Origin of the sequence: Pseudomonas amygdali, assembly GCF_002699855.1 — a bacterium.
GTDB classification, from domain to species: domain Bacteria; phylum Pseudomonadota; class Gammaproteobacteria; order Pseudomonadales; family Pseudomonadaceae; genus Aquipseudomonas; species Aquipseudomonas amygdali.
This window is the reverse complement of sequence record NZ_LKBW01000001.1, coordinates 1-115,343: the sequence shown is the minus strand read 5'-3', so window position 1 is coordinate 115,343 and position 115,343 is coordinate 1. Positions and strand designations below refer to the sequence as shown.

Annotated in this window: 98 protein-coding genes, 2 pseudogenes and 1 riboswitch (1 of these 101 running past the window's edge); of the genes and pseudogenes, 43 read left to right on the top strand and 57 right to left on the bottom strand. The window is 60.0% G+C overall.

From position 1 onward, the window contains the following. A protein-coding gene (locus AO277_RS00535; protein ID WP_371411860.1) for a penicillin-binding protein 1A crosses the window boundary here: on the bottom strand, positions 1 to 1,922 show its 5' portion. Its footprint begins 520 nt before the window's first position; only the first 1,922 of its 2,442 coding nucleotides appear in the window; its start codon is at positions 1,920 to 1,922; the stop codon falls past the left edge of the window. A 209-nt stretch (positions 1,923 to 2,131) separates the two neighbouring features. Between AO277_RS00535 and AO277_RS00530 the strand changes: the two genes are divergently transcribed. The 13 genes from AO277_RS00530 (at position 2,132) to hemE (ending at position 23,268) form a co-directional block, all read left to right on the top strand. Then, entirely contained in the window at positions 2,132 to 3,196 is a 1,065-nt protein-coding gene (locus tag AO277_RS00530) for a pilus assembly protein PilM (protein WP_044317420.1), read from the top strand. Continuing rightward, positions 3,196 to 3,795: a PilN domain-containing protein gene (locus AO277_RS00525; protein WP_005730991.1), complete on the top strand. Its 600-nt coding sequence runs from the start codon at positions 3,196 to 3,198 to the stop codon at positions 3,793 to 3,795. The genes AO277_RS00530 and AO277_RS00525 overlap by 1 nt, the downstream gene beginning before the upstream one ends. Then, complete coding sequence (pilO, locus tag AO277_RS00520; RefSeq protein WP_002551654.1) at positions 3,792 to 4,415, top strand: type 4a pilus biogenesis protein PilO; 624 nt, start codon at positions 3,792 to 3,794, stop codon at positions 4,413 to 4,415. Before AO277_RS00525 ends, pilO begins: the two co-directional genes overlap by 4 nt. Further along, positions 4,412 to 4,939 (top strand): type 4a pilus biogenesis lipoprotein PilP, encoded by a 528-nt coding sequence (gene pilP, locus AO277_RS00515; protein WP_002551655.1) that lies wholly within the window; start codon positions 4,412 to 4,414, stop codon positions 4,937 to 4,939. The genes pilO and pilP overlap by 4 nt, the downstream gene beginning before the upstream one ends. A gap of 47 nt (positions 4,940 to 4,986) precedes the next feature. Next, positions 4,987 to 7,092 carry a type IV pilus secretin PilQ gene (locus AO277_RS00510; protein WP_002551656.1) on the top strand — a complete coding sequence of 702 codons (2,106 nt, stop codon included), beginning with the start codon at positions 4,987 to 4,989 and terminating at the stop codon, positions 7,090 to 7,092. 4 nt (positions 7,093 to 7,096) lie between these two features. Beyond that, entirely contained in the window at positions 7,097 to 7,615 is a 519-nt protein-coding gene (gene aroK / locus AO277_RS00505) for a shikimate kinase AroK (protein ID WP_002551657.1), read from the top strand. Between the two features lie 115 nt (positions 7,616 to 7,730). Further along, positions 7,731 to 8,834, top strand: coding sequence for a 3-dehydroquinate synthase (aroB, locus tag AO277_RS00500; RefSeq protein WP_002551658.1), 1,104 nt, complete (start codon positions 7,731 to 7,733; stop codon positions 8,832 to 8,834). A 10-nt stretch (positions 8,835 to 8,844) separates the two neighbouring features. Then, positions 8,845 to 10,458 (top strand): SPOR domain-containing protein, encoded by a 1,614-nt coding sequence (locus AO277_RS00495; protein WP_044317421.1) that lies wholly within the window; start codon positions 8,845 to 8,847, stop codon positions 10,456 to 10,458. Positions 10,459 to 10,818: 360 nt separating this feature from the next. Continuing rightward, entirely contained in the window at positions 10,819 to 15,264 is a 4,446-nt protein-coding gene (gene gltB, locus AO277_RS00485; RefSeq protein WP_002551660.1) for a glutamate synthase large subunit, read from the top strand. Positions 15,265 to 15,386: 122 nt separating this feature from the next. Further along, a complete protein-coding gene (locus AO277_RS00480; RefSeq protein ID WP_044317422.1) occupies positions 15,387 to 16,805 on the top strand; it encodes a glutamate synthase small subunit GltD family protein in 1,419 nt (472 codons plus the stop codon). 165 nt (positions 16,806 to 16,970) lie between these two features. Next, a complete protein-coding gene (locus AO277_RS00475) occupies positions 16,971 to 18,518 on the top strand; it encodes an amidase family protein (protein ID WP_044317423.1) in 1,548 nt (515 codons plus the stop codon). Positions 18,519 to 18,848: 330 nt separating this feature from the next. Beyond that, complete coding sequence (locus tag AO277_RS00470) at positions 18,849 to 22,061, top strand: dermonecrotic toxin domain-containing protein (RefSeq protein WP_044317424.1); 3,213 nt, start codon at positions 18,849 to 18,851, stop codon at positions 22,059 to 22,061. Between the two features lie 142 nt (positions 22,062 to 22,203). After that, positions 22,204 to 23,268, top strand: coding sequence for a uroporphyrinogen decarboxylase (gene hemE, locus AO277_RS00465; RefSeq protein ID WP_005731000.1), 1,065 nt, complete (start codon positions 22,204 to 22,206; stop codon positions 23,266 to 23,268). Between the two features lie 60 nt (positions 23,269 to 23,328). Here the strand turns inward: hemE and AO277_RS00460 are convergent, their stop codons facing one another. From AO277_RS00460 to AO277_RS00435, 6 genes and pseudogenes are all read right to left on the bottom strand, one after another. Then, complete coding sequence (locus AO277_RS00460) at positions 23,329 to 24,804, bottom strand: N-acyl-D-amino-acid deacylase family protein (protein WP_044317425.1); 1,476 nt, start codon at positions 24,802 to 24,804, stop codon at positions 23,329 to 23,331. 3 nt (positions 24,805 to 24,807) lie between these two features. Then, a pseudogene (locus tag AO277_RS00455) lies at positions 24,808 to 25,668 on the bottom strand (MurR/RpiR family transcriptional regulator). After that, positions 25,669 to 27,018 carry a GntP family permease gene (locus tag AO277_RS00450; RefSeq protein WP_044317426.1) on the bottom strand — a complete coding sequence of 450 codons (1,350 nt, stop codon included), beginning with the start codon at positions 27,016 to 27,018 and terminating at the stop codon, positions 25,669 to 25,671. A 251-nt stretch (positions 27,019 to 27,269) separates the two neighbouring features. Then, on the bottom strand, positions 27,270 to 27,953 hold the full coding sequence (locus AO277_RS00445) for a retron system putative HNH endonuclease (RefSeq protein WP_002551667.1): 684 nt from the start codon (positions 27,951 to 27,953) through the stop codon (positions 27,270 to 27,272). Further along, on the bottom strand, positions 27,950 to 29,215 hold the full coding sequence (locus AO277_RS00440; protein WP_044317427.1) for an AAA family ATPase: 1,266 nt from the start codon (positions 29,213 to 29,215) through the stop codon (positions 27,950 to 27,952). Before AO277_RS00440 ends, AO277_RS00445 begins: the two co-directional genes overlap by 4 nt. 77 nt (positions 29,216 to 29,292) lie before the next feature. After that, on the bottom strand, positions 29,293 to 30,549 hold the full coding sequence (locus AO277_RS00435; protein WP_044317428.1) for an MFS transporter: 1,257 nt from the start codon (positions 30,547 to 30,549) through the stop codon (positions 29,293 to 29,295). 116 nt (positions 30,550 to 30,665) lie between these two features. Between AO277_RS00435 and AO277_RS00430 the strand changes: the two genes are divergently transcribed. Beyond that, positions 30,666 to 31,559: a LysR family transcriptional regulator gene (locus AO277_RS00430; protein WP_005731006.1), complete on the top strand. Its 894-nt coding sequence runs from the start codon at positions 30,666 to 30,668 to the stop codon at positions 31,557 to 31,559. Between the two features lie 983 nt (positions 31,560 to 32,542). Here the strand turns inward: AO277_RS00430 and AO277_RS00420 are convergent. From AO277_RS00420 to AO277_RS00330, 19 genes are read right to left on the bottom strand one after another with little or no spacing between them, the layout of a single operon-like run. Then, entirely contained in the window at positions 32,543 to 33,769 is a 1,227-nt protein-coding gene (locus AO277_RS00420; protein ID WP_044317429.1) for a beta-ketoacyl-ACP synthase, read from the bottom strand. After that, complete coding sequence (fabG, locus tag AO277_RS00415) at positions 33,769 to 34,497, bottom strand: 3-oxoacyl-ACP reductase FabG (protein WP_005743101.1); 729 nt, start codon at positions 34,495 to 34,497, stop codon at positions 33,769 to 33,771. The genes AO277_RS00420 and fabG overlap by 1 nt, the downstream gene beginning before the upstream one ends. Continuing rightward, the gene (locus AO277_RS00410) at positions 34,494 to 34,949 is read right to left on the bottom strand and encodes a hotdog family protein (RefSeq protein WP_044317430.1); all 456 of its coding nucleotides are present in this window, start codon (positions 34,947 to 34,949) and stop codon (positions 34,494 to 34,496) included. The genes fabG and AO277_RS00410 overlap by 4 nt, the downstream gene beginning before the upstream one ends. Further along, on the bottom strand, positions 34,946 to 36,142 hold the full coding sequence (locus tag AO277_RS00405; RefSeq protein ID WP_044317431.1) for a beta-ketoacyl-[acyl-carrier-protein] synthase family protein: 1,197 nt from the start codon (positions 36,140 to 36,142) through the stop codon (positions 34,946 to 34,948). Before AO277_RS00405 ends, AO277_RS00410 begins: the two co-directional genes overlap by 4 nt. Continuing rightward, on the bottom strand, positions 36,139 to 36,621 hold the full coding sequence (locus tag AO277_RS00400) for a hypothetical protein (protein WP_002551675.1): 483 nt from the start codon (positions 36,619 to 36,621) through the stop codon (positions 36,139 to 36,141). Before AO277_RS00400 ends, AO277_RS00405 begins: the two co-directional genes overlap by 4 nt. Next, complete coding sequence (locus AO277_RS00395) at positions 36,618 to 37,352, bottom strand: class I SAM-dependent methyltransferase (protein WP_044317432.1); 735 nt, start codon at positions 37,350 to 37,352, stop codon at positions 36,618 to 36,620. The genes AO277_RS00400 and AO277_RS00395 overlap by 4 nt, the downstream gene beginning before the upstream one ends. Continuing rightward, positions 37,349 to 38,596: an NAD(P)/FAD-dependent oxidoreductase gene (locus AO277_RS00390; protein WP_044317433.1), complete on the bottom strand. Its 1,248-nt coding sequence runs from the start codon at positions 38,594 to 38,596 to the stop codon at positions 37,349 to 37,351. The genes AO277_RS00395 and AO277_RS00390 overlap by 4 nt, the downstream gene beginning before the upstream one ends. A gap of 54 nt (positions 38,597 to 38,650) precedes the next feature. After that, positions 38,651 to 41,014 carry an MMPL family transporter gene (locus tag AO277_RS00385; protein WP_044317469.1) on the bottom strand — a complete coding sequence of 788 codons (2,364 nt, stop codon included), beginning with the start codon at positions 41,012 to 41,014 and terminating at the stop codon, positions 38,651 to 38,653. Beyond that, positions 40,998 to 41,612 carry an outer membrane lipoprotein carrier protein LolA gene (locus AO277_RS00380; RefSeq protein WP_044317434.1) on the bottom strand — a complete coding sequence of 205 codons (615 nt, stop codon included), beginning with the start codon at positions 41,610 to 41,612 and terminating at the stop codon, positions 40,998 to 41,000. Before AO277_RS00380 ends, AO277_RS00385 begins: the two co-directional genes overlap by 17 nt. After that, positions 41,609 to 42,034: an acyl-CoA thioesterase gene (locus AO277_RS00375; RefSeq protein WP_002551680.1), complete on the bottom strand. Its 426-nt coding sequence runs from the start codon at positions 42,032 to 42,034 to the stop codon at positions 41,609 to 41,611. Before AO277_RS00375 ends, AO277_RS00380 begins: the two co-directional genes overlap by 4 nt. Beyond that, positions 42,024 to 43,571, bottom strand: a complete 1,548-nt coding sequence (locus AO277_RS00370) for an HAL/PAL/TAL family ammonia-lyase (RefSeq protein ID WP_044317435.1) — start codon at positions 43,569 to 43,571, stop codon at positions 42,024 to 42,026. The genes AO277_RS00375 and AO277_RS00370 overlap by 11 nt, the downstream gene beginning before the upstream one ends. Beyond that, entirely contained in the window at positions 43,552 to 44,499 is a 948-nt protein-coding gene (locus tag AO277_RS00365; RefSeq protein ID WP_044317436.1) for a lysophospholipid acyltransferase family protein, read from the bottom strand. Before AO277_RS00365 ends, AO277_RS00370 begins: the two co-directional genes overlap by 20 nt. After that, on the bottom strand, positions 44,496 to 45,230 hold the full coding sequence (locus AO277_RS00360; protein ID WP_002551683.1) for a glycosyltransferase family 2 protein: 735 nt from the start codon (positions 45,228 to 45,230) through the stop codon (positions 44,496 to 44,498). The genes AO277_RS00365 and AO277_RS00360 overlap by 4 nt, the downstream gene beginning before the upstream one ends. Then, positions 45,223 to 46,905 (bottom strand): acyl-CoA synthetase family protein, encoded by a 1,683-nt coding sequence (locus tag AO277_RS00355; RefSeq protein ID WP_044317470.1) that lies wholly within the window; start codon positions 46,903 to 46,905, stop codon positions 45,223 to 45,225. Before AO277_RS00355 ends, AO277_RS00360 begins: the two co-directional genes overlap by 8 nt. A gap of 10 nt (positions 46,906 to 46,915) precedes the next feature. After that, the gene (locus tag AO277_RS00350; RefSeq protein ID WP_004654313.1) at positions 46,916 to 47,461 is read right to left on the bottom strand and encodes a COG4648 family protein; all 546 of its coding nucleotides are present in this window, start codon (positions 47,459 to 47,461) and stop codon (positions 46,916 to 46,918) included. Continuing rightward, a complete protein-coding gene (locus AO277_RS00345; protein WP_044317437.1) occupies positions 47,458 to 47,712 on the bottom strand; it encodes an acyl carrier protein in 255 nt (84 codons plus the stop codon). Before AO277_RS00345 ends, AO277_RS00350 begins: the two co-directional genes overlap by 4 nt. Before the next feature lie 9 nt (positions 47,713 to 47,721). Next, positions 47,722 to 47,982 carry a phosphopantetheine-binding protein gene (locus tag AO277_RS00340; protein WP_002551687.1) on the bottom strand — a complete coding sequence of 87 codons (261 nt, stop codon included), beginning with the start codon at positions 47,980 to 47,982 and terminating at the stop codon, positions 47,722 to 47,724. Then, a complete protein-coding gene (locus tag AO277_RS00335; RefSeq protein ID WP_044317438.1) occupies positions 47,957 to 48,769 on the bottom strand; it encodes a lysophospholipid acyltransferase family protein in 813 nt (270 codons plus the stop codon). The genes AO277_RS00340 and AO277_RS00335 overlap by 26 nt, the downstream gene beginning before the upstream one ends. Beyond that, the gene (locus AO277_RS00330) at positions 48,745 to 49,464 is read right to left on the bottom strand and encodes a beta-ketoacyl synthase chain length factor (RefSeq protein ID WP_002551689.1); all 720 of its coding nucleotides are present in this window, start codon (positions 49,462 to 49,464) and stop codon (positions 48,745 to 48,747) included. Before AO277_RS00330 ends, AO277_RS00335 begins: the two co-directional genes overlap by 25 nt. Positions 49,465 to 49,772: 308 nt before the next feature. Here AO277_RS00330 and AO277_RS00325 point away from each other — a divergent pair, with 308 nt between their 5' ends. After that, positions 49,773 to 50,552 (top strand): ParA family protein, encoded by a 780-nt coding sequence (locus AO277_RS00325; protein WP_044317439.1) that lies wholly within the window; start codon positions 49,773 to 49,775, stop codon positions 50,550 to 50,552. A gap of 221 nt (positions 50,553 to 50,773) precedes the next feature. On the opposite strand, the gene AO277_RS00315 is transcribed toward AO277_RS00325, so the two are convergent. Further along, positions 50,774 to 51,166 carry a PAAR domain-containing protein gene (locus AO277_RS00315; protein WP_044317440.1) on the bottom strand — a complete coding sequence of 131 codons (393 nt, stop codon included), beginning with the start codon at positions 51,164 to 51,166 and terminating at the stop codon, positions 50,774 to 50,776. A 262-nt stretch (positions 51,167 to 51,428) separates the two neighbouring features. Between AO277_RS00315 and mdcA the strand changes: the two genes are divergently transcribed. From mdcA to madM, 9 genes are all read left to right on the top strand, one after another. Beyond that, positions 51,429 to 53,105, top strand: a complete 1,677-nt coding sequence (mdcA, locus tag AO277_RS00310; RefSeq protein ID WP_044317441.1) for a malonate decarboxylase subunit alpha — start codon at positions 51,429 to 51,431, stop codon at positions 53,103 to 53,105. Next, a complete protein-coding gene (locus tag AO277_RS00305; RefSeq protein WP_044317442.1) occupies positions 53,105 to 53,980 on the top strand; it encodes a triphosphoribosyl-dephospho-CoA synthase in 876 nt (291 codons plus the stop codon). The genes mdcA and AO277_RS00305 overlap by 1 nt, the downstream gene beginning before the upstream one ends. A 1-nt stretch (position 53,981) precedes the next feature. Continuing rightward, complete coding sequence (locus AO277_RS00300) at positions 53,982 to 54,281, top strand: malonate decarboxylase subunit delta (RefSeq protein WP_004654333.1); 300 nt, start codon at positions 53,982 to 53,984, stop codon at positions 54,279 to 54,281. After that, a complete protein-coding gene (locus AO277_RS00295) occupies positions 54,274 to 55,125 on the top strand; it encodes a biotin-independent malonate decarboxylase subunit beta (RefSeq protein ID WP_044317443.1) in 852 nt (283 codons plus the stop codon). Before AO277_RS00300 ends, AO277_RS00295 begins: the two co-directional genes overlap by 8 nt. Next, positions 55,122 to 55,922 carry a biotin-independent malonate decarboxylase subunit gamma gene (gene mdcE, locus AO277_RS00290; protein ID WP_044317444.1) on the top strand — a complete coding sequence of 267 codons (801 nt, stop codon included), beginning with the start codon at positions 55,122 to 55,124 and terminating at the stop codon, positions 55,920 to 55,922. The genes AO277_RS00295 and mdcE overlap by 4 nt, the downstream gene beginning before the upstream one ends. Further along, complete coding sequence (locus AO277_RS00285) at positions 55,916 to 56,554, top strand: malonate decarboxylase holo-ACP synthase (RefSeq protein ID WP_044317445.1); 639 nt, start codon at positions 55,916 to 55,918, stop codon at positions 56,552 to 56,554. The genes mdcE and AO277_RS00285 overlap by 7 nt, the downstream gene beginning before the upstream one ends. After that, on the top strand, positions 56,551 to 57,486 hold the full coding sequence (mdcH, locus tag AO277_RS00280) for a malonate decarboxylase subunit epsilon (RefSeq protein ID WP_005731028.1): 936 nt from the start codon (positions 56,551 to 56,553) through the stop codon (positions 57,484 to 57,486). Before AO277_RS00285 ends, mdcH begins: the two co-directional genes overlap by 4 nt. A gap of 69 nt (positions 57,487 to 57,555) precedes the next feature. Next, the gene (madL, locus tag AO277_RS00275; protein ID WP_002551699.1) at positions 57,556 to 57,984 is read left to right on the top strand and encodes a malonate transporter subunit MadL; all 429 of its coding nucleotides are present in this window, start codon (positions 57,556 to 57,558) and stop codon (positions 57,982 to 57,984) included. A 1-nt stretch (position 57,985) separates the two neighbouring features. Continuing rightward, complete coding sequence (madM, locus tag AO277_RS00270; protein WP_002551700.1) at positions 57,986 to 58,750, top strand: malonate transporter subunit MadM; 765 nt, start codon at positions 57,986 to 57,988, stop codon at positions 58,748 to 58,750. Positions 58,751 to 58,760: 10 nt separating this feature from the next. On the opposite strand, the gene AO277_RS00265 is transcribed toward madM, so the two are convergent. Further along, on the bottom strand, positions 58,761 to 59,687 hold the full coding sequence (locus tag AO277_RS00265; protein WP_005731031.1) for a LysR family transcriptional regulator: 927 nt from the start codon (positions 59,685 to 59,687) through the stop codon (positions 58,761 to 58,763). A 154-nt stretch (positions 59,688 to 59,841) separates the two neighbouring features. Between AO277_RS00265 and trhA the strand changes: the two genes are divergently transcribed. Then, the gene (gene trhA / locus AO277_RS00260; RefSeq protein ID WP_044317446.1) at positions 59,842 to 60,456 is read left to right on the top strand and encodes a PAQR family membrane homeostasis protein TrhA; all 615 of its coding nucleotides are present in this window, start codon (positions 59,842 to 59,844) and stop codon (positions 60,454 to 60,456) included. A 106-nt stretch (positions 60,457 to 60,562) separates the two neighbouring features. Here trhA and AO277_RS00255 read toward each other — a convergent pair whose 3' ends face one another. Next, on the bottom strand, positions 60,563 to 61,282 hold the full coding sequence (locus AO277_RS00255; RefSeq protein ID WP_005743076.1) for a 16S rRNA (uracil(1498)-N(3))-methyltransferase: 720 nt from the start codon (positions 61,280 to 61,282) through the stop codon (positions 60,563 to 60,565). Positions 61,283 to 61,424: 142 nt separating this feature from the next. Then, on the bottom strand, positions 61,425 to 62,831 hold the full coding sequence (locus AO277_RS00250; RefSeq protein ID WP_004666469.1) for an adenosylmethionine--8-amino-7-oxononanoate transaminase: 1,407 nt from the start codon (positions 62,829 to 62,831) through the stop codon (positions 61,425 to 61,427). Positions 62,832 to 63,040: 209 nt separating this feature from the next. On the opposite strand from AO277_RS00250, the gene AO277_RS00245 reads away from it, so the two are divergent. The 3 genes from AO277_RS00245 to AO277_RS00235 all read left to right on the top strand — a co-directional run bounded on the left by AO277_RS00245 (position 63,041) and on the right by AO277_RS00235 (position 66,411). Then, complete coding sequence (locus AO277_RS00245) at positions 63,041 to 64,900, top strand: flavin monoamine oxidase family protein (protein ID WP_044317447.1); 1,860 nt, start codon at positions 63,041 to 63,043, stop codon at positions 64,898 to 64,900. Between the two features lie 356 nt (positions 64,901 to 65,256). Then, positions 65,257 to 65,805: a cytochrome b gene (locus AO277_RS00240; protein ID WP_002551706.1), complete on the top strand. Its 549-nt coding sequence runs from the start codon at positions 65,257 to 65,259 to the stop codon at positions 65,803 to 65,805. Positions 65,806 to 65,832: 27 nt separating this feature from the next. Beyond that, entirely contained in the window at positions 65,833 to 66,411 is a 579-nt protein-coding gene (locus AO277_RS00235) for a YceI family protein (RefSeq protein WP_002551707.1), read from the top strand. A gap of 446 nt (positions 66,412 to 66,857) precedes the next feature. On the opposite strand, the gene rhlE2 is transcribed toward AO277_RS00235, so the two are convergent. From rhlE2 to ahcY, 3 genes are all read right to left on the bottom strand, one after another. Then, a complete protein-coding gene (gene rhlE2 / locus AO277_RS00225) occupies positions 66,858 to 68,735 on the bottom strand; it encodes an RNA helicase RhlE2 (protein ID WP_044317448.1) in 1,878 nt (625 codons plus the stop codon). Between the two features lie 311 nt (positions 68,736 to 69,046). Continuing rightward, positions 69,047 to 69,892 (bottom strand): methylenetetrahydrofolate reductase [NAD(P)H], encoded by an 846-nt coding sequence (metF, locus tag AO277_RS00220; RefSeq protein ID WP_044317449.1) that lies wholly within the window; start codon positions 69,890 to 69,892, stop codon positions 69,047 to 69,049. A 192-nt stretch (positions 69,893 to 70,084) separates the two neighbouring features. Further along, positions 70,085 to 71,494: an adenosylhomocysteinase gene (ahcY, locus tag AO277_RS00215; RefSeq protein ID WP_044317450.1), complete on the bottom strand. Its 1,410-nt coding sequence runs from the start codon at positions 71,492 to 71,494 to the stop codon at positions 70,085 to 70,087. Positions 71,495 to 71,517: 23 nt separating this feature from the next. Then, positions 71,518 to 71,628, bottom strand: a riboswitch (S-adenosyl-L-homocysteine riboswitch). Positions 71,629 to 71,848: 220 nt separating this feature from the next. Here ahcY and AO277_RS00210 point away from each other — a divergent pair. After that, the gene (locus AO277_RS00210; RefSeq protein WP_044317451.1) at positions 71,849 to 72,244 is read left to right on the top strand and encodes an acyl-CoA thioesterase; all 396 of its coding nucleotides are present in this window, start codon (positions 71,849 to 71,851) and stop codon (positions 72,242 to 72,244) included. A gap of 159 nt (positions 72,245 to 72,403) precedes the next feature. On the opposite strand, the gene otnI is transcribed toward AO277_RS00210, so the two are convergent. The 7 genes and pseudogenes from otnI to alaC form a co-directional block, all read right to left on the bottom strand. Next, the gene (gene otnI, locus AO277_RS00205; protein WP_044317452.1) at positions 72,404 to 73,189 is read right to left on the bottom strand and encodes a 2-oxo-tetronate isomerase; all 786 of its coding nucleotides are present in this window, start codon (positions 73,187 to 73,189) and stop codon (positions 72,404 to 72,406) included. Positions 73,190 to 73,211: 22 nt separating this feature from the next. Continuing rightward, positions 73,212 to 74,669, bottom strand: a complete 1,458-nt coding sequence (locus AO277_RS00200) for a GntT/GntP/DsdX family permease (RefSeq protein WP_044317453.1) — start codon at positions 74,667 to 74,669, stop codon at positions 73,212 to 73,214. 135 nt (positions 74,670 to 74,804) lie between these two features. Next, positions 74,805 to 75,443 (bottom strand): 3-oxo-tetronate 4-phosphate decarboxylase, encoded by a 639-nt coding sequence (gene otnC / locus AO277_RS00195; protein ID WP_044317454.1) that lies wholly within the window; start codon positions 75,441 to 75,443, stop codon positions 74,805 to 74,807. After that, entirely contained in the window at positions 75,443 to 76,732 is a 1,290-nt protein-coding gene (otnK, locus tag AO277_RS00190; protein WP_044317455.1) for a 3-oxo-tetronate kinase, read from the bottom strand. Before otnK ends, otnC begins: the two co-directional genes overlap by 1 nt. A gap of 10 nt (positions 76,733 to 76,742) precedes the next feature. Continuing rightward, positions 76,743 to 77,648 carry an L-threonate dehydrogenase gene (gene ltnD, locus AO277_RS00185; RefSeq protein ID WP_031595019.1) on the bottom strand — a complete coding sequence of 302 codons (906 nt, stop codon included), beginning with the start codon at positions 77,646 to 77,648 and terminating at the stop codon, positions 76,743 to 76,745. A gap of 227 nt (positions 77,649 to 77,875) precedes the next feature. Next, positions 77,876 to 78,331 (bottom strand): YkgJ family cysteine cluster protein, encoded by a 456-nt coding sequence (locus AO277_RS00180; RefSeq protein WP_044317456.1) that lies wholly within the window; start codon positions 78,329 to 78,331, stop codon positions 77,876 to 77,878. A gap of 174 nt (positions 78,332 to 78,505) precedes the next feature. Next, a pseudogene (gene alaC, locus AO277_RS00175) lies at positions 78,506 to 79,715 on the bottom strand (alanine transaminase). A 337-nt stretch (positions 79,716 to 80,052) separates the two neighbouring features. Between alaC and ilvD the strand changes: the two are divergent. Then, positions 80,053 to 81,900 carry a dihydroxy-acid dehydratase gene (gene ilvD / locus AO277_RS00170; RefSeq protein WP_044317457.1) on the top strand — a complete coding sequence of 616 codons (1,848 nt, stop codon included), beginning with the start codon at positions 80,053 to 80,055 and terminating at the stop codon, positions 81,898 to 81,900. A gap of 69 nt (positions 81,901 to 81,969) precedes the next feature. Here ilvD and AO277_RS00165 read toward each other — a convergent pair whose 3' ends face one another. From AO277_RS00165 to AO277_RS00130, 8 genes are all read right to left on the bottom strand, one after another. After that, positions 81,970 to 82,293: a DUF3392 domain-containing protein gene (locus tag AO277_RS00165; protein ID WP_002551720.1), complete on the bottom strand. Its 324-nt coding sequence runs from the start codon at positions 82,291 to 82,293 to the stop codon at positions 81,970 to 81,972. 9 nt (positions 82,294 to 82,302) lie between these two features. Beyond that, on the bottom strand, positions 82,303 to 83,517 hold the full coding sequence (gene hemW / locus AO277_RS00160; protein ID WP_044317458.1) for a radical SAM family heme chaperone HemW: 1,215 nt from the start codon (positions 83,515 to 83,517) through the stop codon (positions 82,303 to 82,305). After that, positions 83,514 to 84,107, bottom strand: coding sequence for an RdgB/HAM1 family non-canonical purine NTP pyrophosphatase (gene rdgB / locus AO277_RS00155; RefSeq protein ID WP_005731046.1), 594 nt, complete (start codon positions 84,105 to 84,107; stop codon positions 83,514 to 83,516). The genes hemW and rdgB overlap by 4 nt, the downstream gene beginning before the upstream one ends. 33 nt (positions 84,108 to 84,140) lie before the next feature. After that, positions 84,141 to 84,761: a methionine biosynthesis protein MetW gene (metW, locus tag AO277_RS00150; RefSeq protein ID WP_002551723.1), complete on the bottom strand. Its 621-nt coding sequence runs from the start codon at positions 84,759 to 84,761 to the stop codon at positions 84,141 to 84,143. A 7-nt stretch (positions 84,762 to 84,768) separates the two neighbouring features. Beyond that, entirely contained in the window at positions 84,769 to 85,908 is a 1,140-nt protein-coding gene (metX, locus tag AO277_RS00145) for a homoserine O-succinyltransferase MetX (protein WP_002551724.1), read from the bottom strand. Positions 85,909 to 86,100: 192 nt separating this feature from the next. Beyond that, positions 86,101 to 86,691, bottom strand: a complete 591-nt coding sequence (locus AO277_RS00140; protein WP_002551725.1) for a YggT family protein — start codon at positions 86,689 to 86,691, stop codon at positions 86,101 to 86,103. Positions 86,692 to 86,716: 25 nt separating this feature from the next. Next, positions 86,717 to 87,535 carry a pyrroline-5-carboxylate reductase gene (gene proC / locus AO277_RS00135; RefSeq protein ID WP_002551726.1) on the bottom strand — a complete coding sequence of 273 codons (819 nt, stop codon included), beginning with the start codon at positions 87,533 to 87,535 and terminating at the stop codon, positions 86,717 to 86,719. A 22-nt stretch (positions 87,536 to 87,557) separates the two neighbouring features. Then, positions 87,558 to 88,244 carry a YggS family pyridoxal phosphate-dependent enzyme gene (locus tag AO277_RS00130; RefSeq protein ID WP_005731051.1) on the bottom strand — a complete coding sequence of 229 codons (687 nt, stop codon included), beginning with the start codon at positions 88,242 to 88,244 and terminating at the stop codon, positions 87,558 to 87,560. 55 nt (positions 88,245 to 88,299) lie between these two features. Here AO277_RS00130 and AO277_RS00125 point away from each other — a divergent pair, with 55 nt between their 5' ends. Beyond that, positions 88,300 to 89,334: a type IV pilus twitching motility protein PilT gene (locus tag AO277_RS00125; protein WP_004654396.1), complete on the top strand. Its 1,035-nt coding sequence runs from the start codon at positions 88,300 to 88,302 to the stop codon at positions 89,332 to 89,334. Positions 89,335 to 89,428: 94 nt separating this feature from the next. Here AO277_RS00125 and AO277_RS00120 read toward each other — a convergent pair whose 3' ends face one another. Then, complete coding sequence (locus tag AO277_RS00120; protein ID WP_002551729.1) at positions 89,429 to 90,106, bottom strand: C40 family peptidase; 678 nt, start codon at positions 90,104 to 90,106, stop codon at positions 89,429 to 89,431. A 250-nt stretch (positions 90,107 to 90,356) separates the two neighbouring features. Here AO277_RS00120 and AO277_RS00115 point away from each other — a divergent pair, with 250 nt between their 5' ends. Next, positions 90,357 to 90,761: an NINE protein gene (locus tag AO277_RS00115; RefSeq protein ID WP_002551730.1), complete on the top strand. Its 405-nt coding sequence runs from the start codon at positions 90,357 to 90,359 to the stop codon at positions 90,759 to 90,761. 318 nt (positions 90,762 to 91,079) lie between these two features. On the opposite strand, the gene AO277_RS00105 is transcribed toward AO277_RS00115, so the two are convergent. The 7 genes from AO277_RS00105 to gshB form a co-directional block, all read right to left on the bottom strand. Beyond that, the gene (locus AO277_RS00105) at positions 91,080 to 92,351 is read right to left on the bottom strand and encodes a dihydroorotase (protein ID WP_044317459.1); all 1,272 of its coding nucleotides are present in this window, start codon (positions 92,349 to 92,351) and stop codon (positions 91,080 to 91,082) included. Continuing rightward, entirely contained in the window at positions 92,348 to 93,352 is a 1,005-nt protein-coding gene (locus tag AO277_RS00100) for an aspartate carbamoyltransferase catalytic subunit (protein WP_005731057.1), read from the bottom strand. Before AO277_RS00100 ends, AO277_RS00105 begins: the two co-directional genes overlap by 4 nt. 12 nt (positions 93,353 to 93,364) lie before the next feature. Then, positions 93,365 to 93,877 (bottom strand): bifunctional pyr operon transcriptional regulator/uracil phosphoribosyltransferase PyrR, encoded by a 513-nt coding sequence (pyrR, locus tag AO277_RS00095; protein ID WP_002551733.1) that lies wholly within the window; start codon positions 93,875 to 93,877, stop codon positions 93,365 to 93,367. Between the two features lie 98 nt (positions 93,878 to 93,975). Continuing rightward, complete coding sequence (ruvX, locus tag AO277_RS00090) at positions 93,976 to 94,416, bottom strand: Holliday junction resolvase RuvX (RefSeq protein WP_002551734.1); 441 nt, start codon at positions 94,414 to 94,416, stop codon at positions 93,976 to 93,978. Beyond that, positions 94,416 to 94,988: a YqgE/AlgH family protein gene (locus tag AO277_RS00085; RefSeq protein WP_044317460.1), complete on the bottom strand. Its 573-nt coding sequence runs from the start codon at positions 94,986 to 94,988 to the stop codon at positions 94,416 to 94,418. The genes ruvX and AO277_RS00085 overlap by 1 nt, the downstream gene beginning before the upstream one ends. 75 nt (positions 94,989 to 95,063) lie before the next feature. Beyond that, positions 95,064 to 95,966 carry an energy transducer TonB gene (locus AO277_RS00080; protein WP_044317461.1) on the bottom strand — a complete coding sequence of 301 codons (903 nt, stop codon included), beginning with the start codon at positions 95,964 to 95,966 and terminating at the stop codon, positions 95,064 to 95,066. Positions 95,967 to 96,122: 156 nt separating this feature from the next. Next, entirely contained in the window at positions 96,123 to 97,082 is a 960-nt protein-coding gene (gene gshB / locus AO277_RS00075) for a glutathione synthase (RefSeq protein WP_044317462.1), read from the bottom strand. 244 nt (positions 97,083 to 97,326) lie between these two features. Between gshB and pilG the strand changes: the two genes are divergently transcribed. The 11 genes from pilG to AO277_RS00010 all read left to right on the top strand — a co-directional run bounded on the left by pilG (position 97,327) and on the right by AO277_RS00010 (position 113,875). Continuing rightward, positions 97,327 to 97,737 carry a twitching motility response regulator PilG gene (pilG, locus tag AO277_RS00070; RefSeq protein ID WP_002551738.1) on the top strand — a complete coding sequence of 137 codons (411 nt, stop codon included), beginning with the start codon at positions 97,327 to 97,329 and terminating at the stop codon, positions 97,735 to 97,737. 46 nt (positions 97,738 to 97,783) lie between these two features. Next, positions 97,784 to 98,149: a twitching motility response regulator PilH gene (pilH, locus tag AO277_RS00065; protein WP_044317463.1), complete on the top strand. Its 366-nt coding sequence runs from the start codon at positions 97,784 to 97,786 to the stop codon at positions 98,147 to 98,149. 14 nt (positions 98,150 to 98,163) lie between these two features. Further along, positions 98,164 to 98,703, top strand: a complete 540-nt coding sequence (locus AO277_RS00060) for a chemotaxis protein CheW (protein ID WP_044317464.1) — start codon at positions 98,164 to 98,166, stop codon at positions 98,701 to 98,703. A gap of 48 nt (positions 98,704 to 98,751) precedes the next feature. Next, positions 98,752 to 100,794, top strand: coding sequence for a methyl-accepting chemotaxis protein (locus AO277_RS00055; protein ID WP_044317465.1), 2,043 nt, complete (start codon positions 98,752 to 98,754; stop codon positions 100,792 to 100,794). 47 nt (positions 100,795 to 100,841) lie between these two features. Further along, the gene (locus tag AO277_RS00050) at positions 100,842 to 106,802 is read left to right on the top strand and encodes an Hpt domain-containing protein (protein WP_044317466.1); all 5,961 of its coding nucleotides are present in this window, start codon (positions 100,842 to 100,844) and stop codon (positions 106,800 to 106,802) included. After that, positions 106,795 to 107,265 carry a chemotaxis protein CheW gene (locus AO277_RS00045; RefSeq protein WP_044317467.1) on the top strand — a complete coding sequence of 157 codons (471 nt, stop codon included), beginning with the start codon at positions 106,795 to 106,797 and terminating at the stop codon, positions 107,263 to 107,265. The genes AO277_RS00050 and AO277_RS00045 overlap by 8 nt, the downstream gene beginning before the upstream one ends. Before the next feature lie 124 nt (positions 107,266 to 107,389). Then, entirely contained in the window at positions 107,390 to 107,653 is a 264-nt protein-coding gene (locus AO277_RS00040) for a transposase (RefSeq protein ID WP_371411859.1), read from the top strand. A gap of 118 nt (positions 107,654 to 107,771) precedes the next feature. Beyond that, positions 107,772 to 109,225 (top strand): IS3 family transposase gene (locus tag AO277_RS29835; RefSeq protein WP_442757254.1). Its coding sequence is split into 2 segments (ribosomal slippage): positions 107,772 to 108,030 and positions 108,030 to 109,225, totalling 1,455 coding nucleotides; the frame shifts between segments, so codons are not numbered across the junction. A gap of 288 nt (positions 109,226 to 109,513) precedes the next feature. Beyond that, a complete protein-coding gene (locus AO277_RS00020; protein WP_044319996.1) occupies positions 109,514 to 111,166 on the top strand; it encodes a Na/Pi cotransporter family protein in 1,653 nt (550 codons plus the stop codon). Between the two features lie 57 nt (positions 111,167 to 111,223). After that, entirely contained in the window at positions 111,224 to 112,600 is a 1,377-nt protein-coding gene (locus AO277_RS00015) for a M16 family metallopeptidase (protein WP_044319995.1), read from the top strand. 96 nt (positions 112,601 to 112,696) lie between these two features. Then, positions 112,697 to 113,875 carry a DUF5924 family protein gene (locus AO277_RS00010; protein WP_044319994.1) on the top strand — a complete coding sequence of 393 codons (1,179 nt, stop codon included), beginning with the start codon at positions 112,697 to 112,699 and terminating at the stop codon, positions 113,873 to 113,875. A 4-nt stretch (positions 113,876 to 113,879) separates the two neighbouring features. Here AO277_RS00010 and AO277_RS00005 read toward each other — a convergent pair whose 3' ends face one another. Beyond that, a complete protein-coding gene (locus tag AO277_RS00005; RefSeq protein WP_044319993.1) occupies positions 113,880 to 115,121 on the bottom strand; it encodes a spore maturation protein in 1,242 nt (413 codons plus the stop codon). Positions 115,122 to 115,343 lie beyond the last annotated feature (222 nt).

Genomic DNA, 115,343 nt, shown 5'->3' with positions numbered 1-115,343 from the left:
GGCTGGGCCGGTGTCCCTGGTGGGCCTGCGATCACGCTCGGGCTGTCATGCACGGCAAAGGTCGACGTGTTGGGCGCAGTATTGACGTCGTTGGCCGGAACGCTTGGCGGATTGGCCACAAACAGGGTCTGCCCGTCACGGTTCTCGATGGTCTGGATCAGATAAGGACTGACCTTGTAACCGCCATTGGCAAAGGTGGCCCAGCCGGTGGCGATTTCCATCGGGGTCAATGTAGCCGTGCCCAGTGCCAGCGACAGGTTGCGCGGCAAGTCTTGCTTGGAGAAGCCAAAGCGGGTGATGTAGTCGATGGTGCTGTCGATACCGAGGGCCTGGAGCAGGCGGATCGATACCAGGTTGCGAGACTTGTACAGCGCCTCGCGCAGGCGGATCGGCCCAAGGAAGGTGTTGGTGTCATTTTTCGGACGCCATACCTTGTCCAGATACTCGTCGACAAACACGATAGGTGCGTCGTTCACCAGACTGGAGGCGGTGTAGCCGTTATCCAGTGCAGCGCTGTAGATGAACGGTTTGAAGCTGGAGCCCGGCTGACGCTTGGCCTGCATGGCGCGGTTGTAGTTGCTCTGCTCGAAAGCGAAGCCGCCGACCAGCGCACGAATGGCGGCGTTTTGCGGGTCAAGCGAGACCAGGGCGCTCTGCGCGACGGGAATTTGACTGAATTTCAGCGAGCCGTCGTCCTGGCGCAACAGCCGAACAAGATCGCCCACCTTCGCAACATCGCCTGGCTGCTTCGGATTCGCGCCCAGGCTGTTGGTATTCAGATAAGGCCGCGCCCACTTCATGGTGGCCCAATCGACGGTTTCTTCCTTCTCGCCGTTGCGGGTCAGCACGCGCAAGCCGGTCTTGTCGACCTGGGTCACGATGCCGGGCTCGAGGCCGTTGATCATGCGTTGTTTGGTCAGTTCCTGTACCCAGTTGGCGCGGGTCATGCCCGGGAAGCGGCTTTCCGGGCCGCGATAGCCGTGGCGCTGGTCGTAATCGATCAGGCCCTGCTGGATGGACTTGTTGGCGTGTTCCTGAAGGTCGCTCGGCACCGTGGTAGTGACGCGGAAGCCCTCTGTATAGGCCTCGCTGCCGTAACGGCCGACCATTTCGGCGCGTGCCATTTCAGCAATGTACGGCGCGTTCACTTCCGGGGTTGGCACGTGATAACTGGCGTTGAGTGGTTCGTTCAAGGCTGTCTGGTAAGCAGTCTGGTCAATCTTGCCCAGGCGATACATGCGGCCGAGGATCCAGTCGCGGCGTTCCTTGGCGCGGGTCGGGTTGGCCAGCGGGTTGAAGCGTGACGGCGCCTTGGGCAGACCGGCAATCATGGCCATTTGCGCAAGGCTTACATCGCGAATCGATTTGCCATAGTAGACTTGCGCCGCGGCTTCGATTCCGTAGGCGCGGTTACCCAGATAAATCTTGTTGACGTACAGCTCGAGAATCTCGTCTTTGGTAAGTTGGCGCTCGATTTGCACGGCCAACAGAATCTCGGTGGTTTTGCGTGAAAAGCTTCTTTCGCTGGTCAGGAAGAAGTTTTTCGCGACCTGCATGGTGATGGTACTGCCGCCTGACTGAATATGGCCGCTTTTTACCAGTTGTGTGGCAGCGCGCATCAGGCTGCTCGGGTCGACGCCATAGTGGTTGGCGAAGTTGTCGTCTTCGGCCGATAGCAGGGCGTTGATGAAGTTGGGCGGAATTTCCGCGAAGCGAATCGGCGTGCGGCGCATTTCGCCAAACTCGGCAATCAGCTTGCCGTCGCTGCTGAATACGCGCAGGGGGATTTGCAGTTGAATGCTTCGCAGCGCTTCAACCGATGGCAGGGTCGGGCTCAGGTAGAGAAACGCGCCACTCAGGCCAAGCAACAGCGAGCAGAATACCGCGACGAGGGACCACCAGAAAAACTTCAGCAGGCGTATCAAGGCTTTTGGATTTCCAGAAAAAATAATGGGTTAAGCGCAGGCATTTACAAATGAACACGCCTTGAGGCTTTCTTAAATGAAAAAATCGCTGGGCATTATAAGCATTTTTCGTCCACGAGCGTGATTTGCGCTACTGTCAAGGCTGTCGACAGTGACGTTGGCCCGAAATAACTCCGTAAGTGGCGGAAACTCATAGGAATCAGGTTGTGTTCGAACTCTTCAGTAAGAAGGCCAACACCCTTCTAGGGATCGATATTAGCTCCACCTCGGTAAAACTCCTGGAATTGAGTCGTTCCGGCACTCGTTACAAGGTCGAGTCTTACGCAGTCGAGCCGTTGCCGGCCAACGCTCTCGTCGAAAAGAATATTGCCGAGCTCGAAGGGGTTGGTCAGGCGCTGTCTCGCGTGCTTGCCAAGGCCAAGACCAGCGTCAAGATCGTGGCGGTCGCGGTAGCCGGTTCCGCCGTGATCACCAAGACGATTGAAATGGACGCCGGTCTTTCCGACGACGACATGGAAAACCAGCTCAAGCTTGAGGCTGACCAGTACATCCCTTATCCGCTGGAAGAAGTCGCCATCGATTTCGAAGTGCAGGGCTACTCGGTGCGCAATCCCGAACGCGTCGAAGTATTGCTGGCTGCCTGCCGCAAAGAGAATGTCGAAGTGCGTGAGGCTGCGCTGGCTCTGGCCGGGCTGACCGCGCGCGTGGTGGACGTCGAGGCCTATGCCCTGGAGCGCTCGTTCGGCCTGCTGGCTGCGCAACTGGGTAACGGTCATGACGAGCTTACCGTGGCGGTGGTCGATATCGGTGCCACAATGACCACCCTCAGCGTGCTGCATCATGGCCGGATCATCTATACCCGCGAGCAACTGTTTGGTGGCCGCCAGCTGACTGACGAAATCCAGCGCCGCTATGGGCTTTCCATGGAGGAGGCCGGGCTTGCCAAGAAGCAGGGCGGGTTGCCCGACGACTATGTCAGCGAGGTGCTGGACCCCTTCAAGGATGCGTTGGTGCAGCAGGTCTCTCGTTCTTTGCAGTTCTTCTTTGCGGCCGGTCAATACAACTCCGTGGATCACATCATGCTGGCAGGCGGCACGGCTTCGATTTCAGGGCTGGAGCATTTGATTCAACGACGCATTGGCACCCCGACGATGGTCGCCAACCCGTTTGCCGACATGGCCCTGAGCTCCAAGGTCAATGCCGGGGCGCTGGCCAGTGACGCTCCCGCGTTGATGATCGCGTGCGGTCTGGCGTTGAGGAGCTTCGACTGATGGCGCGGATCAACTTATTACCGTGGCGCGAAGAGCTTCGCGAAGAACGAAAAAAACGCTTCCTGACCGCACTGGTCGGCGTGTTGGTGGTGTCAGTCGGTATTCTGTTTCTGATTGATCGTTACGTCAGCAACGCCATTGAGCATCAGATGGCGCGCAACGCGTTTGTGCAGACGCAGATCGCTCAGCTCGATATACGCATCAAGGAGATCAGCGACCTGAAGGCGCGTCGCAAACAGTTACTTGAGCGCATGAAGATCATTCAGGACCTGCAAGGCAACCGCCCGATCACGGGGCGTGTATTCGATCAACTGGCGCGCACTCTTCCGGATGGCGTTTATTTCTCGCAGGTCAAAATGACCGACAAGCTGATTGCCATCAGTGGCGCTGCCGAATCGAATAACCGGGTTTCCGACCTGATGCGCAACCTTGAAGCCTCTGAATGGCTGGAAGCGCCGAGCCTGACTGAAGTGAAGGCCACGACTGCAGGGGCTGTGGATCAGGCCAACGTCTTTCAGTTGACAGTGCGTCAGACCCAGCCGCCGGTTGCCGCAGCTGCACCTGCCGCAACCACGCCCGCTACAGGAGCCAAGCCATGAATATGTCTGAATGGCTGGAAGGGCTTCGCAAGGTTGACCTGAGCGAGCTGGACCTGAACAACCTGGGTTCCTGGCCCGCAGCGGTCAAGGCCATTGCCGGCGTGCTGGTCGCGGTACTGATTTTCGCACTGGGCTACTTCTTCTTTATCCAGGACCTGGAAACCCAGCTGGAAAGCGCACAGAACAGTGAAGTGACGCTCAAGGAGCAGTTTTCCAACAAGGCCTTCCAGGCTGCCAACCTTGAGCCTTACAAGAAGCAGATGGAAGAAATGGAAAACACCTTCGGTGCTCTGCTGCGGCAATTGCCCAGCGACACCGAAGTGCCTGGCTTGCTTGAGGATATAACCCGGACCGGGCTGGGAAGCGGGCTTGAGTTCGAGGAAATCAAGCTGCTGCCCGAGGCGGTCCAGCAGTTCTACATCGAGCTGCCGATACAGATCACGGTAGTCGGTGGTTATCACGACCTGGCGACCTTCGTCAGCGGTGTCGCCAGCCTGCCGCGCATCGTCACGCTGCATGATTTCGAGATCAAACCGGTCGACCCGAAGGTGCCGACCAAGTTGCGCATGAGCATTCTGGCCAAGACCTACCGCTACAACGATGAAGGGCTGAAGAAATGAGGGCGGCGCGATTGCTGTGCGTCAGTGTGGTTATGACAGGGTTGGCCGGTTGCGGTAATGACAATGATTTTGCCGACCTGTCGGCGTTCATGGATCAGGCCAGAGCGCGCCCGAGCGGCACTATCGAGGCCCTGCCGAAGTTTCGTCCGTATGAAGCGTTCACCTACAACGCCTCTACGCTGCGCAGTCCTTTTCAGCCTCCGGTCAAGATCGACCTGCTCAACCGCCAGAAGGGCTCGCGGCTGGTAGCACCGGACGAGCACCGGGTCAGGCAGTTCCTGGAAGGGTTCAATATCGAGTCGTTCGAGATGGTCGGCACGATTGGCAACGAGTCAGGGACATTTGCCCTGCTGCGCGGTGCGGGAGGCGTTCATCGCGTCAAGGTGGGAGATTACCTGGGCCGTAACAACGGCCGGGTAGTGTCAATCGGTGATGCGCAGGTAGATGTCATTGAAATTGTTCCTGATGGAGAGGGGGCCTGGCTGGAAAGGCCGCGCACTATCGCCCTCAAAGAACGCTCATGAAGTGGGCAAGGCCAAGTATGCACAGTAGCGCTCAACGGAAATTGATCATGACCCGGATTTTCTCGATTATCGGCGTGTCGTTATGCATCGCGATGCTTTCGCCGGTTCTCCAGGCTGCCAACCTAAAGACTCTGGATGTCGCCGCCCTGCCGGGTGATCGCATCGAGCTCAAGCTGGCATTCGACTCGCCGGTGCCTGCGCCGCGCGGTTACACCACGGCGCAACCTGCGCGTATTGCGCTGGACCTGCCGGGCGTGACCAGTCAGTTGGCGACCAAAAGCCGTGAACTCGGTAACGGTAACGCACGCAGCGTGGTCGTTGTACAGGCTCAGGACCGCACGCGGGTAATCATCAACCTGACCACGCTTTCGCCCTACAGCTCCCGCGTCGACGGCAACAACCTTTACGTGGTTATCGGTCAGGGCGCAGCCGCTGCGCAGGCTTCCCAGCCAACCACCGCGATGGGCGCGCAACGGGTAGCGGTGCCGCCACCCACTCCGGCATCTGCCAGACCGTTTATCCCCGCGGGCGTCAAGGCCATCAGGAATGTCGATTTCCAGCGCGGCGAGCTGGGTGAAGGCAATGTGATCATAGATTTGAGCAACCCCGGCATTGCCCCGGATATTCAGGAGCAGGGCGGCAAGATCCGCGTCGACTTCGCCAAGACCCAACTGCCCGAACCGCTGCGCGTGCGGCTGGACGTCAAGGACTTCGCCACGCCGGTGCAGTTTGTCAGTGCGTCGGCTACGGGCGACAAGGCCAGTATCCTGATCGAACCGTCGGGTGCCTTCGACTACTCGGCGTTCCAGACCGAAAACAAGCTGACCATCAGTGTGCGGCCGTTGACCAATGAGGATCTGGACCGCCGCGCCGCTGACAAACCGGTGTACACCGGTGAAAAGCTGTCGCTGAACTTCCAGGACATCGACGTACGCTCGGTGCTGCAACTGATTGCCGACTTCACCAACCTCAATCTGGTAGCCAGCGACACGGTTCAGGGCGGTATTACCCTGCGTCTGCAGAACGTGCCATGGGATCAGGCGCTGGACCTGGTGCTGAAAACCAAGGGCCTGGACAAGCGCAAGGTCGGCAGCGTTCTGCTGGTCGCGCCCGCCGATGAAATTGCTGCCCGCGAGCGTCAGGAGCTTGAATCGCTCAAGCAGATCGCCGAGCTGGCGCCCCTGCGTCGTGAATTGTTGCAGGTCAATTACGCCAAGGCTGCCGATATCGCCAAGCTGTTCCAGTCGGTGACCAGCGCCGAGTCCAAGACCGACGAGCGTGGCTCGATCACTGTGGACGACCGGACCAACAACATCATTGCCTATCAAACCCAGGACCGGCTCGACGAACTGCGTCGCATCGTCTCGCAACTGGACATTCCGGTGCGTCAGGTGATGATCGAGGCGCGCATCGTCGAGGCCAACGTCGATTACAACAAGCAACTGGGTGTGCGCTGGGGCGGCTCGACCAACACCAGCGGCAATGGAAAATGGACAACCTATGGCCTTGATAATAATGGCGATGAGGCAAGTAACACTGGCAGCAACGTGACCTCCAACGTGCCGTTTGTCGATATGGGCGCATCTGGCGCAACCTCCGGCATTGGCCTGGGCTTCGTCACCAACAATACGTTGCTGGACCTTGAGCTGAGCGCGATGGAGAAGACCGGTAACGGTGAAATCGTCTCCCAGCCCAAGGTAGTCACTTCCGACAAGGAAACCGCCAAGATCCTCAAGGGCACCGAGATTCCGTATCAGGAATCCAGCTCCAGCGGTGCAACCACTGTGAGCTTCAAGGAGGCCTCGCTGTCGCTTGAGGTAACGCCACAGATCACGCCGGATAACCGCATCATCATGGAGGTCAAGGTCACCAAGGATGAGCCGGACTACCTGAATGCGTTGCTTGGTGTACCACCGATCAAGAAAAACGAGGTCAACGCCAAAGTGCTGATTTCCGATGGCGAAACCATCGTCATTGGTGGTGTGTTCTCAAATACGCAAAGTAAAGTTGTCGATAAAGTGCCATTTCTTGGCGATGTACCGTATCTTGGCCGGCTTTTCAGGCGCGATGTGGTATCCGAGTCCAAATCCGAGCTGTTGGTATTTTTGACTCCGCGTATCATGAACAACCAGGCGATTTCTGTGAGTCGTTGATTTTGTGCGAAATTTAATACTTGTGGGGCCGATGGGTGCTGGCAAAAGCACCATCGGCCGTTTGCTTGCCAAAGAGTTGCGACTGCCGTTCAAGGATTCCGACAAGGAAATCGAGTTGCGCACGGGCGCCAATATCCCGTGGATCTTCGACAAGGAAGGCGAGCCGGGTTTCCGTGAGCGCGAGCAGGCCATGATTGCCGAGCTGTGCGAAGCCGATGGCCTGGTTCTGGCCACCGGTGGCGGTGCGGTCATGCGCGGTGAAAACCGTCAGGCGTTGCGTGCCGGTGGGCGCGTGGTGTATCTGCATGCTTCCATAGAACAGCAGGTCGGGCGCACCGCGCGTGACCGAAATCGTCCTTTGTTGCGTACCGCTGATCCGGCCCGGGTGCTCAGTGAATTGCTGGCTATCCGCGACCCGCTTTATCGGGAAATCGCCGACGTGGTGATTGAAACCGATGAGCGGCCACCCCGAATGGTGGTTCTCGAGATATTGGCGCGCCTTGCAGAGCTTCCTCCCCGTTAAAGCGCAGGCGAAAATGCGCTATTCTCGTCGACCAGCAAAACAGCGACGGTGCATGGCCTTGCGTCATGACCTGCTGAAGCACAAACCGTCCAACCGGTAATCAATGTGGGGACACATGCAGACACTTAAGGTCGAGCTTGGTGAGCGTAGCTACCCGATCCATATTGGCGAAGGCCTTCTGGATCAGCCAGAGCTCCTGACCCCGCATATCGTCGGGCGTCAGGTGGCTATCGTTTCCAACACGACAGTGGCACCGCTGTATCTGGAGCGTCTGACGCAGACCCTGGCCGGTTACAACGTTCTTCCGATTGTTCTGCCCGATGGCGAGGCGTTCAAGAACTGGGAAACCCTGCAGACCATTTTCGATGGCCTGCTGACCGCTCGTCATGACCGCCGCACCACGGTCATCGCCCTGGGTGGCGGTGTGATTGGCGACATGGCCGGGTTTGCTGCCGCCTGTTATCAGCGCGGCGTGAATTTCATCCAGATCCCCACCACGTTGCTGTCCCAAGTGGACTCCTCGGTGGGCGGCAAGACCGGCATCAATCATCCGTTGGGCAAGAACATGGTGGGGGCCTTCTATCAGCCGAGCGTCGTGCTGATCGATACCACCTCGCTCAACACCCTGCCCGAGCGTGAACTGTCCGCCGGGCTGGCAGAGGTCATCAAGTACGGCCTGATCTGCGACGAGCCGTTTCTGACCTGGCTTGAAGAGCACGTCGACGCGCTGCGCGGGCTGGATCAGGCGGCGCTGACCGTGGCCATCGAACGCTCCTGTGCGGCCAAGGCGCTGGTGGTCGGCGCCGACGAGCGTGAGTCCGGTGTTCGCGCCACATTGAACCTGGGTCACACATTCGGTCACGCCATCGAGACGCATATGGGCTATGGTGTCTGGCTGCATGGCGAGGCGGTAGCTGCCGGTACGGTCATGGCGCTGGAAATGTCCTCGCGTCTGGGCTGGATCAGCACGCAGGATCGGGATCGCGGTATTCGCCTGTTTCAGCGCGCCGGGCTGCCGGTGGTGCCACCACAGGACATGACGGAAGACAATTTCCTCGAACACATGGCGATCGACAAGAAAGTCATCGACGGTCGCTTGCGTCTGGTGCTGTTGCGCCAGATGGGTGAAGCGGTTATCACGGACGATTATCCAAAAGAAGTATTACAGGCCACTCTGGTTGCGGACTATCGCGCCCTGGTGGATCAGCTTAGAGGTTAACGGAAAACCCATGACTAGTTTGCATGCCGACGAGGCCTTCCTCGGCCATTATCAGTTGAGTCATGACCCCTTTGCAGCGCGGGTACCTGGCTTCAAATTCTTTCCTGCCCAGCGCAAGCCTGTACTGGGTCAGCTTCATCATCTGGCGCGTTACAGCCAGTTGTTGCTGGCAGTGACCGGGCCGCAGGGCAGCGGCAAGACCCTGCTGCGTCAGGCGCTGGTAGCAAGCACCAACAAGCAGTCTGTGCAAAGCGTTGTGGTTTCTGCACGCGGCGCTGGCGATGCGGCAGGTGTGCTGCAGCAGGTTGCCCAGGCGCTGAGCGTTGCCCAGGCTGAAATGCAGGCGATCCTGTCGCAGGTCGTGCAGCTCGGGCTGACCGGCCAGGAAGTCTACTTGCTGGTTGACGACGCGGAACAACTGGGCGATTCGGCGCTCGAAGCGTTGCTGGGTCTTGCTGCGGGAACGCCTGAAGGGCGTCCGCATGTATTCCTGTTCGGAGAGCCATCGCTGCTCGATCGTCTCGATCAGATGTGTGCCGACCTGCAGGGCGATGTCGAAGGCGAACGCTTTCACGTCATCGAGCTGCAACCCTATACGGAAGAGGAAACCCGAGAGTATCTGGCTCAGCGTCTGGAGGGTGCAGGGCAAGGAATCGCGTTGTTCACTGCCGACCAGATCACCGATATTCATGAACAGTCCGATGGCTGGCCTGGGGCAATCAACCAGGTAGCCCGCGATTCAATGATCGAGGCGATGATCGCGAGTCGTTCCGCGGTCAAGCGTCCAAGTGTGGGGTTCAACATGCCGAAAAAACACGTATTGGCCTTGGGTGCCGTCGTCATAGTGGCCGTGGCAGCAGCAGTGCTGATCCCGGGTCGCGGTGACAAAACGGGCACACCAGCCAATGCCCCAGCTTCTGCTCAGGCGCAATTGCCGCTGGGCGAGGGCAAGCCAACTGCTCAGCAATCGAACAACGGTAGCCCGGCCATCGAGTTCGCGGGCAATTCCCAGCCGATGCCGCTGCCGATGAATGGCAACTCGCAACCGGTGATGCGCGGCCCGCTGGCTGAAGCGGCCGGGTCGAGTGATTCCGACGAAGACGCGGTGCCGACAGGTTCTCCTGCCCAGCCGCCGACCGTGACCACCACTGCGCCGCCTGCGGGCGTGCCTGCCGGTCAGGCTGCCGCCCAGACGCCACGCTCGTCTATTCCTGCCCCAGCCGCCAAGCCAGCGCCAGCGCCTGCGCCTGCTCAGGTCGCCACAGCCAAGCCAGCTCCGGCCCCGGCTGCCAAGCCTGCGGAAAAACCTGCGCCAGCAGCCGCCAAACCGGCTGCCGGTAGCAATTGGTACAGCAGTCAGGCGCCAGGCCATTATGTGGTACAGATTCTGGGCACCAGCTCCGAAGCGACCGCTCAGGCCTACATCGCAGAGCAAGGTGGCGAGTACCGTTATTTCAAGAAAACCCTGCAGGGCAAGCCGCTGTACGTCATCACGTATGGCAACTTTCCTGACCGTGCTGCCGCCCTGGCAGCCATCAAAGTATTGCCAGCCAAGGTTCAGGCTGGTAAACCTTGGCCCCGTACTGTCGCCAGCGTCCAACAAGAGCTTGGTGCCAGTCGCTGAAGTCGCAGCGGCCTTATCCGGGCCGCTTCACCCAGCCAGCCTGACTTAACCCGCAAAGCGCGCCACCTGATTGGTGCGCGCCTTGCGGCGTCTGCGTTACAAGCGCTTTACAGTCTCCCGTCGCGTCAGTCAGATACTTGAAGAAATGCTTTGACTAGCACAGCGACCCGTTTTAAAACTTTCATAATTGCGACATTGATTATCAACCAGTCGTCGTTAAATTTGTTAGCCCTTGTGTCGCTGTGTACAATGACCTCCGTTTTGCCTGTCCGAAGCTGGCGTACGTTCGGCGTGACAGGTAATTGGTTGAATTAAAAGGAAATTTGCCTCGCATAGAGGCAGCCTGGTGAGAAAGTGTCTATGAAAGCAGGTCTGTACCAACCAGATGAATTCAAGGATAACTGCGGCTTCGGCCTGATCGCTCATATGCAGGGCGAGCCCAGTCATCACCTGTTGCAGACGGCCGTTCAGGCCCTGACCTGCATGACCCACCGTGGCGGCATCAACGCCGACGGCAAGACCGGTGACGGTTGCGGTCTGTTGATTCAGAAGCCTGATGGCTTCTTGCGTGCGATGGCCAAAGAGCACTTCGGTGCCGATCTGCCCCGCCAATATGCTGTGGGCATGGTGTTCCTTAATCAGGACGACGCCAAGGCGGACGCCGCACGCGAAAACATGAACCGCGAGATCCTCGCCGAGGGCCTGGAACTGGTCGGCTGGCGTCAGGTGCCGATCGATACCAGCGTCCTTGGCCGTCTGGCACTGGAGCGCCTGCCGAAAATCGAGCAGGTGTACATTGGTGGTGAAGGCCTGAGCGATCAGGAATTCGCCATCAAGCTGTTCAGCGCGCGCCGCCGTTCGTCAGTGTCCAACGCCGCAGATACCGATCATTACATCTGCAGCTTTTCGCACAAGACCATCATTTATAAAGGCCTGATGATGCCGGCCGATCTCACGGCCTTCTTCCCGGACCTGAGCGACGAGCGTCTGCAGACTGCCATTTGCGTGTTCCACCAGCGCTTTTCCACCAATACCCTGCCGAAATGGCCGCTGGCGCAGCCGTTCCGCTTTCTTGCCCACAACGGCGAGATCAACACCATCACCGGCAACCGCAACTGGGCACAGGCGCGTCGCACCAAGTTTACCAACGATCTGATGGATCTGGACGAGCTGGGCCCGCTGGTCAACCGCGTGGGTTCGGACTCATCGAGCATGGACAACATGCTTGAGCTGATGGTGACCGGCGGCATCGACCTGTTCCGTGGCGTGCGCATGATCATTCCGCCTGCGTGGCAGAACGTCGAGACCATGGACCCGGATCTACGCGCCTTCTATGAATACAACTCCATGCACATGGAGCCGTGGGACGGCCCGGCCGGCATCGTGATGACCGAAGGTCGTCATGCCGTCTGCCTGCTCGACCGCAATGGCCTGCGCCCGGCGCGCTGGGTCACGACCAAGAACGGCTACATCACCCTGGCGTCGGAAATCGGCGTGTGGGACTACAAGCCTGAAGACGTTATCGCCAAGGGCCGCGTCGGTCCTGGGCAGATCTTTGCCGTGGACACTGAAACCGGTCAGATCCTCGACACCGACGCCATCGACAACCGTCTCAAGTCGCGTCATCCGTACAAGCAATGGCTGCGCAAGAATGCCCTGCGCATTCAGGCCACCATGGAAGACAACGACCACGGCTCGGCTTTTTACGACAGCGAGCAGCTCAAGCAGTACATGAAGATGTATCAGGTCACGTTCGAAGAACGCGATCAGGTGCTGCGCCCGCTGGGTGAACAGGGCCAGGAAGCTGTGGGCTCGATGGGTGACGACACACCGATGGCGGTGTTGTCGCGTCGTGTGCGTTCGCCCTACGATTACTTCCGCCAGCAGTTCGCGCAGGTCACCAACCCGCCGATCGACCCGCTGCGTGAAGCCATCGTCATGTCGCTGGAAATCTGCCTCGGTGCCGAGCGCAATATCTTCCAGGAATCGCCAGAGCACGCCTCACGCGTAATCCTTAGTTCGCCGGTCATTTCGCCAGCCAAATGGCGTTCGCTGATGAACCTGGAGCGTCCGGGCTTCGAACGCCACATCATTGACCTGAACTACGATGAAAGCCTGGGTCTTGAAGCCGCTGTGCGCAGCGTTGCCGATCAGGCCGAAGAGGCCGTGCGTGCCGGTCGTACCCTGATCGTGCTGAGCGACCGACACATCGCACCGGGCAAACTGCCGGTGCATGCTTCGCTGGCGGTCGGCGCGGTTCACCACCGTCTGACCGAACAGGGCCTGCGCTGCGACAGCAACATCCTGGTCGAAACCGCAACCGCGCGTGACCCGCACCATTTCGCCGTATTGATCGGCTTCGGCGCGTCGGCGGTCTATCCGTTCCTGGCCTATGAAGTGCTGGGCGATCTGATCCGTACTGGCGAAGTGCTTGGCGATCTGTACGAAGTCTTCAAGAACTACCGCAAAGGCATCACCAAGGGGCTGCTCAAGATCCTGTCGAAGATGGGTATCTCGACCGTTGCGTCCTACCGTGGCGCGCAGTTGTTTGAAGCCATCGGTCTGTCCGAGGAGGTTTGCGACACCAGTTTCCGCGGTGTGCCGAGCCGCCTGAAAGGCGCGCGTTTCGTCGATATTGAAGCCGAACAGAAAGCGCTGGCAGCCGAAGCCTGGAGCACGCGCAAGCCGATCCAGCAAGGCGGTCTGCTCAAGTTCGTGTTTGGTGGCGAATACCATGCCTACAACCCGGACGTGGTCAGCACCCTGCAAGCCGCCGTGCAGCAGGGCGACTACAGCAAGTTCAAGGAATATACCTCGCTGGTAGACCAGCGTCCGGTGTCGATGATTCGCGACCTGCTACAGGTCAAAACGCTTGACCAGCCGCTGAGCATCGACGAAATCGAGCCGCTGAGCGAAATCCTCAAGCGCTTCGATTCGGCCGGTATTTCTCTGGGTGCCTTGTCGCCGGAGGCTCACGAAGCGCTGGCTGAGGCAATGAACCGCCTGGGCGCGCGTTCCAACTCCGGTGAAGGCGGCGAAGATCCGGCGCGTTACGGCACCATCCGCAGCTCCAAGATCAAGCAGATCGCCACGGGCCGCTTTGGTGTAACGCCCGAATACCTGGTCAATGCCGATGTGCTGCAAATCAAGGTTGCACAGGGTGCCAAGCCAGGCGAGGGCGGGCAGCTGCCGGGTGGCAAGGTCAATGGCCTGATCGCCAAGCTGCGCTATGCCGTACCGGGCGTGACGCTGATTTCGCCGCCTCCGCACCACGACATCTATTCCATCGAAGACTTGTCGCAGCTGATTTTTGACTTGAAACAGGTCAACCCGGCGGCGCTGGTTTCGGTCAAGCTGGTGGCAGAAGCGGGCGTTGGCACCATTGCCGCTGGCGTGGCCAAGGCCTATGCCGACCTGATCACCATTTCCGGTTACGACGGTGGCACCGGCGCATCGCCGCTGACCTCGATCAAGTACGCTGGCGCGCCGTGGGAGCTGGGTCTGGCCGAAACTCATCAGACCCTGCGCGGCAACGACCTACGCGGCAAGGTCCGGGTGCAGACCGACGGTGGCCTGAAAACCGGACTGGACGTGATCAAGGCGGCCATTCTCGGTGCTGAAAGCTTCGGTTTCGGCACCGCGCCGATGATCGCGCTGGGCTGCAAATACCTGCGTATCTGCCACCTGAACAACTGCGCTACCGGCGTTGCGACGCAGAACGAAAAGCTGCGCAAGGACCACTACATCGGCACCGTCGACATGGTGATCAACTTCTTCACCTACGTGGCTGAAGAAACCCGTGAGTGGCTGGCCAGACTGGGTGTCCGTTCGCTGGAAGAACTGATCGGCCGTACCGACCTGCTGGATATCCTGCCGGGCGAAACCGAGAAGCAGCAGCATCTGGACCTGACACCGTTGCTGGGCAGCGACCACATTCCGGCTGACAAGCCTCAGTTCAGCCTGGTGGATCGCAACCCGCCGTTCGACAAGGGCCTGTTGGCCGAGCAGATGGTGGAGATGGCCAAGCCGGCCATTGAATCGCTCAGCGGTGGCGAGTATGAACTGGACATCTGCAACTGCGACCGTTCCATTGGCGCACGGATTTCCGGTGAAATCGCCCGATTGCACGGCAACCAGGGCATGAACAAGGCACCGATCACTTTCCGCTTCAAAGGCACTGCCGGTCAGAGCTTCGGGGTGTGGAACGCCGGTGGCCTGAACATGTATCTGGAAGGCGATGCCAACGACTACGTCGGCAAGGGCATGACCGCTGGCAAGTTGGTGATCGTGCCGCCAAAGGGCAGCCCGTTCAAGACCAACGAGAGCGCGATCATCGGCAACACCTGCCTGTACGGCGCAACCGGCGGCAAGCTGTTTGCGGCGGGCACGGCGGGCGAGCGTTTCGCGGTGCGTAACTCGGGTGCCCACACCGTTGTGGAAGGCACTGGTGATCACTGCTGCGAATACATGACCGGTGGTTTCGTCTGCGTACTGGGCAAGACCGGCTACAACTTCGGTTCCGGTATGACGGGCGGTTTCGCTTACGTGCTCGACCAGGACAACACCTTCGTTGACCTGGTCAACCATGAGCTGGTCGAGATCCAGCGCATCAGCGGCGAGTCGATGGAAGCCTATCGCACACACTTGCAGAGCGTTCTCAACGAGTACGTGGCTGAAACCGACAGCGAATGGGGCCGCAATCTTGCGGAAAACCTGGACGACTACCTGCGTCGTTTCTGGCTGGTCAAGCCCAAGGCTGCCAACCTGAAATCGCTGCTCTCCAGCACTCGGGCGAATCCGCAATAAAAGCAGCTGCTAGCGGTGAGCTTCAAACCGCAAGCCAACGGCAGTGCGCTAATTGCCTGCGATCACGATTTTTTGCAGCTTCAGGCTTGTAACCTGAAGCTGCCGTAAAGAGGCTCCAGAGAATGGCTGAACGTCTCAGTAACGACTTCCAGTTCATCGACGTCGGACGTAAAGACCCGAAGAAGAAACTGCTGCGTCAACGCAAGAAGGAGTTCGTGGAAATCTACGAACCGTTCAAGCCCCAGCAGTCCGCCGATCAGGCGCATCGCTGCCTGGGTTGCGGCAACCCGTATTGCGAGTGGAAGTGCCCGGTGCACAACTTCATTCCCAACTGGCTCAAGCTGGTCGCCGAGGGCAACATCCTCGCGGCGGCGGAGTTGTCTCATCAAACCAACACTCTGCCGGAAGTCTGCGGCCGCGTGTGCCCGCAGGATCGCCTGTGTGAAGGTGCCTGCACGCTGAACGACGGTTTCGGCGCGGTCACCATCGGTTCGGTCGAGAAGTACATCACCGACACCGCGTTTGCCATGGGCTGGCGTCCGGACATGTCCAGAGTCGTGCCAACCGGCAAACGCGTCGCCATCATTGGTGCAGGGCCTGCAGGCCTGGGCTGTGCCGACGTGTTGGTGCGTGGCGGCGTGACGCCGGTGGTGTTCGACAAGAATCCGGAAATCGGTGGTCTGCTGACCTTCGGCATCCCCGAGTTCAAGCTGGAAAAATCCGTACTCAGCCATCGCCGTGAAGTGTTCACCGGCATGGGTATCGAGTTCCGGCTCAACACCGAAGTCGGCAAGGACGTCACCATCGATCAACTGCTCGAAGAATACGATGCTGTATTCATGGGCATGGGCACCTACACCTACATGAAAGGCGGCTTCCCCGGCGAAGACCTGCCAGGCGTGCACGATGCGCTCGACTTCCTGATCGCCAGCGTCAACCGCAACCTGGGCTTTGAAAAGGCCCCGGAAGATTTTGTCGACATGAAAGGCAAGCGTGTTGTGGTTCTGGGCGGTGGCGACACCGCGATGGACTGCAACCGCACCTCGATCCGTCAGGGTGCCAAGTCGGTGACGTGCGCTTATCGTCGCGACGAAGAGAACATGCCAGGCTCGCGCAAGGAAGTGAAGAACGCCAAGGAAGAAGGCGTGAAGTTTCTCTACAACCGTCAGCCTATCGCCATCGTGGGCGATGGCAAGGTTGGAGGCGTGAAGGTGGTCGAGACGCGTCTCGGCGAGCCCGATGCTCGTGGTCGTCGCAGCCCGGAGCCGATTCCGGGTTCCGAAGAGATTATCCCGGCAGAAGCCGTGGTCATCGCATTCGGCTTCCGCCCAAGCCCTGCGCCATGGTTCGAGCAGTTCACGATCAGTACTGACAGTCAGGGCCGTGTCGTGGCCCCGGAACAAGCACAGTACAAGCACCAGACCAGCAACCCGAAGATCTTCGCCGGTGGCGACATGGTGCGCGGCTCTGACCTGGTGGTGACCGCTATCTTCGAAGGCCGTAATGCGGCTGAAGGGATTCTGGATTATCTGGGCGTCTGAGCCTTGTGTTGCCAGAGCGCGCCGTTACTGAGGCGCGCTCTGACAACAGGCGTCTACCCACCACGGGTGATTTACCGACTTTTCTGACATCCCCTCTGCCACCTCCTTCCTAAGCTTGGTGTAACTCGATCAAGACGAGCGTTTTAGCAACCAGGGAAGGACATCATGAAAAATCAGTTTGGTTTCTGCCTCGCGCTCTCGATAGCGCTCTTTGCATTTGCCAGCCAGACACCCGCCAACTTCGATGGACCCGTTTTCGGTTCGATCATCGAAAACAAGGCTGTTTACTTTGAATCCGGTGTCGAGCTTCAGCGACGCATGAGTGCAGGCAACCTGACCTCTGTGGGGCTGGTGACAGACTTGCTTCAGCGCATCGAAGTGCTGAACAAAAATGGCCCGGCGCTCAACGCTGTCATTGAAATCAACCCCGACGCTCTGCAGATAGCCGCGCAAATGGACGGGGAGCGTTCTCGCGGGGAGAAACGTGGGCCGCTGCATGGCATCCCCATACTGGTAAAAGACAATCTTGATACGGGCGATCAGATGCAGACCACTGCGGGCGCTCTCTCAATGGTCGGATTGCCTGCTCCACGCGATGCTTTTGCGGTGCAGCGGCTTCGCGATGCCGGCGCGATCATTATCGGCAAGGCCAATCTCAGCGAATGGGCGCATTTCCGTGGGTACGAGGTACCTAGCGGCTGGAGCAGCCGAGGCGGACAGACGCGTCATCCCTATGACTTGAGCGCTGATCCGCTTGGCTCCAGCTCAGGTTCGGCAGTGGGTCTTGCAGCTGGATTTTCACCTTTGGCGATAGGCACCGAGACCAATGGTTCGATCATTCAACCTGCCGCCACGAGTGGTGTCATAGGGCTTAGGCCTACGCTGGGTCTGCTTAGTCGTACCGGTATGATTCCGCTCTCCAGTCGTCAGGACACCCGCGGCCCAATGGCGCGAACGGTCACGGATACCGCGATCCTGCTGACGGCGATGAGCGGCAACGACCCTCTCGACGAAGCTACCGCCCGAGCCTCCACCGATGTAGTGAACTATGTCGACCACCTCAGAACGGACGCCTTGAGCGGCAAGCGCCTGGGCTATCCAAACCACACCCATGACGGCATGCCAATGGACGACGATCCTGAATTCCAAAAGGTGAAGAGTCGTCTGAGTGCTGCCGGGGCGATACTGGTTCCCGTCGATGTTCCGTCGATTGATAGCACTTCAGAGTTTTTAGTGCTGCTGCGTGATTTCAAGCGCGAGCTTAACGCTTACTTGAGCACACGCACCGGGCTGGGTGTCAGCACGCTGGATGAGATCATTGCATTCAACACCGCGTTTCCTGGGGCGCAAGCTTATGATCAGGATTTATTGATTGACTCCTCCAGCGTGTCTGTAGATCAGGAGGATTACCTGTCGATTGCAACCAGCTTGCGTGCTGCTCATCGACAATTGATCGATGGGCTCTTGCAGCAACACTCGCTCGACGTGCTCATTGACTGGTCAGAGGTTTCTTTCAAAGCGGTTGGCGCTATCGCCGGTTATCCGGGAATAACCGTGCCTGTCGGGCTCGAAGAGAATGGCCTGCCAAGAGGGTTGTATTTTCTTTCCACTGCCTGGGATGAAGGTGCTTTGCTGAGCTATGCCTACGCACTCGAACAGGCGCTTGCAACATCGGCAGCTTCGGTTCATTCGGGTATCAGCCAGGCTGATTGATTCCCTATCCCAGTCTGGTGCAGGCCAGGCCTGGATGGCGGGGACGGGGCTCGGAAAAAACGGTTTTGTGGCGTTTTGAAATAATCCGGTCCCGGAATTACAACCGCCTTTCATTAAGTTGCGTCGCCCCGCCAGAGGCGGCGCATCAAGGTTTCAACCCTCTTGTCCAAGTCCCGATCGAGGCCTGTTCCGGCGTCTGCGACAAGCGATTGTTTACAGCTGTTTTCCGCCCTCTGTACCTGCTCTTAAAAAGGTTTAGGCTCCTGATCCTTTTGGGGAGTTCATCGCCTTAGATACTCCCGCCATCCATGTCGCTATAAGGAAATAGCCATGTTGAAAGCAGCACCCATGGGCAAACTTGCTCGATCCAATGAGCAGAAATCTCTCGGGCCGGACAGGTTCACGCCCAGCACGGTTGCCGTGCGCGAACACCGGACCCGAGAACGCGCGGACCGGATAATCGACCAGTTCGTCGAGCGCTTTACAGAAAAGGATTTTTTTCCTGAAGACGGTGAAGACGCGCTGTTCTCCTTGCTGGTTCAGTTGCCAGACTGGCCAGCAGACCTGTCCATCAGGATTCACAACGAAAACGATGAAGTACTCGCGGTCTTTCTGAAAGGCAGTGATGAAAGCGTCGTTCAAGACAGCATTGTCCTGACGCAAAATGTCGACGCTTACATCGTCCCGGACAATGTTCAGGTCGCCGATGACGAGCCGTTACTGCGCTGGGTGTTCAGTCAGTTGCCGGCAGGTTCCAGCGTTGGAATGGGGGGTAACTTTCCGGGCAGTAGCAGTGATGCCGGACGAATCGTTACCCTGCGTGAGCAAATAGCGGGGCTGGCAAAAGACCAGAGACCGCTGTTGTTCGATGCGCTGGTGGCAGCTGATGAAGGCACCTCAAAGGGCCAACTGGATACCCGCGCGCGCAATCCTTTCCTGCCTCTGTGGGTTCGTCAGCAGACGCCGCTGTCTCCGGCCCTTAGCGCGCTGTGCGCCTTATGCCCCGAGGTTCCGGCAGGACGTCTCGAAGAGCTGTTGCAGCAGATGCCGCTGACAGAACAGGAAGAGGCCGATTTCCTGAATAATCTTGTTCTGCCGGACGCTTTTGGCGAGGCAATGAACATTTCGCTGGATGAGTGGAGCAACAGTCTGGCTATCGATGGGCTGTCGCGAACGCGAAGCTTCAATTCGTACACGGATGAGCTGGCCCGCAGTATTGTCCGCAAATTACTGGCGGCCGAATCGGGCCGGGACGTGTTGATCTTCGACGCTGGTGCGAGCAATTACGCCCCGACAGATACTGACGATAACCGTATTATTCTGCTGCATGACAACTACGGAAATTACAGCGCAAAGGACACCGGCAACGGTGAGATAACTTCATTCAAACAGGGCGCCGACAGCTTCTATCTGGCAATCAGTTCGCAATTGAAGGCTGACGAGCGGTCATCGCTGGGTATGCAATTCGAGCAGGACGTACAGGGCTTTCGCGATGTTCTGACTCAGCACGCGATCGAGGAAAATCGCGGCTGGTTCGACCCCGGCAAACCAACCGAAATCGAAAGCGGGTTTCTGCCTGATTGGTTCGCGAACGCGACGGCTGCCGAAAAACAAAGCTGGAAAATGGCGGTGCAGGACTACAGCCAAGCCTTGCTCGAAGCTCAGGCACCTGACCTGCTGGATCCTTCCGGCTACGGACAGCCCGACCAATTGCGCAAATATGCGCGGCAAAAGCTGCAGGAACGGATTTTGCTCGACCACGGTATTGCAGTGGATCCTGACCATATCAGCGTGCATACCGTCAGCATCGAGATTGATCCAGGCATTATTATTGATACCGATTACGAATATATCGGCCCTTCAGAACTGGAGCCGCATTATGAAACGCATAAGCGCAGCCTTACAGATCTGTCGCTGGAAAACATTGCACTCACCAATATCAACTTTCTGCTCACCAGCCGCGCGTTTGACGATCAGGGGCAACTGGTCAGTTTCCTCAACGCCGGTTATCTGTTCGGCCTGATTCGTGATCTGAACATTGGCGAAGATTATTCAAGATACCTCCGCACAGTACTGTCCACGTCGGCGGCAGGGCAATGGCACCGTGAACGTTATGCACGCGTCATGCGCGCGCAAATGCGCCTCGATGTGATAGAGGCGAAGATGGCGGGTGACTTTCTGGGCGATGGCGGACTTCCTCCCGAGCTGGCGAGCAGGGGCTACAAATGGGTTGCTGCCGTGCTTGATCACCCAATTGACAGTGATGACCGTGCAACGGTGGAGGGGCATCGCATTCAGGTCAGCCAGTTATCCATCAATGACGTGTCATTGAGCGGTGTACTGGTGATCGGCGCAGAGTCGCGCTCCAGCGTCGCCGCTTTTGTGGTTTTTACCCCGCAGGCTCCTGACGGAATATGCTTCAGGGAAATGAGCGATCCGCAGGAGTTTCAGCAGCGGATACTGCTTGAACCGGATTTGCTGGACTATCTGGTGGGCAGGGCGCCTTTGGCCTCCCAGGACGATGTCAGGCATATTCTGACCGTCCGCCGTGAAACGCTGTTCATGGAACTGCAGCCCTGCACTGGAAGTTTTCTTGAGGCAGTCTATGACTCTGAAGTCGGGAGGGTGATTTCTGCTGTCGATGAACAGACCAAAACCAACTGGGAAACCTATTGGGAAAGTGCCTGGGAAATCACCAAAGTCGTTGGCGACATCGTGCTCACCTTCGCGCCTTTCAAGGTAAAGCTGCCGATTGCAGCATTGCGCAGCTTTTATGCCATCTGGCAGGGCGTCGCAAAAGCTGGCGGTGAAGAGCAAGGTGCCCCCTTGTATTTTGTCCAGGCGGCGTTGCTGCTGGCTGATGGTTTGACGCTGCCCAGAGCACGAAGGGTTCAGACATCGTCGACCACATCAATCGGCCGTTCTGTCCTTGATCCGAAAACAGCAGTGGCAAAAACACCCGGTGGATTGAAACAGCTCGACAACGGCGTTTATGAAAAGACCCAGGAAGGTGCGCCAAGCCGCTTTTATGCTGTGCAACAAGGTAAGACCTATGCCGTCAGATACGATGCCGATTTCGCAGCATGGAGGGTGATCGATCCCCGGCGGCCAGATGCGCATTATCAATTGCCGATTCAACTTGATAGGCAAGGGGTCTGGGTACATGCGTCGGCAGGGTTGCGCGGCGGCAACAAACGATTAAAAGGCAGACCATCGAACGGCTCGGGGAGTGATGGCGATTCCTCGGATAGCAATCGGATAAAAAGATACAAAGTGGACATCGATGGCTTTTTTGAAAGTCGGCGTTTCAGGCATGCGGAAAATGACCTCCCTAACGATGACCTTGAAGCTGCTGTCAAAAAAGCAGTTGATAGATATGTGCTGGATGGCAATGGCAGTCTGCACAAGTATGGTAAAAGCCAGTTCTCGCTGGACCTTCCCGGTATTGGCAGGAGTACCGGCAGAGGTGCCTGGCGCCTGATACTTGCCCCGGCTGAAAAAGGCGTTATCAAGGCGTTTGACGTCATAGATCCCCACAAATAGCGCAGGCCCGCCATAGTCTTACGCCGGGCGCGGAGCTGTATTGGCACAGCAAATCGGCACGATAGACAAAAGGCACGGCTCTTGCCGTGCCTTTTGCGTCGCGCTCTGAGAAAATGCCGGCACTTTTATTGCGGATGCCGACATGACTGCCCTGAAGAACGACCGTTTCCTTCGCGCTTTGCTCAAGCAACCCGTAGACGTCACGCCGGTATGGATGATGCGCCAGGCAGGCCGTTACCTGCCTGAATACCGCGCCAGCCGCGCCAGTGCCGGGGACTTCATGAGCTTGTGCAAGAACCCGCAGTTCGCCTGTGAAGTCACGCTGCAGCCACTGGATCGCTACCCGCTGGATGCGGCGATTCTGTTCTCCGACATCCTGACCATTCCCGACGCAATGGGCCTGGGCCTGTACTTCGAGACCGGCGAAGGCCCGCGCTTCAAGAAAACCGTCAGCACGCTGGCTGACATCGAAGCACTGCCCATCCCGGATGCACAGAAGGACCTGGGCTATGTGATGGACGCGGTCAGCACCATCCGTCGCGAACTCAACGGCCGTGTGCCGCTGATCGGCTTTGCCGGCAGCCCTTGGACCCTGGCGACCTATATGGTCGAAGGCGGCTCCTCGAAGGACTTCCGCAAATCCAAGGCCATGCTCTATGACAACCCGCAAGCCATGCACCTGCTGCTCGACAAGCTGGCGCAGTCAGTCACGTCCTACCTGAATGGCCAGATTCTCGCGGGCGCCCAGGCGGTGCAGATCTTCGACAGCTGGGGCGGTAGCCTGTCTTCGGCGGCGTATCAGGAATTCTCGCTGGCTTACATGCGCAAGATCGTCAACGGCCTGATTCGCGAGCACGATGGGCGCAAGGTGCCGGTCATCGTGTTCACCAAAGGCGGCGGTCTGTGGCTGGAAAGCATCGCCGACATCGGCGCCGATACTCTGGGCCTGGACTGGACCTGCGACATCGGCGAAGCACGTCAGCGTGTCGGCAGCAAGGTTTCGCTGCAGGGCAACATGGACCCGACCGTGCTTTACGCACGCCCGGAAGCCATCCGCCAGGAAGTTGCACGCATCCTCGCCAGCTACGGCAGCGGCACCGGCCACGTCTTCAACCTCGGCCACGGCATCACCCCTGAAGTCGACCCGGCCAATGCTGGTGCGTTCATCAACGCAGTACATGAGTTGTCGGCGCAGTATCACCAGTAATTGTCCGGCTGACGATGCGTCGATACATCAGGGCGCATCGGCTCTTTTCAGCGCCGACGCTTACGTCGGCGCTTTTCCATCCGTAAAGCCCTCCAGCAGCGAACCGCTGCGCGGCAGGAACCTGCCCTGGCGCTCGCCCTGCGGCTTGCCTTCGGCATAGCTCAATCGGCCGTTTACCCAGACGCCGTCAATGCCCTGTGCCGCTCGCTGAGGGTCTTTGAAATCCGCCACATCGCGCACGGTTTGCGGGTTGAACAGCACCAGATCCGCCCAATAGCCCTCGCGAATAAAGCCGCGCTCGTGCAAGGCAAAGCGCGTTGCCGAAAGCCCGGTCATTTTGTGTACGGCGGTGTGCAACGCAAACAATCCTTTGTCGCGGCTGAAATGGCCGAGCACTCTGGGGAATGCGCCCCATAAGCGCGGATGCGGAAACGGATCTTCCGGAAGGCCATCGGAGCCGATCATCGACAGCGGGTGAGACATGATGCGCTCGACGTCGCCCTCATCCATGCCGTAATACACCGCGCCCGCAGGCTGCAACTTGCGTGCGGCGTCCAGCAATGACAACCCCCAGTCGGCGGCAATGTCCTTTAGATCCCGGCCGCCCTGATCCGGGTACGGCGTTGACCAGGTGATGGTGATACGGAATGCGTCGGTGACCTGTTTCAGGTCCAGCGTCGAAGAGCTGGCCGCATAAGGGTAACAATCGCAACCGACCGGATGGTCCTGCGCAGCTTTTTCCAGGGCCGCCAGCAGTTGCGGGCTGCGGCCCCAGTTACCCGCGCCAGCGCATTTCATGTGGGAAATCACCACTGGCGAGCGCGCATGGCGGCCTATGTCGAAGGCCTCCGCCATCGCCTCCAGCACCGGCTCGAATTCGCTGCGCAAGTGGGTGGTGTAGATCGCGCCAAAAGCGCTGAGCTCTTCAGCCAGCTGCTTGACTTCGCTGGTCTCGGCCGAGAAGGCCGAAGCGTAAGCAAGGCCGGTCGACAAACCCAGCGCGCCGGCTTCGAGGCTGTCGCGCAACTGCTCGCGCATCGCGTCAATCTCTTCCGGGCTGGCGCTGCGAAACAAATCATCCATGTGATTGCTGCGCAGCGCCGTATGGCCAATCAAAGCGGCCACGTTCACGGCGGGCCGGGCGTTATCCATGGCTGCGCGATAGTCGGCGAAGCGCGGATAGACAAACGCTGCCGCGTCGCCCAGCAGGTTCATGGGGTCTGGCGGATTGCCGCGCAGCGAGACCGGTGATGCGCTGATCCCGCAATTGCCGACGATAACCGTGGTTACGCCCTGGCTGATCTTGGGCAGCATGTCGGGCTTGCGAATCACTACCGTGTCGTCATGGGTGTGGACGTCGATAAAGCCGGGGGCCAGCACACGACCGGCAGCATTGACCTCTTCCTGCGCAGTGGCATCGATCAGGTTGCCGATGCGCTGGATGCGCCCGTCGCTAATCGCTACATCGGCGCGCACTCCGGGCGTATCGCTGCCATCGATGACCAGCGCATCGCGGATGATCAGGTCGTAAATCATGCTTCAGTCTCCCAACGGCAGGCCGTCTTCGCCACCACGGTATTCATCCAGTGCAAGCTTGATCCGACGCAGCCGTTCCTGATTGTCTTCAGGGCTCAGCAGCGCCAGTTCAGTGGCCAGCACATCAATGGTCAGCAGCATGCCGTAGCGCGCGGCGGTGGGTTTATAAATGAAATTGGTCTCAGCAATTTGCAACGGCAACACCACCTCGGCCAGTTGCGCCAGAGGGGAGTCAGGCAAGGTAATGGCCAGCACGCGCGCGCCATAGCTACGCGCCAGGGTTACTGCGTCGAGCAGCTCCGGCGTGCGCCCGCTGAGCGAGCAGGCAATCAGGCTGTGTTGCGGACCAAGCGTGGCCGCAATCATGCGCATCATCACCGGGTCGCGGCAGGCCGCCACCGGGTAGCCCAAACGTACCAACCGGGTTTGCAGCTCCTCGCTGCACAGGCTGGAGCAACCGCCCATGCCGAACGCATGAATCATGCGTGCATCGCTGAGGCGCGCTACGGCTGCGGCAAAGCGCGACTCATCAAACCCGGCCAGGTGCTGATGCAGAGTGGCTTCTATGTCACCGACAATCCGGGTGAAAAAGGCCGACTGCTCCGGGGCCGGTTCAGCGTTGAGAAATCGGCTGCCCACGCCGCTCGCCTGAGCCAGTTGCAGGCGCAAGTCGCGCAGGTCCCGACAACCGATGCTGCGAGCGAAGCGTGACAGCGTCGCGCTGCTGACCCCGGCGCGGCTGGCCAGCTCGTCCAGACTGGCACTTGCGGCAAAGGCGATATCGCTGAGCACCAGCCTGGCGATCCGGCCTTCTCCCGCGCTGAGTTAATCCTGACGGGCACGTATCTGGTACAGAATGTCCACTCAGAGCACCTGCGCCAGGCCCAGCGTCAAGGCGAAAGCGACGATGGAAATCAGTGTCTCCAGTACCGTCCAGGTCTTGAAGGTTTGCGTTACAGTCATGTTGAAATATTCCTTGATAAGCCAGAAACCGCCGTCGTTGACGTGGGAAAAGATCACCGAGCCTGCGCCTGTCGCCAGCACCAGCAACTCGGGGTGCGGGTAACCCAGGCCCATCGCCACTGGTGCAACGATCCCCGATGCGGTGGTCATAGCCACCGTTGCCGAGCCTGTCGCAACACGCATCAGCGCCGCGAACAGCCAGCCCATCAGCAAAGGCGAGAGATGAAAGTCCTGCGCCAGACCAACGATCTGGTTGGTGACGCCGCTGTCGACCAGAATACGGTTCAAACCGCCACCGGCACCGACCAGCAACGTGATGCTGGCGGTCGGTGCCAGGCACTCATTGGTGAATTTCAGGATCGAGTCGCGATTGAAACCCTGAGCGATGCCCAGCGTCCAGAAACTCAGCAGGGTGGCCAGCAGCAGGGCGATCATCGAGTTGCCGATAAACAGCAAAAAGCCATTGAACGCACTGCCCGGCGTACTGATCAGGTTGGCCCAGCCACCCAGCAACATCAGCACCACCGGCAGCAGAATGGTCGCCATGGTCAGGCCGAAACTGGGCAGTTTTGCTCTTGGTTCGCGGTCGAGAAACTGTTTCGCCAACGGGTTTTCAGCCGGTAGATGGATACGCGGCACGATGAATTTGGCATACACCGGACCGGCGATAATGGCCGTAGGGATGCCGATCAGAATGGCATAGAACAGCGTTTGCCCTACCGACGCCTGATAAGCCTGAACGGCGAGCATTGCCGCAGGGTGTGGCGGCACCAACGCGTGCACCACCGACAGACCGGCGACCATCGGCAGGCCTACCATCAGGATCGACACCCCGACACGTCGGGCCACAGTAAAGGCAATCGGCACCAGCAGAACGAAACCCACTTCGAAAAACAGCGGCAAACCCACCAGAAACGCAATGCAGACCATGGCCCAGTGCGCGTTGCGCTCGCCAAAACGGTCAATCAAAGTGCGCGCCACCTGCTCTGCACCACCGGACTCGGCCATCATTTTGCCGAGCATGGTGCCCAGCGCGACGACCAGCGCGATATGCCCCAGCGTCTTGCCCACTCCCGCTTCGTAAGAGGCGACCACGCCACTGGCCGGCATCCCGGCAACCAGCGCCAGACCGACCGACACCAGCGTAATGACGATAAACGGATTGAGGCGATACCGCGCAATCAGAACGATCAAGGCAATGATTGCGACAGCGGCGTAGACCAACAGCGAAATACCGGGTGACGGCGACATAGCGGCGGTTCCTTGCAGAATGGGTAGGCGAGGGCGCAATACCGACGGCTGAAGCCTTCAGCCGGAAGGCGACTCGGGAGTACTCGGCAGGGATGACGCAGGAAAAGGAGTGAAGCAGGTTTCGAGGCGATCACAGGTATTCATTATTTTTATCTCTGTTTTCGTGATGAAAATAAATTACACGAAAATGAAATATAAACAAATATATGAAAGTAATTTTCTTTCCGCGTACGTGCGCAGGACGACGCGTGTCACGTATTCTTGACCGAGCTTTTTTCGGGAGGAGGGTTTAAAGACGCCAGAAACTGCTCCGCATAGCGGGCGACAACGTGGCTAAAGGCGAGCTGTTTGTTGGCATCCCCAGAGCGGAGGCCTTGTACCAAAAGTGTCAACTCTGTGTCGCTGATGCTGGCTAAGATTTGCTCATCAAACACGCGCGTGATTGCCTCTTGGCGTCTTTTTGTCAGATACGCGATATCGAGTGCGAGCTTTTCGATCATCGTCGTGGCGGGAAGATCTGTGTGGGACGTGCTTTGGATTTTCCCTGTGAGCAGATAACGGAAGCGCTGTTCGCAATCGTCCTCTGTCGGGGAAATGTGCAGGTCCTCATCGAACCAGTTGCCTTTATAGTGGCCGCAGTGCAACGGGTTTCCTGGTGTGGTCTCGCGCAGGCAAGACGCATGAAGATTGCTGTATTCCAGTGCCAATGGCAGATAATGATCCTGCGGTCTGAAATGTTCGATGTGGCTGCTATCAAGCTCTATTTCCCTGCCGCAATAGCAGCATGAGAAGTTCTGCTCTTGCAGCAAGCAATTATGCAAGTCGCGTTTTTGCGGGTTCTGCAGGGTTGGATAGGTGGGCGTCCAGTCTTCGTTTGCGCTGGCTTTCCATTCGGTGAGTGACGCAGGCTCAGTTCCCTTGATAACGCGTCTCATCGTCCAATGAGCTCCTTGCGTTTGAGCAACGCTTCGGCACCTGCGAACTCGGGCAGATCGGGCGCTTTCTGTTTTAACGCATCAAGCTGCAGTCTGGCTTTTTCAAGCTCGTCGTTTTCCAGTGTGCTGAATAGCTCGTCGAGCAGTGCTTCAATTTCAGGCTCGCGCTGCGGTACGCCCATGACTTCTTCCAGAATAGTGCTGGAGTCCAGGCCATAGGTTGCTCTTGGATGAGAGCCGTCATGGTTATTCAGCAGGATGACCTCGCCCGGTTGCAGGCTGCCGATGACCTGTGGCGAGTGGCTGGCGGCGATGAACTGGATGCTGGGAAATGCTTTTTTCAGTGCTGGAGCAATGGTGCGTTGCCAGCCGGGGTGAAGATGGATATCGAGTTCATCGATGACGATGATGCCGTTTGTCTTGCTTAGAACATCCTTCCCCATGTGCGGGTTGAGCAAGCAGATACGGCGAGCGATATCGGCGAAGAGTGCGACCATTCCGCGTTGTCCGTCGCTCAGGTCGTTGAACGGGATTTTTCGGTCATCCATATCGACTACCAACGCACGTAGCTCCATGTCGTACTCTATTCCCTTGGCGTCGGGTAGTGCGCATTGGATGGCTGAGTTTATCCAGGTCAGTTCGTCGTTGAAAACGCTGGAAGAACCTGCTCGGGATAGCCTTTGAAAGCGCTCCAGTGTTTTGCCGATGAACCAGGTCTCGAAGTTTTTCAAATTGGAGGCGGCATCGAACCAAGAGGTGTACGCATCCAGTCTTGATGGTTTGCTCTGTGCAGCAAGCTCAGCGGTTACACTCATCGTCAGCCAGCGTCGATTGGCTTGATAGACGGCGAATACAGGCAAGTCCCCGTGGGTACTTACATCGATGCTAATCAGATTTTCCGAAAATACGAGACTGTTCAGCGCGCTGAAATTTGTCTGAAGACTGCTGCGTTCCAGCGATACGTGCCATTCCTGACGCTCAAACGCGCCACCTTGGGCAGTCAATACAAGAGGATAGCTGCGTTCGAAACGAATCCTGTCTTCGAACTTTACTAACGCGAACCGAACATCGGACTCAGCTATCGATGGCTGATGGACGCCAATGCTTCCAAGTAAATTCCCGAAGCATCCCGCGACACCCAGCAACAGCGACGTCTTCCCACTGCCATTAACCCCCACCACCAGATTGAACCCCGGCTGGAAATCAAAATGAGCATCTTCGTAACAACGAAAATTCTGCAGATGGAGGTGGTCGAGGCGCATGTCGGTTTCCTTTACCAGAACTGGCGGATGCGCCAGTGTACCTTGGCTCACTCTATCCGCCATCGCCCTATCTGTGACTAAACCTTCGCCCCCAGCGGCTGCAACCTCGCCAGCCGCAACGCTACCCCGAGGGCAATCAACAGCAACACCCCGATAAACAGCCCGATGCCGTTCCAGCCCGCGTAATGCCAGAACACTCCGCCACCGGTTCCGGCTACGCTTGAGCCCGCGTAATAGCAGAACAGGTAAAGCGAAGCAGCCTGACCTCTGGCCGTTGTCGCTCTGCGTCCCACCCAACTGCTGGCTACCGAATGCGCACCGAAAAAGCCGAAGGTGAATATCAGTACGCCTGTGATAACCAGTGGCAGCGGTGTGAACAGGGTCAGCAGCAGGCCAGCCAGCATCATCACGATCACGGCCCATAGCACCCGTCGGCGGCCAAGACGGTCGGCCAATGAGCCGATCTTTGCCGAGCTGTAAATTCCCGACAGATACACCACGGAAAACACCCCGACCACGGCCTGGCTCAGGTTGTAGGGGGCGCTCAAAAAGCGGTAGGCGATGTAGTTGAACCGCGTGACGAATGCGCCCATCAGCAGAAACCCGACCAGAAACAGCAGCGGCAACCCGGCGTCTTTGAACTGCACCACAAAGCCGTCCAGCAGGCTGCGAGGGTGCAGTGAGCGGGGGCGGAAGTTGCGCGATTCCGGGAGAATCTTCCAGAACACCACGGCTGCGATCAGGGCCAGCCCACCGACCACCAGCATCGCCGCGTGCCAGCTTACGTAATCGATCATGACCCCGACGATCAGCCGCCCGCTCATCCCGCCGACCGCGCTGCCGCCGATATACAGCCCCATTGCCAGGCCCAGATGCGTGGGGTGGATTTCCTCGCTCAGGTAAGTCATCGCCACTGCCGCCAGACCGCTCAGCGACAGGCCCACCATTGCCCGTGTCATAAGTACGCCTTCCCAGCTGGGCATCAGCGCGCTGGCGATGGTGAACAGCGATGCACAGAATAGCGCCATGACCATCACCGATTTGCGCCCCAGCCGGTCGGATATCGGTCCAGTGATCAGTAGGCCGATGGCGAGCATCGCCGTGGCGACGGACAGAATCAGGCTGCTCTGGGCTGCCGAAAGGGAGAACTCGCCGGACAGCGTTGGCATCATCGGCTGGACGCAATACAGCAGGGTGAATGTCGAGAACCCGCCAGCGAAAAGCGCCAATGCGGTGCGTTTGAAAAGCGGCGTGTTTTTCTCGATGTGAGTGTCGCCAGACGGTTTAGCGGAGGCATTCAAGTCTGTGGTGGGCGGGGCGACGGCAGGATTCAAGGGAAACCTCGGAGCACGATTGGGCAGGCAATGAAAAAATCATATAGCCCGCCAATCATTCCATCCAATATATTGTTCGACCTGTTTGATAGGTAAAACGACTTAATGGAGGCCGCATGGAGTTGCGCCATCTGCGTTACTTCATCGCGGTTGCCGAAGAGTTGCATTTCGGTCGTGCGGCACAGGCGCTAGGTATCTCCCAGCCGCCGCTGAGTCAGCAGATCCAGACGCTGGAGCAAGAGCTGGGCACGCGTCTGTTTGATCGCACCAACCGGCGTGTCGAGCTGAGTGAATCCGGCAGGTTGTTTCTGGATGAGGCGCGTCTGGTGCTGGCGCAGGTCGATAAAGCCACTGATGTTGCCCGGCGTGCGCAACTGGGTGAAATCGGCGAGCTGAAGATTGGCTTTACTTCGTCGGCACCGTTCACTTCCAGCATTCCACAGGCGATTTTTGCCTTCCGTCAGGCTTATCCGGATGTGCACCTGACCCTGACCGAAATCACCAGCCAGGAAGTGGCAGCAGGGCTTGAGGACAAGACCATTCAGGTCGGCATCATGCGCCCGTTGGCGTTACCCGACTCATTGGTGGTGTTTGAGCTGCTGAACGAGCCGCTGGTGGCGATCATGCGTGCTGACCATCCACTGGCGGCAGAAAGCGAGAACGGGATCTATATGTCTGCCCTGGCCGCGGAGCCGTTCGTGTTCTTCCCGCGCACTTATGGCAGCGGCATTTACGCGCAGGTTCTGAGTCTGGCGCGCGCCGCGGGTTTCAGCCCGCTGATCACTCAGGAAGCGGGTGAAGTGATGACCATCATCGGCCTGGTGGCGGCTGGACTGGGCGTCACCGTGCTGCCAGCGTCCTACCGCCGAATGCGCATCGACGGCGTGGTCTATCGCAATGTCCTCGACCCCGGCGCGACAAGCGCGGTGTGGCTGGTACAGCGCAAGGACGAACAGTCACCGATGGCCAAGGCGTTTACCGAGCTTTTAACGCGCAATGTCGCACGATAGTTGAGGTTATCGTTCCGCACGCTCCGCGTGGGAATGCCTGTCGTGACGCTCTGCGTCACAAATCTGCGCCGCGCTGCAGAATCAAGACCGGACGCAGAGCGCCCAGAACTGCATGCGACGCAGAGCGCCGCACGATAGTTAAGATTCTCGTTCCGCACGCTCCGCGTGGGAATGCCTGTCGTGACGCTCTGCGTCACAAATCTGCGCCGCGCTGCAGAATCAAGACCGGACGCAGAGCGCCCAGAACTGCATGCGACGCAGAGCGCCGCACGATAGATGAGGTTATCGTTCCGCACGCTCCGCGTGGGAATGCCTGTCGTGACGCTCTGCGTCACAAATCTGCGCCGCGCCGCAGAATCAAGACCGGACGCAGAGCGCCCAGAACTGCATGCGACGCAGAGCGCCGCACGATAGTTGAGGTTATCGTTCCGCACGCTCCGCGTGGGAATGCCTGTCGTGACGCTCTGCGTCACAAATCTGCGCCATGCTGCAGAATCAAGACCGGACGCAGAGCGTCCAGAACGGCATGCGACGCGGAGCGACGCACGATAGTTAAGATTCTCGTTCCGCACGCTCCGCTTGGGAATGCCTGTCGTGACGCTCTGCGTCACAAATTTGCGCCGTGCCGCAGAATCAAGACCGGACGCAGAGCGCCCAGAACTGCATGCGACGCAGAGCGCCGCACGATAGTTGAGGTTATCGTTCCGCACGCTCCGCGTGGGAATGCCTGTCGTGACGCTCTGCGTCACAAATCTGCGCCATGCTGCAGAATCAAGACCGGACGCAGAGCGTCCAGAACGTCATGCGACGCGGAGCGCCGTACGATAGATGAGGTTATCGTTTCGCACGCTCCGCGTGGGAATGCCTGTCGTGACTCTCTGCGTCACAAATCTGCGCCGCGCCGCAGACTCAAGACCGGACGCAGAGCGTTCAGAACGGCATGCGACGCGGAGCGACGTACGAGAGTTGAGACGTGCGTGATCTCACCCCCAACGCTTGAATATCAATGACGTATTCACCCCGCCAAAGGCAAAGTTGTTGTTCATCACATATTCATTACTCATCCGCCGGGGTTCTCCGACGATGTAGTTCAGTTCGCCGCACTGTGAGTCGATGTCGACCAGGTTTAGCGTGTGGATATAGCGGTCGCTGTTGAGCATTTCGATGCTGAACCATGACTCCAGTGCGCCGCAGGCTCCCAGTGTGTGGCCGAGGAAGCTTTTCTGTGAGCTCAGTGGCATGCGTGAGCCGAACAAGCTGCTCGTGGCAAGGGTTTCGGCGATGTCGCCCTGTTCGGTGGCAGTGCCGTGACCGTTTACATAACCGATGGCGTCGGGCGACAGGTTGGCATCTTCCAGGGCCAGTTCCATGGCGCGACGCATGGTGGCCTGCTCGGGACGAGTGCTGTGGGCGCCGTCTGCATTGCTGCCGAAGCCGACGATTTCGGCGTAGATGTGTGCACCACGTGCCTGAGCGTGCTCAAGTTCTTCGAGCACCAGCATGCCGCCGCCTTCACCGATCACCAGCCCGTCTCGCCCGCTGTCGTAGGGGCGTGGCGTGGTGTGTGGCGCGTCATTCTTGAGGCTGGTGGCGTACAGCGCGTCGAACACCATCGCCTCGGTCGGGCACAGCTCTTCGGCCCCGCCCGCCAGCATCAGCGGCAGACGGCCAAACTTGATCGCCTCGTAGGCGTAGCCAATGCCTTGGCTGCCACTGGTACAGGCGCTGGAAGTCGGAATCAGGCGTCCGGTCAGGCCGAAGAAAATGCTGATGTTGGCGGCGGTGGTGTGCGGCATCATTCGTACGTAGGAGTTGGCGTTCAGGCCTACTGCCACCGAGTTGATCAGCATGTTGCCGAAGGCCTTGATCTCGTCGGTGCTGCCGGTTGACGAGCCGCAGGCGGTGCCCATGCGCCCATCGCGAATGAGCGGATCATTCAGCAGCCCGGCGTCGATCAACGCCTGTTCCGCAGCAGCCACTGCCAGTCGCGATACGCGGCCCATGCTGCGCAGTTGCTTGCGTGTCCAGTGTGCGGGCACGGCGAAATCGTCGATGGGGCCAGCCAGTCGGGTATTCAGTTCGGCGAAACGGTTCCACTCGTCCATTCGGCGAATGCCGCTGCGATTGGCGGTGAAGCTCGCATCGATAGTCGGCCAGTCGCTGCCCACCGAGGTAATGCCGGACATCCCGGTGACGACCACACGCTTCATCAACACAGCCCTCCGTTGACGGCCAGCACCTGACGAGTGATGTAGCTTGCTTCGGCCGACATCAGGAAATTCACGGCACCCGCCACTTCCTCGGGCGTGCCCATGCGTTGCGCCGGGATCATTTTCAGCAGTTCGTCGACTGGCACGTTCTCGTCGAGCATTGCGGTGTCGATCAAACCTGGCGCGACGCAGTTGACAGTGATTTTGCGTTTGCCCAGTTCGATGGCCAAGGCCTTGGCGGCACCGATCAGGCCTGCCTTGGAGGCGCTGTAATTGACCTGGCCACGGTTGCCGATAAGGCCGGAAACCGAGGTGATGCAGACAATACGGCCCGCCGCACGACGACGAATCATCGGCATGGTCAGCGGGTGCAGAACGTTATAAAAACCGTCCAGATTGGTGCGCAGCACCTGATCCCAGTCATCATCGCTAAGTGCCGGAAACGCGCCGTCGCGGGTCAGCCCGGCGTTGAGTACCACGCCGTAATAGGCGCCGTGCGTCTCCACATCCTGTTCCAGAATTGCCTTGCAGGCGGCACGGTCCGAGACATCGAATTGCAGAACGCGTGCCTGACGGCCCAGCGCAACGACTTCGGCCTGCACGGCTTCGGCTTCGCTGCGGCCGGTGCGGCAATGCAGGATCAGGTCGTATCCGGCCTGGGCCAGACGCAGAGCGATGGCGCGGCCGATGCCACGGCTGGAGCCGGTGACCAGTATCGATTCAGTCATGCCGGGGCTCCTTCAGCCAGATAGTCAGCAGTGTTGGGCGGGCAATATACATTGAGTCGGGCAAAAGCCTTGATATCCGGTCCGGTCAGGGTGCATTCGAACACGCCCATGCCGCTGTCGTCCTGCAAGGAGCGCACGGCATGGATATGCAGTTCGCTGCCCAGCGGGAAGCGCGATACGTTGCATTCGAACTTGCGGCTACCGAGCAGAAACCCCAGCTTGACCGCTTCACCCTTGGTGCGCGCCTGGCAACCGGCATAGGCCGCGACGCTCTGGGCCATCAGCTCTATGCCAAGCCAGGCGGGCAGGCTGCCGTCCGGCTGGTTGAACAGACCATCGGCGCGCACGGTCAGGTGGGTTTGAATCTGCTCTTGGTCAAAACTCAGCACCTGATCGATGAGAATCATGTCGCCAGCATGGGGTATGAGTTCGGCGAGCGACCACTCGGTCATGGGGCATCTCCGATAATCAGGCTGATGTTGTTGCCACCGAAGGCAAACGAATTGCTCATCATGTAACGAGCATTTGCAGGTGCCAGGCGCGAACCTGGCAGTGTCCATTGCAGTGCAGGCAATAGCGGGTCAGCTTCGCCGTCCCACAGGTGCGGGGGCAGGGCCTGTTCGCTGTTGTCCGGTGCCAGGCTCAACCAGCAAAACGCCACTTCCAGCGCTCCCGCGGCACCCAGCGTGTGGCCGCTGAGCGGCTTTGTCGACGAGCAAGGCACACCGTTCGGGAATACCGCCTGCACGGCCAGGCTTTCCATCGCATCGTTATGTGGCGTAGCGGTGCCATGCAGGTTCAGGTAACCGATCTGTGCGGCATCGAGTCGGGCACTGCCCAACGCTTGCAGCATGGCATCCTGCGCACCTCGGCCGGTAGGTTCGGGGGCCGAGATGTGGTGGGCGTCGCAACTGGCACCCGCGCCTAGCAGGGCAATCGAGTGGCTGTTGGCAGCTTCGCGGGTCATCAGAAACAGCGCTGCCGCCTCGCCGATGTTTATCCCGTTGCGGTGACTTGAAAACGGATTGCACAGTTGTGGCGACATGGCTTCAAGCGCCGAGAACCCATTGAGGGTCAACCTGCACAGGCTGTCGCCGCCGCCGCACAGCACCGCATCGCATAGGCCCATGTCCAGCGCCCGTCGTGCGCTGAGCAGCGCCCGCGCGCTGGACGTGCAGGCTGTGGAAATCACATAGGCCGGGCCGCTCAATTGCAGCCAGCCGGCCAGGAAGTTCGCCGGTGCGCCCAGTTCCTGTTGGCGATAATCGTAATCGTCGGGGAAGGTCTTATCACGCAGCCAGCTTGCCATGCTCTCGCTTGCTTCATCGATACCCGAGGTGCTGGTGCCGACGATCACGCCAATCCGCCCGGCTCCGTAGCGCGCGATAGCCTGACGAATGTCATCTTCGATCTGCAAGGCCGCGGCCACCAGCAACTGGTTGTTGCGGCTGCGCTGCGATTGCATGGCGGGCGGAATGGGCGGCAATGCGGATTTTACCGCGCCGACCGGCAATGCGCGTTCCGGCACCCAGCCGCTTTCGAACACCATGCCCGAGCTGTCGCCTGCGAACAGTCTGCGCGACACCTCTTCACGGCTGTCGCCCAGCGAGCAGATCAGGCCCAGCGCATTGAGATAGGCAGTCATGGCATGCTCTCGTCGTTCAGCGGTGTAACCCTGTAGCTCAACCCGTCCTTGAGACGGATGGTGTAGGCGTTGGCTGATTGATATTCGACCAGCCAGCGATCATCCAGACGCCGCTGCATGCCCTGGCGGTACGCCGTGGGGTAGCGGCCATGCATTTCCAGATCCGAGGTCATGGCGAACATTATTGCCGCAAACAGCTCGCGTGCTTCGGGGTTGGGGGGAAGCAGACCGTCGGCTTGCCATTGTCCGTTGATCAGCAACTGGCGAGCCTGGGGGATACCCAGCGGGTCCATCATCGACCAGCGCAACCCGGCGTTTTCGCGCTGGATGACCAGCATCCAGTCTTGCCGCTGATCAGCCTGTCGGCGTTCGATGTGCAGCTGCATCGGCAATTGCATCGTCGGTGCGGTAGTCGGCAGCGGTGCCTGTGCAGCGCAGCCGCCCAGCAGCAGAAAGGCCAGAAATAATACCCGGATCATAATGCGCCACCTTGTAGCGGTTTGCGGGCCACGACATTGACCAGCGTTTCTTCCCGTTGCCCCAACGGCCTGGGTTTTTGCAGTTTCAAGGCTTCGAGCAGGCCGAAATCCCTGGCGCGGCTCCACCACAGGTAAGGGTACGAAACATGCTGTGCGCCGAACTCGAAACCCTGGTCGCGGATCATCTGCAGATACTGAGCCGCGCTTTTCTGAACGTGCATGGGGTGGCGGAACAGCCAGCGAATCACCCAGGTGTCGATGTAGGCCTCGGTGGACTCGGCGAACAGCAGGTAACCGCCTGGCTTGAGTACGCGATAAAACTCGGCCAGCGCCTGCTCCTGCTCGACCAGATGATGAAAGGTCTGGTGACAGAACAGCAGATCGACGCTGGCGTCCGGCACTTGCAGCGCCGCGCAGTCACTGCCGATCAGCTCGACCTCTATGCCTCTGGCGCGCGCCTCCTGACGGCTCATCTCCAGGCTGTGCAGGTCGGCATCGACACCAATCAGCCTTGAAGGCTGAAAAACCCTGCTCAGGTGCTGAAACGACTTGCCCTGCCCGCAACCGGCGTCGAGCAAAACCGGTGCGGCCGGAAGCGCGCTATCGAACAGGCTGCGCAAATCGTCTATCGCCACACGCAATACGCGGTACTGCCAGGTATGGCTGCGCAGAAACCACAGGCCGAAGCGGGTTTCCTCGACATAGCTGTCACTCAGGAACGGTCGATTCATGAGTCACCGTCCGCGCAGATTTCCGAGAGCGTGCGCAAGCGGCGTTTGGGCTCGCTGACAAACGGGTTGCGCTCATCCCAGGCATAGCCAGCCAGAATGGCGCTGATCATGCGGCGGATATCCGGCGCGCTTCCCGGGTAGAAAATGACGCTCTGGAACGAGCCGTCGTACCAGCCTTCGACATAGGCCCGGAAGGTATCGACGCCACGCTTCAGCGGAACGGCGAACTCGGTTTCCCAGTCCACGCTCTCACCCTGCAATTGTCGATTCAGCACGCTAGCGGCCATGCTCGCAGAACGCATGGCGATGGTCACGCCTGACGAAAACACCGGATCGAGGAATTCCGCCGCATTGCCCAGCAGCGCAAAGCCCTTTCCATGCAGGGTTGTGACGTTCGCCGAGTAGCCGCCGATGGTCCTTGCCGGTGTATCCCAGACCGCATTTTTCAGCACGCTGGCCAGTTGCGGTGTTTCATCGATAAAGGCGCGCAGGCAGGCGTCCAGGTCATCGGGCTTGTCTTTGAAGCGCTCGGCCGAGGCCACGACGCCTATCGAACAGCGACCTTCGCTGAACGGGATCGACCAGAACCACACATCGCTGTGCTGCGGATGGATGCTGACCAGGATCTTCTGACGGTCAAAGGGCGGGCTTTCGATATGGTCTTCGATATGGGTAAACACCGCCTGACGCACCGGAAAGCCCGACGGCGCTTCCAGATCCAGCAGGCGCGGCAGTACGCGGCCATAGCCGCTGGCGTCGAGTACGAAGCTGGCCTGCACGCTGTATTCGCTGCCGTCCTCGCGTTTTACCCGCAATACCGGCTGCAGGCTGTCGAAGTCGGCGCTGATGATTTCCTGCTGATAGCGGATTTCCACACCCTGCAGCTCGGCCTGATCAGCGAGCAGCTTATCGAACTCGCTGCGCTGCACCTGAAAGGTCGTCGGCTTGCCGTTGCTGAACGTATCGCTGAAGTCGAAATCGCTGTATTGCTCGCCGCGCGCGAAGGCTGCGCCATTTTTGGGCTGGAAACCGGCGGCCTGCACGGCCTCCAGCATCCCGGCTTCTTCGACGAAGTCCAGGCAGTGGCACAGCAGGCTTTCACCGATGGAGAAGCGCGGGAACAGCTGACGCTCGATGATCAGCACGTCATGGCCCTGGCGTTTGAGCAGGGCAGCCGCTATTGAACCGGCCGGGCCGGCACCGATGATGACGACCTGACGAATTTCCCTATCAGTGATGGGCACAGGTATTCCTTTTCGGTTGGGCGGTGGCTGGGAGTGACGACAACGCTGCAAGACTCATGCGTGTGGCCCTTCAGCATTGGCTGGCGAATGAAGCGCTTTACGCGGGCTGGCCCAGGGCGCCAGCAGGAAGCTGAACGCCAGCCCCAGACTGACCGACAGGCCGAAGTTGCTGATCGCCGGGGTGCTGGAAACGGCCAGCAGGCCGAACGACAGCCACGTGGTCACGGCGGCCAGCAGCGTGCCCAGCAGGCTGACCGCCGCGCCGCCTATCTGCTCGCGCATCAGAATGGCGTAATCGACGCTGATCGCCGTAACCAGCAACAGGCCGAACAGGCTGAACAGAGTCAGCGGCTGACCGAGCCAGCCCAGGCTGGCGAGGCTGCACAGGGCCGCCAGCAGGGGCAGGGCGACGATGCGCAACGCACCGCCGAAGCCAAACGGAGCGATCAGCAGCAGGACGATCAGTACGCACGATGCCAGCTTCAATTCCGCTGCGCTGATCTGCGTGTGGGCAAACACCTCGTTGAACTCACCCAGGCGGTCGACCAGTTGCACGCCCTCCAGTCCGATGGCCTGCACGCGCAGCAACGCCATGCTGTTCATGCCACGCAGGCTGACGATGCTGGCTACCTGAGCGTCGCCTTCGGCATCTTCGCTGGCGCCTAGCCAGAGCGTGCGCCACGGTTCGCTGAGCGGGCCTTGAAGCGCCTGATCAATGTTTTGCGTTGGCAGTGCCTGCAATTGCGCGAGTTCGGTTTTCAGTGCGTTGGCCGGAACGCCAAGCTGTACCAGTGGCTCCCAGTGTTGCGGCAATTTGCCCATTGCATCACGGGTCAGTTGCTGCTCGGCAGGCGAATCCAGCAACTGGTTGAGCGCCATGTAGCCTTGCAGCTTGTCCATGCTGACCAGTTGGTCGAGCCGTTGGGTCAGTTCGGACTGCCGATCCAGCAACTGCTGTTGGTCCTTGCCGCGCACCAGAAAAAACTGGCTGGTGGGCTGATAACCTGTGATCCGTGCGATGGCCTGGGCTTCATCGGTCAACGCCTGAGGTGCTGCCACCCATTGGCGGATATCGTTCTTGGTGGTCAGGTGCCAGATCCCGCCGCCGCAGAAGGCCAGCAGCAGCGCCAGCAGAATCGGCGTGCTGATGCGCTGCAACAGCGCGGCGCGGCAATCGAGCATCAGTTGCGCCAGTTTCAGCGGCCATTGCGCGGGGTTGATCTCGACCTTTGCAAGCAGCGCGGGCAGCAGACACACCGCAGTCAGGTAAGCGCCGATCAGGCCCGCAGCGGAGAACACGGCAATTTGTGTCAGTGCCGGGAACGGCGTCCAGGCCAGGGCGAGATAGCCGATACAACTGGTGATCAGGCTCAGCGTCAGGCCCGGCAGGGTCACGCGCAAGGCGGGCCAACTGCGCCAGGGTTTCAGGCTCCAGCTCTTGGACAGGTAATGCAGTGGGTAATCCACCGCCACACCAATCAGGCTGGAACCCAGCACCAGCGTCATGACGTGCATGCTGCCAAACAGCGCCACGCAAGCCACTGCACCGAAGAGCATGCCGACTATCACCGGTACAAACGCCAGCAGCACGCTCCAGCGTCGGAATGCCAGCAACAGCAGCAACAGAATACCGAGTGTGGCGCCCCCGCCGACCCAGGTGATTTCCCGGCTGGCCTGCTTCTGCCCGTCGGCGGCGTACAGCAGGCCGCTGGCGGCGAGCAATTGCCCACCGGCCTGCTGCGCCTGCACCCGCGCTTGCGCCAGCAGATCGGCGACCTGACCGGGCAGGTGCAGATCGAAAGCATCGGTTCGGGTTCGCGAACGCAGCAGTACCCAGCTTTTGCCCTCGGCGCTGGCGATCAGCGCGCCGCTGGCCAGATCCGCCTCGACCGAGCCCTGTTTCGGCAAGCTGTTCTGGATACGTCCGGTCAGCCCCAGCCAGTCATCCTGACCCGGCACCAGGCTGAACCCGGCAAACGGGTCGAAGAGTGTTTGTACACGCTGCTCGATGAAAGTCTTCGGCTCATCGATCAACAGAGCGCGATCCGCTGCCGGCAACATCGCGATTCGCCCTTGCAGCAACTGGGTGCGCAACGCGGGCAGATCAGCTTGCAGCGACCACTGAACCTTCTCGAACAGGCCGCTCGATTGCCATTGCTCCGCCAGCGTGCGAGCCAGTTCCACAGCCTGCTGGCGGTCGGTGTGTCCCACCAGCACGAGCATTTCGCGATTGAGCGGCTCCTGCATGCGCTTTTCGGCGCTCACCACCAGTTCGTCGTTGTCAGTGCCCGGCACCAGTTCCATGAGGTTGGCCGACAGCGGTGAGCGGTCGTGCCACTGCCAGCCGGCCAGCGCCAGCACGCTTGCCAGAATCAGCAGGAACAGTCGCGGCAATAGCCGCTCAGTCGTTGAAGTCATTGCGCTGCGCATCGGTCAGGGAGGAAGCACTGCTGCTGTCGATCATTTTCAGGACGGTACTGTCGCCCTGGGTTTCCAGCAACTCGATACGCTGGACCAGTTCGCCGCCATCGATGTTGATCTGTTTGAACACTTGTTGCAGCAGCATCGAGCGCGGCGTGAGCGTGAGTTGCCAGGCGTTCGCGTCGCCCTTGAGCTGCAAGTCGAAATCCCGTTGCAGGCCGCTGCTGTCGCCCTGCAGTACAGCAAGGAACAAGCGGTTCTGCTCGGCCCCGGCATTTTTGTTTGGTACGGGCTTCCAGGTGCTGACGTCGCCCACGCTTTCGCGGCGGGAAATGCCGCTGGCATTGATGCGGTAATCCTGTTTCAGCGGTGTTTCCAGCAGCCAGAGCAGCCCGAAATCCCTGGCGAGCACGAAGCGGCCTTTGCTGAGCAGTGGTTGCGGCAGGGCGCGCAGGTGTTTTTCCTGAATGAAGCTCCCTTGCACCACCGCAGGTTTAGCGAGCTGATCACTCAGTTGTTGTAGATCGAAAGCCTGCGCCAGTGAAGACAGGCACAGCAACCCCAATAGCAGCAAGGCGCGAAACGGACGGTTCATGGCAAAGCTCTCTTCACGGCATCGATAAAGACCTGGGGCGATGCCAGTTGCATTTCCCGGCTCTGGCTGTCGACCGCAACCTGCACGGTGCTGGCGCGGGTCAAGCGTTCGCCGGTGTGTGCGTCGGTGATCAGGTAGTTGATCTTCAGACGGTTCTCCCACTCCACCAGACTGGCGCGTACGTTCAGTGTCTGGCCGAACACCGCGCTGCGCACGTAGCGCAGTTGCAGATCGATCACCGGCCAACCATAACCGGATTCGAGCATCTGCATGTAGTTATGACCAATGTGGTCGAGCAATGCGCAGCGTGCGACTTCCAGGTATTTGACGTAATGCCCGTGCCAGACGATGTTCATCATGTCGACGTCGAAAAACGGCACCACGATTTCGGTGTCGACGTGCAGAAAACCCTTACTGCGCATGCAAGCTCCAGCGGCGGTTGGCAATATGTTTCAGGCACAGGCGCAGTTCATTCTCCAGCGCCCGGTCTTCGATGACAGGGGCAAAGTCCTCGCCCAGCTGTTGGTGCATGGCCGCCAGTGCTGGTGGCAGCGGGAGCGCATCGGCAGCCTTGCTGCGCAGCCATATACCTTGGTTGGCGGCGATCAGCGTGGCGGCGGCAACCTGCTCGGTCAGCTCCAGCACCCGAATGGCGTCACGCGCAGCGATGGTGCCCATGCTCACCTTGTCCTGATTGTGCCATTCGGTGGAGCGCGAGAATACGCTGGCCGGCATGGTGTTTTTCAGTGCTTCGGCGGTCCATGCGCTGGTACCTATCTGCACCGCCTTGAAACCGTGATTGAGCATGGCCTGCTCGGCGCTGGCCCCTGACAGATTGCTCGGCAAGCCGTGGTTGTAACGTTCGTCGATCAGCAGCGCCAATTGCCGGTCGAGCAGGTCTGCGACATTGGCCACCAGCGTTTTCAGGCTGTCCATGGCAAAAGCAATGTGCCCGCCGTAGAAATGCCCGCCGTGCAACACGCGCTCTGCTTCGGCATCGATGATCGGGTTGTCGTTGGCGCTGTTCAGCTCGATCTCGATGAACGAGCGCAGCCAGTTCAGGCTGTCGGCCAGCACGCCCAGCACATGCGGTGCGCAGCGCAGCGAATAGCGGTCCTGCAAACGATGCAGTGGGGCGGTTGGCGCGTCGATGGCCAGGTCCTGACGCAACCACGCGGCTACCTGCATCTGGCCCGGATGCGGCTTGGCGGCGAACAGGCGCTCGTCGAAGTGCTCCGGGTTGCCTTGCAGCGCCACCACGTTCATGGCGGTGATACGGGTCGCCAGTTGCAACAGGTAATCGGCGCGGGCGAACGCCAGGCACGCGATGCCGGTCATGACGGCGGTGCCGTTCATCAGCGCCAGCGCTTCCTTGGGGCGCAGCACCAGCGGCGTCCAGCCCAGTTCGCGGTGCACGTCGCTGGCCGGACGGCGCTCGCCACGGAACATCACGTCGCGCTCGCCGGACAGGGTCGCGGCCACGTAAGACAGTGGGGTCAGATCACCGCTGGCACCCACCGAGCCCTCTTCCGGGATCAGCGGCAGCACGTCCTGATCGATAAACGCCTGCAAACGCTCAAGCAGTTCGACGCGCACCCCGGAAACGCCCTGACACAGTGACTGCAAACGTGCCGCCAGCACTGCGCGGGTGGCTTGGGCGTCCAGCAGCTTGCCCAGCCCGCAGCCGTGAAACGTGTACAAATGCTGCGGCAGCGCCTCGACATGCTCCAATGGCACGGCCACCACGCAGGAGTCGCCGTAACCGGTGGTGACGCCGTAGATCACGCCTTCCTTGTTCAGTAACGAATCGAGAAACTGCGCGCCCCTGGCAATGCGTGCGCGAAATTCAGCGCCGCCTTGCAACACACTCGGTGCCTGCCGATTGGCCAGGGCCAGCACGTCTTCGATACACAGGGCGCGCTCGCCGAAAATGATCGGGTCAGGAGCTTGAATCATCATCGGACTTCCAGAATGGGTAGAAATTGAACCATTGCTGCGGGGCTTCCAGGCAGTAGTGCCCAAGACGCTCGGCATAACGTGTGGCCCAGTGGGCGATGACCTGGGCGCGGTCGCTGCGCCGCCATTCGATGGCGTCGGAGAACGGTTCGAGAATCACCCGATAGCCGTTCGGGCCTTTAAGGCAGAAAAACAGATTGACCGGGCACTTGAGCAGACCGGCCAGCAGCCACGGGCCTTGCGGAAACGTCGCGGGCTTGCCCAGAAAGTCGACCCGCACATTGCGCCCGCCATGCAGGGCCACGCGGTCACCGGCGATGGCCAGCCACTCGCCTTCGTCCAGACGCTGGCTGAGTTGCAGCATGATCGCCGGGTCCAGTTCGCTGACCTGAATCAGCCGCAGGTTGGTCGCCCCGGCTTCACCGAGCAGGCGATTGAAGCGTTCGGCGTGCTTGGTGTGTACCAGCACGTTCATGGTGACTTTTTCGCCGAACTCGGCCAGTGCGCGGCACACCTCAAGGTTGCCCAGATGCGCCCCGACCAGCATCTGCCCGCGCTCGCCGCGCAGGTTGTGGCGCAGAAGGGCTGGGTCGATGATCTCGATCTGCTCGATGCCCAGCCTGCCGTTCCACACATCAAGCTTGTCGAGCAGTGCCTCGGCGAAGGCCATGAACTGGCCAAACACGCGCCGTTGGCTGGGGCGCAGTTCGGGTCTGGCGCTCCAGTCCGCCAGGCGCTGCTGGTATTCCCAGATGCTGTGTCGGGCACGGCGGCCGAAGGCGAAGAAATATAGAACGATGCCATACAGCACCGGGCTGAGCAGGCGACGACCGAGCACGCGCATGCCCCAGGCGGTAAGCTTCATGAGCAGGAAGCTGCCACGCTCTTCGTGACTGGCCCAATGTTCCTTGGGCGATTTTTCAATGGTCATGAGCGCCACCGCCGCCAGAGGATCACCGGCAGACGCATCAGCATGCCGAAGAACAGCTTGGCGTGCATTTTCGAGATCAGGGCGTTGTCGTGAAACAGGCGGAAATGCGACAGGCCGTCCTGCGGATAGTGAACGCGGGTCGGCAGCCAGCGCATCGCCTGGCCACGCCATGACAGGCGCACGAGAATTTCCGAGTCGAAGTCCATGCGCCTGCCGATCTGCACGCTGTCGATCAGCGCCAGAACCGGGGCCAGCGGGTAGAGCCGAAAGCCGCACATGGAATCGCGAATATGCAGTGACAGGGTGTTGATCCATACCCAGACGTGGGTGAGATAACGGGCGTACAGGCGGCCTTTGGGCACGCTTTCGTCGTACTGCGGATAGCCACAGATCAACGCTTGCGGGTACTGGCGTGACTGCTCCAGAAACACCGGGATATCGTTCAGGTCATGCTGACCATCGGCATCGACCTGCAACGCATGGCTGAAACCCAGGCGTGCCGCCTCGCGGAACCCGGCCATGACCGCGCCGCCCTTGCCTTGATTGACCGGCAGGCGCAACAGGTAAATACCCTCACCCTGCGCCAGCTGCTGTAACACTGCGGCGCAAGCCGGGCTGCTGGCATCGTCCACCAATATGCAGGGCAAGCCTGCGTTGCGGACGGCCTTGACCACGCTGGGCACGGCCAGTTCGTGGTCGAACACCGGAATGATCACGCAAGGCTTATGCATGATCTCCCTCCAGCACAATCCGGCCGCTGGAGCAGGGTGCGTTTTCGCTGTTGTGAAAGGCGAAATGCAGCTTTGAGCGAGCGGCATCGAAGCGCAGGGTCAGTTTCAGGCGGTCGCCGGGGCGCACCAGTTGCTGAAACTTGAGCACTTCCATGCCAGCAAAGTCGGTTGGCAGATTCAACAGGCGCTGCCCCAGACTGATCGCCCATTCGACCTGAACCACGCCTGGCAAGACCGGTGCCTTGGGAAAGTGGCCGCTGAAAAATGCCAGATCTGGCGGGACCATCAGTTGCAGGTGCAATTCGCCGTCGACCGTCTGTTGGTCAAGCACTTGCGGTTGCCTGGGGCGTGAGGCCATGAGCAGGTTCTGCACGTCCATCTGCGCCAGTTTGCCCTGGGCATTGAGGGGCATTTGCCGCAGCAGACGCCAGCGCCGCGGCAGAGCGATGGTTTCGCAGTGCGGTCGCAAATACTGGCGCAAGGCTTCGGTAAGCGCTCGACGGCCCTGATTGCGCAGGGCCAGCAAGCCCGCATCGCTCAGCACCAGCAGCGCGCCAAGCGACGCACGGTTTTCCTGAACCACGCCAAGGCGCGCTTCATTTACCCACTCGTGAGTCGTAAGGGCCTGCTCGATCAGTGGCAACGACACGCGCTTTTCTTCAAGTTTGACGATGCGGTCCAGCCTGCCCAGCAGTTCGAATCGCCCATCATTGCCAATCTGCACGGCATCGGCGGTCTGCTCTACGTGACCGGGCGGCAGATAGGGCGAGCTGATGCGCAGCGCCCCTTCGTTGTTCTGACTCAGCTCTACGCCGTCGAAGGCTTGCCAGTGCTGTTCGCCCTGCCGCCAGGCGATGCCACCGGTTTCCGAACTGCCGAGAATTTCCGTCGGCCACTGGCCAAGACGTTGTTGCAGACTTTGCGCCGCTTCGGCTGGCAATGCGCCGCCGGATGAAAACACCCGGCGCACGGCACTGAGGCTGCTCCAGTCGAGGTTGTCGCCCATGCGCTTGAGCAGTGCCGGGCTGGCGACCCAGGCAAAGGACGGGTATTCGCGGCTGGCGCGTTGCAGGTCTTCGGCAAACGGCAACTGGCGGCGCACGAACGGGCGTGCGGCGCACAGCGGCCATAGCAAACGGAACAGCAGCCCATAAATATGTTGCGTCGCAACGCTGCCGATCATGCATGCCGAACCAAGCTGCGCGCCCCACAGCTGTTCCAGCCCGCAGACTTCGTTGGCCAGCTGGCGCAGGCGTTTTTCAATCAGTTTGGGCTCGCCGCTGGAACCCGAGGTGCACAGGCTCAACCGGCACTGGTCAAGGTCAAGCGCTGCCGGAGCCAACTGCGCGGCGTGCAGATCGCTTAAATGCGTGTCTTGCGTCAGGTCGGTCAGCCACAGGTCGACCTGATTGGCCCAGCGCTCGCGGGTCTGGCCTTGCAAGTCCGCGGGCAGCAACACGTGCACACCGGCGCGCCAGGCACCGAACAAGGCGACGGCCAGGTCAGCGGCATCTTCAAGGTGTACCGCGAGGTTTTTGATACCGCGGGCTTGCAGTCCTGCGGCCACACTCAATGCCTGATCACGAAATTGCGCGTGATCCAGGGTCGGGGCCAGCGTCAGCAGCCGGTCGGGCAGGGCGTCGAGCAGCAGGTGTTCAAGGTTCAACCAGTTCATGCGATCCATTTCATTTGCCGCCCGCAGAGGGTGGGCGGACGATCCATTCAACAGCGAACAACAGGCCCATCAATCCGTAGGAAACCAGGCCGGTGTACAGCGTCCACCAGGACAACGGTGCCCAGAGCGTCAGTATGGCTGCCGTGAGGCCATTGGCGAGGAAGAACAGGCACCAGATCTGCGTGACTTTACGGGTGTAGCGGATGCCGGACTCGGGCAGTTCAGGGCGGTTTATGCGCGCCATTCTTTCTACGATAGGCGGGCCGTATATCAGGCTTGAACCGAACAGGCCGAGCATGAACGCGCTGACCAGTACCGGATACCAGCGCAGCATCAGGTGGCTGTCGATTACGCCCAGCGCCACGCAAAAAACCAGGGCGACGAGCGCCATCGCCAGGCTGCCGGGCTTGCGCTCGCCGGTCAGTGCGCGCGCCAGCCACAGGCTGCCCAGCAGCAGCGCGAACTGCCACGGGGCGAAGTGTTCGGTTCCCCAGTAGACGGCAAACGGATACAGCACACCGGCCAGCACCAGAATCAGGCCAATCAGCCGCTTCATTCGGCCGTGTTGACCAGTTTGTAGACGGCCTCTACCACGTCGTTCACGGTTCTGACTGAATTGAACTCTTCAGCGGCAATCTTCTTGCCGGTCTTGCGTTTGATGTGGTCGATCAGGTCCACGGCATCGATGCTGTCGATTTCCAGGTCCTGATACAGGTTGGCTTCAAGTGTGACCCTCTCAGGCTCCAGTTCGAACAGTTCCACCATTGCGGCGCGCAGGATTTCGAAGATGTCTTCACGGGTTTGCATGTTCAATTCTCAGGCCGGTTGTCTGGCGCTGACGAAGGCCGCAAGGCTGTCGACGCTGGCGAAATGGTTACGGGTGTCCTTTGCATCGGCATCGATCTTGATGCCATAGCGCTTCTGGATGGCCAGGCCTAGTTCGAGCGCATCCACCGAGTCCAGTCCCAGTCCTTCGCCGAACAGCGTCATATCGTTGCCGATATCTTCCGGGGTGATGTCTTCGAGGCCCAGGGCATCGATGATCAACAATTTAATGTCCTGGTGCAGATCGCTCATCTGAGGCGAGCTCCTTGGTGAAATAGTCATGCAGGTAATCGTTGAGCTTGCGGGACGCCACGGGCGGCGGACCCAGCGAACTGAAGGCGGTGGGGTCTATATCGGCACCGACGCGCAAACTGAAGTGCACGCGGCGTTGTGCAATGCGATACCAGGGCTCGGCCTTGGTCAGAGTGGTCGGCTGGACCTTGATGGTCACCGGAGTGATCATGCTCGCGCCACGCAGTGCAATGGCGGCCGCGCCCCGGTGAAAGACCGGCGGCTGACCCGGCTGGGTGCGGGTGCCTTCGGGGAAAATAATCAGTGTCTGGCCGCTTTGCAGGCGCTCCACGGCGGCATCGAGCATGTCCATGCTGCCGTCGTTGCTGATGTAACCTGTGGAGCGCACCGGGCCACGGGTGAACGGGTTTTCCCACAGGCTGCGCTTGACCACGCAATTGGCGTCACGCACCAGCCCGATCAGGAACACCACGTCGATCAATGATGGGTGGTTGGCAATGATCATCTGCCCGGGGCGGCCAAGCTTTTCGGCACCCTGTACCTCGTAGGTCAACACGCCCATGCGCGCCATGATGCGGATGAACAGCCAGAACAGGCGGCTGATGGTCCGCCTGGCGCGGCGCTGATGACTGGCTACACCGCCGGGCAGGCAACTCAGTATCGGGAAAACGAACAAGCGCAGGCACAGGCCGCTGAGCCCGAAGAGGGCAAAGCTGAAGGCGGTTGCCAGCAAACGCCAGTAATAAGCATCCTGACGTTTTTTCAGTTCTTGCGTTGCCAGTTCCATAACCGGTTATTCCAGGGGTGCAGGCAGACGGATTGATCAGTGTGCAAGGCTTGCAGCAGATTCAATGCGTGGGGCCATCGAGTCTGCGGGTTCCCTTGTGTGTCGCTGTGCAAAGACAATTCCCACTCGTTGCCGGGCGTCAGCAGCAAGCCGACCGCGTAGGGAAAGGGCACGTCATCAATCCATTGTGCATAAGCGTGTGGTGGCTGCTCTTCAGTCACCACAAGCAATACTGCTTCTGCACCCTCGGCCAACAACGCTGCGGCCTCGAACGCTCCATACTCCAGCCCGTCGCCTGCGGCGGCCAGGGCTGTCATCTCACTTGTTTCACCGCGCATGATCGACCACAGGCCAATCACTGCGTTATGCACTGAAAGGCTGAACTGGGTCGGTGAAACCGGCTCGTTCGCAGCCAGATCGCGCAGAATTTCAAACGTTCTCGGGGTTTCTCCGTGGCGCGAGACAAACACCAGCGGTACGCGCCCCAAACCTTCAGTCAATGGCCAGCCGACGGCAAATGCCATTCTGGCCATGCGGCCCAGGCGGCGACGTTGCATGGCAGGCAGGAAAGACACGTCTGGCGCGGCATCACTGGTTTCCAGTAGCGTCGGATTGCGGCTCCATTGCAGCCAGTCGTCCGCGCTCGCCAGGCCCGGAGCCCAGGCATGCCATCGTGCAATGTTGAAGGTGATCAAGACTTCTCTTCCCGCCCCTGCGGGCTTGTTTCTCGCTACATCGATATCAGGTAGATATCAGCCTGGGTGCGGTAATTTGACCGAGTGCGCGCATTATCCCGATGGGGGTCATTACTAGCAAATTTGTTACATAAAAATCGTTTACAGACGTGTATTTTAAAGTTCAAGTCTGGCTTTAGGATGACAGGCAGGTACGTGCCGTTTTGCGATAAGCTCGCTGTTGTCATATGTACTGCCTAGACTCTACACCTCTTAAGGTCGTTATCGGCCACACCTGCTGTTTCTTCATCTGTCAAGGAACCCAAAGCATGCGTCGCGTGGTATTCAATCAGAAGGGCGGTGTAGGCAAATCGAGCATCGCCTGCAATCTGGCTGCAGTCAGCGCTCACGAAGGCTATCGGACGTTGTTGATCGATCTCGATGCCCAGGCCAACTCGACTCAGTACCTCACCGGCCTTACCGGTCAGGATATTCCGATGGGTATTGCCGAGTTCTTCAAGAACACACTGTCAGCAGCACCGTTCGCCAAGAAAAACCACGTTGATATCTATGAAACACCTTTCGATAACCTGCATGTGGTCACGGCCACTGCCGAGCTTGCCGACTTGCAGCCCAAACTTGAGGCAAAGCACAAGATCAACAAGCTGCGCAAACTGCTCGACGAACTGAGTGAGGATTACGAGCGGATTTATCTGGATACGCCGCCAGCACTGAACTTTTATGCGGTTTCGGCGCTTATTGAGTCTGATCGTGTATTGATTCCGTTCGACTGCGACAGCTTTTCCCGACAGGCGCTGTACGGACTGATGCGCGAGATCGAGGAGCTGAAAGAGGATCACAACGAAGATCTTCAGGTTGAAGGCATCATCGTCAACCAGTTCCAGCCCCGAGCCAGCCTGCCGCAGCAGATGCTCGACGAGCTGATAGCCGAGGGGCTGCCGGTGTTGCCGGTCTACCTGGGCGCATCGGTGAAAATGCGTGAGTCGCATCAGGCCAGCCTGCCGCTGATCCACCTGGACCCCCGTCACAAGCTGACGCAGCAGTTCGTGGACCTGCATCACTTGCTGGAGACCAATGCCCATCCGTGATGGGTATGCACCGCGCGTAGCACTCAGCGTTATACACAAGTCCGCTTTTGATTCTGGCCGAAGGCCGTGGGAGTGAACTTGTTCACGAAAGGGCCGGTATAGTCACAGAAAATGTATCGTCTGAACTACCGTATTCGCGAACAAGTTCGCTCCCACGCCCTGCGGGCAGAAGCCAATCTGTGAGCATCTCAAGACTTATGCATAACGCTCAGACACAGAAATCATCGTGGCCGGAGCACCTCGGGCGTATAGCTGCCGTCTCTCAATGAGCGCGCCAGCTGTTCGGCATTCAGCCTCGCTGTCGAAGCCCGTTCTGTGGATATGGTGACAGCTGCGTCCATATCTGCCTGGATGTCTTGCTGTGATGCGGTCAGGCGGTTGCTGCCGGGTGGGCAGCCGCACGCTACTTCGTGGCTCTGCGTGGCGACCGCCACCAGATCGTCGACATACGTCGGGTTGCCTTGGGCGATGAAACCAATTTCCCCGCATGCCGGACACCACACCGGGTCGCCCATGCGGGCCACGCGACGCAGGTCGATGACCTCGCTTGCCGATGCGGCCAGCACAAAGCCGCCGGTGGTGGTGAGATCGCCTTCCCTGACTATGAACGACATGGCAGTGCTTCCTTTGAGGTCTGGAAGCCTGAAGGCTAGGCGTAAAACCGCTACTCAGGTGCGCAGAAGTTCTGTTAAAGACCGGTCCTACACAAAGATCAGCAGGGCGTTTCGCGGATGTTACGGGCACCAATAAAGGTGATCAAAAAACGAACACTTTTACTATCGTTACTCCAGCCGTAACGATTCGCCTCGCTGCTTGATTGATGCGTGCCCCTATCGCTCCTAAGGTGGCCCACGACAGCAAAATCGTGGAGCGATCATGACAACAACAACTTCCCCCGACGCACGCTGGACACGTCGTCGCACCGAGAAGCAGCGGCGTCTGGAGCAGGTGCGGGCGCTGGCCGATGGCGTAGTGCTGCCGACCGACAAGATTGTCGCGGCGCTGGAGGCCTTGCTGGTTTCCGGTGATCGGGTGGTGCTTGAGGGCAATAACCAGAAGCAGGCGGACTTCCTGTCCCGCGCGCTGGCCAAAGTCGATCCGGGCAAGGTCCATGACCTGCACATGATCATGCCGAGCGTTGGCCGAGCCGAGCATCTGGACCTTTTCGAGCAAGGCATCGCACGCAAACTGGACTTCTCGTTTGCCGGCACACAAAGCCTGCGCATCAGCCAACTGCTGGAAGACGGCCTGTTGGAAATCGGTGCGATCCACACCTACATCGAACTGTATTCGCGGCTGGTGGTGGACCTGATCCCCAACGTGGTGCTGGCCGCAGGCTTCATGGCCGACCGGGCAGGCAACATCTACACCGGCCCGAGCACCGAAGACACCCCCGCGCTTATCGAGCCGGCTGCGTTCAGCGATGGCATCGTCATCGTTCAGGTCAATCAATTGGTGGATGACGTCAGCGAACTGCCTCGGGTGGACATTCCGGCCTCGTGGGTCGATTTTGTGGTGGTAGCCGACAAGCCGTTCTACATCGAGCCGCTGTTCACCCGCGACCCGCGGCACATCAAGCCAGTTCACGTATTGATGGCGATGATGGCGATTCGCGGCATCTACGAAAAACACAACGTTCAGTCGCTGAACCACGGCATTGGCTTCAATACCGCAGCCATTGAACTGATTCTGCCGACTTACGGCGAGTCGCTGGGCCTCAAGGGCAAGATCTGCCGTAACTGGACGCTTAACCCGCATCCGACACTGATCCCGGCCATCGAAAGCGGTTGGGTCGAGAGCGTGCATTGCTTCGGCACCGAACTGGGCATGGAAAACTACATTGCTGCGCGCCCGGATGTGTTCTTCTCCGGGCGCGATGGCTCGCTGCGTTCCAATCGCCAACTCTGTCAGCTGGCTGGCCAGTATGCCGTTGACCTGTTTATCGGCGCGACCCTGCAGGTGGATGGAGACGGGCATTCCTCGACCGTCACCCGTGGCAGGCTGGCAGGTTTTGGCGGCGCACCGAACATGGGCCATGATCCGCGCGGCAGACGTCATGCCACCCCGGCATGGCTGGACGTGCGCCAACAGAACGAGAGCGGCCCGGATGCCTATCTGGAGCGCGGCAAAAAGCTCGTGGTGCAGATGGTCGAGACGTTTCAGGAGGGCGGCAAGCCGACCTTCGTTGAAACGCTGGACGCTGTAGAAGTGGCGAAGAAAAGCGGCATGCCGCTGGCACCGATCATGATCTACGGCGACGACGTCACCCATTTGTTGACCGAAGAAGGCATCGCCTACCTCTACAAGGCGCGCAGCCTGGAAGAGCGTCAGGCGATGATTGCCGCCGTGGCGGGCGTGACCGTGATTGGCTTGCGCCATAACCCGAAAGACACCGCACGTATGCGTCGTGAAGGGCTGATCGCGCTGCCGGAAGACCTCGGCATCCGGCGCACCGATGCCTGCCGTGAACTGCTTGCGGCCAAGAGCATTGCCGATCTGGTTCAGTGGTCCGGTGGCCTGTACAGCCCGCCTGCCAAATTCAGGAGTTGGTGATGAGCGCACTTCAATTGACACCGCAAGCTGCTTCGCTTGCCGAGCGACTGGCCGATCTGGCCGTCGATGCCCTGATTGCCGAAGCCGACCTGTCGCCCAAACCTGCACTGGTGGACCGGCGTGGCAGCGGCGCACACACCGACCTGCATCTGGGCCTGATGCATTCCTCGGCGCTGTCACTGTGGCTGACCTTCAAGTTGATGGCTGACGCCGCCGGGCAATTCAACACAGTGGGCCAGCCATTACGTGAGGCGCTCGGCCGTCTCGGTCGCGAAGGTGAAGCCACGATGCTGCGCACCACCCAGGGTGTGAATACTCATCGAGGTGCGATCTGGGCGCTGGGCCTGCTGGTGACAGCTGCCGCGCTGGATGCCCGCAACTGCGCACCCGAAGCCGTCTTCGCGCGGGCTGCCAGCCTGGCGCAGATCAAGGACCGCCAGGTGCTCGTGCAAGGCAGTCACGGTAATGATGTGGTTCGCCGTTACGGTGTAATGGGCGCCCGGGAACAGGCGCAGCAAGGCTTCCCGGCAGTCAGGGATTTCGCCTTGCCGCAACTGCAACGCAGTCGCGCGGCGGGCAGTGGCGAGCAGAACGCCCGGCTGGATGCGTTGCTGGCGATCATGACTACCCTGTCCGACACCTGCGTGCTGCATCGTGCCGGTATCGAAGGCTTGCACACCATGCAGCGCGGCGCTCAGCACGTGCTGGACGTTGGCGGCAGTGCCAGCCTTGCCGGGCGCCGCGCACTGAACCAGCTGGATCAGCAACTGCTGGCGCTTAATGCTTCGCCTGGCGGCGCGGCTGATCTGCTGGCTGCCTGCCTGTTTATCGACGGCTTGGAGCCTGCGCTCGGCCGTGTTTCGAGGAGTGTCTGAAATGGAAACCCTGTCTTTTGAATTCCCTGCCGGACAGCCGCCCAAAGGCCGCGCGCTGGTGGGCGTGGTTGGCTCGGGTGATCTGGAAGTACTGCTGGAGCCCGGTTCGCCCGGCAAGTTGTCGATTCAGGTGGTGACCTCGGTCAACGGTGCCTCGCTGCGTTGGAAACATCTTTTCGAGCGCATGTTCGACGGCCAGACCCCGCCTGCGCTGAGCATCGACATCCACGACTTCGGGGCCACGCCCGGCGTGGTGCGCTTGCGTTTGGAGCAGGGCTTCGAGGAGATCGGTCATGACTGATAACGCACGTTTGCTGAGCCAGCACAGTTTCATCGAGCTCGGTGCCCGGCAGCGCGCCCGCGCTCTGCTGGATGCCGACAGCTTCCGCGAATTGCTTGGCCCGTTTGATCGCGTCATGTCGCCCTGGCTTGCCAGACAAGGCGTTGTCCCTCAAGCCGACGATGGCGTGGTGGTTGCCAAGGGCACTGTTGACGGGCGGCCGGTAGTCATTGCGGCCATTGAAGGCTCGTTTCAGGGCGGCAGCATGGGCGAAGTCGGCGGCGCAAAAATGGCAGGCGCGCTGGAGCTGGCTGCTGAAGACAACCGCAATGGCATTCCCACCGCTGCCATCGTGCTGCTGGAAACCGGCGGTGTGCGTTTGCAGGAAGCCAATCTGGGCCTGGCGGCGATTGCCGAGATTCATGCCGCAATGGTCGACTTGCGTCAGTTCCAGCCGGTGATTGGTGTGGTGGCGGGCAGTGTTGGCTGTTTTGGCGGGATGTCCATTGCTGCAGGCTTGTGCAGCTATTTGCTGGTGACCCAGGAGGCCCGCTTGGGCCTGAACGGCCCGCAGGTGATCGAGCAGGAAGCCGGCATCGAAGAATACGACTCCCGTGACCGCCCGTTTATCTGGAGCCTGACCGGTGGCGAGCAGCGGTTTGCCAGTGATCTGGTGGACGGTTTTGCCGCAGACGATGTGGCCGATATCCGGCAGCAGGTCAGCGGCTGGCTCAAGCAGGGCGTACCGGCAGCGCATCGCAGCAGCCAGTACGAACTGTTTTTGCAGCGCCTCACCAGCCTCCACACCGAAGCGCAAATCGATCCGCAGAGTGTACGTACCCTTTATCAAGGAGCCCGGTCATGAGCTATTCACAACGGGGTTTGCACTGGTTCAACGCGTTGAGCGCAGGTGCTACGCAAGTTGACGGTCTGCCTGCCTCGCTCAAGGTCGCCGATGGCTTGCTGGGCGAGCAGCCGGTGCGCTTTGTGGCGGTGGTTGCCGATACCGGCAATCGTTTCCCTCGGGCGCGTCAGGGCGAGGTCGGTCTGCTGGAAGGCTGGGGCCTGGCCAAAGCTGTGGATGATGCCATCGAGCAGGACCGCGACCGCGCCGAAAAACGTGCACTGATTGCGATTGTAGATGTGCCGAGCCAGGCCTATGGTCGCCGCGAAGAAGCGCTGGGCATTCATCAGGCGCTGGCCGGTGCGGTGGACAGCTATGCGCGGGCGCGTCTTGCCGGGCATGCGGTGATTGGTCTGCTGGTCGGCAAGGCTATGTCCGGCGCATTTCTGGCCCACGGGTATCAGGCCAATCGGTTGATCGCACTGCGTGATCCCGGCGTGATGGTGCATGCGATGGGCAAGGCTTCCGCCGCTCGGGTAACGCTGCGCAGTGTCGAAGACCTGGAAAAGCTCGCCGCCAGCATCCCGCCAATGGCCTACGACATCGACAGCTATGCCAGCCTTGGTCTGCTGTGGGAAACCCTCTCGGTCAGCCAGATCGAGCAGCCCACTGCGGATGACCTGACTCAGGTTCGCAATGTCCTCAGCAGTGCGATCAGAGACGTACGGGCCAGCGGGGTCGACCTGAGCAGCCGCCTGGGCGCGAGCAATCGTGCGGCATCGGCTACCGTGCGCCAGTTGCTGCGGGCGCAATGGTGATCGACAGCGCTTGCGCAGTATTGCCCCATGATTTGCTGTGGGGCATGCCACTGTCTGCCTTGCCGGACGATGCGCCCAAATGGGCGGTCGAAACGGTGCTGGCCGGGCAGCCGGTTGTGGTGCGTCGGCAGGCCATGCCAGCCGGTCAGGTGGCCGTAGGGTTGCGCGGCTACGGTCGTGAGCAGCGCTATGCCGCGAGCATGCTGTTGACGGATGTCTATCGGCGGGTAACCCCCGAACAACTGGTCTTGTGCCCGGTCGAGAATATTCAGGACTGGCCCGCATTGCGTGCCTTGCGTCAGGTCCGCCCGGTGATGGATGCGCTGGAACTGGTCTGGGGCGTTGGCGGCAGCGCCGGGTTCGAATTGGCCAGTGGTATTGCGGCGTTGAATCAGGACAGCGATCTGGACCTGATTTTGCGTACATCTGAGCCGTTAAGTCGGAGTTGCGCAGCCGAATTGGTCGAGGCGCTGGAAACATCGGTCTGCCGGGTCGATGTGCAGCTGCAACTCGATCATGGCGCTGTGGCGCTGCGTGAATGGGCGCGCCCAGCGGGGCGGGTGTTGCTCAAGACCGCAGCAGGGGCGCGGCTGGTTGCAGACCCATGGCATCTGATCGGGGCGTGCGCATGAGCAGCCTGTGGGTGTTTCCCGGTCAGGGCGCGCAGCAGGCCGGCATGCTGCATCAGTTACCCGACGACCCTGTCCTCCACGATTGCCTGCAGGAAGCTGCCGATGCTCTGGGCGAAGACGTACTGGCGCTGGACAGCACTCAGGCGCTGCAAGCGACCCGCGCCGTCCAGCTTTGCCTGTTGATCGCCGGTGTCGCCTGCGCCCGCCTGTTGCAGGCGCGCGACTGTGTGCCGGACTACGTTGCAGGGCTGTCCATCGGCGCTTATCCGGCAGCGGTGATTTCGGGGGCGCTGGCCTTTGACGATGCTGTGCGCCTGGTCGCGTTGCGCGGCGAGTTGATGCAGAACGCCTGGCCCGAAGGTTATGGCATGACTGCGGTGATCGGTCTGGACCAGACACAGGTCGAGGCGCTGATCAGGCAAGTACACAGCCCGCAAATGCCGGTGTTTCTCGCCAATATCAACGCCGACAACCAGATGGTGATCTCGGGCAGCGTCGAGGCGATGCAGCAGGTCAGTCATTTGGCCAAGGCGTCGGGGGCCGCGGCGGTCAAGCGTCTTGCGGTCAGCGTGCCGTCGCATTGCGCCTTGCTGGAAGCTCCCGCGCAGCAACTGGCAGAAGCCTTTTCAAGGGTTGCGTTGCAGGCGCCGAAGATACGTTACCTCAGCGGCAGCACGGCGCGTCCGCTGCTGAATGCCGAAAAACTGCGTGATGACCTGGCCTTCAACATGTGCCGGGTCATCGACTGGCGCAGCACCGTGGAAACTGCCTGGGAGCGAGGCGTGCGCCTGCACATCGAATTGCCGCCCGGTGCCGTGTTGACCGGGCTGGCGCGCAAAGTCTTCCAGCAAGGAACAGCGCTGGCCTTTCAGGCTGCGCGTCTGGACAGCCTGATCGCGCTGTCGCACGAGGAGGTTCGCCGCACTCCATAGAGCCGCCGTGCAGCTGCTACGAAGGACAAAAACAACAACTTCAGCAATGCAAACAGAGGAATAATAACAATGATTATCTATGGTGTTGCACTACTGGCTATCTGCACGCTCGCGGGCGTGATTCTCGGTGACATGCTCGGCGTTCTGCTGGGCGTGAAATCCAATGTGGGCGGGGTCGGGATCGCCATGATCCTGTTGATCTGCGCACGTCTGTGGATGCAGAAACACGGCGGCATGACCAAGGACTGCGAAATGGGCGTGGGTTTCTGGGGCGCGCTGTACATACCGGTCGTGGTGGCGATGGCCGCGCAACAAAACGTTGTGACCGCACTCAAGGGCGGGCCGGTGGCGGTATTGGCCGCTGTCGGTTCTGTGGTGCTCTGCGCCTGCACCATCGCAGTGATCAGCCGCACCAATCGCGGCGAGCCTTTACCCAAGGAAGAGCCGCTGCTGACGCCTGTGATCAAGCCTGAAATAGCCCCGGCTGGAGGTCGCTGATATGTGGGACCTCATCGAGAAAGGACTTGAACACAACGGGCTGATCACCGCATTTGCCTTCGTCGGTATCATCATGTGGGTCTCGGTGGTGCTTTCAAAGCGCCTGACGTTCGGCCGGGTGCATGGCTCGGCCATCGCGATTGTCATCGGGCTGATTCTGGCCTGGGTCGGCGGCACGTTGACCGGCGGCCAGAAGGGGCTTGCCGATATGGCGCTGTTCTCAGGCATCGGCCTGATGGGCGGGGCGATGTTGCGTGACTTCGCCATCGTGGCGACTGCCTTTGAAGTGCAGGCAACCGAGGCACGCAAGGCCGGGCTGATCGGAGCAATTGCCTTGCTGTTGGGCACGATTCTGCCGTTTATCGTGGGCGCGAGCATTGCCTGGGTGTTTGGCTACCGCGATGCAATCAGCATGACCACCATTGGCGCGGGTGCTGTGACCTACATCGTCGGCCCGGTGACCGGTGCTGCGTTGGGTGCGACCTCCGACGTGATGGCCCTGTCGATTGCCACCGGCCTGATCAAGGCGATTCTGGTGATGGTCGGTACGCCCGTGGCGGCGCGCTGGATGGGGCTGGACAACCCGCGTTCGGCGATGGTTTTCGGTGGTCTGGCGGGTACTGTCAGCGGCGTTACCGCAGGGCTGGCGGCAACGGATCGGCGTCTGGTGCCTTATGGCGCGCTGACCGCCACTTTTCATACCGGACTGGGCTGTCTGCTGGGGCCGTCGGTGCTGTATTTCATCGTGCGCGCAATCGTCGGTTAGATCCCTTCGATCAGGTCGCCTGCTCCAGCAGGCGATTCGCATACATCCGACACTCGGCCAGCAGCGCCAGCAGGTTAGGGTCTCGCTCTCTGGACTTGAGAAAGACCATGCCGATGTGTTGCTGCATCCGGTAGCGGCTCTGCAATGGAATCAGCCGCACGCGGTTTTCATACACTGCGGCTATGCGCCCCGGCAGCAGCGCATAGCCGACGCCGGAACTGACCATGCTCAGCAGGGTGAAGATGTCATTGACCTGCATCGCTACTTTGGGCTCGAACCCGGCCTGCTGAAACACCCGTATGCCATCGCGATGAGTGGCAAAGCCTTGGGTGAGGGTGATAAATGTCGCTTCACGCAGGTCGCTGAGATCCACCTCGCTGTGCTCGGCAAACGGCGAATCGGTGGGCACAGCCAGGAAGATATCGTCGGAAAACAACGCCAGCTGCTCGCAGTCCGGGTCATGGGTGCTTTCATCAAGCGACACCAGCATGGCGTCGACTTCCATGTTCTTGAGCTTGTACAGCAGGTCCATGTTCGAACCCAGAATCAGATCGATATTCAGCTCGCTGCGGCGGATTTTCAGGCCCATGATCAGCTGCGGCACCGTCTTGACGGTCAGTGAATACAAAGCCCCAAGGCGGAAGCGTGCCGCCGAAAAGCCTGCCGCCTGACGGGTCAGCTCTACGGTGGCGAGCACATCCTGCACCAGCTTCTGCGCACGCTCTTCCAGCACATACGCGCTTTCCAGCGGCGTAAGGTTGCGGCCTTCGTGTTTGAACAGCGGGCAACGCAGGGCGCTTTCCAACGAGTGAATGGCGCGGTGCACGCTGACGTTGCTGGTCTGCAACTCCTCCGCCGCCCGCGCCAGATTGCCGGTGCGCATGAAGGCCAGGAATATTTCCAGTTTCTTGAGCGTCAGTTCGTCATCGATCTGCATGTCGTGGCGCTGGTTATTGATGTGCGCTGATTGTGCACAAGTCGTGCGCCGATAGCTGCTTAAAATATCCGTCACTGAAACAGGGTGTTGCGATTTGTTTCAATAACCGCGAGCCTCTGCTCCCAGTGTTTTGCCACAAGAGGGTATTGAGCGGATGTATTACGGAGAAAAATTCAACGCCTGGTCCCACCTGGTGGGCGCAGTACTGGCCGGTGTCGGCGCAATCTGGCTATTGGTGATGGCGAGTCTGCACGGCGATGTCTGGAAGGTGGTCAGCATTGCGATCTATGGCGCCTGTCTGGTCACGCTGTACAGCGTTTCGACGATCTACCACAGCGTCAAGGGCCGTTCGAAATCGATCATGCAGAAGGTCGATCACTTTTCGATCTACCTGATGATTGCGGGCAGTTACACGCCGTTCTGTCTGGTGACATTGCGCGGCGCATGGGGCTGGACCCTGTTCGGAATTGTCTGGGGGCTGGCGCTGATCGGCATTCTGCAGGAGATAAAACCCCGCTCTGAAGCGCGAATCATGTCCATCGTGATCTACGCCGTGATGGGCTGGATCGTCCTCGTGGCGGTCAAACCACTGATTGCTGCGCTCGGCCTGGCGGGCTTCATCTGGCTGGCCGGCGGCGGTGTGCTGTACACCGTCGGCATTCTGTTCTTCGCCTACGACCAGATCCGCCACTTTCACGGCATCTGGCACCTGTTCGTCATTGGCGGCAGTTTGATGCACTTCGTGGCGATTTGTTTTTATGTGCTGTGAAAATGGCCAGGTTCAGGCCTCAATGGCTGGGTAAATGCAAATCCTTGTGGGAGCGAGCCGGTGTCTGATTCTGAGCGTGCAGCGCGTTTGAGGACGCATCAAATGATCAAAAATCGCCCCACAGCTGTTGCGCCACGCTGAGCGCGACCACCGGGGCGGTTTCAGTGCGCAGAACGCGCGGGCCGAGGCGCGCGGCGTGGAATCCAGCGGCTTGCGCCTGATCGACTTCTGCGTCGTTCAAGCCGCCTTCCGGACCAATCAGGAAGGCCAGGCTGGCTGGCTTGTCATGGCTGGTCAGCGGCTCGGCCACCGGGTGCAGGACCAGTTTCAGGTCGGCCTCGGTATGCTTGATCCACTCGGCCAGTGGCATCGGCGCATGAATCACCGGCACCACCGAGCGACCGCACTGCTCGCAGGCGCTGATTGCGATCTGTTGCCAATGCGCCTGGCGCTTCTCGGCGCGCTCGTCCTTGAGACGCACCTCACAGCGCTCGCTGACAATCGGGGTAATTTCGCTGACGCCCAGCTCGGTAGCCTTCTGAATAGCCCAGTCCATGCGTTCACCACGCGACAGGCCCTGGCCCAGATGAATGCGCAGCCCTGACTCGACTTGCCCTGCAAAGCTTTCGGTCAGTTGCACATGCACGCGCTTCTTGCCGACTTCCAGCAAGGTGCCGCGAAACTCCTGGCCCGATCCGTCGAACAGTTGCAGCGCGTCACCTTCGGTCATGCGCAGCACGCGGCTGATGTAATGCGCCTGGGCCTCAGGCAGTTCGTGCTCGCCCAGGCTAAGCGGCGCTTCAGTAAAAAAGCGGGAGAGTCTCATGGTGTGTCTCGGTTCCGGTGTTGTTTTGTGATGGCCCTTTCGCGGACAAGTCCGCTCCCACATTAATGCGGTGTTGCCCGGTCCGCTCGTGGGAGCGGACTTGTCCGCGAAGGCGTCAGTCGCGGCGCCGCAAATTCCAGCCCTAGCCCGGATCTCTGAAATCCGGATGAAAGTTCTCGCGCACGGCAACACTGACACTGCTGCGCGTAGCGATATCAATGCCCTCGGTGGCCACCTCGGCCAGAAAGTCGATCTGCTCCGGGGTAATCACGTACGGCGGCAGAAAATACACCACACTGCCCAGTGGCCGCAGCAATGCCCCACGTTCCAGCGCATGCTGAAAGACCTTCATGCCACGCCGTTCCTGCCACGGGTAGGCGGTCTTGGTGGCTTTGTCCTGAACCATTTCGATAGCGATGGCCATGCCGGTCTGACGCACTTCCGCCACATGTGGATGGTCCACCAGATGCGCCGTGGCTGTCGCCATACGCTGCGCCAGGGCCTTGTTGTTTTCGATGACGTTGTCCTGCTCGAAGATATCCAGTGTCGCCAGCGCCGCCGCACAGGCCAGCGGGTTGCCGGTGTAACTGTGTGAGTGCAGAAACGCGCGCAGCGTTGGGTAGTCGTCGTAGAACGCGTCGTACACATCATCGGTGGTCAGGCAGGCCGCCAGCGGCAGGTAGCCACCGGTCAGCGCCTTGGACAGGCAGAGGAAATCCGGACGGATGCCGGCCTGTTCACAGGCGAACATGGTTCCGGTGCGGCCGAAACCTACGGCGATTTCATCGTGGATCAGGTGCACGCCGTAGCGGTCGCAGGCGTCGCGCAGCAGCTTGAGGTAGACCGGGTGATACATACGCATGCCGCCTGCGCCCTGAATCAGCGGTTCGACGATCACTGCCGCAACGCTGGCGTGGTGTTCGGCGAGGGTCTGCTCCATGGCGGCGAACATGTTGCGCGAATGCTCTTCCCAGCTCATGCCTTCCGGGCGGTGATAGCAGTCGGGGCTCGGCACCTTGATGGTGTCGAGCAGCAGCGCCTTGTAGGTTTCGGTGAACAGCGGTACGTCACCGACCGACATCGCCGCCATGGTCTCGCCGTGGTAGCTGTTGGTCAGGGTGACGAAGCGTTTCTTGTCCGGCTGGCCGCGATTGAGCCAGTAGTGAAAGCTCATCTTCAGCGCGACTTCAATGCACGATGAGCCATTGTCGGCGTAGAAGCAGCGGTTGAGGCCTTCAGGGGTCAGTTTGACCAGCCGTTCGGACAGCTCGATGACCGGCTGATGACTGAAACCGGCAAGAATCACGTGCTCCAGTTGGTCGACCTGATCCTTGATGCGCTGGTTGATGCGCGGGTTGGCGTGTCCGAAAACGTTGACCCACCAGGAACTGACAGCGTCCAGATAACGCTTGCCTTCGAAGTCTTCAAGCCATACGCCTTCACCGCGCTTGATCGGTATCAACGGCAGATTTTCGTGGTCTTTCATCTGGGTGCAGGGGTGCCACAGGACCTTCAGGTCACGTTGCATCCACTGGTCATTGAGGCCCATTTTCAATCTCCGGGTAGCGACTCGCCTGATGCGAGGACGAACAATCGCGCAAGCCTATGCAATGCCCGGCTGCGGAACAACCTTTGATGCAGTTTTAACAGCTGATGGACATTGCTGGCGGCTATTTGATGGCTCGCGTATCCTGCGCAGCAAGTCGATGTGCCGGGCTGACTTGCCCAATCTTCCCTATGTTTTCTGGAGTTCGCCGAATGCTTTCTGGGTGGCTGCGCGCCTGTGCGCTGATAGTGGCAGGGTTGGTCAGCGTTTCTACGCTCGCCGATGAAAAACAACGAACCGCCATTGTCGTCGGTGGTGGTCTGGCAGGCTTGACCGCTGCCTATGAACTGCAGGCCAAAGGCTGGCAGGTGACGCTACTGGAAGCCAAGCCCAGCCTGGGCGGACGTTCCGGTCTGGCGACCAGCGAGTGGATCGGCAACACCAAGGCTCAGCCAGTGCTGAACCGCTACCTGGACAGCTTCAAGCTGCCTACCGTGCCTGCGCCTGAATTCGTGCGCACGCCCAGCTACCTGATCGACGGTGTGTACTTCACCCAGGCTGACCTGGCCGTCAAACAGCCTGCGACCGCCGAAGCCATCAAGCGCTACAACGACACGCTGGATAACCTCGCGCGCTCGGTTGACGACCCGGAAAACCCTGCGTCCAACAGCACCTTGTTCGCGCTGGACCAGATCAACGTCGCCAACTGGCTGGACCGCCTGAACCTGCCGGCCACGGCGCGTCAGCTGATCAACCAGCAGATCCGTACACGCTACGACGAGCCTTCGCGCCTGTCGTTGCTGTACCTCGCCCAGCAATCGCGGGTTTATCGCTCGGTCGACGAGCGTGACTTGCGTGCTGCGCGCCTGCCCGGTGGCAGTGCGGTGCTGACCCAGGCGTTCGTCAAGCAGCTCAAGACCGTCAAGACCAACTCGCCGGTGACGGCAGTCGTCCAGGAAAAGGACAAGGTCACCGTCAAGGCTGGCGCAACCAGCTACACCGCAGATTACGTGGTTATGGCTGTACCGCTGCGCTCGCTGGGCAAGATCCAGATGACGCCTGCGCTGGACGCTCAGCACATGGGCGCGATCAAGAGCACCAACTACGGCTGGCGCGACCAGATCATGCTCAAGTTCAAGACCCCGGTCTGGGACAGCAAGGCACGCATGTCCGGTGAAGTGTTCAGTAACACCGGTCTGGGCATGTTGTGGGTAGAGCCCGCGCTCAAGGGCGGCGCCAACGTGGTGATCAACCTGTCCGGCGACAACGCACGCATCATGCAAGCCTTCGGCGACAAGCAGATGGTCGATCAGGTGCTGATCCGCCTGCATGCGTTCTACCCTGAAGCACGTGGCGCTTACACCGGCTATGAAATCCGCCGTTACAGCGTCGACCCGTCCACGGGTGGTTCCTACCTGGCATTCGGTCCCGGCCAGATCAGTAAATACTGGCGTCTGTGGGAGCGGCCGATTCTGCGCGTAGCCTTTGCTGGCGAGCACACCGACACCTTGTACCCCGGCACTCTGGAAGGTGCCTTGCGCAGCGGTCAGCGTGCGGCTGGTCAGGTCCAGGATCTGGCGGCTGGCAAGTCGTTCGAACCGGTCAAGGTTGCACCGCCGAAAGCACCGGCCCCGGCTTCGCAGAAGTTCGAAGGCAATTTCTTCAGCAACCTGTTCGGTGGTTCGTCCGACAAACCGGCTGAACCTGCCAAGCCGCAGGCCGACAAGCCGGGCTTCTTCTCGCGCATGTTTGGTGGTGGTGAAGAACCGGCCCCGGCACCTGCTCCGGTAGAGAAGGCCCCGGAACCGGCTGCAGCTCCAGCACCTGTTACCGCGCCAGCACCCGTGGTTGCGCCGGTTGTCCAGCCTGCCAAGCCGCCGGTAAAAGCCGAGCCTGCGAAGAAACCGGCGACCAAGGCTGAGCCTGCGAAAAAGCCGCAGAGCAAGGAAGCCGCCAAAAAAGAAGCGGCGAAGAAAGAAGCAGCAAAAAAGGAAGCTGCGAAAAAGGCTCAGAGCAAACCGGCTCCTGCCAAAACCCCTGCTGAAACAGCGCCCGCAGGCGTTAACAACTGACCGGGCAATAGCTGAGCGAAAGAGGACGCGGTGTATACCGCGTCCTTTTTTTATGCGCGCTGAATTCGTTCTGTCTATGTGGGCTGGGGATATCTGAGCGGATCATGCCGTTCATCGGTATCGAACGGCCGATGGTCATTGCAAAGTATTACTGACAGCAAATTATCGAGATGCTGCCGCAGCGAGGACAGCCTGAGATGCTGTAAAGCCTGTCAGGTGTTGGTGTAACCAGCAGAACCGGCGTACGAAACGTCCAACAGACCTATCGTATTGTTCGATATGTCCGAGCGAAATTTTGCGCTTTCATTCGATAGATAAAAAGCTAGTCTGGTAACACTTCTGACAAGGTACTGGTAATGCAGCTACGTAATTCATCCTCTCGCTACGGTCTGGTCAGCATGGTGCTGCACTGGGGTGTGGCTGCTGTCGTGTTTGGTATGTTCGCGTTGGGGCTGTGGATGGTCGGGCTGGATTACTACGATACGTGGCGCAAGGCAGGCCCTGATCTGCACAAGAGCATCGGCATCACGCTGTTTGCGATCATGCTGATCCGCGTGGTCTGGCGTCTGCTCAGTCCGCCACCGCCGCCGTTGACCAGCTACAGTAAGTTGACGCGCATCGGTGCCGCATTCGGTCACCTGTTTTTGTATGTAGCACTGTTTGCCGTGATGTTTGCCGGTTACCTCATCTCCACCGCTGACGGCGTGGGGATACCGGTATTCGGCCTGTTCGATGTTCCAGCGCTGGTCTCAGGCCTTCCTGATCAGGCCGAAACGGCTGGCTGGATTCACCTGTATCTGGCCTGGGTCATCGTGATATTCGCGGGGCTCCACGGTCTTGCAGCATTGAAACACCACTTCATCGATCGCGATGTGACCCTCAAGCGTATGCTGGGTCGTAATTGATTGTTCAACCAAAACGGGAATAAAAGCATGTTGAAGAAGTCTCTCGCCGCTCTGGCTCTGGGTACCGCACTGTTGTCTGCTGGCCAGGCCATGGCCGCCGACTACGTTATCGACAAGGAAGGTCAACACGCATTCGTTGACTTCAAGATCAGCCACCTGGGCTACAGCTTCATTCACGGTACCTTCAAGGACTGGGACGGCACGTTCAGCTTCGACGCTGCCAAGCCTGAAGCCAGCAAAATCAATGTCGAGCTGAAAACCGCCAGCCTGTTCACCAACCACGCCGAGCGCGACAAACACATCTCCAGCAAGGATTTCCTGGACGTTGCCAAATACCCGGAAGCCAAATTCGTTTCCACCGCAGTCAAATCGACTGGCGAGAAAACGGCTGACGTCACTGGCGACCTGACCCTGCACGGCGTGACCAAGCCAATCGTCATCAAGGCAACCTTCAACGGCGAAGGCAAGGATCCGTGGGGCGGCTACCGTGCCGGCTTCAACGGTACTTCGACGCTGAACCTGAACGACTTCGGCATCAAGGGCCCAGGCCCGACGTCGCAGACGCTGGATCTGGACATCAGCTTCGAAGGCGTACAGAAGAAGTAATTGCACGCTTGATCGACAGAACGCCGACCCTTGGGTCGGCGTTTTTGTGGGTGCGATGAAACTTCCTGAGATGACTATCGTGTCAATGCTCCGCGTTGACATGCAGTTCGTGACGCTTTGCGTCACAGATCGGCGCCGCGCTGCCGTCTCAAGATCGGACGCGGAGCGTCCAGGACTGCGCTACCACGCAGAGCGTGGGAGCGATGAACCTTGCGGACAGAAAATCTTGAGATGACTATCGTGCCAATGCTCCGCGTTGGCATGCAGTTCGTGACTCTCTGCGTCACAGATCTGAGCCGCGCTGCCGTCTCAAGATCGGACGCAGAGCGTCCAGAACTGCGCTACCACGCGGAGCGTGGGAGCGATGATCATCATCGACACAACGAACGACACGACAAACAAAAACGCCCCGAGCGAGTCGGTGCGTTTTTAGTGTTGCGTGGCTATCAGCTGTCGCGATTGCGGTTCAGCAGGGCCGGTTTTTCACCGCGTGGGCGTGTTGGCAACTGGTCCAGTTGCTCGGCAGACGGGAAACGGTCGATCTTGGATTCCTTGTGCACGATCTTCGGCTGAGGCTGACCGTCGCGCGGGGCACGCACGGCTGGCTCCTGACCTTCACGCGGCAAGGGCTGATCTTCACGTGCCGGGCGACGACCGCGCGGCTGGCCATCACGCGAACGCGGAGCCGACGAACCCGAACCGTTGCGCTTTGGCGCGCCAGTACCGGAGCCGTTACGAGCGCCGCCCGCAGGTCGACCCGAATTGGCTGGGCGAGCTGCGCCGCCAGCAGCCGGTGCTGCACCGGGCGCGGCCGCAGGGCGACGACCACGGTTCTGGCCTTTGCCCTGATAAGGACTGACGTAGTCAGCACGATTGCCGAAGTTGTCTACTTCATCATCGCGGAACTCGTCCGGCGCACGATCGGCTGCCGGGCGCGGTATGGATGGCTGCAATGCACGCTGTTCGCTGCGAGGCGTGCCCTCACGAGGTTTTTTTTCGCGTGGCTGCCTTGCAGGGCGTTCGCCAGTGGCGGCTGCAGCGGCAGGTTTTTCCCTGCCTTTGTCCTTGCCCTTGTCGCGACGACCGCCGTTGTTCTTGTCGCCGGCAGGACGTGCACCACGGGAGTTGCGAACATCCGGACGCTCACGCACTTCCGGTTTTTCAGCCTCGACTGCGGTGATGTCGAAGCCCATCAGGTCGCCATCGGCGATCTTCTGTTTAGTCATGCGCTCGATGCTTTTGAGCAGCTTCTCTTCGTCCGGCGCAACCAGGGAAATGGCTTCGCCCGAACGACCGGCCCGGCCGGTACGACCGATACGGTGAACGTAGTCTTCATCGACGTTTGGCAGCTCGAAGTTGACGACATGCGGCAGCTGGTCGATATCCAGGCCGCGTGCGGCGATATCGGTCGCAACCATGATGCGTACATCACCTGCCTTGAAGTCGGCCAGTGCCTTGGTACGGGCGTTCTGGCTCTTGTTGCCGTGGATCGCGACAGCCGCAAGGCCGTGCTTGTCCAGGTACTCGGCCAGACGGTTGGCGCCGTGCTTGGTGCGGGTGAAGACCAGCACCTGTTCCCAGGCACCGACGGTAATCAGGTGCGCCAGCAGTGAACGCTTGTGGTTGGCGGCAAGGCGGAAAACCCGTTGCTCGATACGCTCGACCGTGGTGTTCGGCGGCGTGACTTCGATGCGCTCTGGGTTGTGCAGCAGCTTGCCGGCCAAAGACGTGATGTCATTGGAGAAGGTAGCCGAGAACAGCAGGTTCTGGCGCTTGGCCGGCAGCCGCGCGAGGACCTTTTTCACGTCATGGACGAAGCCCATGTCGAGCATCCGGTCTGCTTCATCGAGCACCAGGATTTCGACGTGGGACAGGTCGACACTGCCTTGACCGGCCAGGTCGAGCAGGCGGCCGGGGCAGGCCACCAGGACGTCCACACCACGGGACATGGCCTGAACCTGAGGGTTCATGCCGACGCCGCCGAAGATGCAGGCGCTGACGAACTTCAGGTCGCGGGCATAGAGCTTGAAGCTCTCGTGCACCTGTGCGGCCAGTTCGCGGGTCGGGGTCAGGACCAGAACGCGTGGTTGACGCGGGCCGTGACGCTGGGATTTGTCCGGAACACCATTGGGAAACAGCCGCTCCAGAATTGGGAGGGCGAAACCGCCGGTTTTACCAGTACCGGTCTGTGCCGCAACCATCAGGTCGCGACCTTGCAACACGGCGGGAATGGCCCGCTGTTGCACGGGGGTAGGCTGGGTATAGCCCGCTGCCTCGATGGCGCGGACTAAAGCCTCGGAGAGACCGAGGGAAGCAAAGGACATGAGTAATCCTGTTCTGTTGGAGCTTAAGCTCAAGGGATGTCTTGCCTGGCGCGAATGGCGTGTAAAGACAACGCGATCCCGTCCGGTCCTGCCGGGTCTTCAGTGCATTCCGTGACGTCTGCGCTTGATGAAAATTGCGCTGTTGGCGTGAACGGATGACGATTGCAAGACCGGGCGTCCGGGCGTAAGCCTGGCGGGAAGGCTGGAGTATAACAGAGCGAGCGCAATACGCCGCTTTCCTGCTGCCCAACGGTGTATGAGGCCGCGATCCCCCGGAAATTACCGGTCGGACCGCGGTGCCGCAGCCGTTTTCAGCGTGGCAGTTGCAGGTTGTTCCACACCGCCAGGCTCGGTTCTGCCTGGTTCAGCGTGTAGAAATGCAGGCCGGGGGCGCCGCCTTGCAGCAGTCGTTCGCACATCTGCGTGATGACTTCTTCGCCAAACGCCTGGATGCTTTGCACGTCATCGCCGTAGGCTTCCAGCTGTTTACGGATCCAGCGCGGGATTTCCGCACCGCAGGCATCCGAGAAACGCGCCAGCTTGCTGTAGTTGGTGATCGGCATGATGCCCGGCACGATCGGAATGCTGACGCCCATTTTCTCGACCCGCTCGACGAAGTTGAAATAGCTGTCGGCGTTGAAGAAGTATTGCGTGATCGCACTGTCGGCGCCGGCGTTTGCCTTGTTGACGAAGTGCTTGAGGTCGTCCTCGAAATTGCGCGCCTGCGGATGCATTTCCGGGTAGGCGGCGACTTCGATGTGGAAATGGCTGCCGCTTTCCTGGCGAATGAAGCTCACCAGGTCATTGGCGTGACGCAACTCACCGCTGGCCATGCCCATGCCGGAAGGCAGGTCGCCGCGCAGGGCCACGATGCGTTTGATACCCGCATCCTTGTACTGAGCCAGCAGGCTGCGCAAATCTTCCTTGCTGTCGCCAACACACGACAAATGCGGTGCGGCAGGCACTTTTACTTCGTTCTCCAGCTGCAGCACGGTATTAAGCGTGCGGTCGCGGGTAGAACCACCGGCACCGTAAGTGCAGGAGAAAAAATCGGGGTTGTACGTAGCGAGCTGACGAGCAACGGTCAGCAGCTTTTCATGTCCAGCGTCGGTCTTGGTAGGAAAGAACTCGAAGCTGAAGCGGCGTTCTTGGCTCATGGAGGCCGATCTCGATATAGAAACGAACACATACTTTGTAGGAGCGGACTTGTCCGCGAAGGCTTTATTTCAGACGCTGCATCTTGATTGAATGCACAGGCCCCTTCGCGGACAAGTCCGCTCCCACAGATAATTGCCAACTGAGAGAGTGAGAGGCGTCAGGAACGCCGCGCACTCTTCACAGAAGATCAATCAGTAGCGATACGCGTGCGGCTTGAACGGACCTTCGACGGTCACGCCGATGTAATCGGCCTGGGTCTTGGTCAGTTTGGTCACAACGCCGCCGAAGCCGCGGACCATTTCCAGGGCCACTTCTTCGTCGAGTTTCTTCGGCAGCACTTCAACGGTCAGACGCTCGGCCTTTTTGGCCGGTGCCAGGTCAGCGTACTTCTGCTCGAAGAGGAAGATCTGCGCCAGAACCTGGTTGGCGAACGAGCCATCCATGATACGGCTTGGGTGGCCAGTGGCGTTACCCAGGTTTACCAGACGGCCTTCGGCCAGCAGGATCAGGTAGTCGTCGTTCTGTGCGTCGAACGAGCCTGGGCCGGTGCGATGGATCTTGTGAACCTGTGGCTTCACTTCTTCCCATGCCCAGTTCTTGCGCATGAAAGCGGTGTCGATTTCGTTGTCGAAGTGACCGATGTTGCACACCACAGCGCGTTTTTTCAGCGCTTTGAGCATGTTCGAATCACAAACGTTGACGTTACCGGTGGTGGTCACGATCAGGTCGATCTTGCCCAGCAGCGCTTTGTCGATGCTTGCTTCAGTGCCGTCGTTTTCGCCGTCGATGAACGGGGAGACCAGCTCGAAACCGTCCATGCAGGCCTGCATGGCGCAGATCGGGTCGACTTCGGTCACTTTGACGATCATGCCTTCCTGACGCAGGGACTGGGCCGAGCCCTTGCCCACGTCACCGTAGCCGATCACCAGCGCCTGCTTGCCGGACAGCAAGTGGTCGGTGCCGCGCTTGATGGCGTCGTTCAGGCTGTGACGGCAGCCGTACTTGTTGTCGTTCTTGCTCTTGGTCACCGAGTCATTGACGTTGATGGCCGGGATTTTCAACTCGCCCTTGGCCAGCATGTCCAGCAGGCGGTGAACACCCGTGGTGGTTTCTTCGGTGACGCCGTGGATCTTGTCCAGCATCGCCGGGTATTTCTTGTGGATGATCTCGGTCAGGTCGCCGCCGTCGTCGAGGATCATATTGGCGTCCCATGGCTGGCCATCCTTGAGGATGGTCTGCTCGATGCACCACTCGTATTCTTCTTCGGTTTCGCCCTTCCAGGCGAACACAGGAATGCCGGCAGCGGCAATGGCAGCGGCGGCCTGGTCCTGAGTGGAGAAAATGTTGCACGACGACCAGCGAACTTCGGCACCCAGGGCAACCAGGGTTTCGATCAGCACGGCGGTCTGAATGGTCATGTGGATGCAGCCGAGAATTTTCGCGCCCTTGAGCGGCTGGTCACCGGCGTATTTGCGGCGCAGACCCATCAGGGCAGGCATTTCGGATTCGGCAATGATGGTTTCGCGACGACCCCAGGCGGCCAGGGAAATGTCGGCAATCTTGTAGTCATTAAATTCTGCGGGCGTGATTACAGCACTCATTGAGAGTCTCCATTCCATAAAAATGCGAATGGGCGCCGTTGTGCGTTTAAGGTTTGCCGGTCGAGGATCGTCCTGGCAAACAACGCCCCATCCGAGCCTGACAGGGAAAACCTGCTGCAGCGCCCCTCGGACAGGTGGCGGGAACGGTATCAAGCGTGGATAACCGTTTTGAAACGTTGGGCAGTATAGCTGCGCTCGCGATTCTTCCCAAGGCTTTCTGTCGGTTTAAGGGCCACACAATTGCCATCTGTCTGTAATCGAGTCGATGCACATTCGCTATGACACAGGCATGGGCGCGGGCCGTCGGCTCTGCCATCATGCACGTCTCTACCGGCCAGACGCTCAGGAGTGAACATGAATTTCCACACCCGCAAGTGGGTCAAGCCCGAAGACCTCAACCCCAACGGCACGTTGTTCGGCGGTAGCCTGCTGCGCTGGATCGATGAAGAAGCGGCGATCTACGCGATCGTTCAACTGGGTAATCAGCGGGTGGTAACCAAGTACATCTCTGAAATCAACTTTGTCAGCGCCTCGCGTCAGGGCGACATCATTGAGCTAGGCATCACCGCCACAGAATTCGGCCGCACCTCGATCACCCTCAAGTGCCAGGTGCGCAACAAGATCACCCACAAAAGCATTTTGACTGTCGAGAAGATCGTCTTCGTCAACCTAGACGAAGACGGCCAGCCAGCGCCGCATGGCCGGACTGAAATCCGCTATATAAAGGACCAGTTCGACGTAGAGGATTGATACCTCTTCAAGATCGGACGCGGAGCGTCCAGAACGGCATGCGACGCGGAGCGTCGCACGATAGTGTTCTCCCGGGCACGACAGTTACAGAATGATCGTTCCTCACGCTCCGCGTGGGAATGCCGTTCACGACGCTCCGCGTCGTCTATCCCGAGTGTTTCAGCCCTTGGCTTGTAGCTTGCGCAACCACGCCAGACCCACGCTGGTGTCGCCTTTGGGGCGGTATTCGCAGCCGATCCAGCCGCTGTAGCCCAACTCGTCGATCACATTGAACAGGTGTTCGTAGTTCAGCTCGCCAAGGTTCGGCTCATGGCGGTCCGGGACGCCTGCAATCTGAATATGGCCAATGCCCGCAAAGTCCCGGCGCAGTTTGCTGGTCAGGTCACCTTCGACGATCTGGCAGTGGTAGCAGTCGAACTGCACCTTCAGGTTGTCAGCGCCCACCAGTCTGCAGATTTCCTGTGCCTGATCCTGACGATTGAGGAAGAAGCCCGGCATGTCGCGGGTGTTGATCGGCTCGATCAGAATCGTGACGCCTGCGCCCTTGGCTTGCTCAGCCGCGAACGCGAGGTTTTCCAGATAGACCGCCTGATGACGCTCACGCAAGCTTTCATCGGCCAGCAAGCCAGCCATGACATGTACACGGTCATTGCCCAGCACCTGTGCGTACTCCAGCGCCCGCTCGATACCGCTGCGAAATTCCGCCTCACGACCCGGCAGCGTGGCAATGCCTCGCTCGCCTGCTTCCCAGTCGCCTGGCGGGGCGTTGAACAGCGCCTGCACCAGACCGTTGTCGCTCAGGCGCTGCTTGAGTTCCTGAGGGCTGTAGGCGTAGGGGAACAGGTACTCGAACGCGCCGAAACCATCGGCAGCGGCTGCGGCGAAGCGCTCAAGAAAATCATGCTGCGGGTACAGCATGCTGAGGTTGGCGGCAAAACGAGGCATGTTAACTCCAGTCTTCAAAGGGTCAGACGAATGGCCAAAGCAGCAGGGTGATCACGAAGCCCAGTGTGCCGAGCAGCGTGACCAGTACGGTCCAAGTGCGCAAGCCGTCGGCGACGTTGAGGCCTGCCAGCTTGGTGAACATCCAGTAACCGGCATCATTGATGTGCGACATGGCCAGACCGCCACCGCCCATCGCCAGGCACAATAGAGCCAGGTGGTTGGCGCTCAGGTCCAGCGTGGCGATCAGCGGGCTGAGAATGCCGGCAGTGGTCACCAGTGCGACGGTGGTCGAACCCTGAACAGCGCGCAGCAGCAGGGTCAGCAGGAAGCCCAGCGCGAGTACCGGCAGACCGGTGTTACGCAGCGCCTCGGAGACCACCGCACCAATGCCGGTGTCGACCAGCACCTTGCCGAACACGCCACCGGCACCGGCAATCAGGATCACCATCGCCACACCCGGCAAGGCCGAGCCGATCACATCGGACACCTGAGTGCGGCTCCAGCCACGACGCGAGCCCAACAGCCAGGCGCACAGCAGGGTATCGATCAGCAATGCCACAAGCGGCGCACCGAGAACGGTCAGCACTGCACGCAGCGTGGACGTGGCTGGCAGCATGGTGGTGGCCAGGGTGCCCATCAGAATCAGCACGATCGGCAACAGAATGAGCGCGATGATCAGCCCGAAACCCGGTGCAGGTGCTGGCGGCAGTTTGCTCGCCAGGCTGCTGGCGGTCTCTTCTGCGCCCAGGGTTCTGGTTTCAGTGGCTTCACGCACAGCGGAATAATCGTTGCGCGCCCAGGCTTCCAGGTCTTCGTTGGTAACGTGCGGGCCGTAGACTTCGGCGCGAATATCGTCGGTCATCGGGTAGGTCTTGCGGGTCATGCGCCCCGCGACGAAATAGCCGATCATGCACAGTACAGCAACGATCGGAATGCCCAGCATCAGCACCCGGCCCAGGTCCGCGCCCAACTGGCTGGCAGCGGCTACCGCGCCGGGGTGCGGCGTCAGGAACGCGTGCACGGCAAGCAAGGCTGCGCACATTGGCAGCGCGAAAATCAGCAGCGGCTTGCGTGCCGCCCGTGCCACGCCGTATGCCAACGGCATGAGGATGATCACGCCGACCTCGAAGAACACCGGAATACCGACCATGAAACCCGCAACGGTCAGCGCCAGAGGCGTGCGCTTGTTGCCGAAGCGGTTGATCAGGGTTTTGGCCAGCGCCTCGGCCCCGCCCGACAGCTCGATGATGCGTCCGATCATCGCGCCCAAAGCGATGATGATCGCGATGTGGCCAAGGGTCTTGCCCATGCCGCCTTCAATGGTGGTAACCAGATCGGCCGGTTTAACACCGGCGACCAGCGCCACGATAATGCTGACCAGCATCAGGGCGACGAAGGGCTGGAATTTGTACTTGAGCACCAGAAACAACAGCAGTGCGATGCCCGCACCGGCCACGACCATCAACATGAGCGGCGTCATGCCCGTGCACTCCGGTCGATGGTGGTAAAGACTGACAACGAAACAGCGGGGGAGGGGTGAGTCATGCTCTCGATTCCTGTTGTTATTGTTTTTCGACCGGGAGGCGCAATGCGCTCCCCGATCACCGTGTGCTCGTTACCACCTGGCGCCGAACACCTGACGCAGCTCTTCAAGCGCCGTCGGGTCCAGCGGTGCAGGTTTGGGGTTGCTCATCAGCCACAGACGCGCTGTTTCTTCCAGCTCTTCCAGGGCGTAGCAGGCCTTGGCCACCGAGCTTTCCCAGACCACCGGGCCGAGCCGCTCGAGCATCACGCCGCGCACACTGTTGGCCAGTTCCGCCACGCGCTCGGCGACTTTCGGCGAGCCCGGACGCTCGTAAGGGATCAGCGGGATATGCCCGACCTTCATGACCTGATACGGCGTCAGCGGCGGCAGAATGTCGTCTTCGCGCCATACGCCCGCCAGGGTCAGCGCCACCAGATGCTTCGAGTGGGTGTGCACCACGCCGCCGACCTCAGGGTTGCGGTCGTAGACTTCGCGGTGCAGGGCCAGGGTCTTGGACGGCTTGCTACCGGATACCCATTCACCGGCCAGATTGACCTTGGCGATATCGGCCGGGTCCATGCGGCCCAGGCAGGCATCGGTCGGGGTAATCAGCCAGCCGTCGTCGAGTCGTGCGCTGATGTTGCCGGCGCTGCCCACCGTATAGCCACGGCCATACAGCAGACGGCCGACGTCGCAGATTTCCTGACGCAGTGCGTTTTCGTCGATCATCAGGCCGCCCCCGCCAGTTGCTTGAGGGCTTTGGCGAAGAAGTCGCGAGCGCCGAAATTACCGGACTTGAGCGCCAGTGCCAGCGGTTGCACGCCGCTGCTGACTGTGGCCGGAACGCCCGGATCGATCTGTGCGCCGATCTGCAACAGTTGCACGCCCAGCGCCTGAACCACGGCACCGGAGGTTTCGCCACCGGCGACCACAAAGCGGCGCACACCAGCGTTCAGCAGCCCTTTGGCGATCTCGCCCAACGCGGCTTCGACCATTGCACCGGAGCGTTCAACACCCAGCTCTTTCTGCACGGCTTTGACTTCATCCGGCGTACTGGTGGCGTAGATCAACACGGTTTGCCCGGCGTCTCTGGCAAAGGCCAGCGCCTGCTCGACCACCGGCTTGCCTGCGGCCAGATCCAGCGGATTGATGCGCAGTGCAGGGCGATTGTCTTCCAGCCAGGCCGCGACCTGGCCATTGGTGGCAACCGAAGCGCTGCCCGCCAACACCACTTCGCCGCCACTGATGGCGACCTGTTTGGCGGCATCGATATCGCGCAGCTTGCCTGTCTTGCGAAAGTTACCCGGCAGGCCCAGCGCCAGACCCGAGCCACCGGTCAGCAGCGGCAAGTCGGCGCAGGCTTCGCCCAGGGTGTACAGATCGGCATCCGACAGGGCATCGGCGATCGCCATGCTCACACCTTCGGCGCGCAGCTCGGCAATTCTGTTGCGCACGCCTTCGACGCCCTGGGCAATGCTGTCATAGCGCAATAGGCCGACCTTGTGGCGGGTCTGCGCTTGCAGCACACGCACCAGATTGGCGTCGGTCATGGGCGTCAGCGGGTGGTTCTGCATGCCCGATTCGCTGAGTAACTTGTCCTGTACGAACAGATGGCCACGGAAAATCGTGCGGCCATTTTCCGGGAAGGCCGGGCAGGCGAGGGTGAAGTCGCTGTCCAGTTGCTCCAGCAGTGCTTCGCTGACCTGGCCGATGTTACCCGCGGCGGTGGAATCGAAGGTCGAGCAGTATTTGAAGAAGATCTGCTCGCAGCCGCGCTCGCGCAGCCATTCCAGCGCAGCGAGGGATTCAGCCACCGCGTCGGCGCTTGGTGTGGTACGCGATTTCAGGGCGATGACAATCGCGTCGGCGTCCAGGCCGGCAGCCATTTCGGCGCTGGGGATGCCGATGCTCTGCACGGTGCGCATACCGCCGCGCACCAGCATGTTGGCCAGGTCGGTCGCGCCGGTGAAGTCATCGGCAATGCAGCCCAGCAGCGGGCGAGCGTTGTTCAGGCTCATCAGTCGCTCCTCAGGCTTTTTCTGGCTTGGCTTTCGGCAATTCGATGCCCGGGAAAATCTTGATCACCGCCGAGTCATCCTCGCGGCCGAAACCGGCGCTGGAGGCCTGCATGAACATCTGGTGCGCGGTGGCCGACAGCGGCAGCGGGAATTTGCTGCTGCGCGCGGTATCCAGCACCAGGCCGAGGTCCTTGACGAAGATATCCACAGCCGACAGCGGCGTGTAATCGGCGTTGAGGATGTGCGGCACGCGGTTCTCGAACATCCACGAGTTACCGGCACTGTTGGTGATCACTTCGTACAGCGCGTCAGCATCGACGCCTTCACGCAGGCCGAGGGCCATGGCTTCGGCGCTGGCTGCGATGTGTACGCCAGCGAGCAACTGATTGATGATTTTGACTTTCGAGCCCAGCCCGTGGACGTCGCCCAGGCGATAGACCTTGCCGGCCATGCCATTGAGGATGGCTTCGGCCTTGGCGTAAGTCTCGGCCGGGCCGGAGGTCATCATGGTCATCTGGCCAGCGGCGGCCTTGGCGGCGCCGCCGGAGATCGGTGCATCGAGGTACAGCAGGTTCTGTGCGGCCAGACGCTCGCCCAGTTCGACGGCGAAGGTTGGCGCGACAGTGGCGCAACCGATGACCAGACTGCCCGGACGCAGTGCCGCGACCGCGCCGTTTTCACCAAACAGGACGGTTTCGGTCTGCTCGGCATTGACCACGACGGTAATGATCACATCGCAGGCAGCGGCCATGCTGGCTGGAGATTGGCAGGCAACGCCGCCTTCCTGGGCAAACGCTTCGGTCACGCTGCTGCGCACATCGCAGGCATGCACAGTGAAGCCGCTACGCAGCAACGAGCGGGCAATGCCCAGACCCATCGCACCGAGGCCGATAACGCCAACGTTTTTGCTGGTCATGCAGTAATCCTCAAAGTCAGTGCCGATGCCTGTGTCGCTGGCATTCGAGCGTTATTGTTCTGATCTGTGAATCTTATAGTGAATCAATGAGTAAATAATGTGATGTATTTTTATTTTTCACAAAAATTAACATCGATAGGCTTTTTCCATCGCGCACAAAAAAGCCCCTGTGCGGGGCTTGATTGATGTGAGCCAATATTCTGCGCGTTGCGCAGCCCTTCAAGGGGTCAGAACTTCGGCACTGGCGCGCTGGTGGCGTTTCTCAAAGAACCGCTTTCCTGACGCACGACTTCTTTGGGCTTGTACGCGCAATAACCGGGACGCGGTCCGACTTTCGGGTGGTTGCGGCAGGTGTCCGGGCGCTTGTCATAGATGGTGCACAGGCGGCTTTTACGGTCCAGGTACAGGCAGTCGTTGTTGCTCATGCGCTGCAACGTGAAGATTTCCGACTTCTGGTTGTAACGCTCGACGATGCCTTCTTTCTGCAGACGTTTGGCGATGTTCTTCGCCGGATCGCCGCGCTCGAACTCATCGACGATGCCGATGCGGATCAGGTCCTTGATCTTCACTTCTACCGGCAACGTGCAGCAACTGGACACGCAGCCCCCGCATATGTGGCTGGAGTATTTGGCCCAGGTGTCGATGCGATCGAGTTCTGCGGCGGCGATCAAGGTGGGTTTCATTTTATTTCAGAATTCCGGGTGTATCGGGGCGCGCGATCATACCGGGCCGCGGCCATTTGCAGTAAGTAAAAATTGTCGAGGCGACTGTCGGTCAGTCAGGGAAGGGCATCATCGGTATCGAGGTCCATGCCTGCCGAGCGCATTCGGTCAGCAGGCATGGCGTTCAGGTTAGCCTCAGGACTTGAGCTTGTCGTCAGCCCTGAACATGCTGCGGATGCCGCGCACGGCCTGACGGATGCGGTCCTGATTCTCGATCAGCGCGAAGCGCACGTGATCGTCGCCGTACTCACCGAAACCGATGCCCGGCGAGACACACACCTTGGCTTCGGCCAGCAGCTTCTTGGCGAACTCCAGCGAACCCAGGTGCGCATAAGCCTGTGGAATCTTCGCCCAGACGTACATCGACGCCTTGGGGTTTTCGACCATCCAGCCCAGTTCGTGCAGGCCTTTGACCAGTACGTTGCGGCGCTGGCGATACTGCTCGGCAATGTCGAGCACGCACTGCTGATCGCCTTCCAGCGCGGCAATCGCCGCCACCTGCAGTGGCGTGAAGGTGCCGTAGTCGTGGTAACTCTTGATCCGCGCAGGAGCGTTCACCAGCTCCGGGTTGCCGACCATGAAGCCAATCCGCCAGCCCGCCATGTTGTAGCTTTTGGACAGGGTGAAGAACTCGACGGCAATGTCCTTGGCACCCGGCACCTGCATGATCGACGGGGCTTTCCAGCCATCGTAGACAATATCGGCGTACGCCAGATCGTGAACCACCAGCACGTCATACTGCTTGGCCAGCGCCACCACGCGCTCGAAGAAATCCAGCTCCACACATTGCGCCGTCGGGTTGGACGGAAAGCCCAGAATCATCATCTTCGGCTTGGGAATCGAGCCGCGAATGGCTTTTTCCAGCTCGTCGAAGAAGTCCACGCCTGGCACCAGCGGCACCGATCGCACCTGGGCGCCGGCAATCACGGCACCGTAGATGTGGATCGGGTAACTGGGGTTGGGCACCAGCACCGTGTCGCCCTGATCCAGTGTGGCGAGCATCAGGTGGGCCAGGCCTTCCTTGGAACCAATGGTCACGATCGCTTCGCTTTCAGGGTCGATGTCGACCTCGTAGCGCTTCTTGTACCAGTTGGAAATGGCCCGGCGCAGGCGCGGAATGCCCCGCGAGGTGGAGTAGCCGTGGGTGTCTTCGCGCTGGGCGACGGTAATCAGTTTTTCGACAATGTGCGGCGGTGTGGCCCCGTCGGGGTTGCCCATGCTCAGGTCGATAATGTCCTCACCACGACGACGAGCAGCCATTTTCAGCTCGGCGGTGATGTTGAACACATAAGGGGGGGAGTCGATCGATGCGCGCAAAGCGGCGCGGCGAACCTTGGTCAGCCATGAGTATCTCGCAAACGTAAGCGCCCGGAACCGTCCGAGCGACGTGGCCACATGAGGCGGCCTGCCGAGGAAGATAGATGGGCTGACAGCCTTTTGTCCATCGGGATTTGCAACGCCGTGCCAAGACCGATATTCGGACCCCACCAAACCACCCGGCGGTGTAGAATCGGCGCTATTCATCGCCAGTCATCCCCGGCGGGTTTATGAGCTCAGGCCGAACACACGGTGATCCCGTGGTGTTCGGTTTCTTCGCTGCCTGCGGTCACTGCCGCTCGTTCGCGACGTCAATAGAAGCTCACTCCCTTCCTGATCAGCCTTATTTTTGCCGGAGTGTTTCAATGCCTGTTTACCGCTCGAAAACGTCCACCCACGGCCGCAACATGGCCGGCGCCCGTGCCCTGTGGCGCGCCACGGGCATGAAGGACGAAGACTTCAAAAAACCGATCATCGCCATCGCCAACTCCTTCACCCAGTTCGTACCCGGCCACGTCCACCTCAAGGACATGGGCCAGCTGGTCGCGCGTGAAGTCGAGCGCGCCGGTGGCGTGGCCAAGGAATTCAACACCATTGCGGTCGACGATGGCATCGCCATGGGCCACGACGGGATGCTCTATTCGCTGCCGAGCCGCGAGATCATTGCCGACTCGGTCGAGTACATGGTCAATGCGCATTGCGCCGACGCCATCGTGTGCATTTCCAACTGCGACAAGATCACCCCGGGCATGCTGATGGCATCGTTGCGCCTGAACATTCCGGTGATCTTCGTCTCCGGCGGGCCAATGGAAGCGGGCAAGACCAAACTGGCCAGCCACGGCCTGGATCTGGTCGATGCGATGGTCATCGCTGCTGACTCGACCGCCAGTGACGAAAAAGTCGCCGAGTACGAGCGCAGCGCCTGTCCGACCTGCGGGTCGTGTTCCGGCATGTTCACCGCCAACTCGATGAACTGCCTGACCGAAGCACTGGGTCTGGCCCTGCCGGGCAACGGTTCCGCACTCGCCACCCACAGCGACCGCGAGCAACTGTTCCTGCAGGCCGGCCGCACCATCGTTGACCTGTGCCGTCAGTACTACAAGGAAAACGATGACTCGGTGTTGCCGCGCAACATCGCCAACTTCAAGGCGTTCGAGAACGCCATGACGCTGGACATCGCCATGGGCGGTTCGACCAACACCATCCTGCACTTGCTGGCCGCTGCTCAGGAAGCCGAGATCGACTTCGACCTGCGCCACATCGACCGCCTGTCGCGCAAGGTGCCGCAGCTGTGCAAGGTCGCGCCGAACATCCAGAAGTACCACATGGAAGACGTGCACCGCGCTGGCGGGATCTTCAGCATCCTCGGCGAGCTGGCCCGTGGCGGCCTGCTGCACACCGACCTGCCGACCGTGCACAGCAAGACCTTGGCCGAAGGCATCGCCAAATGGGACATCACCCAGACTGACGAGGAGGCCGTGCACACCTTCTTCAAGGCAGGCCCGGCGGGCATCCCGACGCAGACCGCGTTCAGCCAGTCGACCCGTTGGGACAGCCTCGATGACGACCGTGAAAACGGCTGCATCCGCAGCGTAGAGCACGCCTATTCGCAAGAAGGCGGCCTGGCCGTGCTGTACGGCAACATCGCGCTGGATGGCTGCGTAGTGAAAACTGCCGGTGTCGACGAGTCGATTCACGTCTTCGAAGGCAACGCCAAAATCTTTGAAAGCCAGGACAGCGCAGTACGCGGGATTCTTGCTGACGAAGTGAAGGCTGGCGACATCGTCATCATCCGTTACGAAGGCCCGAAAGGCGGTCCGGGCATGCAGGAAATGCTCTACCCGACGTCGTACCTGAAGTCCAAAGGGCTGGGCAAGGATTGTGCGTTGCTCACCGACGGTCGTTTCTCGGGCGGTACGTCAGGCCTGTCCATCGGTCACGCTTCCCCGGAAGCGGCGGCAGGCGGTGCAATCGGTCTGGTGCGCGATGGCGACAAAGTGCTGATCGACATCCCCAACCGCTCGATCAACCTGCTGATCGACGATGCCGAGATGGCCGAGCGCCGTACTGAACAGGACAAGAAAGGCTGGAAACCTGTCGAGTCGCGTCCACGCAAAGTGACCACCGCCCTCAAGGCCTACGCCCTGCTGGCGACCAGCGCTGACAAGGGCGCGGTGCGTGACAAGGCGTTGCTGGACAAACTGGTGCCTTGATCTGCATCGGCAACACTAAAAAGCCCGGCAGAGATGCCGGGCTTTTTGCTGCGTTTGAAAAAGCAGCGCTTACTTGCGGTCCGCAATTACCCCGATCAGCACCAGCACCACCAACAGCACCGGTGCCAAGCTGTAGTTGTTGAACTGGCTCAGGCCGCGCACCACCCATGGCGTGGCGTAGATCAGTGCTGCGCCGCTGCCGACTGCGCACAGCAGAGCGATGAGCGGGATGCGCAGGGCACCGGTAATGCCGCTGATTCGCTGTTCCAGCCAGCCTTTGATGTCCGAGCCAAACAGCACCAGCAGACAGCCCACCAGCGCGAGCGCGATTTCCGAGAGATTGCTGCGGCTCCAGCGCGAGACGGTGGCGAGCAAATCGAGTACGAAATCCATGCAGGGTCCTTAGATCAGAAAGTATTGCAGCAGGTCGTTGAGGAACAGCTGGCCTTGTGGCGTGGCGATCAGGCGTGTCGGGTCCTGGTGCAGCAACCCCTTTTGTTCAGCCTGTCGACGCGCCTCGGCCAGCGAATCGAGGCTTAGACCGGTTCTTTCGCGAAATAACGCAGCGTCCACACCATTTGTCAGTCGCAGTGCGTTCATCAGGAATTCGAACGGCAATTCATCCAGCGGCAACAGCTTGGAACCGGCCTGAAACGGCTTGACCGGGTTCAGGTAATCCTTGGGCAGCCGGGTTTTCCAGGTGCGCATGATGCGCCCGTCCGGGTGGCTCAGCTTGCCGTGTGCGCCTGCGCCGATGCCGATGAAATCACCGAACGCCCAATAGTTGAGGTTATGCCGCGCCGGTTTTCCGGGCTGTGCATAAGCCGACACTTCGTATTGCGCGTAGCCATGAGTGGCCAGCAAGTGCTGTCCGGTTTCCTGAATGTCCCAAAGAATGTCGTCTTCGGGCAGCACCGGTGGCTGATTCCAGAACACCGTGTTGGGTTCCAGGGTCAGTTGATACCAGGACAGATGAGTCGGGGCGAGGGCGATGGCCTGGCGCAGATCGTCCAGCGCTTCGTCCTGGGACTGGTCCGGCAGGCCGTGCATAAGGTCCAGGTTGAAGTTGTCGAAACCGGCCTGACGCGCCATGTCGGCGGCACGAATTGCTTCGTCGCCATTGTGGATGCGGCCCAGCGCCTTGAGTTTGGACTCCTGAAAGCTCTGAATGCCGATCGACAGTCGATTGATGCCCAGACCGCGATAGGCGCTGAATTTGACCTGTTCAAAGGTGCCGGGGTTGGCTTCCAGGGTAATTTCGATGTCGCTGGCAAAGCGGATGCGTTGTTCCACGCCCTTGAGCAGGCGGCCCAGTGCGTCTGCGCTGAACAGGCTTGGCGTACCGCCACCAAAGAAGATCGATTGCAGTTCGCGGCCATAGACGTGCGGCAGGTCAAGGTCCAGGTCGGCGAGCAGGGCGTCGACGTATTCCTGTTCCGGCAATACCGGGCTGGCAGTGTGCGAATTGAAGTCGCAGTACGGGCATTTGCGCACGCACCACGGAATATGGATGTACAGCGACAGCGGTGGCAGGTGCGGCAGCGCAGGGCGTGGGCTTTCTGACGAGAAACCGCTCTCGCCGAGAAACAGCGGCTGCGCAGGCGAATCGTGGGTCATTGCAGACCCAGGCGTTGCCGCAACAGGACCATGGCGCGGGCGCGGTGGCTGAGCTGGTTCTTCTCGGTCGGGCCCAGTTCGGCACTCGAGCAGTTGCGCTCCGGCACCCAGAACAGCGGGTCATAGCCGAAGCCGTGTTCACCGCTGGCGGCGTGCAGGATGCGCCCGTGCCACAGCCCTTCACAGAGGATCGGCAATGGATCGTCGGCGTGGCGTACCAGCGCCAATACGCAGACGAACTGTGCACCACGCTGCTCGTCCGGCACGTCTTTGAGCGCTTCCAGCAGCTTGGCGTTGTTGGCGGCATCGCCTTGGCCATCGGCGTAACGCGCGGAATAGATACCCGGCGCACCGCCGAGAAAGTCCACCGCCAGCCCCGAGTCGTCGGCCAGCGCCGGCAGCCCGGAAAGGCGTGAGGCATTGCGTGCCTTGAGGATTGCATTCTCGACGAATGACAGGCCGGTTTCTTCCGGCTCTACCAGGCTGAACTCACTGACCGAGCGCAGCGTTACGCTGCCGCCGAGCATGGCCTGGAGTTCCTTGAGTTTGCCGCCATTGTGGCTGGCCAGTACGAGTTGTGTGAGGTTCATGGTTGGCCTGTCGTGGTGCTTGAAAACGGTCGGTTAAACGGCAATCCTGTGGTCCGTCAGCCCTGGGCTGGTGACGCGGTAGATGCCGATCTCGCCGAGCAGATTGGGCCAGAGTTTGCTGGCCCAGCCGTGGCGATGCTGTTGATCGACGGCCAGCCTGTCGAGCACCTTTGCATCGCGTTCACGGCACAGTTCTTCGAAATCGCCGAAGGTGCAGAAGTGGATGTTCGGCGTGTTGTACCAGGTATACGGCAGAAATTCGGACACCGGCATGCGGCCCTTGCTCGCCAGGTACCAGCGGCAGCGCCAGTGACCGAAGTTCGGGAAGGTGATGATGCACTGGCGCCCGACGCGCAGCATCTCGTCGAGGATTCGGTCCGGGTAATGCACCGCTTGCAGGGCCTGAGTCATGACCACGACATCGAAACTGTTGCTTGCAAAGTTACCCAGACCCTTGTCGAGGTCCTGCTCGATGACGTTGATGCCCTTGGCGACACACTCGGCGATGTTGGCAGCGTCGTTTTCCAGCCCGTAACCGGTGACCTGCTTGTGGTCACGCAGCCAGGTCAGCAATTCGCCGTCACCGCAGCCCAGGTCGAGCACGCGGCTGCCCGCGGGAATCCATTCCTGAATGATTTCCAGATCGGCTCTCATGACGTCCTCACAACGAAATTCGGTTCATGTAATTACCGAAAGCCTGCAAGTAGCGCGGAATCGGGATCAGAAAGGCGTCGTGGCCCTGCGGTGCGTCGATTTCCAGGTAACAGACGTCCTTGCGCGCGGCCATCAGTGCGTCCACCAGTTCCCGCGAGCGGGCCGGCGAGAAGCGCCAGTCGGTAGTAAACGACATCACGCAGAATTTGGCGGTGGCATTGGCGAAGGTCTTGGCCAAGTCGTCGTTGAAGTTCGCCGCAGGATCGAAGTAATCCAGTGCCTTGGTCATCAACAGGTAGGTATTGGCGTCGAAACGCCCGGAAAATTCTTCACCCTGATAACGCAGGTAGCTCTCGACCTGAAACTCGACGCTGTGGAAGTCGTAGTTGAGTTTTTCGCTCTTCAGACCCCGGCCGAATTTCTCGCCCATCGAGTCATCCGACAGGTAGGTGATGTGCCCGACCATCCGTGCCAGCATCAGGCCGCGTTTAGGGATCACTCCGCGTTCCTGGAACGAACCACCGTGGAATTCGGGGTCGGTGAGAATGGCCTGACGCGCCACCTCGTTGAACGCGATGTTCTGTGCCGACAGCTTGGGGGCAGAGGCGATCGCCAGGCAATGGCGCACGCGATCCGGGTAGCTGATGGTCCATTGCAGCGCCTGCATGCCACCCAGACTGCCGCCAATCACCGCGGCCCACGTGTCGATGCCGAGCAGATCCGCCAGCCGGGCCTGACTGTTGACCCAGTCTTCCACGGTCACCACCGGGAAGTTGGCGCCGAACGGCTTGCCGGTGTCCGGGTCGATACTGCTCGGGCCGGTAGAGCCGTTGCAGCCGCCCAGGTTGTTGAGGCTGACGACGAAGAACGTGTTGGTGTCGATAGGCTTGCCAGGGCCGATGCAACTGTCCCACCAGCCCGGTTTGCGGTCATCGGCGCTGTGGAAGCCTGCGGCATGGTGATGCCCGGACAGCGCGTGGCAGATCAGCACGGCATTGCTGCGTGCGGCGTTGAGCTGACCGTAGGTTTCGTAAATCAGGTCATAGGCCGGCAACGAACGACCGCAGGCCAGCGCCAGAGGCTCGCTGAAGTGCGCCGTCTGTGGTGTGACCAGTCCGACAGAATCGTGAGGGAATACCGTGGGCATCGACCCTGCTCTCGCATAAATGAGGCGTAAGTCTAAAGACCGCGGGGTGCAGCGGCAATAAGCGATGTTGTGAGGCACAAATCAGCTGCACCTCGGGACAGGACGCAGAGCGTCCAGAACGGCATGCGACGCGGAGCGTCGCACGATAGTTGAGGTGATCGTTCCGCACGCTCCAGCGTGGAACAAGATTGCTTACATCAGCAACCGCAGCACATCCGGCATGTTGCTCATGGCGGCGAGGTTGTTGATGACCAGCATGTCCAGCAGCTTGAGCACCAGAAACGCCAGGATCGGCGAGATATCCAGCCCGCCCAGGTTCGGAACGATCTTGCGGAACGGTGCCAGGGCGGGTTCACAGATCTGGTTGACCAGCTCTGCGCCGGGGTTGCTGCTACCCGGTGCTACCCACGACAGAATCACGCTGATGATCAGGGCAAAGAAGAATATCTTCAGAAACAGTGCGGTTACGCCGATGATCGACCAGAGCAGCAGGTGCAGCGGATCGCCCGTGGTGCCGAACATCAGCAGCAGGGTCAGGGCCATCAGCACCATCTGCACGATGATCGCCAGTACCAGCGAAGACATGTCCAGCCCGCCCAGGCTCGGGATGATGCGCCGCAGCGGCTTGAGCAACGGCTGGGTGGCGCGCACTATGAACTGGCACAGCGGGTTGTAGAAATTGGCCCGCACCAGTTGCAGCACAAAGCGCAACAGCACGATCAGCAGGTAAAGACTGCCAAGCGTTTGCAGGACGTAAATTGCAGCGGTGTTCAATCCGATCATCGATCTGCTCCAGAAAACCCGAAAATTATTTGCCCAGTTGCTCAGCCAGCTCGGCTGCACGATGATCTGCGGCAGTCAGTGCCGTTTCCACCAGTGCTTCGAAGCCGCCTGCCTGAAATGCCTTGATGGCCGCCTCGGTGGTCCCGCCTGGCGAGGCGACACGACGACGCAGCTCGCCCGCGCCCACATCACTGCCGGTCGCGATCAGTGCCGAGCCCAGTGCGGTTTGCAGAGTCAGCTTTTTCGCGATGTCTTCCGGCAGGCCCAGTTTTACACCTGCCGCGGTCATCGCTTCCATCATCAAAAAGAAGTACGCAGGGCCACTGCCAGACACGGCCGTTACAGCGTCCATGTGTTTTTCCTGCTCGACCCAGACTGCCACACCGACGGCCGACAGCAGTTGCTCGGCCTGCTCGCGTTGTTCGGCAGTGACCTTGTCGGTCGCATACAGCCCGCTGGCACCCTGACGCAGCAGTGATGGGGTATTGGGCATGCAGCGCACCACCGGCTGATCGCCAAGCCATTGAGTCAGGCTGGCGCAGGTAATGCCGGCTGCGACCGAAACAATCAACTGATTGGCTTCAAGGCTGGACTTCAACGCCTGGCAGACGTTTTTCATCATCTGCGGCTTGACCGCCAGCACCACGACATCTGCGCCCTTGATCGCCTCGGCGTTGTCGGCAAATACCTGGATGCCATGATCGTTGGCGATGCGTTCGCGGGTTTCGGCACCCGGCGCGCTGGCACAGATCAGTGCCGCGTCCACGCCTTGGGCGCGCAGGCCGCCGATCAGGCTGGCAGCCATGTTTCCGGCACCGACGAAGGCAATACGAGTCTTGCTCATGAAGGGGTCCTTATGGGGAAGGTTATGGCTGACCATAGTCGCGGGCGCCAAAGAGAGCTGTGCCGATACGCACCCAGGTTGCGCCTTGTGCAATGGCGGCTTCCAGGTCGTGGCTCATGCCCATGGAAAGTGTGTCGAGCGCCAGGTTCAATTGCTCCTGCAACGTGCGCACAGCGGCGAACGAGGCATGCTGAGCAGCAGGGTCGTCTGTGGGCTCGGGGATCGCCATGAGGCCACGCAATTTCAGTCGCGGCAGGGCGATGATGGCGGCGGCCAGTGCCGGCAGGTCCTGAGGCGTGCAGCCCGACTTGCTGGCTTCGCCACTGACGTTCACCTGAATGCAGATGTTCAGTGGTTCAAGCGCCTCGGGGCGTTGCTCGGACAGGCGTTGGGCGATTTTCAGGCGGTCCACGGAATGTACCCAGGCGAAGTTCTCGGCGATAGCGCGCGTCTTGTTCGATTGAATGGGGCCGATGAAGTGCCAGCACAAGGGCAGGTCGCTCAGTTCGAGCTGTTTGCCCAATGCTTCCTGTAAATAATTTTCGCCAAAGTTGCGCAAGCCTGCGGTGTAAGCTTCACGCAGGTCGCCGGCGGGCTTGGTTTTGCTCACCGCCAGCAGGCCGACGGACGCCGGTTCGCGGTTGGCGGCGAGGGCTGCGTCGCGAATTCGTTGTTCGAGCGTTGAAATGTTCGCTGCTATCGTGGACATTGATTTGCGCCAGCAGGGCTAAAGTCTGCGGCATTCTATGTGATTGAGGAGCTGTATGGATATTACCGAGCTGCTGGCCTTCAGTGCCAAACAGGGCGCGTCGGACTTGCACCTCTCTGCAGGTCTGCCACCGATGATCCGCGTAGACGGCGATGTGAGGCGTATCAACCTGCCCCCGCTGGACGCCAAGGAGGTCAAGGCGCTGATCTACGACATCATGAACGACAAGCAACGGCAGGATTTCGAGGAGCGTCTGGAAACCGACTTTTCCTTTGAAGTGCCGGGCGTTGCGCGTTTCCGGGTCAATGCATTCAACCAGAATCGCGGCGCAGGCGCGGTGTTTCGTACCATCCCCTCGAAAATCCTGAGCATGGAAGACTTGGGGATGGGCAGTGTGTTTCGGAAGATTACCGACGTGGCACGCGGCCTGATTCTGGTCACCGGGCCAACCGGCTCAGGCAAGTCGACGACGCTGGCGGCGATGATCGACTACCTCAATTGCAACAAGCATCACCACATCCTGACCATCGAGGACCCGATCGAATTCGTCCACGAGTCGAAGAAGTGCCTGGTCAACCAGCGCGAGGTGCACCGCGACACACTGGGCTTCTCGGAGGCGCTGCGCTCGGCGTTGCGTGAAGACCCGGACGTGATTCTGGTCGGTGAGATGCGTGACCTGGAGACCATCCGCCTGGCGCTGACCGCGGCTGAAACCGGCCACTTGGTATTCGGCACGCTGCACACCACGTCAGCAGCCAAGACCATCGACCGGATCGTCGATGTGTTTCCGGCGCAGGAAAAATCGATGATTCGCTCGATGCTCTCCGAGTCATTGCACGCCGTGGTTTCGCAGGCGCTGCTCAAGAAGGTCGGCGGCGGACGCGTGGCAGCGCATGAAATCATGATGGGCACCCCAGCCATCCGTAACCTGATTCGCGAGGACAAGGTGGCGCAGATGTATTCGTCTATCCAGACCGGCGGTTCGATGGGCATGCAGACGCTGGACATGTGCCTGGCCGATCTGGTGAAGAAGGGGCTGATCACCCGCGAAAGCGCGCGCGAACGTGCCAAGGTGCCGGATAACTTCTGATCGCAGGGAGGCTGCAGGAACGAAAAAGGGGTCTTGAACGCGTTCAAGACCCCTTTTTCAGATGCAGCTTGCGGACTGCGGATTCACGCCAGGATCAGCGCTGAACCACGCGCATCTGGCCGGGCTGTTTTGGCAGAACGCGCTTGGCGATCTTGTAGTGACTGTTCCAGTACGGTTTGTTCAGCGTATCGACAGTTACCGCCTTGCCACGGCGCGGCGCATGAACGAACTTGTTGTCGCCCAGGTAAATGGCGACGTGGTTGATGTTGCGGCTCTTGATATTGAAGAACAGCAGGTCACCGGGTTTCAGATCCTTGCGATCCACCGTCTGACCATGACCCTGGGCCATGGCATTGGAGGTGCGTGGTAGGTCGACCTCACGCACATCCGTGTAGGCATATTTGACCAGCCCGCTGCAGTCCAGGCCCTTGCCGGGCGTGGTGCCGCCCCAGCGGTAAGGCGTACCGACAGCCTGCAGGGCGCGTTTTACGACGGCATTGCCCTGTTTGGCAGGGACAGCAGCCGACGCCTGCAAGGTGGCCTTGCTGGCGTTCTTGCGTGAAACAGGCTTGGAGGCGCGGGCGTTTTTGGGGTGAACGGATACTGGTGTGGCTTCCTGAGGTGCATTGCGAGTCGCGAGTGCCGGTGAAGAGTGACTTTTGGCGGTGTAGCCCGTGAAGCTCGCAGGAAGTTGTTGCTCACGATTGGTGGCGTGGGCGGCCAGTGGCATAAAAAGGCAAATGGTTAGCCATGTCTTGAAAAAAGGACGCATTCGGCAGGGCTCGTAGTGGTCAGCGCGCAACTTTATAACAGCTTTTTCGGAAAATCTGACCCCATTTGTCGAGCGCATCACACTGATATCATTGCGTTTTATGCGACAGACTCTTTCTTTTTTCTTGCTAATCCCTTTAACGACAAGGGCTTGGCGGCATAAAACCGCCTCGTGTGCCATACGTCGGAAGAGGGAAACCAAGTCACAAATTTGTTATGTATTTTTTTCTATCAGCGCAAAGAGGGTAAAAATGAACGCCTATCGTTCGGACACGCACAGCAAGGTCATGGGCTACCTGATGTGGATTTTCGGGTTCCTGGGGGCGCATCGCTTTTACTACGGCAAGCCGGTGACCGGGACCATCTGGTTCTTCACCTTCGGTCTGTTTGGTATCGGCTGGCTGATCGACCTGTTTCTGATCCCTTCGATGGACCGCGAAGCCGACCTGCGCTTTACCTCAGGTTCCACCGATTACAGCCTGGCGTGGATCCTCCTGACCTTCCTGGGCCTGTTTGGTGTGCACCGCATGTATCAGGGCAAGTGGATCACCGGCATTATCTACCTGTGCACGGGCGGGTTGTTTCTCTTGGGGATTCTGTATGACTTCTGGACCCTGAATGACCAGATCTCGATGAAGAACGCCCAGCGCGGGTGAGGCTTGCTCAGCGGCGGACGCAGAGCGTCAGGGCTTCTGCCCGCAGGGCGTGGGAGCGAACTTGTTCGCGAATGGGCCGTTACATTCACCGAAAGTTCATCGATTGAATTACAGTCTTCGCGGACAAGTCCGCTCCTACAGAAGCCCCATCATTAAAGCCTCTGGCCGAAGGGCGTGGGAGCGAACTTGTTCGCGAAGGGGGCTTTATGATCGCCGAGAATACATCGACTGACACACTGTCTTCGCGGACAAGCGAAGCGTCGCCCGGTCCGCTTCTACAGAGGTCTCGCTCTCCTTCGCTGGTCTGAGCGTAGTGCCTCAACGGCTGTAACTGATCCGTCCATCCACCAGCGTGTAGCGTATCGAGCCGGGCAGGCAGTGGCCGATGAATGGGCAGTTTTCGCCTTTTGACAGCCAGGTCTCGCCCGCAACCGTCGAGGCGGCAGGGTCGAACAGGACGATATCCGCTGGCGCACCGGCACTCAGCTTGCCGGCCGGCAGGCGCAGCGCCGCGGCGGGGCCGCTGCTCAGGCGCGCGATCAGGGTCGGCAGGTCGAGCAGGCCGTCATCCACCAGCGTCATGGCCAGCGGCAACAGCAACTCCACACTGCTGATGCCCGGTTCCGTAGCGCCAAACGGTGCCAGCTTGGCGTCACGCTCATGCGGCTGGTGATGGCTGGAAATCGCCTGAATGACACCGCTCTTCACCGCTTCACGCAGACCATCGCGGTCTGCGCGAGTGCGCAGTGGCGGCTGGACGTGATAGAGGCTGGAGAAGTCGATCAGCGCCTCGTCAGTCAGAATCAACTGATACAACGCCACATCCGCTGTCACTGGCAGACCTCGTGCCTGCGCCTGGGCAATCAGCGCCGCACCACGCGCACTGGTCAACTGGCTGAAATGTGCGCGCACACCGCTTTGCTCGACCAGCAACAGGTCGCGAGCCAGCGCCACTGTCTCGGCCGTCTCGGGGATGCCCGCCAGACCCAGAAACGCCGCCGTCGCGCCATCGTGCGCCAGACCGCCTTCGGCCAGATCACGATCCTGCGAATTGAAAATCACCGTCAGGTCGAAGGTGGCCGCATATTCCAGCGCCCGGCACAGCGTACGGGTGTTGCTGAAGCTGCTCAGACCGTTGCCGAACGCCACGCAGCCAGCGTCGCGCAGGGCGATCAACTCTGCCAGTTGTTCGCCTTCCAGGCCCTTGCTCAGTGCGCCAACAGGAAACACCTTGCTGAAACCGGCTTCACGGGCGCGGTCCAGAATCAGTTCGGCCACCGCCGAGGTGTCGAGCACCGGTTTGGTCTGCGGCGGGCAGCACAGGCTGGTCACGCCGCCTGCCACCGCCGCGCGGGTTTCGCTGGCGATGCTGCCTTTGCGGCTGTAGCCCGGCTCGCGCAGGGACACGTTGAGGTCGACCAGACCGGGTGCTGCGACCAGTCCGGCAGCATCGATGATCTGGGTGGGCTCGAAACCCTCCGGGGCGGCACCGATAGCGGTGAGCTTGCCTGCTTCAACATGCAGGTCGGTAACCTGATCCATCCCGCTGACCGGGTCGATGACGCGAGCGCCGAGGATGCTGAGCTTCACTGGGCGTTCTCCTGTTCGAATTGACGTTGTGCGTTTTGCCCGCTCATGGCCATGGACAGCACTGCCATGCGGATTGCGATGCCGTAGGTCACTTGATTGAGAATCACCGAATGCGCGCCGTCGGCCACTGCCGATTCGATCTCCACGCCGCGGTTGATCGGGCCGGGGTGCATGACAATCGCATCCGGCTTCGCGGCCGCAAGGCGCGCGGTGGTCAGGCCGAACAGACGGTAGAACTCGCCTTCGCTGGGCAGCAGTCCACCGGTCATGCGTTCGCGTTGCAGGCGCAGCATGATCACCACGTCCACGTCCTTCAAACCTTCGTTGAGGTCGGTGTAGACCTTCACCCCGTATTGTTCGACGCCGACCGGCAGCAGGGTTTTCGGCCCTATCACGCGGATGTCCGGGCAGCCGAGCGCCTGGAGTGCGAGCATGTTGGAGCGTGCTACCCGTGAATGCAGGATGTCGCCGACGATGGCCACCGACAGGTTTTCAAAGCCGCCCTTGTGCCGACGAATCGTCAGCATGTCGAGCATGCCCTGGGTCGGGTGTGCGTGGCGGCCATCGCCGCCGTTGATGATCGCGACATCCGGGCATACGTGTTCGGCGATGAAGTGCGCAGCGCCTGAATCTGCGTGACGCACAACGAACATGTCGGCGGCCATCGCCTCAAGGTTGCGCAAGGTATCGAACAGCGTTTCGCCTTTGCTGGTGGACGAGGTCGAGACGTTCAGCGTGATCACGTCGGCCGACAGCCGCTGCGCAGCCAGTTCAAAGGTGGTGCGGGTACGGGTGGAGTTCTCGAAGAACACGTTGCACACCGTCTTGCCGCGCAACAACGGGACTTTCTTGACCGCCCGGGCGCCGACTTCAAGGAACGAGTCGGCCGTGTCGAGAATTTCGGTAAGCAGCTCGCGGGGCAAGCCGTCCAGAGACAGGAAATGGCGCAGCTGGCCCAAGTGGTTGAGCTGCAGCGGGCGCTTGGCGTCGAGAGGCGTCATCGCAATGGACTCTTAAAGGGCGGTGGAGAGGTCTTGAAGTTCGAGCGCCAGCGGCTCTGGGCCGGACAGCTTGATGCGTTCATCGGGTGCCAGCGACAGAGTCGCGCCAACCACATTCGGGCGGATCGGCAGTTCACCGGCGTCCAGGTCCAGCAGGCAGACCAGCGTGACGCTGGCCGGGCGGCCGTAGTCGAACAGTTCATTGAGGGCGGCGCGGACAGTACGACCACTCATCAGCACGTCATCGATCAGCACCAGATGCTGCCCTTCTATTTCGAACGGCAGGTCCGAAGGTCGCACTTGAGGGTGCAGGCCGTTCTGGCTGAAGTCATCGCGATAGAACGAAACGTCCAGGGTGCCGAGCGGAGCGGGGTTGTTCAGTGCCTTTAGCAGCGCCTGGGCAACCCATACACCGCCAGTGCGGATACCAATGAAACGAGGGTCGCTGATGCCGCGCTTGCTCAGGTGAGCGTTCAGGTCAGTGGCCATCTGACGAATCAGTTCGGCGGGATCGGGCAGGCTCATGGTTGCTCCTTAGAGGCTCGGGCAGCGTCGGTCCGTGGCGCGATGCTCAAGCGATAACGTGGAATCCGGGTATCTCGAAGCGATAAAGGCAGAAAAAGTCACACATTCAACAGTTCGGGGTGCTCATCCAGCCAGCCTTGCAGCAATAGCGCAGCGGCAATGGCATCCACCGGATTGTCGCGATAGCTGCCCTTCTGGCCGCCGCGCGCCATGCGCTCGCCCTTGGCTTCGAAGGTGGTCAGGCGTTCATCATGGGTGTAGACCGTTACACCAAAGCGTCCGTTGAGCTTGCGCGAAAACTTTTCCGCGCGCGCGCTCATGTCGCTGGGCGTGCCGTCCATGTTCAACGGCAGACCCACCACGATCGCATCAGGTTTCCACTCGTTGATCAGCGCCTGGACCTTGTCCCAGTCCGGCACGCCATTCTGCGCCTTGAGCGTGCAGAGTTCACGTGCCTGGCCGGTAATCGCCTGGCCGACTGCAACGCCGATCTGTTTGGTGCCGTAATCAATCCCCAGCAGCAGCCGTAAAGCGGCCATCAAGCGTGTCCTGCCTGGGTCGATATGAGGTTGAGATTGATGCCTAGGCGTCTGGCTGCCGCATCCAGGCGTTGCTCGCTGTCGACATCGAACAGGATGGCCGGGTCTAACGAGCAGGTCAGCCAGGCATTATCGGCCATTTCCGCATCCAGTTGGCCTGCGTCCCACCCTGCATAGCCGAAGGTGATCACATTTTGATCAGGCCCGTATCCATCAGCGATGGAAAACAGCACGTCCTGGGAGGTCGATAGCGAAATCCCGCCGGGAAGATTGACTGTGGCCTGAAACGTCTGGCCGCTGGGATGCAGGACAAAGCCGCGATCGGTCTGCACCGGGCCACCCGAATGTATGGCGATTTCCTGGCAGCGTTTGGGCGCAGGAAGCTCCGGTCGCAGTTGTTCGAGTACATCCGCCAAGGTCAGGCTTTGCGGGCGGTTGATCACCAGCCCCATTGCGCCATTGGCGTTGTGCTCGACAACGTAGGTCAAGGTCTGAGCAAAGTTCTCGTCGTGCATGTGCGGCATGGCGATCAGGAACTGGTGCTTTAGATAACTCGGGGAGACTTTTTTCATGAGTCCTAGTTTGGCGTTGCCTTGCGCGCCTGACAACTGACACTTGTACGTGTCGAGTGTCAGTTTGCAAAAAATTCAATTACTCGACAGCTTGTCGCCGCGTGCAAATTTCCAGGTGCGGATGATCTCCAGCCTGTCGATGTCGGCCAGATCGCCGGTGAACGGCGCAAAAGGTGCCGCCAGACGCACGATTCGTTGTGCTGCCTGATCCAGCAAAGGTTGCCCTGATGATTCAAGCACCAGCACTTCATACAACGAGCCGTCGCGATTGATTGACACAAGAAGTCGCAAATTGCCGTAGATCTGCTTGCGTCGTGCTTCTTCAGGATAGTTCAGGTTTCCGACCCGCTCGACCTTCTTGCGCCAGTCGTCCTTGTACCAGGCACCTTTGTCGCGCATGGTCGAGGCCGCATTGAGGCGGTGGATCTTCGGACGCTTGGCGTAAAGCTGCTGCTCGGTCGACAGTTCGGCTTCCAGGCTGGCAATTTCATTGCTCAGCTCCGAGCTGTCAAAGGTCGGTGCGGCCTTGGTGGTTGGCTCGGGCTTGACTTCATCGCGCTTGGCGACGGTTTTCTGCTGGCTGGGCGCAGTGGTCGCGACGGCAGTCTTTGGCGCTTCCTGCTTGACCACCGGCTTGCTGGCCGGAGGCGGGGTGACTTTGTTGACCTTGGTGTCCTGATACGGCGCCAGTTCGGTGGTCTTGAGCGTTTCGGCCTTGTCCAGCGTGCCACTGCCCTGCTGATCGTCCTGTGCCAGGAAATCCGCCTGTTTAAGCTTTTCTTCACTTTTGAACGTAGCGAGGGTGATTTCCAGGGTCTGCGAGATCTGCTCCGGCTTTACATAGGTGAAACCCACGCCAAGGATCACCGCGAGGTGGACCAGCGCCGCGATCATCATGGTGAAGCCCAGGCGATCGGCAGGACGCACACCCATATTGGCGAGTTCGAGGGGAAGGTCGTTTCTGGCCATGGATGTCATTGGCGGTTCAGCATCTCGTCAGCCTGCATGTCAAAATCCGTGTCGTGTTACAGGTGGCGCATGATAACGCAATGTACGGCGAAGCTCTGTTGCGGATCAGACGAAGGGACGCCGCGGCGCACGGTTTGAACCGTGGTCAGCGGCGTCAGTCGTTGATCAGCCCTTGCGCGCCTGCAACTTCTTCTCGATCGCGTCCATCAGCAGCCCACCAATATTGGTGCCGAAGGCGTTGTCGATTTCGCGGATGCAGGTCGGGCTGGTGACGTTGATTTCGGTCAGGTGCTCACCGATCACGTCGAGGCCGACGAACAACAGGCCTTTTTCGCGCAGGGTGGGGCCGATCTGCTCGGCGATCCAGCGGTCCTTGTCGCTCAGCGGACGGGCTTCGCCACGCCCGCCTGCGGCCAGGTTGCCACGTGTTTCACCTGCGGCAGGGATGCGCGCCAGGCAATACGGGACTGGTTCGCCATCGACCATCAGGATGCGCTTGTCGCCGTCCTTGATGGCGGGCAGGTAGCCCTGCGCCATGATTTGCTGTGTGCCGTGGGCGGTCAGGGTTTCAAGGATCACCGACAGGTTCGGATCGCCCGCCCGATGGCGGAAGATCGACGCGCCGCCCATGCCGTCCAACGGCTTGAGGATGACGTCGCCGTGCTTTTCGGCGAATTCACGAATGATATCTGCGCGGCGACTGACCAGGGTCGGCGGGGTGCATTGGGGGAACAGCGTGGCGAACAGCTTCTCGTTGCAGCCACGCAGGCTCTGCGGCTTGTTGACGACCAGCACGCCTGCACGCTCGGCCTGTTCCAGCAAATAGGTGGCGTAGACGAATTCCATGTCGAACGGCGGGTCCTTGCGCATCAGAATCACGTCCAGGTCGTCGAGACCTGCGTCGACTTCGGCTTCGAACTCGAACCATTTGGCCGGATCGGCAAACACCTTGAGCGGCTTCATGCGCGCGCGGGCCTGGCCAGCGTCCTGATACAGGTCTTTCTGTTCCATATAGAACAGCGACCAGCCGCGTTCCTGTGCGGCAAGGAGCATGGCCAGCGAGCTGTCCTTTTTATAGGAAATGCGCTCAATGGGGTCCATGACAATCCCTAGGCGAACGCTCATGGGCAATATCCTCTGATCGGTAAGGGCCGCAACGGCCGTAAAATTGGCATCAGGGTGGCGTTCCGTTTGCTCCGGGTCAAGGGGCAGGCCCGCCACGGTGCGCTTTATGGATTGAGTCTGGAGAGTATGCTAAAAAGGCTCGGCATCCGGTTTTCGATCCTTGGGCATCAATGAAGCGATACCGTCAGGCTCCCAGTGCCTCGCAGAATGCGCAAAAATTCGCTGCGGCGATGGAAGAGCAGCTATGGAACAACACGCCTCAGCCTTGAAAGTCATGGTCATCGATGACTCGAAGACCATTCGCCGCACCGCCGAAACACTGCTTAAAAACGCAGGTTGTGAAGTCATCACTGCGATAGACGGTTTCGACGCGCTGGCCAAGATTGCCGATAACCACCCACGAATCATATTCGTAGATATCATGATGCCGCGTCTGGACGGTTATCAGACGTGTGCGCTGATCAAGAACAACCGCGCATTCAAGTCCACGCCGGTCATCATGCTGTCCTCCAAGGATGGTCTGTTCGACAAGGCCAAGGGGCGGATTGTCGGTTCCGATCAGTTTTTGACAAAGCCTTTCAGCAAGGAAGAACTGCTCAGCGCGATCAAGGCTCATGTGCCGGGCTTCGTTGCAGCAGAACAACACATATCATGACGCCCGCGCCCGATGTGGCGCGCTCGTAATCTGACGGGGAACACCCATGGCTCGAATATTGATCGTCGATGACTCGTCGACTGAAATGTACAAACTCACCGGCATGCTGGAAAAGCACGGTCATGAAGTGCTCAAGGCCGAAAATGGCGCTGATGGCGTGGCTCTGGCCCGTCAGGAAAAACCCGATGCAGTGCTGATGGACATCGTCATGCCCGGGCTCAACGGCTTTCAGGCCACGCGTCAGCTGACCAAGGATGCCGACACCAACATGATCCCGGTGATCATGATCACCACCAAGGATCAGGAGACCGACAAGGTCTGGGGCAAACGCCAGGGCGCGCGGGATTACCTGACCAAACCGGTGGATGAAGAAACCCTGATGAAAACCCTGAATGCGGTGCTGGTCGGCTGATTGCCGGAATCGCCATGGCCGAGCCACGTACTGCCTTTGAACTGCTTCTTGATATGGATCGACGCTGTCGTTCGCTGGCGGCGGGCCTGCCGCTGCAGGAAGCTCATCAGCAGGATTGGGTCGGCATCGGTTTCCGGATGGGTGAGCAGCGCTTCGTGGCACCTATCGGCGAAATCGCCGAAATCCTTCACGAGCCTCATCATGCGGTGATGCCGGGCGTGAAGTTCTGGGTGGCGGGTACCGCCAATCTGCGCGGCCGACTGTTGCCACTCATGGATTTATGCGGGTTTTTCGGCCACGAACTGACCCCCGCGCGCAAACAGCGCCGGGTGCTGGTTGTCGAGCACAACGATGTGTTCGCCGGTCTGCTGGTCGATGAGGTGTTCGGCATGCAACGTTTCAGTCAGTTGAGCCTCATACCCCAGACATCACAAGACATCGATCAAGGTATCGCGCCGTTCTTGCGCGGGCAGTTCATTCGCGAGCAGGCGTGGCAGATATTCAGTCCGTGGGCGCTGGTGCAGTCTGCAGACTTCATGGACCTGGCATCTTAGGCTCTGGTTTGTTTTGTTTCACAATTGATCCAGGCGGGGGCCTGATTAATGAGTAATACAGGCAGATCAAGGGAAGGCGCGCGCAGCCGGACGCAGATTATTCTGCTGTTTGTCGCGCTTATCGTTTTCATCATGTTGCTGTTCGCCAACTTCGCCTATCTCAACACTCAATCGAACTACGACAAACAGTACATCGGGCATGCTGGTGAGCTACGCGTGTTATCCCAGCGCATCGCGAAAAACGCCACCGAAGCGGCCGCCGGTAAAACCCAGGCGTTCAAGCTGCTGGCCGATGCGCGCAACGATTTCGACGTGCGCTGGGGCTACCTGAGAAAAGGCGATCCGGCCACCGGGCTGCCTGCGGCTCCTGATCTGATACGCGACGAATTGCGCACCGTTCAGCGCGACTGGGAAGGGCTGCGCAAAAGTACCGATGTGATTCTGGCCAGCGAACAGACGGTTTTGTCTCTGCATCAGGTGGCTGCGACACTGGCCGAAACCATCCCGCAGTTGCAGGCCGAATACGAAAAAGTCGTGGAAAGCCTTCTGCAAAGCCGTGCGCCGGCTGCGCAGGTGGTGGTTGCGCAGCGTCAGGCGCTGCTCGCAGAACGAATCCTCGGCTCGGTCAATACCGTGCTGGCCGGTGACGAAACAGCGGTGCAGGCAGCCGATGCGTTTGGCCGCGACGCCAGCCAGTTTGGTCGTGTGCTCAACGGCATGCTGGAGGGCAACGCCACGCTGCGAATCTCCCAGGTCGAAGACCGCGATGCCCGTGCACGGCTGGCGGAAATTGCCGAGCTATTCGAGTTTGTGTCCGGCTCGGTAGACGAGATTCTTGAAACCTCGCCCGAGCTGTATCAGGTGCGTGAGGCGTCCGGAAACATTTTCAACACCTCACAGACCCTGCTGGATGAAACCTCGGTACTCACCAACAGCCTGGAAAACATGGCCAAGCGCCGTACCGTGAATACCATCGGTGGCTATGTACTGGGCTTGCTGGCGCTGATGTCGATCATCCTTATCGGTCTGGTCATGGTCCGCGAGACCAACCGCCAGTTGCGCGAAACCGCACAGAAGAGCGAGCGTAACCAGACGGCGATCATGCGTTTGCTGGACGAGATCGAGAACCTCGCTGACGGTGATCTGACGGTGACGGCCTCGGTGACCGAAGATTTCACCGGCGCGATTGCCGATTCCATTAATTATTCCATCGACCAGTTGCGCGAGCTGGTGGTGACCATCAACCTGACGGCCGAACAGGTTGCTGCTGCCGTTACCGAAACTCAGGCCACGGCCATGCAGTTGTCTGCCGCCTCCGAGCATCAGGCGCTGCAGATCAGCGCGGCTTCGACGGCAATCAACGACATGGCAGCGTCCATCGATCAGGTGTCGACCAATGCATCGGAATCCTCGGAGGTGGCAGAGCGCTCCGTAGCGATTGCCAACAAGGGCAACGAGGTCGTACACAACACCATCCACGGCATGGACAACATTCGCGAACAGATTCAGGACACGTCCAAGCGTATTAAGCGCCTGGGTGAGTCTTCTCAGGAAATCGGCGATATTGTCAGTCTGATCGACGATATTGCCGATCAGACCAATATTCTGGCCCTCAACGCGGCCATTCAGGCTTCGATGGCCGGTGATGCCGGACGTGGCTTTGCCGTGGTGGCTGACGAAGTACAGCGGCTGGCCGAGCGCTCGTCGTCTGCCACCAAGCAGATCGAAACGCTAGTGCGGGCCATTCAGAACGACACCAACGAGGCGGTCATCTCCATGGAGCAGACCACCAGCGAGGTGGTACGCGGCGCACGACTGGCGCAGGACGCCGGGATAGCGCTGGGGGAAATCGAAGGGGTTTCCCGAATGCTGGCCGAACTGATCGAAAGTATCACCGATGCCGCTCACCAGCAGGCCGAGTCGGCCGGTCAGATTTCACAGATCATGACTGTCATTCAGCAGACCACCTCGCAGACCACCTCGGGCACCTCGGCCACGGCCGAAAGCATCGGCAATCTGGCAAAAATGGCCAGCGAAATGCGTCGTTCGGTATCGGGTTTTGCCCTGCCGTCATCGAAGAAAGCCGGATGATGTACAACCAATGAACAACCTTGATTGGGTAACAGGCGGTACTCGTCATGGCTGATCGTCACGATTACGTGGCCCTTGAATGGCTTAAGGGCGAAATCGCCGAAACGCTGCGCCAGGCCCGCAACGAGCTGGATGCCTTCATCGAAGACCCGGCCAACAGCGCGGCGATGGCCGAATGTCTGAACCTGGTGAATCAGGTTCACGGCAGCCTGCAGATGATCGAGTTTTACGGCGCGGCGTTGCTGGCCGAGGAAATCGAGCAACTGGCGCTGGCGGTCCAGCAGAACCGTGTTAGCCATCCGGCGGAGTCCGAGCAACTGCTGATTCAGGCCATGAGTCAGTTGCCGGTTTATCTGGAACGTATCCACTCTGCGCGCCGGGACCTGCCGTTGGTGGTGTTGCCGTTGCTCAATGACCTGCGCAGTGCGCGGGGCGAAAGTCTGCTCTCGGAAACCAGCCTGTTCGCCCCGCAACTGGTCGTCGTTCCTGCGCTCGATGACCAGGAACTGGCGCGGCGCAATACCCCTGAATTGCCCAACCTGCTGCGCAAGCTGCGTCAGACCTTGCAGGCGGCGCTGGCGGGCCTGATGCGCGAGCAGGGCGTTCAGACCCAGCTCGGTTACATGGCCAAGGTGTTTGCCCGGCTGGAGCAGTTATGCGAGGACGCGCCGCTCGGTCCGCTCTGGCGAATCGCCTCGGCGCTGGTCGAAACCATGCTCAACGGCAACTTCACCAACAGCCCGGCCCTGCGCAGCCTGCTGAAGGATGCCGACAAGGAACTCAAGCGGCTGGCCGAGCAGGGCGTGACCGGCATCAATCAGCCGGCCCCCGAAGAGCTGCTGAAAAGCCTGCTGTTCTACATCGCCAAGTCCGACAGCCTGGCACCGAAGATGCTCGACCTCAAAGACCAGTACGCGCTGGCCGATGCCTTGCCCGGCAACGATGTGGTCAACGAAGAGCGCGCACGCATGGCCGGGCCGGACCGCGACGCCATGCGCTCGGTAATCGTAGCCCTGTGCGAAGGGCTGGTCCGGGTCAAGGAACGGCTCGATGTGTTCGTGCGCGGTGACCGCCAGCATGTCAGTGAACTCAACGCGCTGCTGCCGCCGCTGCGGCAGATCGCCGATACCCTTGCAGTGCTTGGCTTCGGCCAGCCGCGCAAGGTGATCATCGATCAGCTTTCTGTCGTTCTGGGGCTGGCGCAGGGGCAGCGCGAGCCCAGCGACGGCGCGCTGATGGATGTTGCGGGCGCCTTGCTCTACGTCGAATCGACCCTTGCGGGCATGGCCGGGAGCAACGAACAGGCCAGTCGTGAAGAAAGCCGCCTGCCGACCACTGACCTGACGCAAATTCATCAACTGGTGATTCGCGAAGCCCGCACGGTGTTGCAGCAGGCCAAGGACGTGATCCTCGATTACATCGACGGTGAGTGGGACCGCCAGCGGCTCGACCCGCTTTGCGCGCTGATCGTGCAGGTTCGCGGTGCGCTGGCGATGATCCCGCTGGCCCGTGCTGCCAGCCTGCTGGCCGCCTGCAACGAATACATTCAGGAACACCTGCTGGTGGACGAAACCCGTCCCAGCTGGGTTCAGCTCGATTGCCTGGCCGATACAATTACTGGCATCGAGTATTACCTGGAGCGCATGCTCGAAGACCATGAAGCGCCGGGTGATCAGGTCCTCGACATGGCTCAGCAAAGCCTGGCGCGGCTGGGCTATACGCCCGCTGCCGACACCCTTGAAGTGCCGCTGCTGGAAGAAATCATCACCCAGGATGAGTTGCTGGAACTGGATGATCGCAAGGCGCTGGTCAGCCCTGCGCAAACCATTGCTCAGGTCCTTGCCAGCCCGGTGTCGGCAGTCAATCCGCCTGCCCGCAACGTACCCACCAGCCTGTTGCCGCCCTCGGCAGACGAAGAGGCGGTGGACGACGAGTTGCGCGAAGTCTTTCTGGAAGAGGCAGACGAGGTGCTCGACGCATTGCGCGAGTATCTGCCGCGCTGGTTTGCCTCACTGGGCAGCGGCGGCCATTGGGACAGCACCGCACTGACCGAAGTGCGCCGGGCGTTTCATACCCTCAAGGGCAGCGGCCGGATGGTGCGTGCGCTGATTCTCAGCGAACTGGCCTGGTCGGTGGAGAACCTGCTCAACCCGGTGCTGGAAGGCGATGTGCTGCCGGGCCTTGAAGTTCAGCAATTGATGAGCGAAGTGCTGACGCTGCTGCCGTCGGTGATTCGCGATTTCGCCGAGGATGCGCAGCGCCTGCGTAACGATGTCGACCTGCTGGCGGCCCGTGCCCATGCGCTGGCCAATGGGCTTGAGCTGCCGGTACTGCCTGCAGCCCCTGACCCAGTACCAGGCGAAGCGCTTGATCCACAATTGCTGGAAATTTTCCGTCAGGAAGCGCTCGGGCATCTGAATACCCTGGGTCGCTTCCTCGACAACGCGGAACAATCGGCATCGCCTTCGATCAGCGACGCTGTGCTGCGTGCGCTGCACACCCTCAAAGGCAGCGCACACATGGCCGGCGTGTTGCCGATTGCCGAGCTGGCCAGCCCGCTCGACCAGTTGGTGCGTGAATACAAAGCCAACCTTATCGACATCGGCGCGCCCGAACTCGCCCTGCTGCGCAGCGCAGAACCGTTGTTGCACAGCGGGCTCAAGCAACTCGACACAACCCCGCTGGCAGCCATTGCGGGTGCTGCGCAGCTGATCGAAGCGGCTCTGGCGCTGCTCAACGAGCGCCTCACCGTGGTGCTGCGCGAGTCGGACAGTGGCCTGCGGATCAAGCGCAATCCCACGCTGCTTGCCGGCTTTCTGGCCGAAGGCATGGACATCGTCCTGGACGCGGAAAACCTGTTGCGGCGCTGGCGTCAGCACCCCGGCGAACGTCAGGAACTGAGCGCGTTGCTCGATGAACTGACCACGCTGGGGCACGGCGCGCATCTGGCCGATCTGCCGCAGGTCGATGAGCTCTGCGAAGCCTTGCTCGACCTATACGGGGCGGTCGAGGAAAGCAGCCTGGCGGTCAGCGAACGCTTTTTCGATGCAGCAGAGAGCGCCCACGAAGCGTTGATCAATATGCTTGATCAGGTGGCTGCCGGTCAGGACGTCGAACCACGTCCCGAGTGCGTGCGAGCCTTGAACCAGTTGCTGGATCAGGCGCTGGACCCTTCAGCGACCGGACTGGTCAAGAGCGATGGCCACCGGACCCTGAGCGTTACCGAGCTCAACGCGGCCACCGAGCAATTGGCCAGTGAGGCCGAGCACACTGAAACTGCCGGCCCGGACGACGAGATCGTCGAGATATTTCTGGAAGAGGCCGTCGATATCCTCGACAGCGCCGGTCAGGCCTTACAGCGCTGGCTGGCTGATCCGGAAAACTCTGCGCCGCTGGCCTCACTGCAGCGCGACCTGCACACCCTCAAGGGCGGCGCGCGGATGGCCGAGGTGGCCGAGGTGGGCGACCTTGCCCACGAACTGGAAAACCTCTACGAAGGCTTGATCGACCGGCGCTTCAACCATTCGCCAGCGCTGGCCGAACTGCTGCACGAGAGTCACGACCATCTGGCGATTCTGCTGGAGCAGTTGTATCGGCAGGAAGCGCTCAGTGATCCCTCGGCCTTGATCGAAGCGCTGGGCCGCTGTCGTACGCTCGAGAGCTCAGGGTCTGATGTGCAGGCACCGCCAGCGGCCAGCGAAGATCTTCCCGAACATGACACCGAGCTGCGTGAAGTCTTCCTTGAGGAGGGTTTCGATATCATCGAAAGCTCGGGCGCTGCGCTGGCCCGCTGGCAGGCCGATCCGCACAACCTGCTGGAAGTCGAAAACCTGTTGCGCGACCTGCACACCCTCAAGGGCGGTGCGCGGATGGTCGAAATCGCCCCGATAGGCGACCTCGCCCACGAGCTGGAAACGCTTTACGAAGGGCTTTCTGCCGGCAACCTGCAGCCTGCGCCATTGACGATCAGCCTGTTGCAGAGCGGTCACGATGTGCTGGCCGATATGCTCGACGCAGTGCGTAACGAAAAGCCGCTGCCTGATGCCTCGCTGCTGATTGAAAGCATCCGCAGACTGGCCAGCGATGAACCGGTGGGCGAGCCGGTGGTTGCGCAAGCCTTTGAAACCGGCCCGGAATCGGTGGTGGCCGTCGCGTCTGCTGCTGACGGCGAGGTCGAGCGCAGTGGGCCGGAAATGGTCAAGGTGCCCGCCGAGCAACTGGAAGACCTGGTCAACCTGGCCGGTGAAACGTCTATTTTCCGTGGGCGGATCGAACAGCAGATTCTGGATTCGCAGGTCGCGCTGCTGGAAGTTGAAACCACTATCGAGCGGATGCGCGATCAATTGCGTCGCCTGGATATGGAAACCCAAGGCCGTATTCTCAGTCGCGAGCAGGTTCAGGCCGAGCGGCTGGGTTATGAGGAATTCGACCCGCTGGAAATGGACCGTCATTCGCAGTTGCAACAGTTGTCGCGTGCGCTTTTCGAGTCTGCCTCCGACCTGATGGACCTCAAGGAAACCCTCGGTGCGCGGGCCCGCGACGCTGAAACGCTGCTGTCGCAACAGGCCAGGGTCAACACCCAGTTGCAGGAAGGCCTGATGCGTACGCGCATGGTGCCGTTCGAGCGCCTGGTGCCGCGTTTGCGTCGCGTGGTACGCCAGGTTGCCTCGGAGCTGCACAAGAAGGTCCATTTCGAGGTCGGTAATGCCGACGGTGAAATGGACCGCAATGTGTTGGAAAGGATGGTCGCGCCGCTGGAACACATGCTGCGCAACGCTGTTGATCATGGCTTGGAAAGCACCGAAAAACGCATCGCTGCCGGTAAGCCGGAGCAGGGCCATATCAGCCTTGAGCTGATGTACGAAGGCGGCGATATGGTGATCGAGTTGAGCGATGACGGCTCGGGTGTCGACCTGGCAGCGGTGCGCCGCAAGGCCATCAAACGCGGCATGATCCATCCGGATGCCGATCTGTCCGACCATGAGGTTTTGCCGTTCATTCTGCAGGCGGGGTTTTCCACCAGCGAGATCATCACCCAGATTTCCGGACGTGGCGTCGGCATGGATGTGGTGCATGCCGAGGTCAAACAACTGGGCGGCTCGATGGTCATCGACTCGGTGCCTGGCATGGGCACGCGCTTCCGTATTCGCCTGCCTATTTCGGTGTCGGTTAACCGTGCGTTGATGGTGACCTGCGGCGAAGAGCAATACGCCGTGCCGCTCAATACCGTTGATGGCATCGTGCGCGTCATGGCCAATGAGCTGGACGGCTATTACCAGACCAGCCCGCCGCGCTATCAATACGGCGGACGCAGCTACGAGCTGCGTTATCTGGGCGAGTTGCTGGGCAGCAGTCCACCCAGGCTTGCCGGGCAATTGCAGCCGCTGCCGGTATTGCTGGTGCATTTGCAGGATCAGTGGGTGGCGGTGCAGGTCGATGCGCTGGCAGGTTCACGCGAAATTGTGGTCAAGAGCCTTGGTACGCAGTTCTCAAGGGTGCAGGGCATTTCCGGTGCGACCATTCTGGGTGATGGGCGTGTGGTGCTGATTCTCGACTTGATGGCGCAGATTCGTACCTTGCAGGGCTTGCCTTTCAGAGGGTTGGCGCCTGTCTACCACGAAGCCGAGCACGCCAGGCCGTTGCTGGTGATGGTGGTGGACGATTCGGTGACGGTACGCAAAGTCACCAGCCGGTTGCTTGAGCGCCACGGCATGCATGTGCTGACCGCCAAGGACGGGATTGACGCCATGACCCTGTTGCAGGAGCACACGCCTGACATCATGCTGCTGGATATCGAAATGCCGCGCATGGACGGCTTTGAAGTGGCCAGCCAGATCCGCCAGGACGAACAGCTCAAGGAACTGCCGATCATCATGATCACTTCCCGCTCGGGCCAGAAGCACCGGGATCGGGCCATGGCGGTGGGCGTCAACGAGTACCTGAGCAAGCCTTATCAGGAAACCGTGTTGCTGGAGAGTATTGCTTACTGGAGCCAGATCCATGTCTGAAGGTACGTTCCAGACCAGTCGCCTGACCAGCCTGACCGGCCTGCTGCTGCCGTTGAGTGACCGGCATTTGCTGTTGCCCAACGTCGCGGTCGCCGAGTTGATCGACTACCAGGACTGCAGCGCGGAGCCGGGCGCTCCCGAGTGGTATCTGGGACCTATCAGCTGGCGCGAGCTGACCTTGCCGCTGCTCAGTTTCGAAGCCGCCTGCGGAGGCCGCAGCCGCGTGGGTGGTCGGGCCCGGATTGTAGTGCTCAATGCACTGGGCGGGCGTAACGACGTCAGGTTCATCGCGTTGCTCACCCAAGGCATTCCGCGCTCGTGCAAAGTCGACAGCCAGTTGAGCTACGTCGACGTCCCACTGGCCGAACTGGAGCTGGCTGCCGTACAGATCGGCGAAACCGTCGCGCGCATCCCCGACCTGGAAGGGCTGGAGCAGTGGCTGGTGGATGCAGGGCTGTCATAGGTAAAGAGGGCGCAGAGCGTCCAGAACGGCATGCGACGCGGAGCGCCGCACGATAGTTACAGGATTATCGTTCCTCACGCTCTGGTATGACCCCCGAAGGTTGGACGCAACCTTTGGAGGCGTCATGGGTAAATATACAGTGCAGGCAAAACTCGCAGCCGTGAAAGAATATTGTGCCGGCAAGGCAGGGTTGAGGGATGTTGCGCATCGCCACGATGTGGACTTTTCCTGTCTTCGTCAGTGGGTCGCGGCTTATCAGATCCACGGCCCAGCGGCTCTTAAAGAGAAAAAGCGGCAGCGTTACAGTGACGAGTTCAAGCTAGCTGTTTTGAAGCGCATGCAGGGAGTATCAGTTTTTTTGTGTTCGGGCTGGTTAGGGCCTGCCTGACGGCAGGTCCTGTCTTCGTCAGTGGGTCGCGGCTTATCAGATCCACGGCCCAGCGGCTCTTAAAGAGAAAAAGCGGCAGCGTTACAGTGACGAGTTCAAGCTAGCTGTTTTGAAGCGCATGCATGATGAGCGATTATCACTGCGCCAGACAGCGGCCTTGTTCGATATCCGTCAGTTCGGCATCATCAATCTATGGCAGCGCCTTTTTGACGAAGGTGCGCTTAACGCCTCCTCAAAGCCCCCTGAGAAAGCTGGACGCCCAAGAAAGATGACGACGACCCTTCCCCCTGTGAATTCCGCTCCAGTCGACGATGAATCGCGTTCGCGTGACGAGTTGCTTGCCGAGGTGAAGCAACTGCGGATGGAGGTCGATTATCTAAAAAAGCTCGATGCCTTGGTTCAGAAGAAGCAACGAATAGCGCAGCAGAAAAAGCGCAAATCGTAATAGAACTGACGCCTTTGCATTCTCTGGACGGCCTGCTGAAGTTTGCCTGTCTGGCACGCAGCACTTTTTACTATCAACAAAAGGTACTGCTGGCAGACGACAAATACGCAGGGCTGAAGGACCTGATTCAGGCAACGTTCTACGAGCATAAGGGCCGGTATGGCTATCGTCGCATCACGGCAGTCTTGCGCAGGGCGGGCCATCTTGTGAACCACAAGACGGTGCAGAAACTAATGGGGCAGCTAGGCCTGAAGAGCCTGATACGCGTGAAGAAATACCGTTTCTACAAAGGCGAAACAGGTAAGGCCGCGCCTAACCTGCTAAAGCGTGATTTCAAAGCGCAATACCTTAATCTAATGGGGCAGCTAGGCCTGAAGAGCCTGATACGCGTGAAGAAATACCGTTTCTACAAAGGCGAAACAGGTAAGGCCGCGCCTAACCTGCTAAAGCGTGATTTCAAAGCGCAATACCTTAACCAGAAATGGGCCACCGACGTGACCGAATCCAAAGTAGGAGGCCAGAAACTCTATCTGTCGCCGATCATGGATTTGTTCAACGGCGAAATCATTTCCTATGCGATTGCCAGGCGCCCGCTGTACTCCATGGTCGACGAAATGCTTGAAGGAGCATTCACGCGGCTTGGTCAGAAATGGGCCACCGACGTGACCGAATTCAAAGTAGGAGGCCAGAAACTCTATCTGTCGCCGATCATGGATTTGTACAACGGCGAAATCATTTCCTATGCGATTGCCAGGCGCCCGCTGTACTCCATGGTCGACGAAATGCTTGAAGGAGCATTCACGCGGCTTGGACCGGATGAAAAGCCGATTTTGCATTCTGACCAGGGCTGGCAATATCGGATGCCTATTTACCAGCGACTGCTCCATGAGAATTCGATCACAGCCAGCATGTCGCGCAAGGGTAACTGCTATGACAACGCGGCTATAGAGAGCTTTTTTAGCACGCTGAAATCCGAATTTTTCTACCTGAACAAATTTAACGATCTGGATGAGCTTCAAGCGGGTATCGAAGAGTACATTGAGTATTACAATCACTCACGCATAAAACTGAAGCTTAACGGCCTGAGTCCTGTGGAATTCAGGATGCAGGCCGCCAAGGCAGCGTAAGTGGATAATTGTCCAACCTTCGGGGGGCATACCAGAGCGTGCGGAACGATAATCCCAACTGTCGTGCCGAAGTTCTTCAGCCATCGTGCGACGCTCCCGCGTCCGGTCTTGCATTTGCGGTGCGGATTTATGACACTTTTATTTCAATGAATCCCACCCTGTGCGATGCTGGCGCCAAGGCTAATAGCCGACTAAAAGCTTAGTAGAGCGTTACACCCTTTCCCCGCTCGCTACATGCACATCTTTCAATTCATCGCCTGAACGGGCAAACCTCAGGGGGCTTTCAGCATGCTGACCCTGCTCGATTTGCTATCTGCCGTCGCCCTGCTGATCTGGGGCACGCATATCGTGCGCACTGGCATCCTTCGTGTTTACGGTGCACAACTTCGTCGTTTACTCAGCCAGAACATGTCCAAGCGACCACTGGCGTTCATCGCCGGCATTCTGGTGACAGCCATGGTGCAGAGCAGCAACGCCACCGCCATGCTGGTGACGTCGTTTGTCGGCCAGGGGCTGATGACGCTGGCGCCTGCGCTGGTGATCATGCTTGGCGCCGATGTCGGCACCGCCCTGATGTCTCGCGTGCTGACCTTCGATCTGTCATGGCTGTCGCCGTTGCTGATCTTCCTTGGCGTAGTGTTTTTCCTGTCGCGCAAGCAGACCCGTGCCGGTCAGTTGGGACGGGTCGGTATCGGCCTGGGCCTGATCGTGCTGGCACTGCAATTGATCGTCGCAGCGGCTGCACCGATCACCCAGGCGGCCGGGGTCAAGGTGCTGTTTGCCTCGTTGACCGGCGACCTTCTGCTGGATGCGCTGGTCGGTGCCATGTTTGCGCTGATCTCCTATTCCAGCCTCGCGGCAGTTCTGCTGACGGCCACCTTGGCGGGCACGGAAGTCATTGGCTTGCCGGTGGCGATCGGCCTGGTGATCGGGGCCAACATCGGCAGCGGCCTGCTGGCCTTTCTCAGTACCAGCATGCAGAACGTCGCCGGTCGGCAGGTGGCGCTGGGCAGTCTGTTGTACAAGCTGTTCGGCCTGTTGCTGATCTTTCCGGTGCTCAACCCGCTGGTTGCCTGGATCGACACGCTGGGCTTTCGTCCGCAGGAGTTGGTGATTGGCTTTCACCTGATCTACAACACGTTGCGCTGCCTGATCATGCTGCCTACCGTTGGCCCAATGGCGCGGTTGTGCGCGGCCTTGCTGCCGCAGCAGAACGAGGTCGGTGGCCTGGCCAAACCTCGCCATCTGGACCTGACCGCACTGTCGACGCCCAGCCTGGCACTGGCCAACGCAGTGCGAGAAACCCTGCGCATGGGCGATTTGATCGAGAGCATGCTGGGCTCGATGCTGGCGGTGCTGCGCGGCACGCAGACGGCGGTCACTCAGGAAGTGCGCCGCCTCAACGATGACGTGGAAGCGCTCTACAGCGCGATCAAGCTATACCTGGCGCAGATGCCGCGTGAGGATCTCGGCGAGCACGATAACCGGCGCTGGGCAGAGATCATCGAGCTGACCATCAATCTGGAACTGGCCAGTGGCCTGATCGAACGCATGCTGCGCAAGATCCAGCAGCAGAAGACCTCGCACCGCCGCTCATTCTCGGAAGTCGGCCTGGAAGAACTCGCCGATCTGCAGATCCAGTTGCAGTCGAACCTGCGTCTGGGGCTCTCGGTGTTTCTCAGCGGTGACGAGGAAAGCGCGCGTCAATTACTGCGTGAAAAACGCCGTTTTCGAGCCCAGGAACGCCGTCTGGCGCATGCTCACGTCAGCCGCCTGCGGCAGAAGGTTGTGCAGAGTATCGAGACCAGTTCGCTGCACCTGGAACTGATTGCCGACATGAAACGCCTGAACTCGCTGTTTTGCAGCAGCGCTTATGTGGTACTGGAAACGGCCGACACCGGGGCCTTGTCGAGCGAGAGCGAGCCCGAACGATCACTATGAACGTAAGGGCCGAGGTGAAGTCTGTTAAACATACCGGCCCGCCAGGAAAGCTGTTTTATGCGTTGCCTGCTGTTCGCTTGTCTGCTCCTCGGTTCACTCCCTTCGTTTGCCCTTGACCGCCTTCAGGTCGAGGGCTATCTGCTGCCCAATGGTTTGCAAGTCCTTCTCAAGCCCGGCTCCGAAAAGGGTCACGTCGCCATCCGCCTGGTGGTGGGTATCGGCTTCGATGACTTCCCGTGCCAGGACAAGGAGCTGCCGCACCTGCTGGAACACTTGCTGTTCAGCGGCGTGGATGACAGCGGTGAAGGGGGGCTGGAGGAGCGCATGCAGGCACTGGGCGGCGAGTGGAACGCCTTCACCAGCAACGCCGATACCACCTTCGTGATCGAAGCGCCTGCGCGCAACCAGCGCAAGGTGCTCGACCTGCTGCTGGAGATCATGACCAGAACCGAGCTCAGCCAGGCACGACTGGACGGCGTCAAACGAGTCGTAGAACGAGAAGATGGCGGGCACTTTTCACACTTGCAGCGCCTGCTTGACCGGCGTGACTCGGGGCGCAGCGCCAGCAGTCAACTGGCGGTGGAGCTGGGCCTCAAATGCGCCGAGCGTCCTGAAGTGGATGGTATCAAGCTGGGCCATATCGAAGACGTCTTCGCCAACTGGTACGCGCCCAATAACATGACGCTGATCGTGGTTGGCGATCTGGACAAGCTGTTGCCGGCCTATCTGGAGCGCACTTACGGCAAACTGGCACCCACCGACCCCATCGATCACCCGCCGCTGGCGCAAAGCACGGGTTCAGCCGAGCCGCGACGCGAGCTTGAGCGCGGCGGGCTGGGCGAGAGTGCCAAGCTGCACCTGATCTACCCCGAGCCACAGCTCGACGACCAGCACGACGAAACCTGGGAGCTGGTCAAAGCCTATCTTGACTGGACGCTCTACACTGAGCTGCGTCTGAAACACAGCTTGTCGTACGGTCCTTCTGCCGAGCGGGAAGTGTTCGGCGATGTCGGGTTTTTGAGCCTGAATGCCGATGTCGAACGTGACGATGCCGATGAAGCCGAGCGGGACATCCGCAGTTTGGTCGAGCGCCTGCAAAAAGAAGGCATGCAGCCCGCTACATTTGCGCGGTTGCAACAGCTCGCCATCGACCGGCAATCGTGGGCCACACAAGCCAATAGTGCGCTGGCCGACTATTATTGGAGCGCGCTCAATGATTACGAAAACGGGCGCTTCGAAGACCCGGCCAAACGCATCAAGGCGGTGAAACTGGAGACAGCCAGTCAGGCCATGCGCCAGCTGCTCGCCCAGCCGGGCTACATGCGAATTGAAAAGCCTCTGTTCAGTTATGACGGCCTGTATTGGCTGATTGGTGGGGTGCTGGGCCTGATAGCCTTGTTGGCCATGTGGCGCTGGCGTGTACGCAATAAATAGAATGCTGACGCCGAACTGCATTGGTGGTGTTGGCTGCGCGCCGCGCTTGTTACGCTGCGCGGTTTTTTGTATGAACAGAACCGAGTGAACCCCCGAATGTTTGACGTGAACCGCTATGTGACGCCCGTGCTCAACTTGATGCAGCGCTATCCGGGGCTCATTGCGGCGTTTGGTTTCGTTTCAGGTATCGCCAGTTTTATCCTGGTTGACCGCCAGGCAGGGCTGGCCACCTGGATCGCCGTGGTGATGCTGATCAGCTGGCTGTGGCTGATGGTCGAAAACACCATGGTCGGGCTGCTCAACAAGGCGCTGGGCCGCGAGATTCCGCAGGGTTTGCTGCGCTACGGCACGCAGATGATCCATCAGGAAAGCCTGTTTTTCGTGTTGCCGTTCTTTTTCATCACCACCACCTGGAACAGTGGTCAGGCGGTATTCACTGCGGTGCTTGGCGCCGCCGGGCTGATCTCGATCATCGACCCTCTCTACTACAAGTGGCTGGCGCCCAGACGCTGGCTGTTCATGACGTTGCACACTCTGACACTGTTCGCGGCACTGCTGACCGCGCTGCCGATCATCCTGCACCTGACCACCGCCGAGAGTTACAAACTGGCGCTGGGCGTGGCGATGCTGCTGTCGGCACCCAGCCTGATGTCGAACTTCCCGCTCAACACCTGGCGCAGCGCACTGGCCGTGATCAGCATCATCCTGGCCATCGGCGCGGCGGGCTGGTTGCTGCGCTCCTGGGTGCCGCCTGCGACGCTCTGGTTGACCGAAGTGGCGGTCAGCCCGGACTTCGATAACAAGAACCGCACACCAGGCGACAGTATTTCGCTGATCAGCGCCAAACATCTGCGCAACGGCGGCCTGTATGCGTATACCGCTATCAATGCGCCGCGCGGTCTGGACGAGCGTATCTACCATGTGTGGTGGCATGAAGGCGAAGAGATGGACCGGATCGCGCTGGACATTCACGGCGGACGCAAGGAAGGCTATCGCGCCTGGACACGCAAACAGAACTTCCCGGAGGACGTGACAGGGCGCTGGCAGGTGAGGGTGCTGACCGAGGACGGCCAGATGATCGGCGTGCTGCGCTTTGTGGTCACTGACAACGATCAACCGGCCGTGAAACGACCTACAGGCCGGATAATCAAACTCAAGCCGGGCGGCGACTCGGCTGAGGAAGCCACACCTGAATCTGCACCCGCCGATCAGCCGAAGCAGGAAAAGCAGGAGGCAGCGCCTGCGGAATCTGCACCTCAGGCTCCGGCGCAGTGAGCTATCAGGAAGCGGTCGCGCCGAAGAACCAGTAGCAGACGAAGATCGCGGCCACCACACCGGCAAACTCGGCCAGCAGTGCGCAACCCACCGCATGGCGAGCGCGCTGAATGCCCACGGCGCCGAAGTACACCGCGAGCACGTAGAACGTGGTTTCGGTGCTGCCCTGAATCGTTGCGGCGGCCAATGCCGCGAAGCTGTCGACGCCCTGGGTCTGCATTGTTTCGATCAACAGGGCACGGGCGGCGCTACCGGAGAAGGGTTTGACCATCGCGGTCGGCAACGCATCGACGAAGCGTGTATCCAGCCCCAGCCACTGCACCACATGCCGAATGCCTTCCAGGCCAAAGTCCAGCGCGCCGGATGCGCGCAGTACGCCCACTGCGCAGAGCATGGCGACCAGATAAGGCAGCAGGCTCTTGGCCACGTCGAAGCCTTCCTTCGCACCTTCGACGAAGGCCTCGTAGACCAGCACCTTGCGTAGCGTGCCGATGATCAGAAACATCATGATCAGGCCGAACAGCGTGAGGTTGCCCAGAATCGACGACAGACCCGCCAGCGCAGCCGCCGACAATGTGCCGAGAAAGGCCATGAAGGTGCCCAGCAGCAGGGCGCCGGGGATGAGGTAGGCGAGCACCACCGGGTCCCACAAGCGCAGACGCTGCATGAACGCGACCGACAGCAGGCCGACGATGGTCGAGACACTGGTGGCCAGCAGGATCGGCAGGAATACCAGGGTCGGGTCAGGCGCACCCTGCTGGGCGCGGTACATGAAGATCGTCACCGGCAGCAGGGTCAGGGATGAGGCGTTGAGCACCAGAAACAGGATCTGCGCGTTACTGGCGGTGGTCTTGCTCGGGTTGAGTTCCTGCAGCGAACGCATGGCCTTCAGACCGATAGGCGTGGCGGCGTTGTCGAGCCCCAGCGCATTGGCGGCGAAGTTGAGGGTAATCAGCCCCAGTGCCGGGTGGCCGGGCGGCACTTCCGGCATCAGGCGCAGAAACAGCGGGCCGAGAACCTTGGCCAGCCAGTCAACGATGCCCGCCTTTTCGGCGATGCGCAAAAAGCCCAGCCACAGCGTCAGTGTGCCGAACAGCAGCACCATTACCTCGACCGACAGCTTGGCCATCGCGAAGATACTTTCGACCATCGCCGCAAAAATGCCGGCGTTGCCCCCCACCAGCCACTGCACCAGCGCGGAAATCGTCGCCACGACAAAAAAACCAAGCCACAGGCCATTGAGCATCGGATAAGTCCCTCACAAGATGCGGCGATGATAGCGGCGAGGTGCGCTGGAGGGAAATCGGCGGAGGCCGTACGGCGCAATCAAGAGCGGACGCAGAGCGTCCAGAACGGCATGCGACGCGGAGCGTCGCACGATAGTTGAATGGTCGTTCCTCACGCTCTGGTATGCCCCCCGAAGGTTGGACAATTATCCACTTACGCTGCCTTGGCGGCCTGCATCCTG

Bases quoted from the DNA above. Each gene is read 5' to 3' on its own strand.
- AO277_RS00525 (WP_005730991.1), top strand. From the start codon at position 3,196: ATGGCGCGGATCAACTTATTACCGTGGCGCGAAGAGCTTCGCGAAGAA.
- pilO (WP_002551654.1), top strand. From the start codon at position 3,792: ATGAATATGTCTGAATGGCTGGAAGGGCTTCGCAAGGTTGACCTGAGC.
- pilP (WP_002551655.1), top strand. From the start codon at position 4,412: ATGAGGGCGGCGCGATTGCTGTGCGTCAGTGTGGTTATGACAGGGTTG.
- AO277_RS00510 (WP_002551656.1), top strand. From the start codon at position 4,987: ATGACCCGGATTTTCTCGATTATCGGCGTGTCGTTATGCATCGCGATG.
- aroB (WP_002551658.1), top strand. From the start codon at position 7,731: ATGCAGACACTTAAGGTCGAGCTTGGTGAGCGTAGCTACCCGATCCAT.
- AO277_RS00495 (WP_044317421.1), top strand. From the start codon at position 8,845: ATGACTAGTTTGCATGCCGACGAGGCCTTCCTCGGCCATTATCAGTTG.
- gltB (WP_002551660.1), top strand. From the start codon at position 10,819: ATGAAAGCAGGTCTGTACCAACCAGATGAATTCAAGGATAACTGCGGC.
- AO277_RS00480 (WP_044317422.1), top strand. From the start codon at position 15,387: ATGGCTGAACGTCTCAGTAACGACTTCCAGTTCATCGACGTCGGACGT.
- AO277_RS00475 (WP_044317423.1), top strand. From the start codon at position 16,971: ATGAAAAATCAGTTTGGTTTCTGCCTCGCGCTCTCGATAGCGCTCTTT.
- AO277_RS00470 (WP_044317424.1), top strand. From the start codon at position 18,849: ATGTTGAAAGCAGCACCCATGGGCAAACTTGCTCGATCCAATGAGCAG.
- hemE (WP_005731000.1), top strand. From the start codon at position 22,204: ATGACTGCCCTGAAGAACGACCGTTTCCTTCGCGCTTTGCTCAAGCAA.
- AO277_RS00460 (WP_044317425.1), bottom strand. From the start codon at position 24,804: ATGATTTACGACCTGATCATCCGCGATGCGCTGGTCATCGATGGCAGC.
- AO277_RS00450 (WP_044317426.1), bottom strand. From the start codon at position 27,018: ATGTCGCCGTCACCCGGTATTTCGCTGTTGGTCTACGCCGCTGTCGCA.
- AO277_RS00445 (WP_002551667.1), bottom strand. From the start codon at position 27,953: ATGAGACGCGTTATCAAGGGAACTGAGCCTGCGTCACTCACCGAATGG.
- AO277_RS00440 (WP_044317427.1), bottom strand. From the start codon at position 29,215: ATGCGCCTCGACCACCTCCATCTGCAGAATTTTCGTTGTTACGAAGAT.
- AO277_RS00430 (WP_005731006.1), top strand. From the start codon at position 30,666: ATGGAGTTGCGCCATCTGCGTTACTTCATCGCGGTTGCCGAAGAGTTG.
- AO277_RS00420 (WP_044317429.1), bottom strand. From the start codon at position 33,769: ATGAAGCGTGTGGTCGTCACCGGGATGTCCGGCATTACCTCGGTGGGC.
- fabG (WP_005743101.1), bottom strand. From the start codon at position 34,497: ATGACTGAATCGATACTGGTCACCGGCTCCAGCCGTGGCATCGGCCGC.
- AO277_RS00410 (WP_044317430.1), bottom strand. From the start codon at position 34,949: ATGACCGAGTGGTCGCTCGCCGAACTCATACCCCATGCTGGCGACATG.
- AO277_RS00405 (WP_044317431.1), bottom strand. From the start codon at position 36,142: ATGACTGCCTATCTCAATGCGCTGGGCCTGATCTGCTCGCTGGGCGAC.
- AO277_RS00400 (WP_002551675.1), bottom strand. From the start codon at position 36,621: ATGATCCGGGTATTATTTCTGGCCTTTCTGCTGCTGGGCGGCTGCGCT.
- AO277_RS00395 (WP_044317432.1), bottom strand. From the start codon at position 37,352: ATGAATCGACCGTTCCTGAGTGACAGCTATGTCGAGGAAACCCGCTTC.
- AO277_RS00385 (WP_044317469.1), bottom strand. From the start codon at position 41,014: ATGACTTCAACGACTGAGCGGCTATTGCCGCGACTGTTCCTGCTGATT.
- AO277_RS00380 (WP_044317434.1), bottom strand. From the start codon at position 41,612: ATGAACCGTCCGTTTCGCGCCTTGCTGCTATTGGGGTTGCTGTGCCTG.
- AO277_RS00375 (WP_002551680.1), bottom strand. From the start codon at position 42,034: ATGCGCAGTAAGGGTTTTCTGCACGTCGACACCGAAATCGTGGTGCCG.
- AO277_RS00370 (WP_044317435.1), bottom strand. From the start codon at position 43,571: ATGATGATTCAAGCTCCTGACCCGATCATTTTCGGCGAGCGCGCCCTG.
- AO277_RS00365 (WP_044317436.1), bottom strand. From the start codon at position 44,499: ATGACCATTGAAAAATCGCCCAAGGAACATTGGGCCAGTCACGAAGAG.
- AO277_RS00360 (WP_002551683.1), bottom strand. From the start codon at position 45,230: ATGCATAAGCCTTGCGTGATCATTCCGGTGTTCGACCACGAACTGGCC.
- AO277_RS00355 (WP_044317470.1), bottom strand. From the start codon at position 46,905: ATGAACTGGTTGAACCTTGAACACCTGCTGCTCGACGCCCTGCCCGAC.
- AO277_RS00350 (WP_004654313.1), bottom strand. From the start codon at position 47,461: ATGAAGCGGCTGATTGGCCTGATTCTGGTGCTGGCCGGTGTGCTGTAT.
- AO277_RS00345 (WP_044317437.1), bottom strand. From the start codon at position 47,712: ATGCAAACCCGTGAAGACATCTTCGAAATCCTGCGCGCCGCAATGGTG.
- AO277_RS00340 (WP_002551687.1), bottom strand. From the start codon at position 47,982: ATGAGCGATCTGCACCAGGACATTAAATTGTTGATCATCGATGCCCTG.
- AO277_RS00335 (WP_044317438.1), bottom strand. From the start codon at position 48,769: ATGGAACTGGCAACGCAAGAACTGAAAAAACGTCAGGATGCTTATTAC.
- AO277_RS00325 (WP_044317439.1), top strand. From the start codon at position 49,773: ATGCGTCGCGTGGTATTCAATCAGAAGGGCGGTGTAGGCAAATCGAGC.
- AO277_RS00315 (WP_044317440.1), bottom strand. From the start codon at position 51,166: ATGTCGTTCATAGTCAGGGAAGGCGATCTCACCACCACCGGCGGCTTT.
- mdcA (WP_044317441.1), top strand. From the start codon at position 51,429: ATGACAACAACAACTTCCCCCGACGCACGCTGGACACGTCGTCGCACC.
- AO277_RS00305 (WP_044317442.1), top strand. From the start codon at position 53,105: ATGAGCGCACTTCAATTGACACCGCAAGCTGCTTCGCTTGCCGAGCGA.
- AO277_RS00300 (WP_004654333.1), top strand. From the start codon at position 53,982: ATGGAAACCCTGTCTTTTGAATTCCCTGCCGGACAGCCGCCCAAAGGC.
- AO277_RS00295 (WP_044317443.1), top strand. From the start codon at position 54,274: ATGACTGATAACGCACGTTTGCTGAGCCAGCACAGTTTCATCGAGCTC.
- mdcE (WP_044317444.1), top strand. From the start codon at position 55,122: ATGAGCTATTCACAACGGGGTTTGCACTGGTTCAACGCGTTGAGCGCA.
- AO277_RS00285 (WP_044317445.1), top strand. From the start codon at position 55,916: ATGGTGATCGACAGCGCTTGCGCAGTATTGCCCCATGATTTGCTGTGG.
- mdcH (WP_005731028.1), top strand. From the start codon at position 56,551: ATGAGCAGCCTGTGGGTGTTTCCCGGTCAGGGCGCGCAGCAGGCCGGC.
- madL (WP_002551699.1), top strand. From the start codon at position 57,556: ATGATTATCTATGGTGTTGCACTACTGGCTATCTGCACGCTCGCGGGC.
- madM (WP_002551700.1), top strand. From the start codon at position 57,986: ATGTGGGACCTCATCGAGAAAGGACTTGAACACAACGGGCTGATCACC.
- AO277_RS00265 (WP_005731031.1), bottom strand. From the start codon at position 59,687: ATGCAGATCGATGACGAACTGACGCTCAAGAAACTGGAAATATTCCTG.
- trhA (WP_044317446.1), top strand. From the start codon at position 59,842: ATGTATTACGGAGAAAAATTCAACGCCTGGTCCCACCTGGTGGGCGCA.
- AO277_RS00255 (WP_005743076.1), bottom strand. From the start codon at position 61,282: ATGAGACTCTCCCGCTTTTTTACTGAAGCGCCGCTTAGCCTGGGCGAG.
- AO277_RS00250 (WP_004666469.1), bottom strand. From the start codon at position 62,831: ATGGGCCTCAATGACCAGTGGATGCAACGTGACCTGAAGGTCCTGTGG.
- AO277_RS00245 (WP_044317447.1), top strand. From the start codon at position 63,041: ATGCTTTCTGGGTGGCTGCGCGCCTGTGCGCTGATAGTGGCAGGGTTG.
- AO277_RS00240 (WP_002551706.1), top strand. From the start codon at position 65,257: ATGCAGCTACGTAATTCATCCTCTCGCTACGGTCTGGTCAGCATGGTG.
- AO277_RS00235 (WP_002551707.1), top strand. From the start codon at position 65,833: ATGTTGAAGAAGTCTCTCGCCGCTCTGGCTCTGGGTACCGCACTGTTG.
- rhlE2 (WP_044317448.1), bottom strand. From the start codon at position 68,735: ATGTCCTTTGCTTCCCTCGGTCTCTCCGAGGCTTTAGTCCGCGCCATC.
- metF (WP_044317449.1), bottom strand. From the start codon at position 69,892: ATGAGCCAAGAACGCCGCTTCAGCTTCGAGTTCTTTCCTACCAAGACC.
- ahcY (WP_044317450.1), bottom strand. From the start codon at position 71,494: ATGAGTGCTGTAATCACGCCCGCAGAATTTAATGACTACAAGATTGCC.
- AO277_RS00210 (WP_044317451.1), top strand. From the start codon at position 71,849: ATGAATTTCCACACCCGCAAGTGGGTCAAGCCCGAAGACCTCAACCCC.
- otnI (WP_044317452.1), bottom strand. From the start codon at position 73,189: ATGCCTCGTTTTGCCGCCAACCTCAGCATGCTGTACCCGCAGCATGAT.
- AO277_RS00200 (WP_044317453.1), bottom strand. From the start codon at position 74,669: ATGACGCCGCTCATGTTGATGGTCGTGGCCGGTGCGGGCATCGCACTG.
- otnC (WP_044317454.1), bottom strand. From the start codon at position 75,443: ATGATCGACGAAAACGCACTGCGTCAGGAAATCTGCGACGTCGGCCGT.
- otnK (WP_044317455.1), bottom strand. From the start codon at position 76,732: ATGAGCCTGAACAACGCTCGCCCGCTGCTGGGCTGCATTGCCGATGAC.
- ltnD (WP_031595019.1), bottom strand. From the start codon at position 77,648: ATGACCAGCAAAAACGTTGGCGTTATCGGCCTCGGTGCGATGGGTCTG.
- AO277_RS00180 (WP_044317456.1), bottom strand. From the start codon at position 78,331: ATGAAACCCACCTTGATCGCCGCCGCAGAACTCGATCGCATCGACACC.
- ilvD (WP_044317457.1), top strand. From the start codon at position 80,053: ATGCCTGTTTACCGCTCGAAAACGTCCACCCACGGCCGCAACATGGCC.
- AO277_RS00165 (WP_002551720.1), bottom strand. From the start codon at position 82,293: ATGGATTTCGTACTCGATTTGCTCGCCACCGTCTCGCGCTGGAGCCGC.
- hemW (WP_044317458.1), bottom strand. From the start codon at position 83,517: ATGACCCACGATTCGCCTGCGCAGCCGCTGTTTCTCGGCGAGAGCGGT.
- rdgB (WP_005731046.1), bottom strand. From the start codon at position 84,107: ATGAACCTCACACAACTCGTACTGGCCAGCCACAATGGCGGCAAACTC.
- metW (WP_002551723.1), bottom strand. From the start codon at position 84,761: ATGAGAGCCGATCTGGAAATCATTCAGGAATGGATTCCCGCGGGCAGC.
- metX (WP_002551724.1), bottom strand. From the start codon at position 85,908: ATGCCCACGGTATTCCCTCACGATTCTGTCGGACTGGTCACACCACAG.
- AO277_RS00140 (WP_002551725.1), bottom strand. From the start codon at position 86,691: ATGATCGGATTGAACACCGCTGCAATTTACGTCCTGCAAACGCTTGGC.
- proC (WP_002551726.1), bottom strand. From the start codon at position 87,535: ATGAGCAAGACTCGTATTGCCTTCGTCGGTGCCGGAAACATGGCTGCC.
- AO277_RS00130 (WP_005731051.1), bottom strand. From the start codon at position 88,244: ATGTCCACGATAGCAGCGAACATTTCAACGCTCGAACAACGAATTCGC.
- AO277_RS00125 (WP_004654396.1), top strand. From the start codon at position 88,300: ATGGATATTACCGAGCTGCTGGCCTTCAGTGCCAAACAGGGCGCGTCG.
- AO277_RS00120 (WP_002551729.1), bottom strand. From the start codon at position 90,106: ATGCGTCCTTTTTTCAAGACATGGCTAACCATTTGCCTTTTTATGCCA.
- AO277_RS00115 (WP_002551730.1), top strand. From the start codon at position 90,357: ATGAACGCCTATCGTTCGGACACGCACAGCAAGGTCATGGGCTACCTG.
- AO277_RS00100 (WP_005731057.1), bottom strand. From the start codon at position 93,352: ATGACGCCTCTCGACGCCAAGCGCCCGCTGCAGCTCAACCACTTGGGC.
- pyrR (WP_002551733.1), bottom strand. From the start codon at position 93,877: ATGAGCCTGCCCGATCCCGCCGAACTGATTCGTCAGATGGCCACTGAC.
- ruvX (WP_002551734.1), bottom strand. From the start codon at position 94,416: ATGGCCGCTTTACGGCTGCTGCTGGGGATTGATTACGGCACCAAACAG.
- AO277_RS00085 (WP_044317460.1), bottom strand. From the start codon at position 94,988: ATGAAAAAAGTCTCCCCGAGTTATCTAAAGCACCAGTTCCTGATCGCC.
- AO277_RS00080 (WP_044317461.1), bottom strand. From the start codon at position 95,966: ATGACATCCATGGCCAGAAACGACCTTCCCCTCGAACTCGCCAATATG.
- gshB (WP_044317462.1), bottom strand. From the start codon at position 97,082: ATGAGCGTTCGCCTAGGGATTGTCATGGACCCCATTGAGCGCATTTCC.
- pilG (WP_002551738.1), top strand. From the start codon at position 97,327: ATGGAACAACACGCCTCAGCCTTGAAAGTCATGGTCATCGATGACTCG.
- pilH (WP_044317463.1), top strand. From the start codon at position 97,784: ATGGCTCGAATATTGATCGTCGATGACTCGTCGACTGAAATGTACAAA.
- AO277_RS00060 (WP_044317464.1), top strand. From the start codon at position 98,164: ATGGCCGAGCCACGTACTGCCTTTGAACTGCTTCTTGATATGGATCGA.
- AO277_RS00055 (WP_044317465.1), top strand. From the start codon at position 98,752: ATGAGTAATACAGGCAGATCAAGGGAAGGCGCGCGCAGCCGGACGCAG.
- AO277_RS00050 (WP_044317466.1), top strand. From the start codon at position 100,842: ATGGCTGATCGTCACGATTACGTGGCCCTTGAATGGCTTAAGGGCGAA.
- AO277_RS00045 (WP_044317467.1), top strand. From the start codon at position 106,795: ATGTCTGAAGGTACGTTCCAGACCAGTCGCCTGACCAGCCTGACCGGC.
- AO277_RS00040 (WP_371411859.1), top strand. From the start codon at position 107,390: ATGGGTAAATATACAGTGCAGGCAAAACTCGCAGCCGTGAAAGAATAT.
- AO277_RS00020 (WP_044319996.1), top strand. From the start codon at position 109,514: ATGCTGACCCTGCTCGATTTGCTATCTGCCGTCGCCCTGCTGATCTGG.
- AO277_RS00015 (WP_044319995.1), top strand. From the start codon at position 111,224: ATGCGTTGCCTGCTGTTCGCTTGTCTGCTCCTCGGTTCACTCCCTTCG.
- AO277_RS00010 (WP_044319994.1), top strand. From the start codon at position 112,697: ATGTTTGACGTGAACCGCTATGTGACGCCCGTGCTCAACTTGATGCAG.
- AO277_RS00005 (WP_044319993.1), bottom strand. From the start codon at position 115,121: ATGCTCAATGGCCTGTGGCTTGGTTTTTTTGTCGTGGCGACGATTTCC.